The 113483-nt window shown below is 73.4% G+C and carries 107 protein-coding genes (2 of these 107 only partly in view); 56 read left to right on the forward strand and 51 right to left on the reverse strand.

The window, feature by feature from the left end:
- On the reverse strand, positions 1–1526 hold the 5' portion of the coding sequence (locus EDD33_RS04885) for an MMPL family transporter (RefSeq protein ID WP_123389342.1). 790 nt of this gene lie to the left of the window's left edge; only the first 1526 of its 2316 coding nucleotides appear in the window; its start codon is at positions 1524–1526; its stop codon lies beyond the left edge, outside the window.
- Positions 1527–1598: 72 nt separating this feature from the next.
- Complete coding sequence (locus EDD33_RS04890) at positions 1599–2210, reverse strand: TetR/AcrR family transcriptional regulator (RefSeq protein ID WP_170169701.1); 612 nt, start codon at positions 2208–2210, stop codon at positions 1599–1601.
- A gap of 116 nt (positions 2211–2326) precedes the next feature.
- On the opposite strand from EDD33_RS04890, the gene EDD33_RS04895 reads away from it, so the two are divergent.
- A complete protein-coding gene (locus tag EDD33_RS04895) occupies positions 2327–2644 on the forward strand; it encodes a hypothetical protein (protein WP_123389344.1) in 318 nt (105 codons plus the stop codon).
- 48 nt (positions 2645–2692) lie between these two features.
- Positions 2693–4114, forward strand: a complete 1422-nt coding sequence (gene malQ / locus EDD33_RS04900; protein ID WP_123389345.1) for a 4-alpha-glucanotransferase — start codon at positions 2693–2695, stop codon at positions 4112–4114.
- 19 nt (positions 4115–4133) lie between these two features.
- Here malQ and EDD33_RS04905 read toward each other — a convergent pair whose 3' ends face one another.
- A complete protein-coding gene (locus EDD33_RS04905) occupies positions 4134–4583 on the reverse strand; it encodes a hypothetical protein (RefSeq protein WP_123389346.1) in 450 nt (149 codons plus the stop codon).
- A 76-nt stretch (positions 4584–4659) separates the two neighbouring features.
- On the opposite strand from EDD33_RS04905, the gene EDD33_RS04910 reads away from it, so the two are divergent.
- From EDD33_RS04910 to EDD33_RS04935, 6 genes are all read left to right on the forward strand, one after another.
- On the forward strand, positions 4660–5016 hold the full coding sequence (locus tag EDD33_RS04910) for a hypothetical protein (RefSeq protein ID WP_123389347.1): 357 nt from the start codon (positions 4660–4662) through the stop codon (positions 5014–5016).
- A gap of 158 nt (positions 5017–5174) precedes the next feature.
- On the forward strand, positions 5175–6164 hold the full coding sequence (locus tag EDD33_RS04915) for an ABC transporter ATP-binding protein (protein ID WP_123389348.1): 990 nt from the start codon (positions 5175–5177) through the stop codon (positions 6162–6164).
- Positions 6161–6967 (forward strand): ABC transporter permease, encoded by an 807-nt coding sequence (locus EDD33_RS04920; RefSeq protein WP_123389349.1) that lies wholly within the window; start codon positions 6161–6163, stop codon positions 6965–6967. Before EDD33_RS04915 ends, EDD33_RS04920 begins: the two co-directional genes overlap by 4 nt.
- A gap of 49 nt (positions 6968–7016) precedes the next feature.
- Entirely contained in the window at positions 7017–8255 is a 1239-nt protein-coding gene (locus EDD33_RS04925; RefSeq protein ID WP_123389350.1) for a sensor histidine kinase, read from the forward strand.
- Positions 8252–8860 carry a response regulator transcription factor gene (locus EDD33_RS04930; protein ID WP_123389351.1) on the forward strand — a complete coding sequence of 203 codons (609 nt, stop codon included), beginning with the start codon at positions 8252–8254 and terminating at the stop codon, positions 8858–8860. Before EDD33_RS04925 ends, EDD33_RS04930 begins: the two co-directional genes overlap by 4 nt.
- A 72-nt stretch (positions 8861–8932) precedes the next feature.
- Positions 8933–10285 (forward strand): threonine/serine exporter family protein, encoded by a 1353-nt coding sequence (locus EDD33_RS04935; RefSeq protein ID WP_123389352.1) that lies wholly within the window; start codon positions 8933–8935, stop codon positions 10283–10285.
- Positions 10286–10307: 22 nt separating this feature from the next.
- Here EDD33_RS04935 and EDD33_RS04940 read toward each other — a convergent pair whose 3' ends face one another.
- Positions 10308–11120, reverse strand: a complete 813-nt coding sequence (locus tag EDD33_RS04940; protein ID WP_148076938.1) for a matrixin family metalloprotease — start codon at positions 11118–11120, stop codon at positions 10308–10310.
- 108 nt (positions 11121–11228) lie between these two features.
- Between EDD33_RS04940 and pcrA the strand changes: the two genes are divergently transcribed.
- Positions 11229–13670 carry a DNA helicase PcrA gene (gene pcrA / locus EDD33_RS04945; RefSeq protein WP_123389354.1) on the forward strand — a complete coding sequence of 814 codons (2442 nt, stop codon included), beginning with the start codon at positions 11229–11231 and terminating at the stop codon, positions 13668–13670.
- A 38-nt stretch (positions 13671–13708) separates the two neighbouring features.
- Here the strand turns inward: pcrA and EDD33_RS04950 are convergent, their stop codons facing one another.
- Complete coding sequence (locus EDD33_RS04950) at positions 13709–14680, reverse strand: M23 family metallopeptidase (protein ID WP_211332417.1); 972 nt, start codon at positions 14678–14680, stop codon at positions 13709–13711.
- Positions 14681–14891: 211 nt separating this feature from the next.
- Between EDD33_RS04950 and EDD33_RS04955 the strand changes: the two genes are divergently transcribed.
- Positions 14892–15296 carry a cobalamin B12-binding domain-containing protein gene (locus EDD33_RS04955; protein ID WP_211332418.1) on the forward strand — a complete coding sequence of 135 codons (405 nt, stop codon included), beginning with the start codon at positions 14892–14894 and terminating at the stop codon, positions 15294–15296.
- A gap of 3 nt (positions 15297–15299) precedes the next feature.
- Here the strand turns inward: EDD33_RS04955 and EDD33_RS04960 are convergent, their stop codons facing one another.
- The gene (locus tag EDD33_RS04960; RefSeq protein WP_123389355.1) at positions 15300–16181 is read right to left on the reverse strand and encodes an alpha/beta fold hydrolase; all 882 of its coding nucleotides are present in this window, start codon (positions 16179–16181) and stop codon (positions 15300–15302) included.
- A 119-nt stretch (positions 16182–16300) separates the two neighbouring features.
- Here EDD33_RS04960 and sucC point away from each other — a divergent pair, with 119 nt between their 5' ends.
- The gene (gene sucC, locus EDD33_RS04965) at positions 16301–17473 is read left to right on the forward strand and encodes an ADP-forming succinate--CoA ligase subunit beta (protein WP_123389356.1); all 1173 of its coding nucleotides are present in this window, start codon (positions 16301–16303) and stop codon (positions 17471–17473) included.
- 3 nt (positions 17474–17476) lie between these two features.
- Positions 17477–18373: a succinate--CoA ligase subunit alpha gene (gene sucD, locus EDD33_RS04970; RefSeq protein WP_123389357.1), complete on the forward strand. Its 897-nt coding sequence runs from the start codon at positions 17477–17479 to the stop codon at positions 18371–18373.
- Positions 18374–18608: 235 nt separating this feature from the next.
- Here the strand turns inward: sucD and kynU are convergent, their stop codons facing one another.
- Together kynU and EDD33_RS04980 are read right to left on the reverse strand one after the other, a co-directional pair.
- Positions 18609–19790: a kynureninase gene (gene kynU, locus EDD33_RS04975; protein WP_123389358.1), complete on the reverse strand. Its 1182-nt coding sequence runs from the start codon at positions 19788–19790 to the stop codon at positions 18609–18611.
- A complete protein-coding gene (locus EDD33_RS04980) occupies positions 19787–21151 on the reverse strand; it encodes a hypothetical protein (protein ID WP_123389359.1) in 1365 nt (454 codons plus the stop codon). The genes kynU and EDD33_RS04980 overlap by 4 nt, the downstream gene beginning before the upstream one ends.
- Before the next feature lie 63 nt (positions 21152–21214).
- Between EDD33_RS04980 and EDD33_RS04985 the strand changes: the two genes are divergently transcribed.
- Genes EDD33_RS04985 through EDD33_RS05005 form a run of 5 tightly spaced genes read left to right on the forward strand, consistent with a single transcriptional unit; the run spans position 21215 to position 25937 of the window.
- Positions 21215–22501 carry a cell division protein PerM gene (locus EDD33_RS04985; protein WP_148076939.1) on the forward strand — a complete coding sequence of 429 codons (1287 nt, stop codon included), beginning with the start codon at positions 21215–21217 and terminating at the stop codon, positions 22499–22501.
- 13 nt (positions 22502–22514) lie between these two features.
- Positions 22515–23135, forward strand: a complete 621-nt coding sequence (gene purN, locus EDD33_RS04990) for a phosphoribosylglycinamide formyltransferase (RefSeq protein WP_425463837.1) — start codon at positions 22515–22517, stop codon at positions 23133–23135.
- A complete protein-coding gene (gene purH / locus EDD33_RS04995) occupies positions 23132–24706 on the forward strand; it encodes a bifunctional phosphoribosylaminoimidazolecarboxamide formyltransferase/IMP cyclohydrolase (protein WP_211332419.1) in 1575 nt (524 codons plus the stop codon). Before purN ends, purH begins: the two co-directional genes overlap by 4 nt.
- A gap of 56 nt (positions 24707–24762) precedes the next feature.
- Positions 24763–25620 carry a bifunctional methylenetetrahydrofolate dehydrogenase/methenyltetrahydrofolate cyclohydrolase gene (locus EDD33_RS05000; protein WP_123389362.1) on the forward strand — a complete coding sequence of 286 codons (858 nt, stop codon included), beginning with the start codon at positions 24763–24765 and terminating at the stop codon, positions 25618–25620.
- Positions 25621–25622: 2 nt separating this feature from the next.
- A complete protein-coding gene (locus EDD33_RS05005) occupies positions 25623–25937 on the forward strand; it encodes a DUF3017 domain-containing protein (protein ID WP_170169702.1) in 315 nt (104 codons plus the stop codon).
- A 10-nt stretch (positions 25938–25947) separates the two neighbouring features.
- On the opposite strand, the gene EDD33_RS05010 is transcribed toward EDD33_RS05005, so the two are convergent.
- Positions 25948–27255: a hypothetical protein gene (locus EDD33_RS05010; RefSeq protein ID WP_123389363.1), complete on the reverse strand. Its 1308-nt coding sequence runs from the start codon at positions 27253–27255 to the stop codon at positions 25948–25950.
- A 101-nt stretch (positions 27256–27356) separates the two neighbouring features.
- Here EDD33_RS05010 and EDD33_RS05015 point away from each other — a divergent pair, with 101 nt between their 5' ends.
- On the forward strand, positions 27357–28061 hold the full coding sequence (locus EDD33_RS05015; RefSeq protein ID WP_123389364.1) for an IspD/TarI family cytidylyltransferase: 705 nt from the start codon (positions 27357–27359) through the stop codon (positions 28059–28061).
- Here the strand turns inward: EDD33_RS05015 and EDD33_RS05020 are convergent.
- The 6 genes from EDD33_RS05020 to EDD33_RS05045 all read right to left on the reverse strand — a co-directional run bounded on the left by EDD33_RS05020 (position 28048) and on the right by EDD33_RS05045 (position 34570).
- Positions 28048–29097, reverse strand: a complete 1050-nt coding sequence (locus EDD33_RS05020) for a nucleoside hydrolase (protein ID WP_123389365.1) — start codon at positions 29095–29097, stop codon at positions 28048–28050. The genes EDD33_RS05015 and EDD33_RS05020 overlap by 14 nt on opposite strands.
- 112 nt (positions 29098–29209) lie before the next feature.
- A complete protein-coding gene (locus EDD33_RS05025; protein ID WP_123389366.1) occupies positions 29210–30193 on the reverse strand; it encodes a malate dehydrogenase in 984 nt (327 codons plus the stop codon).
- A gap of 73 nt (positions 30194–30266) precedes the next feature.
- Positions 30267–31121 (reverse strand): carbohydrate ABC transporter permease, encoded by an 855-nt coding sequence (locus tag EDD33_RS05030; RefSeq protein WP_211332420.1) that lies wholly within the window; start codon positions 31119–31121, stop codon positions 30267–30269.
- Positions 31118–32227, reverse strand: a complete 1110-nt coding sequence (locus EDD33_RS05035; RefSeq protein ID WP_123389367.1) for a carbohydrate ABC transporter permease — start codon at positions 32225–32227, stop codon at positions 31118–31120. The genes EDD33_RS05030 and EDD33_RS05035 overlap by 4 nt, the downstream gene beginning before the upstream one ends.
- A 193-nt stretch (positions 32228–32420) precedes the next feature.
- Positions 32421–33482 carry a sugar ABC transporter substrate-binding protein gene (locus tag EDD33_RS05040; protein WP_211332421.1) on the reverse strand — a complete coding sequence of 354 codons (1062 nt, stop codon included), beginning with the start codon at positions 33480–33482 and terminating at the stop codon, positions 32421–32423.
- 35 nt (positions 33483–33517) lie between these two features.
- The gene (locus tag EDD33_RS05045) at positions 33518–34570 is read right to left on the reverse strand and encodes a LacI family DNA-binding transcriptional regulator (protein WP_123389368.1); all 1053 of its coding nucleotides are present in this window, start codon (positions 34568–34570) and stop codon (positions 33518–33520) included.
- A gap of 84 nt (positions 34571–34654) precedes the next feature.
- Between EDD33_RS05045 and EDD33_RS05050 the strand changes: the two genes are divergently transcribed.
- The 4 genes from EDD33_RS05050 to EDD33_RS05065 all read left to right on the forward strand — a co-directional run bounded on the left by EDD33_RS05050 (position 34655) and on the right by EDD33_RS05065 (position 41141).
- A complete protein-coding gene (locus EDD33_RS05050; protein ID WP_123389369.1) occupies positions 34655–36775 on the forward strand; it encodes a glycogen debranching N-terminal domain-containing protein in 2121 nt (706 codons plus the stop codon).
- A gap of 15 nt (positions 36776–36790) precedes the next feature.
- The gene (locus EDD33_RS05055; RefSeq protein WP_123389370.1) at positions 36791–37462 is read left to right on the forward strand and encodes a DUF1707 SHOCT-like domain-containing protein; all 672 of its coding nucleotides are present in this window, start codon (positions 36791–36793) and stop codon (positions 37460–37462) included.
- Positions 37463–37505: 43 nt separating this feature from the next.
- Positions 37506–39725: an NADP-dependent isocitrate dehydrogenase gene (locus tag EDD33_RS05060; RefSeq protein ID WP_123389371.1), complete on the forward strand. Its 2220-nt coding sequence runs from the start codon at positions 37506–37508 to the stop codon at positions 39723–39725.
- Between the two features lie 165 nt (positions 39726–39890).
- On the forward strand, positions 39891–41141 hold the full coding sequence (locus EDD33_RS05065) for an MFS transporter (RefSeq protein ID WP_123389372.1): 1251 nt from the start codon (positions 39891–39893) through the stop codon (positions 41139–41141).
- Between the two features lie 3 nt (positions 41142–41144).
- Here EDD33_RS05065 and EDD33_RS05070 read toward each other — a convergent pair whose 3' ends face one another.
- Together EDD33_RS05070 and trpS are read right to left on the reverse strand one after the other, a co-directional pair.
- A complete protein-coding gene (locus EDD33_RS05070; protein ID WP_123389373.1) occupies positions 41145–42269 on the reverse strand; it encodes a GNAT family N-acetyltransferase in 1125 nt (374 codons plus the stop codon).
- Entirely contained in the window at positions 42266–43315 is a 1050-nt protein-coding gene (trpS, locus tag EDD33_RS05075) for a tryptophan--tRNA ligase (protein ID WP_123389374.1), read from the reverse strand. Before trpS ends, EDD33_RS05070 begins: the two co-directional genes overlap by 4 nt.
- 91 nt (positions 43316–43406) lie before the next feature.
- Between trpS and EDD33_RS05080 the strand changes: the two genes are divergently transcribed.
- Together EDD33_RS05080 and EDD33_RS05085 are read left to right on the forward strand one after the other, a co-directional pair.
- Positions 43407–43922 (forward strand): 2'-5' RNA ligase family protein, encoded by a 516-nt coding sequence (locus tag EDD33_RS05080; protein ID WP_211332422.1) that lies wholly within the window; start codon positions 43407–43409, stop codon positions 43920–43922.
- Between the two features lie 66 nt (positions 43923–43988).
- Positions 43989–44936 (forward strand): hypothetical protein, encoded by a 948-nt coding sequence (locus EDD33_RS05085; protein ID WP_211332423.1) that lies wholly within the window; start codon positions 43989–43991, stop codon positions 44934–44936.
- 57 nt (positions 44937–44993) lie between these two features.
- Here EDD33_RS05085 and EDD33_RS05090 read toward each other — a convergent pair whose 3' ends face one another.
- The 6 genes from EDD33_RS05090 to EDD33_RS05115 all read right to left on the reverse strand — a co-directional run bounded on the left by EDD33_RS05090 (position 44994) and on the right by EDD33_RS05115 (position 51507).
- Complete coding sequence (locus EDD33_RS05090) at positions 44994–45737, reverse strand: succinate dehydrogenase/fumarate reductase iron-sulfur subunit (RefSeq protein WP_123389377.1); 744 nt, start codon at positions 45735–45737, stop codon at positions 44994–44996.
- 52 nt (positions 45738–45789) lie between these two features.
- A complete protein-coding gene (locus EDD33_RS05095) occupies positions 45790–47811 on the reverse strand; it encodes a fumarate reductase/succinate dehydrogenase flavoprotein subunit (RefSeq protein WP_123389378.1) in 2022 nt (673 codons plus the stop codon).
- 12 nt (positions 47812–47823) lie between these two features.
- A complete protein-coding gene (locus EDD33_RS05100) occupies positions 47824–48528 on the reverse strand; it encodes a succinate dehydrogenase cytochrome b subunit (protein WP_123389379.1) in 705 nt (234 codons plus the stop codon).
- A gap of 84 nt (positions 48529–48612) precedes the next feature.
- The gene (locus EDD33_RS05105; protein WP_123389380.1) at positions 48613–49776 is read right to left on the reverse strand and encodes a PP2C family protein-serine/threonine phosphatase; all 1164 of its coding nucleotides are present in this window, start codon (positions 49774–49776) and stop codon (positions 48613–48615) included.
- Positions 49777–49853: 77 nt separating this feature from the next.
- On the reverse strand, positions 49854–50822 hold the full coding sequence (locus EDD33_RS05110) for a glycosyltransferase (RefSeq protein WP_148076940.1): 969 nt from the start codon (positions 50820–50822) through the stop codon (positions 49854–49856).
- Positions 50823–50874: 52 nt separating this feature from the next.
- Complete coding sequence (locus tag EDD33_RS05115) at positions 50875–51507, reverse strand: GNAT family N-acetyltransferase (RefSeq protein WP_123389382.1); 633 nt, start codon at positions 51505–51507, stop codon at positions 50875–50877.
- A gap of 79 nt (positions 51508–51586) precedes the next feature.
- Between EDD33_RS05115 and EDD33_RS05120 the strand changes: the two genes are divergently transcribed.
- From EDD33_RS05120 to EDD33_RS05165, 10 genes are all read left to right on the forward strand, one after another.
- On the forward strand, positions 51587–53428 hold the full coding sequence (locus EDD33_RS05120; protein WP_123389383.1) for a methylmalonyl-CoA mutase family protein: 1842 nt from the start codon (positions 51587–51589) through the stop codon (positions 53426–53428).
- The gene (gene scpA, locus EDD33_RS05125; RefSeq protein WP_123389384.1) at positions 53425–55599 is read left to right on the forward strand and encodes a methylmalonyl-CoA mutase; all 2175 of its coding nucleotides are present in this window, start codon (positions 53425–53427) and stop codon (positions 55597–55599) included. Before EDD33_RS05120 ends, scpA begins: the two co-directional genes overlap by 4 nt.
- A gap of 2 nt (positions 55600–55601) precedes the next feature.
- Positions 55602–56588: a methylmalonyl Co-A mutase-associated GTPase MeaB gene (gene meaB, locus EDD33_RS05130; RefSeq protein ID WP_123389385.1), complete on the forward strand. Its 987-nt coding sequence runs from the start codon at positions 55602–55604 to the stop codon at positions 56586–56588.
- Between the two features lie 63 nt (positions 56589–56651).
- Positions 56652–57866: an amidohydrolase gene (locus EDD33_RS05135; protein ID WP_123389386.1), complete on the forward strand. Its 1215-nt coding sequence runs from the start codon at positions 56652–56654 to the stop codon at positions 57864–57866.
- A gap of 111 nt (positions 57867–57977) precedes the next feature.
- Positions 57978–59081, forward strand: a complete 1104-nt coding sequence (locus EDD33_RS05140; protein WP_123389387.1) for a BMP family lipoprotein — start codon at positions 57978–57980, stop codon at positions 59079–59081.
- Between the two features lie 110 nt (positions 59082–59191).
- Complete coding sequence (locus tag EDD33_RS05145) at positions 59192–60748, forward strand: ABC transporter ATP-binding protein (protein ID WP_211332425.1); 1557 nt, start codon at positions 59192–59194, stop codon at positions 60746–60748.
- Complete coding sequence (locus EDD33_RS05150; RefSeq protein WP_123389389.1) at positions 60745–61926, forward strand: ABC transporter permease; 1182 nt, start codon at positions 60745–60747, stop codon at positions 61924–61926. The genes EDD33_RS05145 and EDD33_RS05150 overlap by 4 nt, the downstream gene beginning before the upstream one ends.
- Positions 61923–63200, forward strand: a complete 1278-nt coding sequence (locus tag EDD33_RS20250; RefSeq protein ID WP_123389390.1) for an ABC transporter permease — start codon at positions 61923–61925, stop codon at positions 63198–63200. Before EDD33_RS05150 ends, EDD33_RS20250 begins: the two co-directional genes overlap by 4 nt.
- Positions 63197–63604 carry a cytidine deaminase gene (locus EDD33_RS05160; protein WP_211332426.1) on the forward strand — a complete coding sequence of 136 codons (408 nt, stop codon included), beginning with the start codon at positions 63197–63199 and terminating at the stop codon, positions 63602–63604. The genes EDD33_RS20250 and EDD33_RS05160 overlap by 4 nt, the downstream gene beginning before the upstream one ends.
- Positions 63576–64736 carry a cytochrome P450 gene (locus EDD33_RS05165; protein WP_123389392.1) on the forward strand — a complete coding sequence of 387 codons (1161 nt, stop codon included), beginning with the start codon at positions 63576–63578 and terminating at the stop codon, positions 64734–64736. The genes EDD33_RS05160 and EDD33_RS05165 overlap by 29 nt, the downstream gene beginning before the upstream one ends.
- Before the next feature lie 73 nt (positions 64737–64809).
- Here EDD33_RS05165 and EDD33_RS05170 read toward each other — a convergent pair whose 3' ends face one another.
- Positions 64810–66153, reverse strand: coding sequence for an MFS transporter (locus EDD33_RS05170; protein WP_211332427.1), 1344 nt, complete (start codon positions 66151–66153; stop codon positions 64810–64812).
- Positions 66154–66242: 89 nt separating this feature from the next.
- On the opposite strand from EDD33_RS05170, the gene EDD33_RS05175 reads away from it, so the two are divergent.
- Positions 66243–67529: a thymidine phosphorylase gene (locus tag EDD33_RS05175; RefSeq protein ID WP_123389393.1), complete on the forward strand. Its 1287-nt coding sequence runs from the start codon at positions 66243–66245 to the stop codon at positions 67527–67529.
- 130 nt (positions 67530–67659) lie between these two features.
- On the opposite strand, the gene EDD33_RS05180 is transcribed toward EDD33_RS05175, so the two are convergent.
- Together EDD33_RS05180 and EDD33_RS05185 are read right to left on the reverse strand one after the other, a co-directional pair.
- Positions 67660–67974, reverse strand: a complete 315-nt coding sequence (locus tag EDD33_RS05180) for an EthD family reductase (RefSeq protein ID WP_123389394.1) — start codon at positions 67972–67974, stop codon at positions 67660–67662.
- A gap of 81 nt (positions 67975–68055) precedes the next feature.
- Positions 68056–68508, reverse strand: a complete 453-nt coding sequence (locus tag EDD33_RS05185) for a MaoC family dehydratase (RefSeq protein WP_123389395.1) — start codon at positions 68506–68508, stop codon at positions 68056–68058.
- A 67-nt stretch (positions 68509–68575) separates the two neighbouring features.
- Between EDD33_RS05185 and EDD33_RS05190 the strand changes: the two genes are divergently transcribed.
- Both EDD33_RS05190 and EDD33_RS05195 read left to right on the forward strand, forming a co-directional pair.
- Positions 68576–69673, forward strand: coding sequence for an adenosine deaminase (locus EDD33_RS05190; protein WP_211332428.1), 1098 nt, complete (start codon positions 68576–68578; stop codon positions 69671–69673).
- Positions 69674–69894: 221 nt separating this feature from the next.
- A complete protein-coding gene (locus EDD33_RS05195) occupies positions 69895–70668 on the forward strand; it encodes a helix-turn-helix transcriptional regulator (protein WP_170169703.1) in 774 nt (257 codons plus the stop codon).
- Here EDD33_RS05195 and EDD33_RS05200 read toward each other — a convergent pair.
- The 5 genes from EDD33_RS05200 to EDD33_RS05220 form a co-directional block, all read right to left on the reverse strand.
- Positions 70625–71269: a uridine kinase family protein gene (locus tag EDD33_RS05200; RefSeq protein ID WP_246003372.1), complete on the reverse strand. Its 645-nt coding sequence runs from the start codon at positions 71267–71269 to the stop codon at positions 70625–70627. The genes EDD33_RS05195 and EDD33_RS05200 overlap by 44 nt on opposite strands.
- On the reverse strand, positions 71270–72127 hold the full coding sequence (locus EDD33_RS05205; RefSeq protein WP_123389397.1) for an aldehyde dehydrogenase family protein: 858 nt from the start codon (positions 72125–72127) through the stop codon (positions 71270–71272).
- Entirely contained in the window at positions 72124–73566 is a 1443-nt protein-coding gene (locus EDD33_RS05210) for an aldehyde dehydrogenase family protein (protein WP_123389398.1), read from the reverse strand. The genes EDD33_RS05205 and EDD33_RS05210 overlap by 4 nt, the downstream gene beginning before the upstream one ends.
- Positions 73567–73568: 2 nt before the next feature.
- Complete coding sequence (deoC, locus tag EDD33_RS05215) at positions 73569–74528, reverse strand: deoxyribose-phosphate aldolase (RefSeq protein ID WP_246003373.1); 960 nt, start codon at positions 74526–74528, stop codon at positions 73569–73571.
- 90 nt (positions 74529–74618) lie between these two features.
- Positions 74619–75062 carry an OsmC family protein gene (locus tag EDD33_RS05220; protein ID WP_123389399.1) on the reverse strand — a complete coding sequence of 148 codons (444 nt, stop codon included), beginning with the start codon at positions 75060–75062 and terminating at the stop codon, positions 74619–74621.
- A 123-nt stretch (positions 75063–75185) separates the two neighbouring features.
- On the opposite strand from EDD33_RS05220, the gene EDD33_RS05225 reads away from it, so the two are divergent.
- Both EDD33_RS05225 and EDD33_RS05230 read left to right on the forward strand, forming a co-directional pair.
- Positions 75186–75656 (forward strand): MarR family winged helix-turn-helix transcriptional regulator, encoded by a 471-nt coding sequence (locus tag EDD33_RS05225; RefSeq protein ID WP_123389400.1) that lies wholly within the window; start codon positions 75186–75188, stop codon positions 75654–75656.
- Positions 75657–75690: 34 nt separating this feature from the next.
- A complete protein-coding gene (locus EDD33_RS05230; protein ID WP_123389401.1) occupies positions 75691–76863 on the forward strand; it encodes an acyl-CoA dehydrogenase family protein in 1173 nt (390 codons plus the stop codon).
- A 111-nt stretch (positions 76864–76974) separates the two neighbouring features.
- Here the strand turns inward: EDD33_RS05230 and EDD33_RS05235 are convergent, their stop codons facing one another.
- The 3 genes from EDD33_RS05235 to EDD33_RS05245 are packed head-to-tail and all read right to left on the reverse strand — an operon-like array spanning position 76975 to position 79461.
- The gene (locus EDD33_RS05235; protein WP_123389402.1) at positions 76975–77583 is read right to left on the reverse strand and encodes a Maf family protein; all 609 of its coding nucleotides are present in this window, start codon (positions 77581–77583) and stop codon (positions 76975–76977) included.
- A 1-nt stretch (position 77584) separates the two neighbouring features.
- On the reverse strand, positions 77585–77845 hold the full coding sequence (locus tag EDD33_RS05240; protein WP_123389403.1) for an acyl-CoA carboxylase subunit epsilon: 261 nt from the start codon (positions 77843–77845) through the stop codon (positions 77585–77587).
- Entirely contained in the window at positions 77842–79461 is a 1620-nt protein-coding gene (locus tag EDD33_RS05245; RefSeq protein WP_123389404.1) for an acyl-CoA carboxylase subunit beta, read from the reverse strand. Before EDD33_RS05245 ends, EDD33_RS05240 begins: the two co-directional genes overlap by 4 nt.
- Before the next feature lie 71 nt (positions 79462–79532).
- On the opposite strand from EDD33_RS05245, the gene EDD33_RS05250 reads away from it, so the two are divergent.
- From EDD33_RS05250 to EDD33_RS05260, 3 genes are all read left to right on the forward strand, one after another.
- Positions 79533–80333 carry a biotin--[acetyl-CoA-carboxylase] ligase gene (locus EDD33_RS05250; protein WP_123389405.1) on the forward strand — a complete coding sequence of 267 codons (801 nt, stop codon included), beginning with the start codon at positions 79533–79535 and terminating at the stop codon, positions 80331–80333.
- A 63-nt stretch (positions 80334–80396) separates the two neighbouring features.
- On the forward strand, positions 80397–80897 hold the full coding sequence (locus tag EDD33_RS05255; RefSeq protein ID WP_123389406.1) for a PH domain-containing protein: 501 nt from the start codon (positions 80397–80399) through the stop codon (positions 80895–80897).
- Positions 80884–81840: an adenylate/guanylate cyclase domain-containing protein gene (locus EDD33_RS05260; RefSeq protein WP_123389407.1), complete on the forward strand. Its 957-nt coding sequence runs from the start codon at positions 80884–80886 to the stop codon at positions 81838–81840. Before EDD33_RS05255 ends, EDD33_RS05260 begins: the two co-directional genes overlap by 14 nt.
- Positions 81841–81858: 18 nt before the next feature.
- On the opposite strand, the gene EDD33_RS05265 is transcribed toward EDD33_RS05260, so the two are convergent.
- Positions 81859–82431 carry an NYN domain-containing protein gene (locus tag EDD33_RS05265; RefSeq protein ID WP_123389408.1) on the reverse strand — a complete coding sequence of 191 codons (573 nt, stop codon included), beginning with the start codon at positions 82429–82431 and terminating at the stop codon, positions 81859–81861.
- Between the two features lie 55 nt (positions 82432–82486).
- Between EDD33_RS05265 and EDD33_RS05270 the strand changes: the two genes are divergently transcribed.
- The 3 genes from EDD33_RS05270 to EDD33_RS05280 are packed head-to-tail and all read left to right on the forward strand — an operon-like array spanning position 82487 to position 86071.
- Positions 82487–83641, forward strand: coding sequence for a 5-(carboxyamino)imidazole ribonucleotide synthase (locus EDD33_RS05270; protein ID WP_123389409.1), 1155 nt, complete (start codon positions 82487–82489; stop codon positions 83639–83641).
- Positions 83638–84159 carry a 5-(carboxyamino)imidazole ribonucleotide mutase gene (gene purE / locus EDD33_RS05275; protein WP_123389410.1) on the forward strand — a complete coding sequence of 174 codons (522 nt, stop codon included), beginning with the start codon at positions 83638–83640 and terminating at the stop codon, positions 84157–84159. Before EDD33_RS05270 ends, purE begins: the two co-directional genes overlap by 4 nt.
- 37 nt (positions 84160–84196) lie before the next feature.
- Positions 84197–86071, forward strand: coding sequence for a vWA domain-containing protein (locus EDD33_RS05280; protein WP_123389411.1), 1875 nt, complete (start codon positions 84197–84199; stop codon positions 86069–86071).
- 9 nt (positions 86072–86080) lie between these two features.
- On the opposite strand, the gene EDD33_RS05285 is transcribed toward EDD33_RS05280, so the two are convergent.
- The 4 genes from EDD33_RS05285 to arfB are packed head-to-tail and all read right to left on the reverse strand — an operon-like array spanning position 86081 to position 90345.
- Entirely contained in the window at positions 86081–88222 is a 2142-nt protein-coding gene (locus tag EDD33_RS05285) for a xanthine dehydrogenase family protein molybdopterin-binding subunit (RefSeq protein ID WP_123389412.1), read from the reverse strand.
- Positions 88219–89232, reverse strand: coding sequence for an FAD binding domain-containing protein (locus EDD33_RS05290; protein ID WP_123389413.1), 1014 nt, complete (start codon positions 89230–89232; stop codon positions 88219–88221). The genes EDD33_RS05285 and EDD33_RS05290 overlap by 4 nt, the downstream gene beginning before the upstream one ends.
- Positions 89229–89834, reverse strand: coding sequence for a 2Fe-2S iron-sulfur cluster-binding protein (locus EDD33_RS05295; protein ID WP_123389414.1), 606 nt, complete (start codon positions 89832–89834; stop codon positions 89229–89231). Before EDD33_RS05295 ends, EDD33_RS05290 begins: the two co-directional genes overlap by 4 nt.
- Positions 89835–89889: 55 nt before the next feature.
- Positions 89890–90345 (reverse strand): alternative ribosome rescue aminoacyl-tRNA hydrolase ArfB, encoded by a 456-nt coding sequence (gene arfB / locus EDD33_RS05300; protein WP_056537709.1) that lies wholly within the window; start codon positions 90343–90345, stop codon positions 89890–89892.
- An 87-nt stretch (positions 90346–90432) separates the two neighbouring features.
- Between arfB and EDD33_RS05305 the strand changes: the two genes are divergently transcribed.
- On the forward strand, positions 90433–90870 hold the full coding sequence (locus EDD33_RS05305) for a pyridoxamine 5'-phosphate oxidase family protein (RefSeq protein WP_123389415.1): 438 nt from the start codon (positions 90433–90435) through the stop codon (positions 90868–90870).
- A gap of 22 nt (positions 90871–90892) precedes the next feature.
- Here EDD33_RS05305 and EDD33_RS05310 read toward each other — a convergent pair whose 3' ends face one another.
- From EDD33_RS05310 to EDD33_RS05320, 3 genes are read right to left on the reverse strand one after another with little or no spacing between them, the layout of a single operon-like run.
- Complete coding sequence (locus EDD33_RS05310) at positions 90893–91603, reverse strand: DUF305 domain-containing protein (RefSeq protein WP_123389416.1); 711 nt, start codon at positions 91601–91603, stop codon at positions 90893–90895.
- Between the two features lie 52 nt (positions 91604–91655).
- Positions 91656–92312 carry a CBS domain-containing protein gene (locus tag EDD33_RS05315; protein WP_123389417.1) on the reverse strand — a complete coding sequence of 219 codons (657 nt, stop codon included), beginning with the start codon at positions 92310–92312 and terminating at the stop codon, positions 91656–91658.
- A gap of 30 nt (positions 92313–92342) precedes the next feature.
- Positions 92343–92969 carry a flavodoxin gene (locus EDD33_RS05320; protein ID WP_123389418.1) on the reverse strand — a complete coding sequence of 209 codons (627 nt, stop codon included), beginning with the start codon at positions 92967–92969 and terminating at the stop codon, positions 92343–92345.
- A gap of 221 nt (positions 92970–93190) precedes the next feature.
- Between EDD33_RS05320 and EDD33_RS20255 the strand changes: the two genes are divergently transcribed.
- The 4 genes from EDD33_RS20255 to EDD33_RS05340 all read left to right on the forward strand — a co-directional run bounded on the left by EDD33_RS20255 (position 93191) and on the right by EDD33_RS05340 (position 95962).
- Positions 93191–93385, forward strand: a complete 195-nt coding sequence (locus EDD33_RS20255; protein WP_211332429.1) for a hypothetical protein — start codon at positions 93191–93193, stop codon at positions 93383–93385.
- 5 nt (positions 93386–93390) lie between these two features.
- Entirely contained in the window at positions 93391–94302 is a 912-nt protein-coding gene (locus EDD33_RS05330) for a carbamate kinase (protein WP_123389419.1), read from the forward strand.
- 138 nt (positions 94303–94440) lie between these two features.
- Entirely contained in the window at positions 94441–95403 is a 963-nt protein-coding gene (locus EDD33_RS05335; protein WP_148076941.1) for a universal stress protein, read from the forward strand.
- A 94-nt stretch (positions 95404–95497) separates the two neighbouring features.
- A complete protein-coding gene (locus tag EDD33_RS05340; protein WP_123389421.1) occupies positions 95498–95962 on the forward strand; it encodes a PAS domain-containing protein in 465 nt (154 codons plus the stop codon).
- A 10-nt stretch (positions 95963–95972) separates the two neighbouring features.
- Here EDD33_RS05340 and EDD33_RS05345 read toward each other — a convergent pair whose 3' ends face one another.
- Positions 95973–96383, reverse strand: coding sequence for a CoA-binding protein (locus EDD33_RS05345; protein WP_123389422.1), 411 nt, complete (start codon positions 96381–96383; stop codon positions 95973–95975).
- 23 nt (positions 96384–96406) lie between these two features.
- Between EDD33_RS05345 and EDD33_RS05350 the strand changes: the two genes are divergently transcribed.
- Both EDD33_RS05350 and EDD33_RS05355 read left to right on the forward strand, forming a co-directional pair.
- The gene (locus EDD33_RS05350) at positions 96407–96820 is read left to right on the forward strand and encodes a hypothetical protein (RefSeq protein ID WP_123389423.1); all 414 of its coding nucleotides are present in this window, start codon (positions 96407–96409) and stop codon (positions 96818–96820) included.
- A 42-nt stretch (positions 96821–96862) separates the two neighbouring features.
- A complete protein-coding gene (locus EDD33_RS05355) occupies positions 96863–98044 on the forward strand; it encodes an acyl-CoA dehydrogenase family protein (protein ID WP_123389424.1) in 1182 nt (393 codons plus the stop codon).
- Positions 98045–98329: 285 nt separating this feature from the next.
- On the opposite strand, the gene EDD33_RS05360 is transcribed toward EDD33_RS05355, so the two are convergent.
- The 4 genes from EDD33_RS05360 to EDD33_RS05375 form a co-directional block, all read right to left on the reverse strand.
- Positions 98330–98860 carry a hypothetical protein gene (locus EDD33_RS05360; protein ID WP_148076942.1) on the reverse strand — a complete coding sequence of 177 codons (531 nt, stop codon included), beginning with the start codon at positions 98858–98860 and terminating at the stop codon, positions 98330–98332.
- A gap of 259 nt (positions 98861–99119) precedes the next feature.
- Entirely contained in the window at positions 99120–99611 is a 492-nt protein-coding gene (lepB, locus tag EDD33_RS05365; protein ID WP_281274121.1) for a signal peptidase I, read from the reverse strand.
- A gap of 3 nt (positions 99612–99614) precedes the next feature.
- Positions 99615–100172, reverse strand: a complete 558-nt coding sequence (locus EDD33_RS05370; protein ID WP_148076943.1) for a hypothetical protein — start codon at positions 100170–100172, stop codon at positions 99615–99617.
- 2 nt (positions 100173–100174) lie between these two features.
- Positions 100175–101752 (reverse strand): multicopper oxidase family protein, encoded by a 1578-nt coding sequence (locus EDD33_RS05375; protein ID WP_123389427.1) that lies wholly within the window; start codon positions 101750–101752, stop codon positions 100175–100177.
- Between the two features lie 224 nt (positions 101753–101976).
- Here EDD33_RS05375 and EDD33_RS05380 point away from each other — a divergent pair, with 224 nt between their 5' ends.
- The 3 genes from EDD33_RS05380 to EDD33_RS05390 all read left to right on the forward strand — a co-directional run bounded on the left by EDD33_RS05380 (position 101977) and on the right by EDD33_RS05390 (position 104949).
- Complete coding sequence (locus EDD33_RS05380) at positions 101977–102873, forward strand: AfsR/SARP family transcriptional regulator (protein ID WP_123389428.1); 897 nt, start codon at positions 101977–101979, stop codon at positions 102871–102873.
- 134 nt (positions 102874–103007) lie between these two features.
- Complete coding sequence (locus tag EDD33_RS05385) at positions 103008–103649, forward strand: response regulator (protein WP_123393057.1); 642 nt, start codon at positions 103008–103010, stop codon at positions 103647–103649.
- Positions 103650–103698: 49 nt separating this feature from the next.
- Positions 103699–104949: a sensor histidine kinase gene (locus EDD33_RS05390; RefSeq protein ID WP_170169704.1), complete on the forward strand. Its 1251-nt coding sequence runs from the start codon at positions 103699–103701 to the stop codon at positions 104947–104949.
- 191 nt (positions 104950–105140) lie between these two features.
- Here the strand turns inward: EDD33_RS05390 and EDD33_RS05395 are convergent, their stop codons facing one another.
- Both EDD33_RS05395 and EDD33_RS05400 read right to left on the reverse strand, forming a co-directional pair.
- A complete protein-coding gene (locus tag EDD33_RS05395) occupies positions 105141–106271 on the reverse strand; it encodes a lytic transglycosylase domain-containing protein (RefSeq protein WP_211332431.1) in 1131 nt (376 codons plus the stop codon).
- Between the two features lie 232 nt (positions 106272–106503).
- On the reverse strand, positions 106504–111294 hold the full coding sequence (locus EDD33_RS05400) for a peroxidase family protein (RefSeq protein WP_123389431.1): 4791 nt from the start codon (positions 111292–111294) through the stop codon (positions 106504–106506).
- Between the two features lie 530 nt (positions 111295–111824).
- Between EDD33_RS05400 and EDD33_RS05410 the strand changes: the two genes are divergently transcribed.
- Positions 111825–112610 carry a CPBP family intramembrane glutamic endopeptidase gene (locus EDD33_RS05410; RefSeq protein ID WP_123389433.1) on the forward strand — a complete coding sequence of 262 codons (786 nt, stop codon included), beginning with the start codon at positions 111825–111827 and terminating at the stop codon, positions 112608–112610.
- Between the two features lie 85 nt (positions 112611–112695).
- Here the strand turns inward: EDD33_RS05410 and EDD33_RS05415 are convergent, their stop codons facing one another.
- Entirely contained in the window at positions 112696–112869 is a 174-nt protein-coding gene (locus EDD33_RS05415; protein ID WP_123389434.1) for a CsbD family protein, read from the reverse strand.
- Positions 112870–112981: 112 nt separating this feature from the next.
- Positions 112982–113483: the 3' portion of a WS/DGAT/MGAT family O-acyltransferase gene (locus EDD33_RS05420; protein ID WP_211332432.1), read on the reverse strand. It continues 1154 nt past the right edge of the window; the window shows 502 of its 1656 coding nt (coding positions 1155–1656); the start codon falls outside the window, past its right edge — the gene reads right to left on this strand; its stop codon occupies positions 112982–112984.

A 113483-nucleotide genomic window follows, 5' to 3' on the forward strand; every position in this document is an offset into this window, starting at 1 on the left:
ACGAGCACCTGCGCACCGACCCCGTCGCCGCTGGTGGCGACGACCTGGGCGTTGGCGACGCCGTCCTGCCCGGCGGCCCAGGCGACGACGTCGCCGAAGGCCTGCTGCGCCGACTGCTGGCCGGGGGTGCGGCGGGCGTCGACGACCAGCAGCAGCGGTGCTTCACGACCGGGGCCGAAGGCCTCGCTGACCAGGTCGGAGGCCTTGCGCTGGGTGGTGTCGACGGCGGAGGTGGAGTCGGTCGGCAGCGAGAGCTGGAGGCTCTGCAGGGGCACGGCGAGCGCGCCGAGGCCGACCACGACCAGCAGCACCACGACGACCGGGGCACGCCCGACGAGCCGGGCCCAGCGGACGCCGTTGTTGACGGCGAGGCCGTGGGCGTCGCGCTTGTCCTCGCGGCGTCGCACCCGCCCCGCGAAGGCCTTGCCGCCCAACATGCCGAGCAGGGCCGGCAGCAGGGTGAGGGCGACCAGCACGGCGAGGAACACCGTGCCGGCGGCCGCGAGACCCATCGAGGTCAGGAACGGGATCCCCACGATGCTCAGCGCGCCGAGCGCGATCAGCACGGTCAGGCCGGCGAACACCACGGCCGAGCCCGCGGTGCCGACCGCGATGCCGACGGCGGCCCGCCGGTCGTCGGTACGCCGCAGCTCCGTGCGGTAGCGGGCCAGGATGAACAGCGTGTAGTCGATGCCGACCGCCAGGCCGATCATCGTGGCCAGGATCGGGGTGGTGGTGCCGATGGTGGTCAGTGCCGTGGCGATGCTGATGCCGAGGATGCCCAGGGCGACGCCGATCAGCGCGGTCAGGATGGGCAGGCCGGCCGCGACCAGCGAGCCGAAGGTGATGATCAGGACCACAGCCGCGACGGCGATGCCGACCAGCTCGCTGGTGCCGCCGACCTCGGGGATGGCCTGCAGCCCCGAGCCGTTGACCTCGGCGGTCAGGCCGGCGTCGCGGGCGTCCGCGAGCGCGTCCAGCAGGGCCTCGCGGGTCGCGGGCTCGACGTCGGCGGGGGAGGCGACGTCGAAGTCCCAGGTGATGACGCCGATCCGGTCGTCCTGGCCCAGCGGGAGGAGGGCCCGGGCGTTCTCCTCGGCGACGCGCTGCGGCGTACCCGCCTCGACGGCACCCGAGACGGCCCGCTCGAACTGCGCGTCCGAGGCGGTGACCGGGTCGGCCAGCTTCGGCTCGTCGGGCATCTGGGGAAGGTCCTGGAGCGCGGCGACGAGGTCCTCCACCTCGCCGGAGTACGGCTGCTCGCGCAGCGACTCTCCCTCGGGAGCGGCGACCACGACGTTGACCGTGGCGAGGTCCTGGGCGTCCTCGGCCTCGGGGAAGAGGTACTGCTGCAGCTCCTGCGCCTGCAGCGCGGGGATGCCCGGGATGGTGAAGGTGTCCTCCATCGGCTTGCTGACGGTGGCGGCCAGGGTGCCGGCGCCGATGACGACGAGCAGCCAGGCAGCGACGACGACGGGCCAGCGGCGGAACGCGAAGGTGCCGAGGCGGTGGAGCAGGGTGGCCATGTCTCTCCTCGAGAGGCGGGGGTGATCGGGGCGATCGGGTCGGGCGGGCTGGGGCGGGTGCGGTGGGGTGGGTCAGGCGAGCAGGTCGCGCGCCGTGTGCAGGGTGGCGAGGAACAGCGGCGCCAGGTCGGTGCCGTGGTCGCCGGTCAGGAAGCGATCCATCGCGAGGTGCAGGCAGGCGACGACGAGGGTGAGCGCGACGTCGAACCGCTGCCGGTCGTACGCCGCCCCCTCGCGCTGCTCGACGTAGCCCAGGCAGGACTCGACCAGCTCCTGCAGCCGGTCGAGCGCGTGGGCGATCAACCGTGGGTTGGCCTGCATGGCGGCACGCCCCAGCGCCACCTCCTCGGGGCTCTCGGGGCGCTCGCGGAGGACCTGGACCACGATCTCGGCGAGGTCCTCGACCAGGCTGCCGTGCGGCCCGCCCGCCACGAAGGTGGTGAAGACCTCGGCGGCGATCACCGGGGGAGCGCCGATGACGGCGTCGTCCTTGCCGGGGACGTAGTTGAACAGCGTGCGGCGCGAGACCCCGGCAGCGCCGGCGAGGTCGTCCATGGTGAACCCGTCGATGCCGTGCTCGACGGCCAGCCGGCGGGCGGCGGTGACGATGTCGTGCAGCGTCTGCTCACGCTTCGCCGCCCGGCCGGTGCCGACAGGCGGGGCAGAGGTTGCACTCTCGGTCACGGAGTGCATTTTTGCACTGCCATCCACACGGGTGCACATGGGGGTGAGGGAGGCCCTCTCTTAACAAGAGTGTCTTAGTAGAGTTACTGTGGGAATCCGCCACCCAGGAGGCCCCCGTGACGCACGCCGCTCTGCTCGACAGCCCGGCCGCCCCGACCACCCTGACCGCTGCCCCTGCGCTGCGGCAGGCGCTCGGCGGGCTGGTGGCGTGGCAGGAGTCCTGGCACCTCCACTGTGCGGGACGGCTGGGCGTGCGGGTCGACGAGGTCGCGGTCGCCCCGGTGCAGGGGAGCGACGGCGAGGTCCGGTTCGACGTGCAGCTGCGCGGGCCCGAGCCCGCCGCGAGGTACGACGCGGTGCTGGCCGCCGCCCGCGAGCACGCCCCCGTGCTCGACCTCGTCACCGGCGGCCCGGCGGGCACGCGCGGCCACTAGGCTCGACGCGCACGCGGCCGCCGGGGTCGCGCCGTCCCCGGGAGAGCCATGTCCGACGCCCAGGAGCTGCGCGAGGCGGCCCCCTCCCCGCTCGGCACCCGCCGTGCCGGCGTGCTGCTGCACGTCACCTCGCTGCCCGGTGGCGACCTGGGCGGCTCGGCGTACGCCTTCGTCGACTGGCTCGCCGACGCGGGCGCGACGGTGTGGCAGCTGCTGCCGCTCGTGCCGGTGCACGAGGACGAGGCCTCGCCGTACAACTCCCTCTCGGCGATGGCCGGCAACCCCCTGCTGATCAGCGACGACCTGCGCCGCGAGCACGGGCTCGGCACGCTCGCCGAGCTCTCGCCCGAGCAGCGCACCCAGCACGACGCGTGGTGCGAGCAGCACGCGGTCTGGCTGGAGCCGTACGCCGAGTTCACCGTGCTGCGCGAGCTCCACGACCGCGCCCCCTGGACCACCTGGGAGCCCGGGCTCCGCGACCGGGTGCCCGCCGAGGTCGCCGCCGCACTGGCCCCGCACGCCGACCGCCTCGACGCGGTCCGGCTCGAGCAGTGGGTCTTCGACGAGCAGTGGCGCGCGCTGACGACGTACGCCGCGGAGCGCGGGGTGCTCACCTTCGGCGACCTCCCGATCTTCGTGGCGCCCGACAGCGCCGACGTGTGGGCCGACCGGGCGATGTTCCGGCTCGACGCCGAGGGCCGCCCGACCACCGTGACGGGCGTGCCGCCGGACTACTTCGCCGCCGACGGCCAGCGGTGGAACAACCCCCACTACGACTGGGTGGCGATGGCCGCCGACGACTTCGGCTGGTGGCGTCGCCGGATCGCCCGGCAGCGCGAGCTGTTCGACCTGGTGCGCATCGACCACTTCCGGGGCTTCGAGGCCGCCTGGCACGTGCCTGTCGAGGCGCCGACCGCCCGCGACGGAGCCTGGGTCGAGGGGCCGGGCCACGAGGTGCTGGCCGCGCTCGTCGAGACCGCGGGTGAGGGCACCCTGGTCGCCGAGGACCTCGGTGTGATCACGCCGGCCGTCGACGAGCTGCGGACCGCCGCCGGGCTGCCGGGGATGAAGGTGCTGCAGTTCGCCTTCGACGGCGGCCGCGACAACCCCTACCTGCCGCGGTTCCACGGCGAGGACTCCGTCGTCTACACCGGCACCCACGACAACGACACCACGCTCGGCTGGTGGTCCGAGCTGGACCGCAATGCCCGCCGCCGGGTGCGCCGCCACCTCCCGGCCGGTGAGCCGATGCCCTGGGCCCTGGTGCACCTGGCCCTGACCTCGACGGCCCGCCTGGCCGTCGTACCCGCCCAGGACCTGCTGGCCCTCGGTTCCGAGGCCCGGATGAACACCCCCGGCACCGCCACCGGCAACTGGGGCTGGCAGAGCGCGCCCGGCGCGTTCACCCCCGACCTCGCCACCCGCCTCCGTGCGCTGGTGGAGGAGACGGACCGGCTCCCGGCCGACTGACCCGTCGGCGGACCAGCGCTCAGGCCGCCAGGTCGTCAGGCGTGACCGGCAGCAGCCGGAGGTCGTCGGCGACGTGGACGGGGTGGCAGACGATCCCGGCCTCGCGCGCCGCGGTGAGCAGCGACCGGGCGAGCCGGCGGTCGTCCTCGACGAGCCCGGCCCGGCCGGGTCGCACCACGAGGAACGCGACCCCGAGGCCGTCGAGGCCCTCGCCCAGCACGTGCGTGAGGAGCTCGAACAACCCCTGCACCCCCTCGTCGGCGGCCTCGTCGGGGAGCTCGCCGACCTCCAGGAGCTGGGGGAGCGGACGGCCGTCGGGATCGAGGAAGGTGACCCACAGCGAGCGCGCGGAGAACCCGAGCGGCGCCATCAGCAGCTCCCAGAGCCGCTGCAGGTCCTGCTGCCCGCGGACGACCATGCGGTCGAGCTCGGCGCGGAGGTGGTCAGGGTCGGGTGGTCGCGGTGTCATGGGCCCAGGCTGCCCCGCGGGACGGGCCCGTGGGGCGTCGTCCACAGGCCAGTTCCGCCTCGGTACGGTGCCGCCCGTGGAGATCCTGCGACTCGTCCTGCTCTTCGTGCACGTCCTCGGCTTCGTCGCCCTCGTCGGCGGTCTCCTGGCCCAGCTCCGCGAGCCCGAGCGCCGCATCACCTGGCTGGTCCGCGACGGTGCGGGCACCGCGTTCGTCGCCGGACTGCTCCTGGTCGGGGTGCTCGAGGCAGGCGACGAGCCGGTCGACCACGCCAAGATCGGCGTCAAGCTGGTGGTGGGCCTGGTGGTGCTCGGGCTGGCGATGGCCCACGTGCGCCGGCCGCGCATCAGCACGGGCGTGTACGCCGCGCTCCTGGGGCTGAGCGTCCTCGACGTCGCGGTCGCCCTGTTCTGGGCGCCGGCGCACACCTGAGTGCTGGTCGCCGGGCCGCAGCGTCCGGTCGTCCCACCCGCCGACGGCGCCACGGCCGTCCCGGCATGACAGATGTCATCGCCCGCCCGTGAGCGACCGCGGTCGACCGGTGACGCCTGGCACTACTGGGCGGGCGCCGTTGCGAGCAGGGTGGTGCCATGACCACGACAGCAGCACAGCCCGCCGTCTCGATCCGGGGACTGCGACGCCGCTACGGCAGCGGCACCGACTCCTTCGAGGCGGTCCGCGGCGTCGACCTCGACGTCGCCCCGGGCACCATCCACACCCTGCTCGGCGTCAACGGTGCCGGCAAGACCTCCACGCTGGAGGTCGTCGAGGGACTGGCGCCCGCCAGCGAGGGGGAGGTGCGGGTGCTCGGGCTCGACCCGGTGGCCGACCGTCCCGCCGTACGTCGCCGCACCGGCGTGCTGCTCCAGCGCAGCGGCTTCGTCGGCGACCTCACGGTGCGCGAGACCCTGCAGATGTGGGCCGCGACGGTGACCTCGCCACGACCGGTCGAGGAGTCGCTCGCGCTGCTCGACCTCACCGACCGGGCCGACGTCCGCATGCGCGGGCTCTCGGGCGGCGAGCACCGCCGCGTCGACATCGCCTGCGCACTGATGGGCCGGCCCGAGGTGGTCATGCTCGACGAGCCCACCACCGGCCTGGACCCCGAGAGCCGCCGCTCGGTCTGGGAGCTGGTGCGCGACCTGCGCCAGCAGGGCGCCACGGTGCTGCTGACCACGCACTACCTCGACGAGGTCGAGGCGCTGGCCGACTGCGTCTCGATCATGCGGGCCGGCGAGATCGTCCGTGAGGGCACCGTCGCGCAGATCGTGGCCGACCACCCCTCCCACATCTCCTTCCGTACGCCGGACCGCGCACTGCCGCTCCCGGACGGCGACCACGACCGGGACGGCGAGCTCACCGTGCTCCGGGTCACCGACCTGCAGCCGGCGCTGACCGAGCTGCTGGTGAGCGCCCGCGACCACGGCGTCGTCCTCGAGCGGCTCAGCGCCCGCACCGCCAGCCTCGAGTCGGTCTTCCTCGACGTCGCCGCCGAGCGCGACGGCGCACCCGCCCCGGACCCCGAGCACCGCTCCGCCCCCCACCCCGAGACCGACGCCGTCCTGGAGGACGTCCGATGACCACCTCGACCGCCCCCGCTCCTGCCCCCGCCTCCCGCCACGCCGGGCTGCGCCGGACGCTCAGCCTGGGTCGCAGCAACTGGACGCTCATGGTGCGCAACCGCACCACGATGCTCTACGCCTTCGCGCTGCCGCTGTTCCCGCTGGTGCTGCTGTTCACCGCCGAGCGCAGCGGCGGCGACGTCAACGCCGGGGTGGCCGCCATCGGGACCACGCTGGTGATGGCGCTGACCTTCCCCGGCTACTACAACCTGCTCTCGATGTTCGTCACCCGCCGCGACGAGCTGGTGCTCAAGCGGCTGCGCACCGGCGAGGTCCGCGACCGCGAGCTGCTCACCTCGATGGCGCTGCCCGGTGCGGCGATCGTGCTGGCCGTCGCGGTGGTCTGCGTACCGGTCGCGCTCGCCGGCGGGCTGGACCTGCCGCTGAACCCGGTGCTGCTCCTGCTCGGCGTGCTGCTGTCGATCGTCACCTTCGCGGCCTTCGCGCTGTGGACCGCGGCCTGGACCCGCAACGCCGAGGCCGCCCAGCTCACCAGCGGGCCGGTCATCCTGCTCGCGTTCCTCGGCTTCATGCTGCCGGTCTTCCCCGAGGACCTGCACCGGTGGATCGAGCTGCTCCCCGGCGCGGCCGTCAACGAGCTGCTGCGCGTCGCGTGGTTCGGGCAGGAGTCCGGTGGCGGGTCGCTGTCGTTCCTGGAGACGTGGGGCGCCTCGGCGCAGCCCGTGCTCGTCCTGGTCGCCTGGACCGCGTTCGCCGTGGTGCTGGCCCGACGCTCGCTGCGCTGGGAGCCCCGCTCCTGACGCTCGTCAGGACCCCCGGCGACATCGCCCCACCTGAGAGGATCGCCCGGTGAGCCGCACCCTGCCGTTGCACGTCCCCGGCTGGTCCGGGCGCTCGGACGTGGCGCGCGTCGACCTCTACACCCGCGGCTCGCTGTACGCCGTCGCCTGGTTCCTGCTGGCGATGGGCCTGCTCGCCGCCGGTGCCCGCCTCGGCGACACGTCCCGCGCCGCGGTGGCCGGGCTGGCCTGCCTGGTCCTCGGGGTGCTCGCCACGCTCGTGCTGCGCCACGGTCTCGACGTCCGTCACGTGGGCCACCACCGCGGCGCCCCGGACGTGCCGTGGCGCCTCCTGCTCCCGATGGTGGCCGTGTCGTCGGGGCTGTGGGCCTGGGCGCTGGCGCTGCCCGGTGCCGAGTCGGGGCCGCTCGTGGTGATCGCCTTCGGCAGCCTCGCGTTCGCCGTGGGCGCGCTGGCGACCCCGCGGCTGCACGCGGGCGTGCTCGGAGCGGCCGCCGTCGCGGCGTACGTCGCCTCGGGCAGCCTGGGCGTCGCGGTCTACGCCCTGGGCATCAGTGCGTTCTTCCTCTTCACCGTGCAGAGCTCGCTGTGGCTGCTCGGCGTGGTCACCGAGCTGGACCGTGGCCGGCGCCACCAGGCAGCGCTGGCCGTCGCCGAGGAGCGGCTGCGCTTCTCCCGCGACGTGCACGACGTCCTGGGCCGACGGCTCTCGACCATCGCCGTGCAGGCCGAGCTGGCGGCCACCCTGGCCCGCCGCGGCGACGAGCGTGCGGCCGGCAGGATCCTCGAGGTGCGCGCCACCGCGCACGACGCCCTGCGGGAGGCGCGCGAGCTGGCCCGGGGCTACCGCCCGCTCGACCTGCGCCAGGAGCTCGACGGCGCGGTCTCGCTGCTGCGCTCCGCCGGCATCGCCTGCGACGCCGACCTCGCCGATCTGCCCGACGCCTGGCACGAGCCCGCCGCGCGGGTCGTCCGCGAGGCCGTCACCAACGTGCTGCGTCACTCCACCGCCACCCACGTCCGGATCCGCTGCGACGCAACCGGCGTCGAGGTGAGCGACGACGGCGGTCCCGCCGCCGCGGCGCCCGGCGACGGCAGCGGCCTGCGGACCCTGGCGGTCGACCTCGCCCCGCTCGGGGCCCGGCTGGAGTCCGGGTCCACCGGGGCGGGCTTCACGGTGCGGCTGCTGCTGCAGGACGACTCCCCGCAGGACGATGCCCCGCGAGGCGAGACCCCCGCCTCGACCGCCGCGAGCCGGACGACCGCGACCACCGGGGAGGTCCGGTGATCCGGGTGCTGCTGGCCGACGACGAGCACCTCATCCGGGGCGCGCTGGCCCAGATGCTCGAGCTGGAGGACGACCTGACGGTGGTGGCCCAGGCCGCCACCGGGGACGACGCGCTGGCCGCCTGCCGCCTCGACGCCCCCGACGTCGCGGTCCTCGACCTGCAGATGCCCGGGCTCGACGGCCTCGAGGTCGCGGAGCGGATCCACCGGGAGCAGCCCGGGGTCGCCTGCATGATCGTGACCAGCCACGGACGCCCGGGCCACCTCAAGCGGGCGCTCGCGGTCGGGGTGCGTGGCTTCCTGCCCAAGACGACGTCGGCGGTGACCCTGGCCGAGGTGGTCCGCACCGTCCACGCCGGTGGTCGCCACGTCGACCCCGAGCTGGCGGCGGAGGCGATCGCGGCCGGCGACTCGCCGCTGACCCCGCGCGAGGCCGACGTCCTCGAGGCCGCGGCCGACGGCGCGCCGGTCGACCGGGTCGCCGGCCGGGTCCACCTCTCGCCCGGGACGGTCCGCAACTACCTCTCCACGGCCGCCGCCAAGCTCGGCGCGGCCAACCGTCACGAGGCGGTCGCGACGGCCCGGCGGATGGGCTGGATCAGCTGAGCCCCGCCCCCGTGTGAGACCCCTCACGGGCGCCACGACGACGTCTCGCACTGCGGCTCCGCGGCCCCCACAATGGCGGGCGTGAGTGATGCGCGCGAGACCTACAGGGTCCTCGACCTGGCGCTCCGGGTCGGGGAGATCCTGCTGTCCTCCGGCGCCGGGGCGGCCGACGTCACGGCGACCATGCTGGGCCTGACGCGGCACTGCGGGCTGCCCAACGCCGACATCGACGTGACGTTCACGCTGCTGCGGATGAGCTACCAGGCCGACCCCGAGGAGCCGCCCGTCCTGCTCACCCGCAACGTGGCGCAGCGCGACATCGACTACGACGACCTGACCCGGGTGCAGGGTCTGGTCAACGACGTGATGCGCGACCGCGTCGACGTCGCCGAGGCCCGTCGCCGGGTGGCCTGGATCAACTCCACCGACCACTACCTGCCGGTGTGGTCGGCGGTCGTCGGCAGCGGCGTCGTGGGGGCCGGCATCGCGCTGCTCCTCGACGGCGACGCCCTGGTCACCTCGGTGGCGTTCCTGGCGGGCGTGGCGATCACGGTGCTGATGCGCACCCTCAACCGCCAGCGCTGGCCGATGTTCTACCAGCAGGCGGCCGGCGGCCTGGTCGCCACCGTCCTGGCCCTGGTGGCCGCGGTGGTGGCCGAGCGCGCCGGCCTCGCCGTCGACGTCTCGCTGGTCATCACGGCCAACATCGTGATGCTGCTCTCCGGCATCGGGTTCATGGGCGCGATCCAGGACGCCCTGAGCGGCTTCTACCTGACCTCCGGCGCGCGGATCATCGAGGCGCTGCTCGCCACGGCGGGCCTTATCGCGGGCGTCTCCGCCGGCCTGGCCCTCGCTCCGGGCCTCGGGGTCAGCACCATCGGGCTGCGGCCCGGCCGGATCGAGCTGGCCGCGCCGCCGCTGGTGCTGGTCGGCGCGGTGGTCGCGGCGTGCGCCTTCGCGTTCACCAGCTACGCCCCGCTGCGCTCGCTGCCCGCCATCGCGATGAGCACCGTCGCGGGCCACCTCGGCTACCTCGCCGTGCTCGACCCCCGTGACGCCCGTCCGTGGGCGGCCGCCGTCGCGGCGGTGATCATCGGCCTGCTCAGCTACGCGGTGGCCGGACGGGTCCGGGTGCCGCCGCTGGTGGTCGTGGTGCCCGCGCTGGTGCCGATGCTGCCGGGCCTGACGATCTACCGCGGGCTGAGCTACATGTCCGACGGCGACACCCTCGGCATCCTGCAGCTCTCGGCGGCGGCGGCCACCACGATCGCGCTGGCCGCCGGCGTGATCCTGGGGGAGTACGTCGCCCAGCCGCTGCGCCGCAACGCGCGCCGCATCGAGGACCGGCTCTCCGGCCCGCGCATGGTGGGCGTGATGCACAGCCACCTGGCGCGTCGTACGCGCGGCACCAGCGCCGGCGCCTGACCCGCGAGCGGTCCCCGGCGACCTAGGTGCAGCGGCCCCGGCCGAGGGCCTGCAGCCCGCGCAGGTCGCCGGGGCCGAGGTCGCGTTGGGTCGTGGTCGTGGCGTGCATCAGCTCGCGGGGGTCCTCGACGTGGTCGAGGCCGACGAGGTGACCGAACTCGTGGAGCGTGATCGCGGCGGCCACGGCGTCGCCGTCGGGCCGGTCCTGCAGCTCCGCGAGGGCCTCGCGGTCCAGCGTCACCTGGCCGGTGAGGTAGCGCCGCCAGCCGCCGCGCTCGACGACCACGCTGCCACCGAGCCCGGCCACCCGCCCCTCCAGCGCGGGCACCTCGTCGGCGTCGGAGAAGGTCACCAGGACGGGGTCGGGGTCGCCGAGGTCGCCCGGCCCCAGCTCGACCCGGCCCTGGTCCCAACGAGGTCGTGCCGAGGAGCGGCCGGCGTACTCCAGGCGCAGGCCGGTGGCCTCGTTGATCCGGGACATGGCCCGGCGCACGTGGTCCAGGCCGGTGCGCGGGTCCGGGGCCCCGTCGAGGTTGACCTCGACGCGCACCGGGTCGCAGCTGCTCCAGGTCACCGGCACCCGGGGCCGGCCCCGCTGGGTGGCGGCGAAGGCGAAGCTGCCCGGCCCGGCAGCCGCCGTCCCGGCCGTGCCGGGGTCCTCGCCGCCGACGAGCGGCCGCAGCACCGCGGGCAGCAGCGTCGGCACCGCGACGGCGAGACCGCCGACCAGCACCACCGTCAGCAGCGTCACGAACAGGTTGCGCAGCCCGCCGGAGCCGGCCTCGTCGCGCGGGCGGGACACCGTGCGGAGCGGCGTACGACGCGGGGCAGGCACCCCCCGATCGTCCCAGACCGGGCCAGACGGCACCGGTGGGCGCGACGTCCCGGGGCCGTCGAGGCGGCACGCGACGCTGTCGGAGCGCGGACGTAGTGTGGTCCGGACATGAGCGCGCAGTTCCCCCTCCCCGGCCTGGCCCCCGCCCCCGAGACCGAGCCCCCGCGCGGCCGACGCGGGCGGCCCACCCGCGAGCAGCTGCTCGACGGCCTCAACGACCCGCAGCGCGAGGCGGTCGTCCACGAGGGGTCACCGCTGCTGGTCGTCGCCGGTGCCGGCTCGGGCAAGACCCGCGTGCTCACCCGCCGGATCGCCTGGCTGATCTCCGAGCGCGGCGCCCACCCCGGCTCGATCCTCGCCATCACCTTCACCAACAAGGCCGCCGCCGAGATGCGCGAGCGCGTGGAGGAGCTGGTCGGGGGCCGCGCCCGCATCATGTGGGTCTCGACGTTCCACTCCGCCTGCGTGCGCATCCTGCGCAAGGAGATCGACAAGTTCGGCTTCAAGTCCAACTTCACGATCTACGACGCCGCGGACTCCAAGCGCCTGATGACGCTGGTCTGCAAGGACCTCGACCTCGACGCCAAGCGGTTCCCCCCGCGCGCGATCCTCAACTGGGTCAGCAACGCCAAGAACGAGCTGCAGGACCACGAGGACGCCGCCAAGGCGGCCGAGAACACCCAGGAGGAGGTCTACGCCTCGGCCTACGCGGAGTACCAACGCCGTCTCACCCAGGCCAACGCGCTCGACTTCGACGACCTGCTGATGCTCACCGTCCACCTGTTCCGGGCCTTCCCGGCGGTGCGCGAGGGCTGGCGGCGGCGGTTCCGGCACGTGCTCGTCGACGAGTACCAGGACACCAACCACGCGCAGTACGCCCTGATCCACGAGCTCTGCGCGCAGCGCCTGGAGGAGCCCACGACCGGGCCCACGCCGGGCGGCGAGGAGGTGCCGGCCGCGGAGCTGATGGTGGTCGGCGACGCCGACCAGTCGATCTATGCCTTCCGCGGGGCCAACATCCGCAACATCATGGACTTCGGGCAGGACTTCGTCGACGCGCGCACGATCCTGCTCGAGCAGAACTACCGCTCCACCCAGACCATCCTCACCGCGGCCAACGCGGTGATCAGCCGCAACGAGAGCCGCAAGCCCAAGCAGCTGTGGACCGACGCGGGCCAGGGCAGCGGCATCGTGGGCTACGTCGGCGACGACGAGCACGACGAGGCCCGGTTCGTGGCCGAGGAGATCGACAGGCTGACCGACGACGGTCAGGCCCGGGCCGGCGACGTGGCGGTGTTCTACCGCACCAACGCCCAGTCGCGGGTGTTCGAGGAGGTCTTCATCCGGGTCGGCCTGCCCTACAAGGTCGTCGGCGGCGTGCGGTTCTACGAGCGCCGCGAGGTGCGCGACGCCCTGGCCTACCTCCGCGTCCTGGCCAACCCGGCCGACTCGGTCTCGCTGCGCCGCATCCTCAACACCCCCAAGCGCGGCATCGGCGACCGCGCGGAGGCCTGCGTCGAGGCGCTGGCCCAGCGCGACCGACTCACCTTCTGGGAGGCGCTGCAGCGGGCGAAGGACGCGCCGGGCATCGCCACCCGTTCGCTCAAGGCGATCCAGGGCTTCGTCGACGTCGTCGAGCAGCTCCAGCAGATGGTGGCCGCGGGGGAGCGCGTCGACGTGGTGCTGGAGCAGGCGCTCACCCGCAGCGGCTACCTCAAGGAGCTCGAGGAGTCCGAGGACCCGCAGGACGAGACCCGGGTCGAGAACCTGGCCGAGCTGGTGGCGGTCGCCCGCGAGTTCTCCGAGGACCCGGTCGTCGGCCCGTCCGCCGACCCGGCCGAGGTCGAGGCGGGCGAGGCCGACCCGCCGGGGCTGACCGACTTCCTGGAGCGGGTGGCCCTGGTGGCCGACTCCGACCAGATCCCCGACAACCCGCCCGACGGCGAGGGTGACGACGCCCCGACGCCCGGCGTGGTGACCCTGATGACCCTGCACACCGCCAAGGGCCTGGAGTTCCCGGTCGTGTTCCTCACCGGGCTCGAGGACGGCGTCTTCCCCCACCTGCGCTCGCTGGGCGACAAGGTGGAGCTCGAGGAGGAGCGGCGGCTGGCCTACGTCGGCCTGACCCGCGCCCGCGAGCGGCTCTACGTCTCCCGTGCGGTCGTCCGCTCGGCGTGGGGCGCCCCCCAGCACAACCCGGCCTCGCGGTTCGTCGACGAGCTCCCGGTCGACCTGGTCGACTGGCGCCGCACCGAGGCCGCGATGACGTCGTGGAACCGCCCGCAGCTCGGCTTCGGATCACGTCGCGCCGCGCCTCCGCAGCGTCAGTTCGGCACCGTGACGGCCAAGCGCGACGCCGCGCAGAAGGCCAAGGCGAGCCGTCCGGTGCCCTCGCTCGACCCCGGCGACCGGGTGCAGCACGACAGCTTCGGCCTGGGCACCGTGATCGCGCTCGAGGGCGCCGGCGACAACGCGGTGGCCTCGGTCGACTTCGGCACCGAGGGCGTCAAGCGGCTGCTGCTGCGCTACGCGCCCGTCGAGAAGCTCTAGCGCCTCGCGGCGACTCCGCTCGCTCAGCGCGGCGGGGGCTACGGCTTGAGGCCGTGGAAGGTCAGCGCCTGGTAGGGGTCGACCGGGTCGCCGCCACCGGGACGCACCTCGAGGTGCAGGTGGGGGCCGGTGCTGTTGCCGGTGCTGCCGACGGTGCCGATCTGCTGGCCCGCGATCACCTTGTCGCCGGGGGAGACGCCGATGGACGTCTGGTGGCAGTAGTAGACCTCGGTGCCGTCGGCCAGCGTCATGATGGTGCGGTTGCCGTAGGCGCCGGCGTAGCCGGTCTCCTTGATCGTGCCGCTCGCGACGGCCACGATCGGCGTGCCCGCGGGGGCCGCGAAGTCGAGGCCGGTGTGGTCGGAGGACCAGAGCCCACCGGCCATGCCGAACCGCGCGGTCAGGCGGTAGCCGGTGGTCGGCAGGACCCAGGCGTTCTCGGCCTTCTCGGCGATCTCGCCGGCGCGCGCCTCGGCAGCACGGCCGAGCTGCTTGAGCTCGGCGTTGCGCTCGGCGGCCTGCTCCTCGGCGGCGCGCTGGAGACGGACCTCGGCGGCGTCCTGGAGGGCCTGGCGCTCGGAGTCACGGCTGATCGCTGCCTCGCGGTCGTCGACCTGCGTGCTGCGGACGGCGCCCTGGCCGTCGGTGCCGGCGGAGATGGCCCGGGCCTGGGCGGCCGCGGTGACGGCGCGGGGGCCGGGGAGCTCCTCGCCTGCGGCGACCGCGCCGGTGCCGGCGGCCACCAGGGCCACGACGCCGAGGGCGCTGGGCAGCACGGCGAGGCGGTGGCGCCAGCGGGGGCCGGCGGCGGTGCCGACCGAGGTGGCCAGGGAGGACAGCGACGGGACGACGCCACGGGCGCCGGTCCGGACGGAGGAGGAGGCCCGCGCCAGCAGCGACGGCGGGGTCTCGGCACGACGGCGACCCACGACCGGGGTCGCGGCACGGGCGTCGCCGACGCGGCGGTCACCGCGGTGCGTCGCCCGGTGCTGTCCCCGGTGCTGTGCCATGTGTCGGCCTCTCCTGCGTGTCGTCGAGGAAGGAGTGGGTACTCCACCCGGTTGGTAGAAGGTCAAACGACCCGCCACGATAGCCAGGAGTCGGCCCGAGACGAAATCGAGGGCGTGGTCAGTGTGGATCAACGACGCCTCGCCCGCAGGGGAACGGCCCCCTGCTGTGGGGCTGCTCACAGGACCCCCCGCCTCGGCTAGCCTGCCTGGCATGTTGCGCATCGTGGTGGCCAAGCCGGGACTCGACGGGCACGACCGGGGCGCCAAGGTGGTCGCGCGGGCGCTGCGCGACGCGGGCCACGAGGTCGTCTACACGGGTCTGCACCAGACCCCCGAGCAGATCGTCGAGACCGCCCTGCAGGAGGACGCCGACCTGATCGGCCTGTCCGTGCTCTCCGGCGCCCACATGACGCTGTTCCGGCGCATCATCGAGCTGCTGGGGGAGCGGGACGCCCGCGACATCGTCGTCTTCGGCGGGGGCATCGTCCCCGAGGAGGACGTCGCCCCGCTCCAGGAGCTCGGCGTGGCCAAGATCTTCACCCCGGGCGCGACCACCGGCGAGATCACCGGCTGGGTCACCGAGCACTTCGCGGACTCCCCGGAGACGCCTGCCTGAGACTCAGCCGCCGTGTGCGCGGACGTGCTCGGTGACGAGCCCGGCCAGCCGCTCGGGCTCCGAGCGCGGCACCCAGTGGCCGGTCTCCAGCCGCACCCGCACCACGTCGCTGCAGCGCGCGCCGAGCCCGTCGAGGCTGACGGGGTGGATGAAGGTGTCGTGCCGGCCCAGCACGACGAGCACCGGCACGTCGGTGCGCCACGCAGCCGGACGGCGGCGCAGGTTCTGCCGGTAGAGCGAGAGCCCCGGCAGCGCCGCTCGACCCAGGTCGGGTCCCCACGCCAGCGTGTGGGAGGTGGGGTCGAGCCGCTCCCCGAGCCGCCGCAGCGTGCGTTGTCCCCGACCCCACAACCACTCCGGGACCCGAGGCAGGCAGAAGACGTAGGCGTACCAGCTGTGCAGCAGCTGGGGCAGCAGCGCCCACCGGCGCGGGCCGTCGGCGAGCCGGGCGTAGAGGTGGTCGAGCGGGAAGCCGCTGACGGAGGTGAAGGAGACCAGCCGGCCGCGCAGCCGTGGGTCGCGGGTGGCGGCGGCCACGACGTCCCAGCCGATGATCGCGCCCCAGTCGTGGCCCACGAGGTGGAACGGCTCGCCGTCGGGGACGGTCGCCCGAACGACGGCCACCACGTCCTCGACGAGCAGCGCCACGTCGTACGCCGCCCGCTCGGTCGGCGCCTCCGAGCGCCCGGCGCCCCGCATGTCGGGCACCACCAGGTGCCAGTCGGCGGGCAGCCGGGGGACGACGTCGTCCCACAGCGTGCGGTCGTCGGGGTAGCCGTGCAGCAGCACCACGTGGGTGCGCGCGGTGGGGTCGCCGTGCTCGGTGAGGCGGAGCGTCACGGCGGGGACCGTGGCTGCTGTGACCTCGGTCTCGGTGGGCTGCACGAGGCGACCCTACGGTGCCACGAGGGCCCGAACCGGTCTAAGGTCGCTCGGAGGTGGCCGTCGGCTCCGTCCTGCGCGCGCCGCCACAACCGACGAGAACTCGAAGGAGCGGTCGACCCGTGGACCTGATGGAGTACCAAGCGAAGGAACTCTTCGCCAAGCATGGTGTGAAGGCGACGCTCGGCACGGTCGTCACGACCGCCGAGGAGGCCAAGGCCGCCGCCGAGGAGATCGGTGGCGTCACCGTGATCAAGGCGCAGGTCAAGGCCGGAGGCCGCGGCAAGGCCGGCGGCGTCAAGATCGCCAAGACCCCGGACGAGGCGCAGCAGCACGCCGAGGCGATCCTCGCGCTGACCATCAAGGACCTGCCGGTCAACCGGGTGCTGGTCACGCCGGCGACCCCGCCGGTGGAGGAGTACTACTTCTCCTTCCTGCTGGACCGCTCCAACCGCTCCTACCTGTGCATCGCCTCGGTCGAGGGCGGTGTGGAGATCGAGGAGGTCGCCAAGACCAACCCCGACGCGGTGAAGAAGATCGCGATCGACGCCGGCACCGGCGTCGACGAGGCCAAGGCCACCGCGATCGTCGAGGAGGTCGGCTTCCCGGCCGAGTTGCGCGACCAGGCGATCAGCATGGTCCAGCAGCTCTGGACGGTCTTCGTCGAGGAGGACGCCACGCTGGTCGAGGTCAACCCGCTCGCCCGGCTCGAGGGCGACGTCCTCGAGGCGCTCGACGGCAAGGTCTCGCTCGACGAGAACGCCGACTTCCGCCACGAGGACCACGCGCAGTTCGAGGACAAGGACGCGGCCGACCCGCTCGAGGCCAAGGCCAAGGCCAAGGGCCTGAACTACGTCAAGCTCGACGGCTCGGTCGGCATCATCGGCAACGGCGCCGGGCTGGTCATGTCCACCCTCGACGTCGTGGCGTACGCCGGTGAGGCCCACGGCGGCCAGAAGCCGGCCAACTTCCTCGACATCGGCGGCGGCGCGTCGGCGCAGGTGATGGCCGACGGCCTCGACGTCATCCTCAACGACGAGCAGGTCAAGAGCGTGTTCGTCAACGTCTTCGGTGGCATCACCTCCTGCGACGCGGTCGCCAACGGCATCGTCAGCGCGCTCGACATCCTGGGCGACGAGGCCAACAAGCCGCTCGTCGTACGCCTCGACGGCAACAACGTCGAGGAGGGCCGCCGCATCCTCGCGGAGGCCGACCACCCGCTGGTGGTCATCGAGCAGACCATGGACGGCGCGGCCGACAAGGCCGCCGAGCTCGCTGCGAAGGCTGGTGCGTGAGAGATGTCGATCTTCCTCAACAAGGATTCCAAGGTCATCGTCCAGGGCATCACCGGCGGTGAGGGCACCAAGCACACCCGCCTGATGCTCAAGGCCGGCACCAACATCGTGGGCGGCGTCAACGCCCGCAAGGCCGGCACGACCGTCACCCACCAGGACCCGGACGGCAACGACGTCGAGCTCCCCGTGTTCGGCTCGGTCGCCGAGGCGATCAAGGAGACCGGCGCCGACGTGTCGGTCGCCTTCGTGCCGCCGGCGTTCACCAAGGACGCCGTCATCGAGGCCATCGACGCCGAGATCGGCCTGCTGGTGATCATCACCGAGGGCGTGCCGGTGCAGGACTCCGCGGAGTTCTGGGCCTACGCGCAGGGCAAGCAGACCCGCATCATCGGGCCCAACTGCCCCGGCATCATCACGCCGGGCGAGGCGCTGGCCGGCATCACGCCCGCCACGATCTCCGGCTCCGGCCCGGTCGGGCTGGTCTCGAAGTCGGGCACGCTGACCTACCAGATGATGTTCGAGCTCAAGGACTTCGGCTTCTCGACCGCCATCGGCATCGGCGGCGACCCGATCATCGGGACCACGCACATCGACGCCCTCGAGGCGTTCGAGAACGACCCCGACACCAAGGCGATCGTGATGATCGGCGAGATCGGTGGCGACGCGGAGGAGAAGGCCGCGGCGTACATCAAGGAGCACGTGACCAAGCCGGTCGTCGGCTACGTCGCCGGCTTCACCGCTCCGGAGGGCAAGACCATGGGCCACGCCGGCGCCATCGTCTCCGACGGCGCGGGCACCGCCCAGGGCAAGAAGGAGGCCCTCGAGGCCGCCGGGGTCAAGGTCGGCAAGACGCCGTCCGAGACCGCCCAGCTGATGCGGGACATCCTGCAGGCGCTCTGACCCACCTCGACGCGAGCCCCCCTCCGCCCCGGCGGACGGGGGCTCGCTCGCGTCCGGGGCCGGTTTCCCAGGTGATGAACCCGAACTGCCTCCTCACACACCGCACACCGTGTGTGAGGAGGCGGGTTGCCGTGCGAGGAGGGCGACCGCCGCCGGCTTCCTGTGCACAGAGGCGACATGGGTTCATCACCTGGGAAACCGGCAGCGGGGGACGCGCCGGGACGGGCAGCCGCGGTCAGGTGACGGCGTTGCGGGCGGCGTACGCCGGGTCGAGGTGCTCCTCGTGCTCCAGGACCAGCACCAGCCGCTCGACGGCCGTCTCGACGTCGGCGAGGGTGTTGTAGAGCGGGGCGAACCCGAACCGGGCGATGTCGGGGTCGCGGAAGTCGCCGATGACGTCGCGGGCGACCAGCGCCTGCACCACGCCGTACGCCGCGGGGTGGCGCAGCGAGACCTGGCTGCCGCGCCGCCCCTGCTCGCGCGGGGTGACCACCTCGACGGCGTCCCCGACGTGCTCGTCGACCAGCTCGATGAACCGCTCGGTCAGGGCCAGCGACCGCTCCCGCAGCTCGGTGACCGTGACGCCGTCGAAGGCCTCCAGCGACGCCTCGAGCGCGCTCAGCGCCAGCACCGGCGGGGTGCCCGAGGCGAACGAGCCGACGCCCTCGCGCGGCTCGAAGTCGCGGGCCATGGCGAACGGCGTGGCGTGGCCCATCCAGCCACTGATCGGCTGGCGGGCGGCGGCCTGGTGGCGGGGCGCGACCCAGAGCCAGGCGGGGGAGCCGGGTCCGCCGTTGAGGTACTTGTAGGTGCAGCCGACCGCGAGGTCGGCGCCGGCCGCCGTCAGGTCGACGGGCACCGCGCCGGCCGAGTGGCACAGGTCCCACAGCACCAGCGCGCCGCGCTCCTGGGCGCGGGCGGTGATGCCGGGCAGGTCGAACAGCGCGCCGGTGCGGAAGTCGACGTGGGTGAGCGAGAGCAGCGCGGTGTCCTCGTCGACCGAGGCCAGCGGGTCGGCGGGGTCGCACCAGCGCAGCTCGAGCCCGAGCAGCTCGGCGACGGCCGCGGTCACGTAGCCGTCGGTGGGGAAGGTCGTCGGCTCCAGGACCAGCACGCGGCGGCCAGGGCGCAGCCGGGCGGCGGCGACGGTGGTCTTGAACAGGCTGACCGTGGTGCTGTCGCCCAGGTGGAGGTCGGCGGGGTCCACGCCGACCAGCGGGGCGAGGCGGGCGGCGACGCGTCCGACGAGCTGCATCCAGCCGGCGTCGTTCCACGACCGGATCAGCCCGCGGCCCCACTCCTCGCGCACCACCTGGGAGAGCCGGTCGGCGACGCCGGTGGGCAGCGCGCCGAGGGAGTTGCCGTCGAGGTAGACCAGCCCCTCGGGCAGCTCGAAGCGACCGGGTCCGGGGATCATCGGCGGGGCCCGGTCAGCCCGAAGAGGCGGTCACGGGCGCGCACGACCAGCGCCTCGAAGGTGGCGGAGTCGACGTCGGCGCCCTCGACCGGCGTCAGCAGCACCTGCGTCACCCAGCGACCCACGCGGGCCACCCCCATCCAGTAGCCGACGGTCTCGTCCTCGCGGACCTCGCTGTCCAGCCGCCACGAGGACGACACCGAGCCGCGGGGGCCGGGCCGGTCGACCTGCGCCGCGCTGACCTCGGCGGAGAGGTCGTCCTTCTCGCACCGCGCCATCGCGGCCTCGATCCGGTCGACGAGGCGCTGGGCGCGCGCCACGGTCGGGAACCGGCCGTAGGTCTGGCTCACCCCGAACCGCTCGTCGACCCGCGCCCCGGGGACGAGGAAGGTGCGGGTGCGGGCCCGCGGGGCGCCGGCCCGGACGAAGTCGGCCCGGTCGCAGGTGGTGGAGGAGGGGTTGGGACGGGCGGGGACGGGACGGGTGCCGACCCAGGGCCGGTTGATCCTCCCCACCACCGGCAGGTCGGCCGCGGCGAGGGTGCCCAGCGCCTCGCCGGACCGGGGCGGCAGCACCGGCGTCGCCCGGACCTCTCCGGGGCACTCCCCGGCGGGGTCGGTCTCGCACAGCCCGGTGACCGCGCTGGTGAGCACCCGTGCGGCCGCGGCGTTGCGCACCGAGTCGCCGCCGCGGGTGACGGCCACGGTCGAGACCGTCAGCGCACCCGTGCGGACCACGCCGACCACGAGGCTGCGGGTCTGCGCCGGTCGGCGCGCGTCGGGGAGCCGGAGCCGCAGCAGCTGCGCCTCGTCGCCCAGGCCGTCGAGGCGGTAGGTGCCCTGCAGCTGCAGCCGGGCCTCGCGGCAGCCGGCGAACCACCCCAGCGTCGTGTCGTACGCCGCTCCGGCGGCCTTCTCGCTCGCGGAGATCTCCACGGTCTGCAGCAGCGTCCGCCGCGGGGCGTTGGTGGTGGCGAAGCTGCGGACGAAGGTGCCCTCGCCCTCGGGGTCGGCGAAGCGGCTCTGCTGGCACACGGTGTTGATGCCGGTGCCGCGGGTGTTGTCGGTGGTGCCGACCAGGCGCCAGCGCTGGCGCGGCGCCACCTCCTGGGCGTCGGTCACCCCGAGCAGCGTGGCCACCGTGACCGGGCGCGGCGCGGGGGAGGCGCTGGGCGACCCGCCCTCCACGGCCTCGACGGCCCCGGACAGGCCGCCGTCGCGGCGTACGAGCAGGGTGACGACCACCGCGAGCACGACCAGCACGACCAGGAGCGCGATCCAGGTGCGGCGCCCGCCGGGCAGGCGACGACCGCGGGACGTGCCCGCGGGGTCCTCGCCAGGGGCCTGCGAAGTGGTGCGCACGAGGGAGGAGGCTACCCGCGTGGCGGGACCACCTCGCGTCCGCTTCGGTTCAAGATGGTGGCGATGACCGACCTGCTGAGCCGCCCGCCCCACCTCGACCCCGACGACCCGCGTCGTCGGGGCGGTCGGCGTGGCGGCGGCGCGGCGTCCCGGCTCGTGGCCTCGGTCGTGGCCGGACTGCGCGGCGAGCAGGAGCGCACGCTGGCCGGGGCCGCCGCCCTGGCCGCGGGCGGTGCCGTCGCCGCGGGGCTGCTCGGGCTGATGGCCGTGGCCCTGGTCGGCTGGTACCTCGCGGACGGCGGCGCCCACGGCTCGACCCGCGACGCGCTCCGCGCCGGCGCCGACCTGTGGCTGGTCGGCCACGGCTCCGGCGTCAGCCTCGGTGGCGTCCCGGTCGGGCTGGTCCCGCTCGCGCTCCCCGTGGCGCTGGGGTGGTTGGCCCACCGGCTGGCCGTCCGGGCCGGTCGCACCGCCCGGCCCACCGACGACGACCGCACGGTCGTGCAGGCGGCCGTCACCTTCACCGGCGTCTACCTCGTGCTCGCCGTGCTGACCTGCGTCCTGGCGGGCACCGACGACGTCAGCCCCGGCCTGGGGCGCACCGTCCTCGGCGCGCTGCTGCTGCCCGGCCTGCTCGGCACGCTCGGGCTGGTCCGGGGGACCGGCCGGCTGGGCGCCTGGCGCGACCTCGTGCCGGGCTGGGTGCGCGCGGTGGTCCACGGCGCCACCACGGCCGTCGTGCTGCTGCTCGGTGCCGCCGCCGCGCTCGCCCTGGTCGCCGTGCTGCTCGGCACCAACGACGCGATGGCGGTCCTGGCCGGGCTGCGGCTCTCCGGCGGCGACTACGCGGCGTACGCCGTGGCGACGGCGCTGCTGCTGCCCAACGCGGTGCTCTGGGCGGCCGCCTACCTCGTCGGCCCCGGCTTCTCCGTCGGCGTCGGCACCACCGTCTCCCCGGGCGTGGTCAGCCTCGGCCCCGTGCCCGCCTTCCCGCTGCTCAGCGCGCTGCCCGACGCCGGCCCGACCCCGGCGTGGTCGATGGGCCTCCTGGTCGTCCCCGTCGTCGTCGCGGCGGTCGGGGCCCGCCGGGCGCAGCTGGCCTACGGCGTCACGGCGTACGACTCCTCGGCGCTGCGCGGCTTCGGCTCCGGGGTGCTGGCGGGCGTCCTGACGGCGCTGCTGACCGGCCTCGCCGGAGGCTCGCTCGGCACCGGCCGGCTCGCCCACGTCGGGCCCTCGGTCCTCGAGGTCGGGGCGGCCGCGGTGGCCTCGATGGGGCTGGCCGGGCTGCTCGCCGGGCTGGCCACCGCCTGGTGGCAGCGCCGCTCGTCGGAGCCGGTCGAGCACTGAGTAGCCTGTGGCGGTGCTGCCCGCCGCCGAACGCCGACTCGTCGTGCTCGTCTCCGGCAGCGGCACCAACCTCCAGGCCCTGATCGACGCGAGCACCGACCCGTCGTACGGCGCGCGCGTGGTCGCCGTCGGCGCCGACCGCGACGGCATCGAGGGCCTGGCTCGCGCCGAGCGCCACGGCCTCCCGGCCTTCGCGCACCGGCTGCGCGACGCGCCCACCCGCGAGGCCTGGGACGCCGGTCTCGCCGACGCCGTCGCCGCCCACGAGCCCGACCTGGTCGTGCTGGCCGGCTTCATGAAGCTCGTCGGCCCGGCCTTCCTCGCCCGGTTCCCGGGCGCGGTGGTCAACACCCACCCGGCGCTGTGCCCCAGCTTTCCCGGCACCACCGGACCGGCCGACGCCCTGGCGTACGGCGTCAAGGTCACCGGCGCGACGCTCTTCGTCGTCGACGACGGGGTCGACACCGGCCCGATCGTCGCGCAGGCCGTGGTCCCGGTCGAGGACGACGACGACGTCGCGTCCCTCCACGAACGCATCAAGGTCGCCGAGCGGGCCATGCTCGTCGACGCCGTGGGCCGCCTGGCCCGCGAGGGCTACACCATCACCGACAGGAAGGTGCGGATCGGCGCATGACCGAGAGCACGCTGCCCCAGGACCGGATCGCGCTGAAGCGCGCGCTGGTCTCCGTCTACGACAAGTCCGGCCTCGAGGACCTCGTCCGCGGCCTGCACGACGCCGGCGTCGAGCTCGTCTCGACCGGCGGGTCGGCGCGGCTGATCTCCGAGCTGGGCCTGCCCGTGACCAGGGTGGAGGACCTCACCGGCTTCCCGGAGTGCCTCGACGGGCGCGTCAAGACGCTGCACCCCAAGGTCCACGCCGGCATCCTGGCCGACCGGCGGCTGCCCGCCCACGTCACCCAGCTCGAGGAGCTGGGTGTGGAGCCGTTCGACCTCGTCGTCTCCAACCTCTACCCGTTCACCGCGACCGTCGCCTCGGGGGCCTCTCCCGACGAGTGCGTCGAGCAGATCGACATCGGGGGGCCCTCGATGGTGCGCGCCGCCGCGAAGAATCACCCCTCGGTGGCGATCGTGACCTCCCCCGAGCGCTACGCCGACGTGCTGGAGGCGGCGGCCGCCGGCGGCTTCACCTACGAGCAGCGCAAGCGGCTCGCCGCCGCGGCGTTCGTGCACACCGCGTCCTACGACGTGGCGGTGGCGAGCTGGATGGGCTCGGTGCTCACCGACACCTCCGACGGCGCCGGCTTCCCCGCGTGGGTCGGCGGCACCTGGGAGCGCGAGGCGGTGCTGCGGTACGGCGAGAACCCCCACCAGGGCGCGGCGATCTACCGCCACGAGCTCGCCCCCGGGCTGGCGCAGGCCGAGCAGCTGCACGGCAAGGAGATGTCCTACAACAACTACGTCGACGCCGACGCGGCCCGCCGGGCGGCGTACGACTTCGACGAGCCGGCCGTGGCGATCATCAAGCACGCCAACCCCTGCGGCATCGCCGTCGGCGCCGACGTCGCCGAGGCCCACCGCCGCGCCCACGAGTGCGACCCGGTCTCCGCCTTCGGCGGCGTGATCGCCGTCAACCGGCCGGTCTCGGTCGCGATGGCCGAGCAGGTGGCCGAGGTCTTCACCGAGGTCGTCGTGGCGCCGGGCTACGACGACGGGGCCGTCGAGGTGCTGACCCGCAAGAAGAACGTCCGGCTGCTCGTCGCCGAGCCCGCCGAGCGCGGTGGCGTCGAGATGCGGCCGATCTCCGGCGGCGTGCTGCTGCAGCAGCGCGACGCGGTCGACGCCGAGGGCGACGACCCCGCCTCGTGGACGCTCGCCACCGGCGGAGCCGCCTCCGAGGCCGTGCTGGCCGACCTCGCCTTCGCCTGGAAGGCGTGCCGCGCCGCCAAGTCCAACGCCATCCTGCTCGCCAAGGACGGTGCCTCGGTCGGCATCGGCATGGGCCAGGTCAACCGCGTCGACTCGTGCCGGCTGGCCGTGGACCGTGCGGGGGACCGGGCCGCGGGCTCGGTCGCCGCGTCCGACGCGTTCTTCCCCTTCGAGGACGGCCCGCAGATCCTGATCGACGCGGGCGTCACCGCGATCGTGCAGCCCGGCGGGTCGGTCCGCGACGAGCTGACGATCGAGGCGGCGAAGGCGGCCGGCGTGACGATGTACTTCACCGGCACGCGTCACTTCGCCCACTGAGGCGAGAGCCACCGCGACCACCGCTCCACCGCCGACCCGATGAGAGGATGCGGCACGTGACTGCACAGAAGCTCGACGGCACCGCGACGGCCCGGGCCATCAAGTCCGAGCTCACGGAGCGCGTCGCCGCGCTGCGTGAGCGGGGTGTCGTGCCCGGGTTGGGCACGGTGCTGGTGGGCGACGACCCCGGGTCGCGGTGGTACGTCAACGGCAAGCACAAGGACTGCGCCGAGGTCGGCATCGCCTCGCTGCGCGAGGACCTCCCGGCCACGGCGACCCAGGAGGAGGTGCTGGCCGCCGTACGACGCCTCAACGAGGACCCCGCGTGCACCGGCTACATCGTGCAGCTGCCGCTGCCCAAGGGCATCGACGAGAACCTCGTGCTCGGTGCCATCGACCCCGCCAAGGACGCCGACGGCCTGCACCCGACCAGCCTCGGCTGGCTGGTGCTCGGCGAGAAGGCGCCGCTGCCGTGCACGCCGTACGGCATCGTGGAGCTGCTGCGGCGCCACGGCGTCGAGATCGCCGGGGCCGAGGTCGTCGTGGTGGGTCGCGGCGTCACCGTCGGCCGACCCCTCGGCCTGCTGCTGACCCGTCGCTCGGAGAACGCCACCGTCACGCTGTGCCACACCGGCACCCGCGACCTCGCCGCGCACACCCGCCACGCCGACGTCGTCGTCGCCGCGGCCGGGGTGCCCGGCATCATCACCGCCGACATGGTCCGCGAGGGCGCCGCCGTGCTCGACGTCGGCGTCTCGCGCGTCGACGGCAAGCTCGCCGGCGACGTGGCCGAGGACGTCTGGGACGTCGCCGGCTGGGTCTCGCCCAACCCCGGGGGAGTGGGCCCGATGACGCGGGCGATGCTGCTGTCCAACGTGGTGGGTCTCGCCGAGCAGGCCGCGACCCCGGCCTGACCGTGACCCCGCCGACCCCGCCGCCGCTGCCCGCCCCCGGTCGGCGTCCCTCGACCCTGGGTGGGCTGGTCTACCTGCTGGTGGTCGCGGCAGCGGGGGTGGGCCTGCTCGTGGTGGCGCTCGGGCCGTGGCGCCGCGGCGTGATGCTGATCGGCATCGCGCTCCTCGTGGGTGCGGTGATGCGCACGCTGCTGCCGGAGAACGAGGCCGGGATGCTGCGCGTGCGCCGCAGCCGCTGGATCGACCTGGTGATGCTGGCCGGGGTCGGGGCCGCGCTGATCGTGCTCGCCGTGGTGATCCCGGACCAACCGGGCTGAGCCGGCTCGCTCACGGCGGGGAGGTCCCTGCCGGGTGCTCGAGGAGGGCCGGGCTGCCGCGGCGCCACCCGCTCCTGATGGCGTCGACGACCCGCCAGCACTCGCCCACCTCGTCGTCGGTGACCGCGTGCCGTGACCTGCCCAGGACGACGTCACGGAGCATGCGCGCCGTCGGAGGCAGGTGGTCGGCCGGCACCGAGCCGTCCCACGGGACACCGTCGAGCAGCACCCGGTCGGGCATGACGTCGACCACCGCCGGCGCGCCGGGCACGGTGGGAGCGAGTCGGAGGCGGATGCGGCGTACGTCGGTCTGCATGGCCTTGCCGGCGCGCAGCACGACGGGCACCCCGCGCCACCGTGCGCTCCGCAGCGTCGTGGCCACCTCGACGAAGGTCTCGGTCTCGCGGGTCGGCCGGACCCCGGGCTCCTCGGTGTAGCCGCGCGCGGCGCCGGGGCCCGTGCCGGCGGCGTAGCGACCACGGCGCGTCCCTCCGGCGACCTCGGCGGGGCCGGGGGTCGGCAGGACCCGCAGCGCCTCGAGCCGGGCCGCGCGCCAGGAGGCGTCGTCCGTGGCGGCCGGGAGCTCCATCGTGACCAGCGCCAGCAGCAGCAGGAGGTGGCCCTGGACCATGTCGCGCAGCGCGCCGACGGTGTCGTAGGACGCGGCACGGGCGCCCACGAGGCCGGTCTCGTCCCACGTGATCTCGATGCTCTCGACGTGGTGGCGGTCCCAGACGGGTTCGAGGGCCACCGGCCCGTGGCGGAGGCCGACGAGCCGGTCGCTGATCGGGTGGTGGAGGAAGTGGTCGACACGGTAGAGCGCCCGCTCGGGGACGACCCGGGTGGCGGCGCCCGTCAGCCGTGCCGCTGACGGCCCGTCGTGACCGAACGGCTTCTCGAACACGATCCGGCTGCCCGGGGGCGGACCGACCGCGCCGACGGCCGCGAGCGCCGCGAGGTGCAGCGAGGGCGGCAGCGCCACGTAGAAGACGGTGGCGCGACCGCCGAGGAGGGGGGCGAGGAGGGACGCGACGTCGCCCGGGCGGGTGATGTCGGCGGACACCATGTCCAGGCGTCCGACGACCTCGTCGACCACCAGCGGCGAGGGCCGCGGCGACGCCCGCTGGAGGACGTCGCGGGCGCGCAGGCGGTACTGCTGCGTGGTCCAGGGCGCCACGTCGACGCCGACCACGCGCAGCCGGAGCGGCGCTACCGGGTGCTCGGCGAGGCGGGCGACCGCCGGGACCAGGTGCCGGACGGCGAGGTCGCCCGCCGCTCCCAGCACGACGACCTGGGCGTCCACCGGGGCGTCGGTCACGGTCGTCCTCCTCGGTCGGGTCGCACGCGTGCTGAGGCCGCTGCGGAACCCATCGAATCGTGGGAAGGTGTCGCTCCCGCGTCCGACACCAGGAGGACACCGTGGCCGCTCCCGAGGCCTTCGCCGACGCCATCGTCCTCGCCGCGGGTCTCAGTGCACGCATGCAGGGCCAGGACAAGCTGATGATCTCCGTGGAGGGTCGGCCGCTCGTCGCCTGGACGCTCGCCGCCGTCCGCCGGGCCACCACGGTGCGCAGGATCGTGCTGGTCGCCCACCCGGACAGGGTGGCGGAGACCCGGTCGTGGGACTGGGTGCGCGAGGCGGGGTGCGAGGTCGTCGCCGGCGGTGCCCGTCGACAGGACTCGGTCGCGGCCGGCTTCGACGCCACCGACGCGGAGGTCGTGCTCATCCACGACGGCGCCCGGCCCCTGGTCTCGCCGCAGCTCGTGGACCGCGTGGCCCTCGCCGCCCGCGAGCACGGTGCAGCGGTGCCGCTCGTCGAGGTCCCGGAGAGCATGCGTCGTCTGGTCGACGGCCGGGTGTCCGGGATCCTGGACCGGACGGGGCTCTACCGGTCCCAGACGCCTCACGGAGCCAGGCGCGAGGTCTTCGCTCGTGCCTACGAACGGGTCGACCCGCGTGGTCCGTCGACGTTCGTCGACGAGACCACCCTGGTGCAGGCGGCCGGCATCCCGGTGTGGACCGTGCCGGGCGAGCCGGAGAACCTCAAGGTGACCCTGCGCGGGGACGAACGGCTCGCCGTGGCCCTGCTCGAGGCCAGGGCACGCGAGCTCAGGTCGTCGTGACACCGCGGGAGAGCGGTGGTGCGACCCGGGCGCGCAGGTCCTCGCCCGCCCGGTCGTCGGGTCGACCGCGGACCGTCTCGCGCCAGAGCCGCGCGTAGCGCTCGCCGTCCACGCCGAGCGCGACGTCGATGCTCGCCGGTGCCTGCCCGTGCGGGTCGTGGGCGAGGTCACCGGACCAGTCGCGCCGGTCGACGATGGTGCGGCCGCGCGACCACGTGCCGGCGAGCTCCACCCGGATCGGGAGCCGGCGGCTGCGGAGCCCGTCGGGGTCGACGACGGCACACACCGCGCCCGCGTCGCCGATCGTGGCCGACGGGCGCTCGAACCGGTCGCACTGGAAGACGACCAGCTCGCCGGCCAGGCCGGCGGGCCCGCCGAGGGCCGCCAGCTCCTGGCCCTCCTCGCGGGTCACCTGGGGGCCGTAGAACACGTCGAGGCCGTACATCGCCACCTCGATGCCCAGGTCGGTGGCGGCGTCGAGCACGACGGCGGCGGCCTCGGGGTCGTGGAAGACGTTGAACTCCGCCGACGCGGTCGCGTTGCCCACCTCGGCGGCCCCGCCCATGAACACGATCCGCTCGAGCCCCGCCGCGACGGCCGGGTAGGTGCGCAGCAGCAGCGCCACGTTGGTCAGCGGCGCCAGCGGCACGAGCGTGACCCGCTCCCCACGCTCCACGGCGTCGAGCAGCACGTCGCGCAGCAGCTCGACCGCGTGCCGGGGGTCCGGCCGCCGGGTGGAGCGGGCGCGCCCGAGGTCGCCCATCCCGTCCTGGCCGTGCACGTGGCGCGCGTCGCCCGGCGGCTCGAGCAGCGGCAGCGCCGCCCCGGCGGCGACCGGCACGTCCTGGCGCTCGCACACGTCGAGCACGGTCAGGGTGTTGGCCACGACGTCGGCCAGCGGGGCGTTGCCGCCCACGCAGGTCACGGCCCGGAGGTCCAGCGCCGGGTGCAGCGCCGCCAGCAGCAGCGCGCACGCGTCGTCGACCCCGGTGTCCACGTCGAGGACGACCGGCGTGCGGCGTACGGGCTGGGTCACGGTCTCCCTCTCGTCCCGGGGGATCTGGTGCTGTGCCGGGGTCGTGGCTCCGGCGGGGCGGCGGTCTCCCGGGCGAACCCGGGAAACCGCCGCCGCCGGACGACCGGCCCCCTCAGATCAGCCCGAGGCCCTTGACGGCGTCGCGCTCCTCGGCGAGCTCGGCGGTGGAGGCGTCGATGCGGCCGCGGGAGAAGTCGTCGATCTCCAGGCCCTGGACGATCTTCCAGTCGCCGTCCTTGGTGGTGACGGGGAAGGAGGAGATCAGGCCCTCGGGGACGCCGTAGGAGCCGTCGGAGACGACCGCCATGGAGACCCAGTCGTCCTGGGCGGAGCCGTGGAGCCAGTCGCGGGCGGCGTCGACGGTGGCGGACGCGGCGGACGCGGCCGAGGAGGAGCCCCGGGCGTCGATGATCGCGGCGCCGCGCTTGGCGACGGTCGGGATGAAGGTGTTCTCCAGCCAGTCCTGGTCGCCGACGGCCTCAGCGGCGTTCTGGCCGCGGACCTCGGCGTGGAACAGGTCGGGGTACTGCGTGGCGGAGTGGTTGCCCCAGATCGTCATCTTCTTGATCTCGGTCACCGACGCGCCGGTCTTGGCGGCCAGCTGCGAGATCGCCCGGTTGTGGTCCAGGCGGGTCAGCGCCGAGAACCGCGAGGGGTCGATGTCGGGGGCGTTGGTCATCGCGATCAGGGCGTTGGTGTTGGCCGGGTTGCCGGTGACACCGATGCGGACGTCGTCGGCGGCGACGGCGTTGAGCGCCTTGCCCTGGGCGGTGAAGATCGCGCCGTTGGCCTCGAGCAGGTCGCCGCGCTCCATGCCGGGGCCGCGGGGACGCGCGCCGACGAGCAGGGCGAGGTTGACGCCCTCGAAGACCTTCTCCGCCTCGTGCCCGATCTCGATCCCGGCGAGACCGGGGAACGCGCAGTCGTCGAGCTCCATGACCACGCCCTCGAGGGTCTTGAGCGCGGGCTCGATCTCCAGCAGGCGCAGCTCGATCGGCCGGTCGCCGAGCGCTCCGCTCGCGAGACGGAAGAGCAGGCTGTAGCCGATCTGGCCGGCGGCACCGGTGACGGCGACCTTCAACGGAGTGGGGCTCACGGTTTCTCCTGGTACGACGGGGGCGCGGACCCGTCCGACGCTAGCAGCGCCCCGCCGGCCTGCGCCCCCGGCCTCACTCCTTGACCGCCCCGGTCGTGGTGTTGACGATGCGCTTCTGGAACACGAAGAACACCAGGGCCACGGGCAGCGTCATCAGCAGTGCGGCGGCCAGCTTGAGGGGGTACTGCGTGCCCTGGCTCAGCGCCCCCGAGGCGAGCTGTGCGACGCCCTTGGTGAGGTTGAACAGGTCGGGGTCCTGGCTGGCCACGATGAAGTGGTTGAGCTCGTTCCACGACGCCTGGAAGGACAGGATGATCACCGTCATCACCGCCGGCCGCGCCATCGGCAGCACCACCGACCAGAAGATCCGGAAGGTGCCGGCGCCGTCGATGCGGGCCGCCTCCTCCACGCTGGCCGGGACCGACTCGAAGAAGCCCTTCATGATGAAGACGGCGGACGCGTCGGCCAGCAGCGGGATGATGAGGCCGGCGTAGGAGTCGTAGATCGCGAGCTGGTTGATCACCAGGAACTTCGGGATCAGCAGCACCACGTTGGGCACCGCCATGATCGCCACCAGCACCGCGAAGGCCAGCGCCCGGCCGCGGAACGGCACCCGCGCGAGCGCGTAGCCCGCCATCGAGCAGAACAGCACCCGTCCCGTGGTGACGAAGAGCGTCACGATCACCGAGTTGGCGAACCACGTCGGCAGCGGCGAGTCGACGAACAGGGTGCGGTAGGCCTCGGCGGTCGCCGTCGTGGGGACCAGCGAGAGCGGGTTGGCCGCGGCGTCGGCCTCGGTCTTGAACGACGTCGCCACCTGGATCAGGAACGGCATCACGTAGACGACCGCGAGCAGCACCAGCACGGCGTACGTCACGTAGGTGCCCGTGGCGCGCGCCCGGGGCGCGGTCGGCGTCCCGGCGCTCACGCCGCACCCCCGGTGACGCCGCCACCCTGCCGGCGGGCGGTGGCGCCCGCGCGGACGGCGGCGGCCCGGGCGCGCTCGCCCCTGGACCCACGGTCCTCCGAGAGCGCCCACCGCTGCACCAGGGTGAGCACGACGATGATCGCGAACAGCACGAACGCGATCGCCGCGCCCTGGCCCCACCGCTGATTGACGAAGGCCGACTGGAAGGAGAGGTACGCCGGGGTGAGGGTCGTCTTGGCGGGACCACCCTGGGTGCCGGTGTAGATCTGGTCGAACACCTGCCAGGTGCCGATGAGGCCCAGCGTGAGCACCGTGAACAGGGTGGGTCGCAGCATCGGCAAGGTGACGTGGCGGAACCGCTGCCAGGCGTTGGCGCCGTCGATGAGACCCGCCTCCTCGATCTCGTCGCCGATGTTGTTCAGGGCCGCGATGAACAGCAGCATGAAGGTGCCCGAGGTGGTGAAGACCGCCATCAGCACGAACGCGCTCATCGCCACCGAGGGACCGGCCACCCAGTCCCACCAGGTGATGCCGAGGAAGCCGTGCTCGCCCAGCGCCGCCGGGGCCCGGTCGACCCCCACCGCACCGAGCAGCAGGTGGAGCACCCCGCGCGGGTCCTGGAACCAGGCCGGGCCGTTGAGCCCGACCCAGCCGAGGATCTTGTTGACCACACCGGAGGTGCTGAACAGGAACAGCCACAGCACCGTGATTGCCACCGAGCTGGTGACCGAGGGGAAGTAGAACGCGGTGCGGAAGAAGCCCCGCCCCCGCAGCGAACGACGCGTCACCAGCACGGCCAGGAGCAGCGCGAGCACGGTCTGCAGCGGCACCACCAGGACGACGTAGAACAGGTTGTTGCGCAGCGAGGTGCCGAAGTCGCGCTCCGCCAGCCCACCGCCGGCGAGGATCTGGCGGTAGTTCTCCAGCCCGACGAAGCCGACGTCACCGCCGAACGGGCTGCCGTTGCCGCGCCAGTCCGAGACCGAGACCCACAGCGCCATCAGCACCGGTGCGACGAGGAACAGCCCCAGCAGGACGACGACGGGCAGCATCAGGACCCAGCCGTCGCGGGTCTGCCCGCCGCGACGGCTGCGTGGACGCGCCATCGGGCTACTGCCCCACGGTCGCCTGCAGCGACTGCTGCACCGACTCCAGGATGGCGGCGGGGTCGCCGTCGGCGAGACCCTCGAGCTGGGAGTTGAAGTCGGTGATGACGTCCGCGGCCCCCACGGTCGAGGGCGGGTTCTGGGCGTAGTCGGCGCCGTCGATGAACGGCGCGACCTCCGGCGACTCCTTCTTTTACGCCGCGGCGGCGGACTCGACCGACGGGATCACCCCGAAGGCCTGGGCGAACGCCGCCTGGTCCTCGGCCGAGGTCAGCTTCTCGACGAGGTCGACGGCCTGCTCCTGCTCGGGGCTGGACTCGGCGATGCCCCAGCAGTTGGTGAACGCCAGGGTGCCCTTGCCCTGGGGTCCCGCGGGCAGCTCGGCGACGGTGTAGTCGACGTCGGGGAAGTCGTTCTGCATCGCCCCGACCAGCCAGTTGCCCTCGATCGTCATCGGGGCGAGCTCCTTGCCGAAGGCCTCGCCGCCCCAGCCGGCGCCCAGGGTGGAGGAGTACTGCGCCGACCCGTCCTCGAGCAGCCGCTGCACGTAGTCCAGCGCCTCCTCGTTCTCCGGGGTGTCGACGGTCGCCTCGGTCTGCTGCTCGTTGGTCATCGCGCCGCCCGCCTGGGGGAAGAACGCCCCGACCCGCTGGTACTCCGGGCTGAAGGCCAGGCCCGGCTGCTTGCCCTGCTTCAGGGTCGCCGCGACGTCGGCCAGCTCCTCCCACGTGGTCGGGACGTCGGCGTCGGTGAGGCCGGCGGCCTCCCACTTCTCGGTGTTGATCCACAGCGCGAGCGTCGAGAAGTCCTTGGGCGCGCAGTAGAACTCGTCGTCGACGGTGAAGGCCTGGCGCAGGTTGGGGTAGAAGTCGTCGGCGTTCGAGAGCTGGTCGCCGTACGCCAGGAGCGAGCCGTTCTCGACGTAGCCACCGAGCTGGTCGGTGCTCATGTAGAAGACGTCGGGCGGGTTGCTGGACGCGAAGCCCTGGCTCAGCTGCTGGTTGAGGTCGGAGGCGACGGTGACCTCGGCGTCGGTGCCGCTCTCCTGCGACCAGTCGGCGACGGCCTTCTCGACGGCCTCGGTCTCGGCGTCGCCCGAGGACCCGATCAGCACGGTGATCTTGCCGTCGCCACCGCCCTCGCCGGAGGACCCGCCGTCGTCGAAGCCGGACCCGCCGCCACAGGCGGACAGGGTGAGCAGGCCGGCGCAGGCGGCAGCGGCGACCGAGGCGAGGGAGGTGCGGTTGCGGGACATCGGATCTCCTGGTGGGTGGGTGAGGAGGGGGACGGTCAGCGGGCCAGGCTGGAGTCGCGGACGACCAGCCGGGGTGGGAGCAGGGCGTGGGTGGCCGAGGGGCGTACGCCGCTCAGCTCGGCGTCGACCAGGCGCATCAGGGCCGCCGCTACGTCGGCGAGCGGCTGGTCGACGCTGGTCAGGCCGGGGGTCGTGAGGGCGGCCGACGGCGAGTTGTCGAAGCCGGTGACGGCGACGTCGTGTCCCGGCCGCAGCCCGCGCTCGGACAGGGCGCGCAGCACCCCGAGCGCGAGCGTGTCGGACACGCACACCAGCGCGCTGGGGACCGGCCCGCCACGGGGGGCGTCGAGCAGCCGGTGGGCGGCGTCGCGGCCGGCGTCGAACTCGTCGACCACGTGGGCCTGCACCCGGGCGGGGAGGCCGAGGTCGGCGCAGGCCTCGCGCCAGCCCCGCTCGCGGTCGCGGCCCAGGTCGGAGTCGGCGGGCCAGCCCACCAGGCCGATCTCGGTGTGCCCCTGCCCGGCGAGGTGCTCGACCGCGGCGCGGATCCCGGCGGCGCCGTCGACGTCGACCCAGGGGAAGGCGCCGGGGGAGTCGGGGTCGAGGTCCCAGGAGCGGCCGAAGCAGGCGAAGGTGACGCCCTGCTCGCGCATCCAGCGCCTCCGGGCGTCGTCGCGGTGGGCGCCGGTGAGCACGAAGGCGTCCACGGCCGTGGTCTGGCGCAGCTCCTGGTAGGCCGCGAGCTCGGCGGTGTCCCCGGCGGCATGGCACACGATCAGGTGGTAGCCCAGCCCGGAGGCCGACTCGGCGAGCGCGTGCAGGAACTGGTCGAGCAGCAGCGCCGCCCGGTCCTGGCGCGAGCGCTCGACCCGGACCCCCACCAGCCGCGAGGTCTGGCTGCGCAGCGTGCGGGCGGAGCGGTTGGGCCGGTAGTCGAGGTCCTCGATCGCTGCCCGGACCCGGGCCAGGGTCTCGTCGCTGAGGCGGTCGGGGTGGTTGAGCGCGTTGGAGACCGTCATCGCCGAGACCTCCGCCCGGCGCGCGACGTCGTCGAGCGTCGCGCCGCGGTGGCGGCTCGGTCCTCGCACGGGTACCTCCGGGCATGGAGTGGGACGGGTGACGGCTGGTTCGGGGGTTGCGGGTGAGGCGTCTTTTAGCGCTAAAATTGAGGTGTGAGCGAAAGTACGCAGGCGGTCACCGACCCGTCAACCCCCCGACCAGGACCAGGACCGCTGCAGCCGCTGCTCCACGACCTGGCCACCGCGGTGGCCGCCCCGGGCCTGGTGCTGGCCGAGCCCGACGGGTGCCTGCGGGCGCGACCGGGCGGTGGTGTGGCGGGGTGGTACGTCGCCGACGTGCGGCTGCTGCGCCGCCTCGAGCTCGGCGTCGACGGCTCCGACCTCGAGCTGGTCCGGGCCGATGCGACCGGCACGCGGCACCACGAGTTCGTCCACGTCGCGCGCGGTCTCGGGGACCAGCAGCCCGACCCCACGGTGGTGCTCCGGCACGTCCGCGACCTCGCCCCCGACACCCTGACCGAGCGGGTGCACGTGCGCAGCACCGCCCGGGCGCCGGTGCGGGTGGTGCTCCACCTCGACGTCGAGGCCGACCTCGCGCCGGTGCACGCCGTCAAGCAGGGCGGCCGCCCCGACGCCGTCGCCCCGGCGACCGACGGCGACGGCGCCCTGCGCTGGGCCGCCCGCGGACGGGAGGTGCGGCTGGTGGCCGCGGGCGCCTCGGTGGAGGTGGCCGAGCGCGGTGCGCGGCTGACGTGGACCCTCGACCTCGAGCCGGGCCGGCACGCCGAGGTCGAGGTGCGGGCCCACGCCGAGGGCCCCGTCCGCTTCGCCTCCGGAGCGGCCGAGGCGGGCGGCGGCTGGGCCGACCGGGTGGGCGTCACCGCCCCCGACCCACGGCTCGCACGCCTGGTCGGGCGGAGCCTGGGCGACCTCGACGGCCTGCTGCTGCGCGACGGGTCCGGCGACGACCACGCCGCAGCCGACCACACCGGGGGCGACCGGTTCCTGGCCGCCGGCAGCCCGTGGTTCCTCACCCTCTTCGGCCGCGACTCGCTGTGGGCGGCGCGGCTGCTGCTGCCGGTCGACGTCGACCTGGCGCTCTCGACGCTGCGTGTGCTGGCACGGCGACAGGGGGAGCGCGAGGACCCCGCCACCGAGGAGCAGCCCGGCAAGATCCTGCACGAGGTCCGCGACCCCGAGCTCGAGCACCTGCTGCCGCCGCTCTACTACGGCACCGTCGACGCCACCCCGCTGTTCGTGTGCCTCCTGGCCGACGCCGCCCGTTGGGGCGCCGACCCCGACCAGGTCCGGGCGCTGCTTCCGGCAGCCCGCCGGTGCCTGGAGTGGCAGCTGGCGCAGAGCCGCGAGACCGGCTGGCTGCGCTACGTCGACGAGTCCGGCAGCGGGCTGTCCAACCAGGGCTGGAAGGACAGCCACGACTCCGTGCAGTTCGCCGACGGTCGCCTCGCCGACGCCCCGATCGCGCTGTGCGAGGTGCAGGCCTACGCCCACGAGGCGGCGGTCGCCGGCGCGGCCCTGCTGGCGGCGTACGACGAGCCGGAGGTGCCCGGCCTCGCCGCCTGGGCCGAGGACCTGCGCACCCGCTTCCGGCGCGACTTCTGGGTCGAGACCCCCGACGGCGGCCACGTCGCGATCGCCCTGGACCGCGACGGCACCCGCGTCGACGCGGTCACCTCCAACGTCGGCCACCTGCTGGGCACGGGCGTCCTCGACGCGGACCAGTCGGCCCGGGTGGCGGCACTGCTCGTCGGCGAGCTGCGGTCGGGCTTCGGTGTGCACACCCTGACGCCGCGCTCGCCGCGGTTCTCCGAGCTGAGCTACCACGGTGGCTCGGTGTGGCCCCACGACACCGCGATCGCGGTGCGGGGCCTGGCGGCCGAGGGTCACCACGTCGAGGCGGCGCTGCTGGCCGCCGAGCTGGTCGACGCGGCCGAGGGCTTCGACCACCGCCTGCCCGAGCTGTACGCCGGCGACACCGCCGACGCCGTCCCGGCCCCGGCCGCCTACCCCGCGGCGTGCCGCCCCCAGGCCTGGTCGGCGGCCGGGGCGGTCGCCGCCCTCGTGGCCGCCACGGGGGTGCGGCCCGACGGGCACGGGGGCGTCGAGGTGCCCGCGCGGGTCGGCACCTCGCTCGGGCCGTTCGGGCTGACCGGGCTGCGCGTGGCCGGCCGCGACCTCGGGGTCGCGGTCGACGCCGACGGCCGGGTCGTGGTCGACCCCGCCCCGAGGTCCGCGTCCGCCGCCGCCGGGTGACCTAGGCTGGCCGGCATGGAGCCGGTCGACCCCAGCAGGCTGCGGATCTCCGACGCCGACCGCCACAAGGTCGCGGAGTTCCTGCGCCAGGCCGCGGGGGAGGGGCGCATCGACCTCGAGGAGCTCGACGACCGGCTCGAGGCGACGTACGCCGCGAAGACCTACGGCGACCTCGTCCCGCTGACCGTCGACCTGCCCGGCCACCTGGGGGCCACCCCGGCGGTGCCGCCCCGGCCGACCGGGTCCACGCCACCCGCCCCGCGCGCCGGCGGCGTGCCGGCCGGGCTCTCGCTGCCGGTCCACCACGGCTCGTCCGCCGTGCTCGGCGAGGTCAAGCGGCGCGGCGCCTGGGCGATCGGCGAGAGCCACACCGCCCTGGCCGTGATGGGCAACGTGACGCTCGACCTGCGCCAGGCGCGCTTCGACGCCCCCGAGGTCACCATCACGGCCAACGCGGTGATGGGCGAGGTGCTCGTCGTCGTCGACGCCCGCACCGTCGTGGTCGTCGAGGGCACCGGCGTCATGGGCACCTTCGAGGAGTCCCGCTCCTCGGTGGCCGCCGACACCGACGCCGACTCGCCCGTGGTGCGGGTGCGGGGGATCGCGCTGATGGGCAGCGTGCGGGTCCGGCGCAAGGGCCCGCCGGGTGAGCTGCGCAGGCGGCTGCTCGGCCACGGCGGTCACTGAGCACCCTGGCGCACCCCGTCGACGGGCGCGATAGTTTGGCCCGGTGACCGACTCCAAGATCATCTACACCCAGACCGACGAGGCGCCCGCCCTGGCGACGTACTCCTTCCTCCCCGTCATCTCCGCGTACGCCGCGAAGGCGGGCGTGGACGTCGAGACCCGCGACATCTCGCTGGCGGGCCGGATCATCGCGGTGTTCTCCGACCTGCTCCCCGAGGACCAGCGGGTCGACGACGCGCTGGCCGAGCTCGGTGACCTGGCCAAGACGTCCGAGGCCAACATCATCAAGCTGCCCAACATCTCGGCCTCGGTGCCGCAGCTCAAGGCCGCCGTGGCCGAGCTGCAGGAGCAGGGCGTCGCGCTGCCGGACTACCCCGACTCCCCGCAGACCGACGAGGAGAAGGACGTCCGCGCGCGCTACGACAAGGTCAAGGGCAGCGCCGTGAACCCGGTCCTGCGCGAGGGCAACTCCGACCGCCGCGCGCCCGAGTCGGTCAAGAGCTACGCCCGCAAGAACCCCCACTCGATGGGGGCCTGGAGCTCGGACAGCAAGACCAACGTCGCGACCATGTCCGGAGACGACTTCCGCCACAACGAGCAGTCGGTCGTGATCGAGGAGGCCGGCTCGCTGCGCGTCGAGCTCGTGACCGACGGCGGCACCCAGGTGCTCAAGGAGTCGATCCCGGTCGAGGCCGGCGAGGTCGTGGACACCACCTTCATGAGCACCAGCGCGCTGCAGGACTTCCTGCGCGAGCAGATCGCCCGCGCCAAGGCCGACGACGTGCTGTTCTCGATCCACCTCAAGGCCACGATGATGAAGGTCTCCGACCCCATCCTGTTCGGCCACGCGGTGCAGGCCTTCTTCCCCTCGCTGTTCGCCGACAACGCCGAAGCGCTGCTCGAGCACGGCCTGGACCCCAAGAACGGCCTGGGCGCGATCGTCTCGGGCGCCGAGAAGGTCGGTGGCGACGTCGCGACCGCGATCAAGGCCTCGGTCGAGAAGGACCTCGCCGACGGTCCTGCGATCGCCATGGTCGACTCCGACAAGGGGATCACCAACCTGCACGTGCCGAGCGACGTCATCGTCGACGCCTCGATGCCGGCCATGATCCGCACCTCGGGCCACATGTGGGGCCCCGACGGCGGCGAGGCCGACACGCTCGCGGTCATCCCCGACTCGTCGTACGCCGGGATCTACCAGGTCGTCCTCGACGACTGCCGCGCCCACGGCGCCTACGACCCCGCCACGATGGGCTCGGTGCCCAACGTCGGCCTGATGGCCCGCGCGGCGGAGGAGTACGGCTCCCACGACAAGACCTTCGAGGTCGCCGAGGCCGGCACCGTGCGCCTGGTCGCCGCCGACGGCACCGTGCTGACCGAGCACCAGGTGCAGGCCGGCGACGTGTGGCGTGCCTGCCAGACCAAGGACGTCCCGATCCAGGACTGGGTCAAGCTCGCCGTCACCCGCGCCCGTGCCACCGGTGACCCGGCGATCTTCTGGCTCGACGAGAGCCGCGCCCACGACCGCAACCTGATCGCCAAGGTGGAGCAGTACCTCCCCGACCACGACACGGACGGCCTCGACATCACGATCCAGTCGCCCGTCGACGCGATCCAGGTCAGCGTCGACCGCATCCGCGCGGGCGAGAACACCATCTCGGTCACCGGCAACGTGCTGCGCGACTACCTGACCGACCTGTTCCCGATCCTGGAGCTCGGCACCTCGGCCAAGATGCTCTCGGTCGTCCCGCTGATCAACGGCGGTGGCCTGTTCGAGACCGGCGCCGGCGGCTCGGCGCCCAAGCACGTGCAGCAGCTGGTCAAGGAGAACTACCTGCGCTGGGACAGCCTGGGCGAGTTCCTCGCGCTCTCGGAGAGCTTCAGCCACCTCGCGACCACCGGTGACAACCTGCGCGCCAAGCTGCTGGGGGAGACCCTCGACCGGGCCACCGGCCGGCTGCTGGAGGAGAACAAGTCGCCGCAGCGCAAGCTCGGCACCATCGACAACCGCGGCAGCCACTTCTACGTCGCGCTGTTCTGGGCCGAGGAGCTCAGCGTCCAGACCGAGGACGAGGCGCTGGCCGCCGACTTCGCGGAGCTGGCGAAGCGGCTGCGCTCGGAGGAGCGGACCATCACCGACGAGCTGGTCGGCGTCCAGGGCTCGCCCGCCGACATCGGCGGCTACTTCCGCCCCGACCCCGAGAAGGCCGCCGCCGTGATGCGCCCCTCCGCCACCTTCAACGAGGCCCTCGCCTCGCTGTGAGGCCGGCGTGACGAGGTAGTCCGAGACGTTTGGCACCCCCCAGGCGGTGTTCCGAGGTGCCGAACGTCTCGGACTGTCCGTCCCTCGCGGCCCCACGGTGACGGGCGCCACCCACCGGTTTTCCCCGATCGGGAACACGAGGAGAACCTCGTCGTTGTCGCAGGGGTGACCACGACGATCGACAACCCCCGCCCCCGCCTGGCGGCCACCGACGCGACCGACGGTGGTGTCGCCGCGCGACGGCGCACGGCCGGGCTCGCGCTGCTGGCGCTGGCCACGGGCGCGTTCGCGATCGGCACCACCGAGTTCGTCTCGATGGGGCTGCTGCCGCAGCTGGCCAGCGGTGTCGGTGTCGACATCCCGACGGCCGGCCACGTCATCTCGGCGTACGCCGTCGGCGTGGTCGTCGGCGCGCCTGTCCTCGCCGTGCTCGGTGCCCGGCTGCCCCGCCGGGGACTGCTGCTGGCGCTGATGGGCGTGATCCTGCTCGGCAACGCGCTGACCTCGATCGCGCCGAGCTACGGCGCGCTGATGGGGGCGCGGTTCGTCTCCGGCCTCCCGCACGGCGCGTTCTTCGGCGTGGCCGCGCTGGTGGCGGCCGACCTCGTCGCCCCCCACCGTCGGGCGCAGGCCGTCAGCCTGGTGATGACCGGCCTCACCGTCGCCACTCTGCTCGGCGTGCCCGCCGCGACCTGGCTGGGCCAGGGCCTGGGCTGGCGGGCGGCGTACGGCCTCGTGGTGGCGCTCGCCGCGCTCACCCTGGTGCTGCTCGCCCTGCTGGTGCCCCGCGTCCCCGCGGACCGCGGCGCCAGCGGCCGCACCGAGCTGCGCGCGCTCAAGGAGCCGCAGGTGCTGCTCACCGCCCTGGCCGGGGCGATCGGCTTCGGCGGCATGTTCGCGATCTACACCTACATCGCGCCCACCGTCACCGAGGTGGCCGGGCAGCGCGAGGGCATGGTGCCGGTGTACCTGCTGTCCTTCGGCGTCGGCTCGGTGCTCGGCACCCTGGTCGGCGGTCGGCTGGCCGACTGGTCGATCCTGCGCTCCACGGTGCTCGGTGCGGCTGCGATGGGCGTGCTGCTCGCGGCGTACGCCGTGACCTCGCAGTGGCTCGTCCCCGGCATGCTGACCGTCTTCCTGATCTCCGCGTCGGGCGGCGTGTTCACCATCGGCCTGCAGATGCGGCTGATCCAGGTGGCCGGCAAGGCGCGCACCCTCGGCGCCGCCCTCAACCACTCCGCGCTCAACGCGGCCAACGCGCTCGGGGCCTGGCTCGGCGGCCTCACCGTCGCCGGCGGCCTGGGCTACCCCTCCACCGCGTGGGTGGGCGTGGGCCTGTCGCTGCTCGGCCTCGTGGTGCTGGGCGTCTCGGTCACCCTGCAGCGTCGTACGACACTCGCGGCCGCCACCGCCTGAGGGCTAGCCCCACTCCTGCGCCAGCAGGTCGAAGCGGGTGGTGTCGCTCCAGGTGCCGTCGCCCAGCAGCACCTCGCTGCGGGTGGCGCCCGTCTCGCGCAACCCGGCCGCGGCCAGCACCCGGCACGACGCCGCGTTGGCCGAGGCGGCGTGCGCGTGGACCCGCCGCAGCCCCAGGCCGCCGTCGTCCCACGGCACGAAGGCGTGCCGCAGCGCGACCCGGACGCCGCGCGTCGTCAGGCCGCGACCGCGCGCGTCGGGATGGGCCCAGAAGCCCAGCTCGGCCTGACGGCGGTGGTGCAGGTGGTAGAGCTGCACCAGCCCGAGGTGGACGTCGGTGTCGGGGTCGGCCACGGTCCAGGCGACCGCCTCGCCGCGTGCGGCCCACTCCCGTCGCTCCTCGACGAGGTCGGGCCAGCGCTCGGCGGTGTGGGGCGCCCGCTCGCGCGGACCCTCGCTGACGTGCTGCATCGACGGGTCGGCCAGGCACTCCAGCATCCGCGGCAGGTCGGCGTCGGCCGGCGGGCGCAGCACGACTCCCTGGTCGCGCAGCACGGGCACGTCGTACCAGGGATGGCGGGGGGCGAGCTCCTCGCCGCGGGCCAGCGTCGCGTGCCAGGCCGGGACGAGCGCACCGCGCTGCTGCATCCACCAGCGCTCCTGACCGACGTCGAAGCCGAGCCTCCAGGCGAGCCGGCGCGAGGGCCAGTTCCACTTCTTGGCGGTCCAGTCGACGGCTGCGAGACCGCGCTCCTCGAACCCCCACCGCAGCAGCAGCCGGCACGCCCGCTCCGTGATGCCGCGGCCGCGCGCCCACGGGCTGGTGGCGTAGCCGATCTCGGCCAGCCCGGCTCCCCGGTCGACCAGCCCGACGCCGCCGGCGAACCGCTCCGTGCCGTCCGCGTCGGGCGTGGTGACGGCGAAGCCCCAGTCGGCGTCGGCCTCCCAGCCGCCCGGCACGAGGTGGCGCACGAACGTCTTGGCGTCGTCGAGGGTGTAGGGCACCGGCACGGTCGTCCACGCCTGCATCACGGGGTCCGTGCACTGCTCCAGCACGGCGGGCACGTCGTCCTCGGTGTGCCCGCGCAGCGTCACCACGCCGTCGGTCAGCGTGGGGACGCGGGTCACGGGTAGGACATCCCCATCGCCTCGCGCACCTCGGCGAGCGTGGCGTCGGCGATCTCGTTGGCGCGCTCGTTGCCGCGGCGCAGCACCCCGTCGACGAAGGCCAGGTCCTCGGCCAGCGCCGCCCGTCGCTCGCGCAGCGGGGCGAAGTAGGTGTTGACCGCCTCGGTGACGCGCTTCTTCAGCCCGCCGCCGCCCCCGTCCCCGATCTCCTCGGCGATGACGGCCGGGTCGCCGCCCTCGCACATCGCGGCGATGGTCAGCAGGTTGGCGACCTCCGGCCGGTGCTCGGGGTCGTAGGTGATGTGGCGGTCGCTGTCGGTCTTGGCGCCCTTGAGCTTCTTGGCCGTCTCGTCGGCGCTCATCCGCAGCTCGATGACGTTGCCCTTGGACTTGCTCATCTTGGTGCCGTCGGTGCCGAGGACGTGGGTGGCCTCGGAGAGCAGGGCGCCCGGCTCGGGGAAGGTGACGCCGTACTTGTCGTTGAAGCGTCGGGCCACGACACGGGTCTGCTCGATGTGCGGGAGCTGGTCCTTGCCGACCGGCACGACGGTGGCCTTGCAGAACAGGATGTCGGCCGCCTGGTGCACCGGGTAGGTCAGCATCAGCCCGTTGATCGAGGTGATGCCGGCCGAGGCCGCCTCGTCCTTGACGGTCGGGTTGCGCTGCAGCTCGGCCACGCTGACCAGGCTCAGGAACGGCAGCAGCAGCTGGTTGAGCGCCGGCACCGCCGAGTGGGTGAAGATCGTGCACCGCTCGGGGTCCAGGCCCGCGGCCAGGTTGTCGAGCAGCAGGTTGCGGACGTTGCCGCGGATGTCGCCGGCGACCTCGCGGTCGGTGATCACCTGGTAGTCGGCGATCAGCTGCAGGATCTCGACGCCGGCCTCCTGCAGGCGCAGCCGGTTGCGGATCGAGCCGAAGTAGTGGCCGACGTGCAGCGCCCCGGTCGGGCGGTCGCCGGTCAGCATCCGCAGCTCGCCGGGGGCGCTCTCGATGCGGGCCTCGAGGGCGGCGCTGCGCTCGAGGGCAGCGCTGAAGGAGTCGGTCATGGGGTGGGCCCTCCTGGGGGAAGGGGCACAACTCTACAAAGGCCCGGCCGGGCCTGCCGGTGACCCCGTCGGGGTCGCTAGGGTCGTCGTCGTGCCCACCGTCGGAGTCAGCCTCGCCGTGCCCGAGCCATGGGGGCGCGAGCTGCAGGAGTACCGCGTCGCGCTCGGCGACGCGGCGGCGGTGCACATCCCCACGCACATCACGTTGCTGCCCCCGTTGGAGGTCGACGAGGCCGACGTACCCCTGCTGGAGGAGCACCTCGCCGCGGTCGCCGCGCGCACCCCGGCCTTCTCGGTCCACCTGCGCGGCACCGGCAGCTTCCGCCCCGTCTCGCCGGTCGTCTTCGTCGGCGTCGTCGAGGGCATCTCCGCCTGCGAGCAGCTGGCCGCCGACGTGGTGTCCGGGCCGTTGGCCGTCGACCGCGGCTTCCCCTACCACCCCCACGTGACGGTGGCCCACCACCTCGGCGACGACCTCCTCGACCGCGCCTTCGCCGAGCTCGGCGACTTCGACGTCGCCTTCGCGGCCGAGGAGATGTGGATGTACCGCCACGACCCCGACTCGGGCTGGCAGCCCACCCGCGCCTTCGCGCTCAGCGGGGCCTGAGCCGCTCCGTCCACAGGTCCGCCTCGGGTGCTTCCGTGGTCGGCGATGCGGCGGCATCCTCCTGGGGTGATCGCGCTGCCCGCCTCGCTGCGACACCTGCTCGACGAGCAGGGGGGCCTGGTCGCGCGAGCGCAGGTCCTCGAGGGCGGCCACCAGGTGCACGACGTACGCCGCTGGGTCCGCCAGCGGTTGCTCACCCCGGTGCACGAGGGGGTCTACGTCGGCCACACCGGCCCGCTCACGTGGCACCAGCGCTCGGTCGCGGCCGTGCTCTACGCCGCCCCGGCCGCCTTGCACGGCTGCTGCGTGCTCCGGGCGGTGCACGGGCCGGGATGGCGTGGTCACGACGACCACGGGCCCGTGCACGTGGCCGTCGACGTCTCCCGACGCGTCGCGCGGCAGCCGGGCGTCGTGGTGCACCGTGTGGCCGGGATGCACGAGCGCACGCTCTGGCACCTGTGCCCTCCGCGGATGCGGGTGGAGGAGGCAGTGCTCGACGTGGCATCCACCGCGGTCGACGACTTCGCCGCCGTACAGGTGGTCGCCGCCGCGGTGGGCGCGCGCTCGACCACCGCCGCCCGGTTGAACGAGGCGTTGTCGCGCCGCACGCGGATCGCCCGACGGGTCTTCCTGCGGGCGCTGATCGAGGACGTCGCCCAGGGAGCGTGCTCGGTGCTCGAGGTGGCTTACCTGCGCGACGTGGAGCGCGCTCACGGATTGCCGCGGGGAAGGCGACAGGCACCGAGGCCGGACCGTCCCGGCCTCCGGGACGTGCTCTACGTCGAGCAGGAGACGATCGTGGAGCTGGACGGGCGGCTGGACCACACCCGGTTGGCCGACCGTGACGCCGACCTCGACCGTGACCTGCAGGCGCTCACGGACGGACTGGTCACGGCGCGGGTCGGTTGGGGCCAGGCCGTGCGCCGCACCTGCCGGACGGCGCGAGCGCTGGGCAGCCTGCTGCGGGCGCGAGGCTGGGCGGGGGAGCCGACCGCCTGCACCCGCTGCCCGTGAACGCGGAAGATCCGAGTCACCAGGTGACTCGGATCCTCCGTGACGACGTGCTGGAGCTCAGTGACCGTGGCGGATCGCGGTCCGGAGGTCCTTGTTGAGCTGGGAGATGACGTCCAGGGGGATGCCCTTGGGGCAGGCCGAGGTGCACTCGCCGATGTTGGTGCAGCCGCCGAAGCCCTCGTGGTCGTGCTGGGCGACCATGCTGGCGACGCGGGTGTCGCGCTCGGCCTGGCCCTGGGGGAGCTCGCCGAGGTGGGTGATCTTGGCGCCGAGGAACAGCGACGCCGAACCGTTGGGGCACGCGGCGACGCAGGCGCCGCAGCCGATGCAGGTGGCGACGTCGAACGCGCGGTCGGCGCTCTCCTTCGGCACCGGGGTGGCGTGGGCGTCGGGGGCCGCACCGGTGTTGACCGAGACGAAGCCGCCGCGGGCGATGATGCGGTCGAAGGCCGACCGGTCGACCATCAGGTCCTTGATGATCGGGAAGGCGGCGGCGCGCCACGGCTCGACGGTGATGGTCTCGCCGTCGCGGAAGGAGCGCATGTGGAGCTGGCAGGTGGTCGTGACCTCGGGGCCGTGGGCCTCGCCGTTGATCATCAGGTCACAGCTGCCGCAGATGCCCTCGCGACAGTCGTGGTCGAAGACGATCGGCTCCTCGTCGTCGTTGATCAGCTGCTCGTTGAGCACGTCGAGCATCTCGAGGAACGACATGTCCTCGGAGATCTCGTCGACGTCGTACGTGCGGATGCCGCCCTCGGCCTGCGGGCCGGCCTGGCGCCAGATCTTCAGGGTGAGCTTCATGGGGTGGGGATCTCCAGGTGGGTGAACGTCAGGGGGAGGGAGGGGCGGCGGGTCACTTGTAGCTGCGCGCGGCCATCTTGACGGCCTCGTAGACGAGGTCCTCCTTGTGCAGCACTGGCTTCTCGCCCTCGCCGGCCCACTCCCAGGCGGCGACGTAGGCGTACTGGTCGTCGTGGCGCAGCGCCTCGCCGTCCTCGGTCTGGGACTCGCCGCGGAAGTGACCGCCGCAGGACTCGCGCCGGTTGAGCGCGTCGATGCACATCAGCTCGCCGAGCTCGAAGAAGTCGGCCACACGACCGGCCTTCTCCAGCGACTGGTTGACGCCGTCGCCGGTGCCGAGCACCTTGACGTTGCGCCAGAAGTCGTCCTTGAGGGTGCGGATGAGGTCGATGGCCTTCTTCAGGCCGTCCTCGGTGCGCTCCATGCCGCAGTACTCCCACATGATGTTGCCGAGCTCGCGGTGGTAGGAGTCGACGCTGCGGGTGCCCTTGTTGGACAGGAAGTGGTTGATCCGGGCCTCGGCCGACTCGCGGGCCTCGACGACGGCGGGGTGGCTCTCCTCGATCTTCTCGAACGGGGAGTCCGCGAGGTAGTCGCGGATCGTGTTCGGGAGCACGAAGTAGCCGTCGGCCAGGCCCTGCATCAGCGCCGAGGCGCCGAGGCGGTTGGCGCCGTGGTCGGAGAAGTTGGCCTCGCCGGCCACGAACAGGCCGGGGATCGTGGACTGCAGGTCGTAGTCGACCCACAGGCCGCCCATCACGTAGTGGACGGCCGGGTAGATCCGCATCGGGACCTCGTAGGGGTCCTCGCCGGTGATGCGGGCGTACATGTCGAACAGGTTGCCGTACTTGCTCTCGATCGCCGGGCGGCCGAGGCGGCCGATGGCCTCGGAGAAGTCGAGGTAGACGCCGCGGCGCACGCCCTCGACCTCGGGGCCGACGCCGCGGCCCTCGTCGCACATGTTCTTGGCCTGGCGCGAGGCGATGTCGCGGGGCACCAGGTTGCCGAAGGAGGGGTAGATCCGCTCGAGGTAGTAGTCGCGGTCGTCCTCGGCGATCTCGCGCGGGTCCTTGTCGGCGTCCTTGGCGTCCTTGGGGACCCAGATGCGGCCGTCGTTGCGCAGCGACTCGCTCATCAGGGTCAGCTTGGACTGGTGGGCGCCGGAGACCGGGATGCAGGTCGGGTGGATCTGCGTGTAGCAGGGGTTGGCCATGTAGGCGCCCTTGCGGTGCGCGCGCCAGGTGGCGGTGACGTTGCAGCCCATGGCGTTGGTGGAGAGGAAGAAGACGTTGCCGTAGCCTCCGCTGGCGAGCACGACCACGTCGGCGAGGTGGGTCTCGAGCTCGCCGGTGACCATGTCGCGCACGATGACGCCGCGGGCGCGGCCGTCGACGACGACCAGCTCGACCATCTCGTGGCGGGAGTACTGCTGGACGGTGCCGGCACCGATCTGGCGCTCCAGCGCCTGGTAGGCGCCGAGGAGCAGCTGCTGGCCGGTCTGGCCGCGGGCGTAGAAGGTGCGGGAGACCTGGACGCCGCCGAAGGAGCGGTTGTCGAGCAGGCCGCCGTACTCGCGGGCGAAGGGCACGCCCTGCGCGACGCACTGGTCGATGATGTTGGTGCTCACCTGGGCGAGGCGGAAGACGTTGGTCTCCCGCGAGCGGTAGTCGCCGCCCTTGATGGTGTCGTAGAAGAGGCGGTGGACGGAGTCACCGTCGCCCTTGTAGTTCTTGGCCGCGTTGATGCCGCCCTGGGCCGCGATCGAGTGCGCGCGTCGGGGGGAGTCCTGGTAGCAGAACGTCTTGACCTGGTAGCCGGCCTCGCCGAGCGTGGCGGCCGCGGAGCCGCCGGCCAGGCCGGTGCCGACCATGATGACCGAGACCTTGCGGCGGTTGGCCGGGTTGACGATGCGGGCCTCGAACTGGCGGGTGTCCCACTTGTCCTCGACCGGCCCGCCCGGGGCCTTGGTGTCGGCGATCGGGTCGCCGGGGACGTAGTAGCCCGCGGCGTCGTCGTGCTGCTGCGGGTCGTCGGGGGAGGAGGGGTCGGAGGTCTTCAGTGCGGGGTTGCTCATGGTGACTTCGCCTTACTTCGAGATGACGCCGGTCAGGACGCCGAGAGGGACGAGGGAGAACCCGCCCGCCACCACCACGGCGACGACGAGCCCGGCGCGCTTCCAGACCAGCCGCTGGCGCGCGGAGTTGGTGAAGCCGAGGGTCTGGCCGGCGCTCCACACCCCGTGGTGCAGGTGGGTGCCCAGCATGAACATGGCGACCAGGTAGATCAGGGTCAGCCACCACACCGAGAACGAGTCGACCATCAGGTTGAACGGGTCGTTGGTGGCGCCACCGGTGACGTTGACCTTGCCGACGGTGAAGTTCAGCAGGTGCCAGACGATGAAGAGCAGCAGCGTCACGCCGCCCCAGCGCATCAGGTGCGAGGAGAAGGAGGAGTGCTTGTTCTTCTTCACGACGTACTTGGTGCCGCCGCGGGCGGTCTGCGCCCGGCGCCACAAGGTCACGGCGGCGTAGACGTGCAGGGCCAACGAGACCAGGAGCACGACCCGGATGATCCAGAGCAGCCCGCTGTAGGGCAGCAGCGGCTCACCGAGAGTGCGCAGGTGCTCGGCGTACTCGTTGAACGAGTCGTGGCCGGCGAACGCCTTGAGGTTGCCGTACATGTGGGCGAGGACGTAGCCGATGAAGACGAGACCGGTGACGGCCATCAGGAGCTTCAGGGCGATGGTCGAGCGCGTCGACCTGCTGTTCTTCACGAGAGTCGCGGTTGCCACGTCAGCCACGGTATCCCGCGGCCGGGCGTGACGGGGCGCACGGGTGTGTGAGACATCCCTCGCGTCGGCCGGGCCGGGTGCTGGTCACGGCAGTGCCTCCCGGGTCGGGGCCGCGTCCTGGGCCGCATCCTGGGAAGCGGTGGTGCGGGGGCCCGGGGCGCGGTGCAGGATCAGCACGGCGCGGTCGTCCTCGCCGCGGCGTACCTCCTCCAGCAGGCGCTGGGCGGCTCCGTCGAAGCCGTCGGCCACCGCCGCGGCCCCGCGCTCGCGCAGCCACTCCAGGCCGACGTCGAGGTCGTGGGAGCGGTACTCGATGACGCCGTCGGTGTAGAACATCAGCGCCTGGCCGGGGGCGAGCGTGCCGGTGGTGGTGTGCATCTCGGGCTGCTCCACGATGCCGAGCGCCATGCCGCGGGCGGCGTCGGTGCGCCACTCGCCGTCCTCGGGCCACCACACCAGGGCGGGCGGGTGCCCGGCGCTGGTCAGCCCGTAGTCGCCCGTCTCGAGGTCGACGGTCACGTGGATGGCCGTGGCGAAGCCCTCGTCCTGCTTCTGGCGGAGCAGGAAGTCGTTGGCCGACTCGAGCAGGCCCTGCGGGGGGAGCGAGCCGATCAGGCCGCCGAGCGCGCCGCCGAACTGCAGCGCCTGGGAGGCGGCGCCCACGCCCTTGCCGCAGACGTCGACGAGGATCATCTCGAGCCGCCGGCCCTGCTGGGAGAGGTCGGCGACCAGGAAGTCGCCGCCGTAGCCCACCCCGCTGGCCGCGATCATCGCCGACTGGGTGGTCCAGCCGTCGGGCAGCGGCGGCACCGTGCCGGCCGCCTGGAGCCGACGCCGCAGGTCGTTGAGCATCGCCTCGCTCATCGGTCCCGGCAGGCCGCTGTGCTGGCGGCTGCTCGCGAACAGGATCAGCCCGATCGAGAGCAGCACGGTCGTGATGGCGGTGACGCGGGTGGGGTTGAGCCCGACCTCGGTGACCATCGCGGTCACCGAGAGCACGTACGTCGTCGCGCAGAGCGCCACGAGCGGACGGAAGCGCAGCAGCAGCATGCCGAGCAGCAGCCACACGTAGTAGGCCGTCAACGGCATCAGCGGGTAGCTGGCCAGCGAGACGCCGAAGCACGCGACCACGCCGACGAGCAGGACGACCAGCGTCAGCGTCTGGCTCTCCCGGCTGCCGGTGCGCCAGGTGGCCACGGGGTCGGTCAGGTAGCGCCGTACGCGCGTCGACAGCGACGTGGTCTGCACGGCCGTCCTCCCCCCGAGATGCTGCGTCCCCAGGCTAGGCGCATCCGAGGGGGGAGCGGAGGTGGAACCCGACTGGTCTAGTGGGGAATCCCCTCGACGCGCAGCTCGCGCGCGGCGGTGGGCCCGCTCCCGACCAGTCGCGGGTAGTGCCGTTCCAGCAGGTCGGCGACGGCGTCGTCCCAGGTGCGGTCCGCGACCGACGCGCGGGCCTGTGCGGCGAGGGTGAAGCGGAGGTCGGGGCTCGCGGCCAGCCGGGCCACCGCGCGGGCGAGGGCCTTCCCGCCGCGGTCGGTGGTCACGAGCAGGCCGTTCTCCTCGTGGCGGACCGCCCGGGTCGCCGTACCGCTGTCGAAGGCCACGACGGGCACCCCGCTCGCCAGCGCCTCCAGCAGGACCGGGGCGTACGCCGCCTTCTTGCGCGGCTGCACCAGCACGTCGGCGGTGGCCAGGCAGCGGGCCCGCTCGACGCCGGTGGCGCGGGGCACGACCTTGGCGCCGGCCGCCCGCAGGTGGTCGGCGCCGGCGCCGTCACCCAGCGCCACGAGTCGTACGCCGGGGAGCCGGGCGACCGTGGCCAGCCGGCCGACGACCTTGCGCCGGTCGAGGGGGCCGTCGTGCAGCACGACCAGCCGTCCGCCGTCGGGGGCGTGGACCCGCGCCCACCGGTCGTGCAGCGCCTCGTCGCGCAGCCCGGGGTGGTGGTGCTCGAGGTCGACCCCGGGACCCCAGCGACGGGGCTCCAGCACCAGCGTGGGGACGCCGAGCCGGTCGGCGGCCTCGGCGGCCTTGAGGCCGAGCCGGTGCGGGTCGAGGAGGTGGCACACGTCGGGGCGCGAGAGCGCCATCGCCTCGCGGACCGCCGAGACCGGGGTCATCCGGCTGGCCCAGAACATCCGGGCGCCGTGGAAGGTCGCCTGGCCGCGGCCGCCCGCGAAGACGACGACGTCGTGCCCGGCGGCGGTGAGCCGCACGGCCACCTCCCGCGTGACCCGGGCGGACGGGTCGTCGGCGGGGGTGAAGGTCTCGCTGACCAGTGCGATGCGCATGACCCCCACGCTGCTCCCGCCCGGTGTCGGCGTGATGACGGCGGTGGGTGTGTCAGGTGAACGTGCCGGTCCCGGACGCCTGCTCGAGCTCGGGCGCCAGGCGGCCGTGCAGGCAGACGTCGTGGCGACGCTCGCCTCCCGGGGCGTCGGGGTCGCGCAGCGGGAGGAAGGCGCGGCGTACGCCCTCGCGCTCGTAGCCGGCGCCGGTGGCGACCCGGCAGGACGCGCCGTTCTCCACGCTGTGGTCGAGCTGGGCCCGCACCTGGTGGGGGCCGCCCTCGTCCACGAGCAGCCAGCGGGTGAGCAGCCGCAGCGCCCGGGTGCCGACGCCGCGACCGCGGGCGTCGGGGTGCACGGCGTAGCCCACGTCGGCGGTCCGGAACGGTGCGGGCACGTCCTGGCGCCAGTCCACGACGCCGAGGAGGTGTGCGGGAGCCGCCTCGGCGGCCACGACGAGCCGACCCGGCACGCGGTCGTCGAAGTGGAGCCGGCTCTCCTCCACCCGCGGCTCGAGCTGCTGCACCGAGGTCGGGAGCACCACGAACGTCGGGGTGCCGTATCGCTGCTCGTCGGGGTCCTCGTAGAGCTCGAACCACCGCTGCAGGTCGTCGTGGTGGGCGGGGCGGAGCACGAGGCCCTCGCCGGTGACGAGGTGCCGGCGCCCGGTCGCGTCCTTGGTGTCCACCGGCCCACGGTAGGACTCAGCCCTAGGACGAGTCTCACACCCGCTGGTCGTGCCGCGGGTCTGTCCCTACCCTCGCCCCATGACCAGTGACGCCCGTCTCAGCCTGGCCGAGGGCGGCCAGCACACCCGTGAGGACTGGGAACGGGCGGCAGCGGCGGTGCTGCGCAAGGCCCGCCGCCTCGGCGAGGACGCCCCCGACCACGACGTCTGGGAGGCGCTGACGGCCACCACGCTCGACGGGCTGCGGGTGCCGCCGCTGGGCACCCCCGAGCTCGTGGCCGACCTCCCCGCCCCGGTGCGGCCCCCGGCGCGCGACGCCGGCTGGGACGTCCGCGCCTGGCTCGCCGACGCGGACGCCGCCCGCGGCAACGCCGCGCTGCTGACCGACCTGGAGAACGGCGCCACGTCGCTGCTGCTCCAGGTCGGGGCCGGCGGCACCGCGCCCGAGGACCTCGCCCGACTGCTCGACGGCGTGCTGCTCGACGTGGCCGCCGTCGTGCTGGACGCGCCCGGCGACCCGCTCGGCGCGGCTCGCGCGTTCGCGGCGGTCGCCGAGGGCGTCGCGGCGCCGCTCGCCGCCGGCACCAACCTGGGGGTCGACGTCGTGGCCGCGCGGGTGCGCGGGCTGGAGGGGGGCGGCTCGGTCGGGAGCGACGAGGAGACGCTGCGCGAGGCGGCCACGCTGGCCCAGGGGCTGGGGTGCCGGGCCTTCGTCGTCGACGGCACCGCCCTGCACGACCTGGGAGCCTCCGACGTGCAGGAGGTCGGCTACGCGCTGGCGGTCGCCGTCCACCTGCTCCGCACGCTGGAGCGCGCCGGCATCGGGGTCGACGAGGCGGCCGGGCTGGTGGAGTTCCGGCTCGCCGCGACCGACCAGCAGTTCGTCACGATCGCCAAGCTGCGCGCCGTACGACGGGTGTGGGCGCGCGTCCTCGAGCTCAGCGGAGCCTCGGAGGACCGCCGCCAGATGGTGCTGCACGCGCTGACCTCGCGGCCGATGATGACCCGCTACGACCCCTGGGTGAACCAGCTGCGCACCTGCGTGGCCGCCTTCGCCGCCGGGGTCGGTGGTGCCGACGCCGTCACCGTGCTGCCCTTCGACTCCCGCCTCGGCGTCCCCGACGCGTTCGGCCGCCGGGTCGCCCGCAACACCTCGACCCTGCTCGTCGAGGAGTCCCACGTCGCCCGGGTCGCCGACCCCGCCGGCGGCGCCTTCGCGGTGGAGAAGCTGACCGACGACCTCGCCGTCGCCGCCTGGGCGGAGCTGGGCCGGCTCGAGGAGGCCGGCGGCGTGCACGCGGCCCTCGAGGACGGCTCCCTGCACGCCCGGGTCGCCGCCGTGGTCGCCGAGCGCGACCGCCGGGTCGCCACCCGGGCGCTGCCGCTCACGGGCACCTCGGAGTTCCCGAACCTCGCCGAGACGCTGCCCGAGCGGGAGCCGTACGCCGAGGGCTCCTACCGCGTCCGCCCGTACGCCGAGCCGTTCGAGCACCTGCGCGACGAGCCGGCCAGCACCCCGGTGTTCCTGGCCACCATGGGCAGCGTCGCCGCCCACACCGCGCGGGCCACCTTCGCGCGCAACCTGTTCGCCGCGGGGGGCGTCGACGTGGTCAACCAGGGCGCGCACGACGACGTCGAGGCGGTGCTGGCCGACTACCGCGGTCCCGACGGCGGGCAGCCGGTGGTCTGCCTGGTCGGCCACGACCAGGCCTACGACGCGTGGGGCGCCGACCTGGCGACCGCGCTGCGCGAGGCCGGTGCGACCCGCGTGGTCGTGGCCGGCAAGGCCCGCGACTGGGCCGACGACAGCTGCGCCCTGGGGGTCGACGCCCTCGACTTCCTGCGCCGCACCCGCGAGGCGCTGGCCCCGACGGGCTCGACCGGCGGACGGTCGACCGACGACACGGAGGAGAGCCGATGAGCGTCCCGGAGAGCTTCGCCGGACTGCCCCTGGCGGGCGAGGTCCGCGCCGAAGAGGCCGTCGAGCGGGAGCCGTGGCCCTCGCCGGAGGGCATCGACGTGCTGCCGGTCTACGGCCCCGAGCACCTCGAGGGCCTCGACGCCCTCGACACCTACCCCGGCCTCGCGCCGTTCCTGCGCGGGCCCTACCCGACGATGTACACCACCCAGCCCTGGACGGTGCGCCAGTACGCCGGGTTCTCGACCGCCGAGGAGTCCAACGCCTTCTACCGGCGCAACCTCGCGGCCGGGCAGAAGGGCCTCTCGGTCGCCTTCGACCTCGCCACCCACCGCGGCTACGACTCCGACCACCCGCGGGTCAAGGGCGACGTCGGCATGGCCGGCGTCGCGATCGACTCGATCTACGACGCCCGCACCCTCTTCGACGGCATCCCGCTCGACGAGATGTCGGTCTCGATGACCATGAACGGCGCGGTGCTGCCGATCATGGCGCTCTACATCGCCGCGGCCGAGGAGCAGGGGGTGAAGCCGGAGCAGCTCACGGGGACCATCCAGAACGACATCCTCAAGGAGTTCATGGTCCGCAACACCTACATCTACCCGCCGCAGCCGAGCATGCGGATCATCTCCGACATCTTCGCCTACACCTCGGCCAAGATGCCGCGCTTCAACTCCATCTCGATCTCGGGCTACCACATCCAGGAGGCCGGGGCGACGGCCGACCTGGAGCTGGCCTACACGCTGGCCGACGGCGTGGAGTACATCCGCGCGGGCCTCGACGCCGGCCTGACGATCGACCAGTTCGCCCCGCGGCTGTCCTTCTTCTGGGCCATCGGGATGAACTTCTTCATGGAGGTCGCCAAGCTCCGCGCGGCCCGCGCGCTGTGGGCCCGTCTCGTCGCCCAGTTCGAGCCGCAGAACCCCAAGTCGCTGTCGCTGCGCACGCACTCGCAGACCAGCGGCTGGTCGCTGACCGCGCAGGACGTGTTCAACAACGTGCAGCGCACCTGCATCGAGGCGATGGCCGCGACCCAGGGCCACACCCAGAGCCTGCACACCAACGCCCTCGACGAGGCGATCGCGCTGCCGACCGACTTCTCGGCCCGGATCGCGCGCAACACCCAGCTGCTGCTGCAGCAGGAGTCCGGCACGACCGGGACCATCGACCCCTGGGGCGGCAGCTGGTACGTCGAGCGGCTGACCCACGACCTCGCCGAGCGCGCCTGGGCGCACATCAGCGAGGTCGAGGCGGCCGGCGGCATGGCCAAGGCCATCGAGGAGGGCCTGCCCAAGATGCGCATCGAGGAGGCCGCCGCCCGCACCCAGGCGCGGCTCGACTCCGGGGTGCAGACCCTCGTGGGCGTCAACACCTACCGCCTCGCCGACGAGGACAAGCTCGACGTGCTGCGGGTCGACAACGCCAGCGTCTACCGCCAGCAGCTCGACAAGCTGGCGCGGCTGCGCGAGGAGCGCGACGACGAGGAGGTGCGCCGCACCCTCGAGGCGCTGACCCGCTCGGCCGAGGCCGGCGTCTCGACCGGTGCGACCAGCGGGCCCGAGGCCTCCGACGGCAACCTCCTCGCCCTGGCCGTCGACGCCGCCCGGGCCAAGGCCACGGTGGGGGAGATCTCGGAGGCGCTGGAGCAGGTCTACGGCCGCCACCGCGCCACCATCCGTACGATCTCGGGCGTGTACAAGCGCGAGTCGGGCAGCAGCGAGGCGCTCGGCAAGGTGCTCGCGGCCACGGAGAAGTTCGCCGAGGACGAGGGCCGTCGCCCGCGCATCCTGGTGGCCAAGATGGGCCAGGACGGTCACGACCGCGGCCAGAAGGTCATCGTCACGGCCTTCGCCGACATGGGCTTCGACGTCGACGTGGGGCCGCTGTTCTCCACCCCCGAGGAGGTCGCGCAGCAGGCGGTCGACGCCGACGTGCACGTGGTCGGGGTCAACTCGCTCGCCGCGGGCCACCTGACGCTGGTGCCCGAGCTCAAGCAGGCGCTGGCCGACCAGGGGGCCGAGGACGTGATGGTGGTCGTGGGCGGCGTGATCCCGCCCGACGACGTGCCCACGCTGCTCGAGGCGGGGGCGGCCGAGGTGTTCCTGCCCGGCACCGTCATCGCCGACGCCGCGCTCGGCCTGCTGGAGAAGCTCTCGGCCCAGCTGGGTCACTGAGGGTGGCCGGCAGGGACGTCGCCTCGCTGGTCACCGGCATCCGCGAGGGTCGCCGGGCCGCGGTGGCGCGCGCGATCACGCTGGTCGAGTCGGCGCGCCCCGACCACCGGGTCACCGCCCGCGAGCTGCTCACCGAGCTGGCGGGGGAGCCCGACCGGGCCCCGGCCGTGCGGGTCGGCGTCTCCGGGGTGCCCGGCGTGGGCAAGTCGACCTTCATCGAGGGCCTCGGCACCCGGCTGACCTCCGCCGGCCACCGCGTCGGCGTGCTCGCCGTCGACCCGTCCTCGGTCCGCACCGGCGGCTCGGTGCTGGGCGACAAGACGCGGATGGCGACGCTGACCGCCGACCCGCAGGCCTACATCCGGCCCTCCCCGAGCGCCGGCACCCTGGGCGGGGTCGCGCGGGCGACGACCCAGGCGATGGTGGTGCTCGAGGCCGCGGGCTACGACGTGGTGCTGGTCGAGACCGTCGGCGTCGGCCAGTCCGAGGTGACCGTGGCCGGCATGGTCGACACCTTCCTGTTCCTCACCCTGGCCCGCACCGGCGACCAGCTGCAGGGCATCAAGAAGGGCATCCTGGAGATCGCCGACGTGATCGCGGTCAACAAGGCCGACGGCGACCGCGCGCAGGAGGCGCGGTCGGCGGCCAAGGAGCTCGCCGGCGCGCTGCGGCTGGTGCAGGGCACCTCCGACGGCTGGGTGCCGCCGGTGCTGACCTGCTCGGCGCTGCACGACGAGGGACTCGAGGAGGTCTGGGCGCGGGTGCTCGCGCACCGGGAGTCGCTGGGGGAGCAGGGGCTGGCCGCCAAGCGTGCCGCGCAGCAGCACGACTTCACCTGGGCGCTGGTGCGCGACGAGCTCGACCAGCGGCTGCGACGGTCCCCGGGGGTGGCGGCCGTGCGGGACGACGTACGACGGGCGCTGCTGGCCGGCGAGACCACGGCCCCCCTGGCCGCCGACCGGCTGCTCGCGGCGTACGACTCGGACTGAGGCCCGGTCTCGACCCGCGGGTGTCGGCGACCGGCACCGGTCCCGCCCGATACCCTTGCCCGAGTGACCCCGCCACCCACCGCCACCGCCGACCTCGCGCAGGCCGTGGTCGAGGGGGTCCGTGACCGCGAGGAGCTGCTCGTCGAGGTCCGTCGCGACCTCCACGCGCACCCCGAGCTGTCCTGGTCCGAGCACCGCACCGCGGCCCTGGTCGCCAAGCACCTCGAGCACGCCGGCCTCGACCCGCGCCCGATGCCGCGCGGCGGGCTGCTCGTCGAGGTGGGCGGCGCCCACGACGGACCGACGGTGGCGCTGCGTGCCGACCTCGACGCGCTCCCGGTCGAGGACCGCACCGGCGACCCGTGGGCCAGCACCGTCCCCGGGGTCGCCCACGCCTGCGGGCACGACGTCCACACCACCGCGCTGCTGGGTGCCGGGCTCGCCCTGGCCGCCCACGCCGAACGGCTGCCGGGCCGGGTCCGCCTGGTCTTCCAGCCGGCCGAGGAGATCATGCCGGGCGGGGCGCTGATGGCCATCGACGCCGGCGCCCTCGACGGCGTCAGCCGCATCTTCGGCCTCCACGTCGACCCCACGCTCGACGTCGGCACGGTCGGGCTGCGCGAGGGCCCGCTGACCGGCGCCGCCGACCACCTCGACGTCGTGCTCACCGGCAAGGGCGGCCACACCTCGCGCCCCCACCTGACCGAGGACCTCACCTTCGCGCTCGGCAAGCTCGTCACCGAGCTGCCCGCGGTGCTCTCGCGGCGGCTCGACCCGCGCGCCGGGGCCAGCGTGGTGTGGGGACTGGTCCAGGCCGGTTCGGCCGTCAACGTGATCCCCTCCACGGGTCGCGCCGGCGGGACCGTGCGGATGCTCGACGCGGTCGCGTGGGCCGACGCCGAGCAGCTGGTGAGCGACATCGTCGCGCAGATCGTCGAGCCCTACGGCGTCGAGCCGGTCATCCGCTACGTCCGTGGCGTCCCGCCGGTGGTCAACGAGCCCCGGTCGACGCAGTTGCTGGGCCGTGCCGTGCGCGAGGTGCTGGGCGAGGAGGCCGCCGTGGGCACGACGCAGAGCCTGGGCGGCGAGGACTTCGCGTGGTACGTCGACACGGTGCCGGGCGCGATGGGTCGCCTGGGGGTCCGCACGCCGGGCGGTCCGACGTACGACCTGCACCAGGGGGACCTGCGCATCGACGAGCGCGCCACGGTCGTCGGGGCGGGCGTCCTGGCCGCCGCCGCACTGGCCTCGCTGGCCGCCGAGGTCACCGACCGATAACACTTGCAGCCCACCCCTCCCGACCGGTAGGTGCGGTCGAGCGGCTCGCTTAGGGTGCGTCGAGACGTGCCGGTCAGTGGCACCCGAGACCCAGGAGGCATCTTGCGTCGCATGAGCAAGATCGCGGCAGTGACCATGGTGGGGGCCCTCGCCCTGACCGGGTGTGGCAGCAACAGCGGCGGCGGCGGTGGGGGCAGCGACAGCGGCTCCGGCGGCTCGGCCTCCGAGGACGTCTGCAAGAGCAAGACCGACGGCGAGGGGCCCAAGATCGGCCTGGCGTACGACGTCGGCGGCCGCGGCGACCAGTCCTTCAACGACTCGGCCTACGCCGGCCTGAAGAAGGCCGTGGACGAGATCGACGCCACCTGCGTCGAGGCCAACGCCCAGACCGACGACAACGACACCACCCGCGCCGAGCGGCTGCGGACCCTGGCCGAGGGCGGCGTCAACCCCGTCATCGCGGTCGGCTACCTCTACTCCCCGGCCGCGGCCCAGGTCGCGCCGGAGTACCCCGACGTCGACTTCGCGGTCATCGACGGCTTCAGCACCACCATCGCCAAGGACGCGACCAACCTCGCCGACCTGACCTTCGCCGAGAACGAGGGCTCCTACCTCGTCGGCGTCGCTGCGGCGCTGAAGTCCGAGAGCGGCAAGATCGGCTTCGTCGGCGGTGTCGACGGTGCGCTGATCCAGAAGTTCGAGGCGGGCTACGTCGCCGGCGCGAAGTCGGTCAAGCCCGACATCGACGTCGAGATCCAGTACCTCACGCAGGACCAGAACGACGCCGCCGCCGGCTACGAGAACCCCTCAGGGGGCAAGGCCGCGGCCGAGGCGATGTACCAGGACGGTCGCGACGTGGTCTACCACGCCGCCGGCAAGTCGGGCCTCGGTGTCTTCCAGGCCGCCGCGGCCGCCGGTGAGGGCAACTGGGCCATCGGCGTCGACTCCGACCAGTACCTCACCGCGCCCGAGGACCAGCAGCCGCGCATCCTGACCTCGATGCTCAAGCGCATCGACACCGCGGTCTTCGAGGCCGGCAGCGCCGTGGCCGACGACAGCTGGAAGTCCGGCTTCGTCACCTACGACCTGAAGAGCGACGGCGTGGGCTACTCCACCTCGGGCGGCTTCGTCGACGACCTCAGGACCCAGATCGACGAGGCCGGCGACCAGATCAAGAGCGGCGAGGTCACGGTTCCGAGCGAGCCGGAGAACTGACCCGCAGGCCCGGCCCACGGCCGGTCCAGCAGCAGTGACCAGGTGCCCGGGCGACCCGTAGGGTCTGCCCGGGCACCTGGCGTGTCCCACCACGAGGAGGTAGGCGGATCGTGTCGACCAGCACCGGCTCGCAGACGCACCCAGAGCGCACCGGCACCCCCGCCATCGAGCTGCGGGGCATCGGCAAGCGCTTCCCCGGCGTGATCGCCAACCACGACGTCGACATCACCATCGACAGCGGCACCATCCACGCGCTCGTGGGGGAGAACGGCGCCGGCAAGTCGACCCTGATGAAGATCCTGTACGGCGTGCAGAAGCCCGACGACGGCACCATCACCGTCGAGGGCCAGCAGGTCACGCTGTCCACCCCGGCCGACGCCATCGCGCGCGGCATCGGCATGGTCTTCCAGCACTTCATGCTGGCCGACAACCTCACCGTCCTGGAGAACGTCACCCTGGGCGCCGAGAAGCTGCACGGCATCGGCGACGCCGCGCGGCGCCGGATCCTCGAGATCTCCGAGCAGTACGGCTTCGGCCTCGACCCCGACGAGCTGGTCGAGACCCTCGGCGTCGGCGAGCGCCAGCGCGTGGAGATCCTCAAGGTGCTCTTCCGCGGTGCCCGGATCATCATCCTCGACGAGCCCACGGCCGTGCTGGTGCCGCAGGAGGTCGACGCGCTGTTCGACAACCTGCGGCTGCTGCGCGAGCAGGGCAACACCCTCATCTTCATCTCGCACAAGCTCGACGAGGTCCGCGCCGTCGCCGACCGCATCACCGTCGTCCGGCGCGGCACCACGGTCGCCTCGGTCGACCCGGCCGAGGTCACCTCGCGCCAGCTCGCCGAGCTGATGGTCGGCAGCGAGCTGCCCTCGCCGAGCACCGAGGAGTCGACCGTCACCGACCGCGTGCTGCTCTCGGTGCGCGACCTGACCGTGCTGGACGCGACCGGTCGCCCCGAGCTCGCCGACGTCTCCTTCGACATCCACGCCGGCGAGGTGCTGGGCATCGCCGGCGTCGAGGGCAACGGCCAGACCGAGCTCGTCGAGGCGCTGGTCGGCATGCGGCGCCCCTCCCAGGGGTCGGTCCACCTCGCCGACCAGGACGTCACCGGGTGGTCGACGCGCCACCGGCGCGAGTCCGGGATCGGCTACGTGCCCGAGGACCGCCACCGCCACGGCCTGCTGCTCGACTCCCCGCTGTGGGAGAACCGCATCCTGGGCCACCAGACCCGCCCGCCGTCGGTGCGCGGCGGCTGGCTCGACGTGCGCGGCTCGCGCAAGGACTCCACCCGCATCGTGGAGCAGTACGACGTCCGCACGCCCGGCATCGACACCACCGCCCGGGCGCTGTCGGGCGGCAACCAGCAGAAGTTCATCGTCGGCCGCGAGATGAGCGGCGACCCCGTGCTGCTCGTCGCCTCGCACCCGACGCGCGGCGTCGACGTCGGCGCCCAGGCGCAGATCTGGCGCCACATCAAGGACGCCCGGCGCGAGGGCCTGGCCGTGCTGCTCGTCTCGGCCGACCTCGACGAGCTGATCGGCCTGTCCGACACCATCCGGGTGATGCTGCGCGGTCGTCTCGTCGGCGACTTCGACCCGCAGACCGTCACCCCCCAGCAGCTCGGCTCGGCGATGACCGGGGCGGGCGACGAGGAGACCGCGCGATGAGCGTCGTACGCCGGGCCGGGCTCGTGCTCGCCGCCCCCGTCCTGGCGCTGGTGGCCGCCGGGCTGATCGTGAGCGCGCTGCTGCTCGCCACCGGTGACGACGTCGCCGGCTTCTGGAGCGTGATGACGGCGCTGCCGGGGGAGCGCGCGATCGTCGCGATCGCCAACCAGTCGGCCATCCTCTACCTCTCCGGCGTGGCCGCGGCCATCGGCTTCCGGATGAACCTGTTCAACATCGGCGTCGAGGGCCAGTACCGCCTGGCCGGCTTCGCCGCCGGCGCCTTCGCCGGCCAGGCCTGGCTGCCGGGCTACCTCAACACCGTGGCCGCCATCCTGGTCGCGATGCTCGTCGGCGCGCTGTGGGCCGGCATCGCCGGCGCACTGCGGGCCTACCGCGGCGTCAGCGAGGTGATCTCGACGATCATGCTCAACGCCATCGCGGGCTCGCTGATCGGCTACTTCATCAAGCAGTGGGGCGAGCGCACCGGCAACGCGACCAACACCAAGGCGATGCCCGAGGGCAGCCGGGTCGGCACCATCGCGCTGTTCCCCGAGAGCCCGGTGCAGCTCTACGGCCTGGCGCTGCTCGCGGTCGTGGTCGGCGTGCTGTTCTGGGTGCTGCTCAACCGCACCCGCTTCGGCTTCGACCTGCGTGCCACGGGCGCCTCGGAGTCCGCGGCCGTGGCCAGCGGCGTCGACACCCGCCGGATGATCGTGGTCACGATGCTCGTCTCGGGCGCCGTCGCCGGCCTGATCGGGCTGCCGGTGATGTTCTCGCAGTCGTTCAACTACGGCTCCTCCTTCCAGACCGGGCTCGGGTTCACCGGCATCGCGGTGGCGCTGCTCGGGCGCAACCACCCCGTCGGCATCGCCTTCGGCGCGCTGGTCTTCGCCTACCTCTCCCAGCAGGCCAACCTGCTCAACATCCAGGCCGGCATCAGCCCCGACATCATCGAGGCGACCCAGGGCATCATCGTGCTGGCCGTGGTCATCGCCTACGTCGTCGTACGCCGCTACCGCGTCCGCCAGGAGCAGGCCCAGGTGGCCCGCCAGCTCGACGACGAGGCCCCTCCGGGCCGTGGTGGACCGCCGGCCCCGACCGACCCGACCGACCCGACCGACCCGGCCGCCCCGGCCGCCCCGACGCCCGCCCCGACCCCTGCCGGAGGTGCCCGATGAGCGTCCCCACCCCCGCGAGCAGCGCCACCGGGGCGCGCTCGGCCGCCGCCGGCGCCGCCGAGCCCGCCCCGCGTCGCGGCCTGCGGCTGCTCGGCATCGGTGTCGCCGTCTTCCTGCTGCTGTGCCTGGTGCGGGTGGTCACGGGCGCCGGGCCGCTGACGTCCTTCGGCACCCTGGCGCTGACCCTCACCGCGGCCACCCCGATCGCGATGGCGGGCCTGGGTGGGCTGTGGTCCGAGCGCGCGGGCGTGGTCAACATCGGCCTCGAGGGCATGATGATCCTCGGCACGCTCGGCGCGGGCTACATCGGCTACAACTACGGCTGGGTCGCCGGTGTCCTCGGAGCGATCGTCTTCGGCATCGTCGGCGGGGCGCTGCACGCACTGGCCACCGTCGTCTTCGCGGTCGACCACATCGTCTCCGGCGTCGCGATCAACATCATCGCCCTGGGCATCTCCGGCTTCCTGGCCGAGGTGTGGTTCTCCGCGCTGCCGGGAGGCGGTCCCACGCAGTCGCCCCCGCTGCCCGCCGTGCCGCGCATCGACGTCCCCTTCGTCTCCGAGCCGGCCAAGGCGCTGGCCGAGCGAGGCTGGTTCGTCGTCAGCGACCTGGCCGGGCTGGTCGAGGTGTTCACCCGCAACCTCTCGCTGCTCCACGTCGTCGGGCTGCTGCTCCTGCCGCTGAGCTTCTGGCTGCTCTGGCGCACGCGCTTCGGGCTGCGGCTGCGCTCGGTCGGCGAGGCCCCCGCCGCGGCGGAGTCGCTGGGCGTCGACGTCTACCGCTACAAGGTCGTCGCCGTGCTGGTCTCGGGCGCGCTGGCCGGCTTCGGCGGCGCCATGATCGCGATGGTCTCGTCCTCGGGCTTCCAGGTCGGGATGAGCAGCGGCATCGGCTACATCGGACTGGCCGCGATGATCTTCGGGAACTGGCGTCCCACCGGCCTGCTCGTCGGGGCGCTGCTCTTCGGCTACACCCAGGCGCTGCCGTTCCGCAACGGCCCGGAGACCGTGCACGCGCTGCTCCTCCTGGTCGGCGTGCTGCTCGTCGTCGTCGCCGTCGTGCAGGTGGTGCAGCGCAAGGGCCGCACCGCGGTCTGGCTGGGCGTGTTCGCCGTCGCCTTCCTGGCGTGGTTCGCCAGCACCGACGTGGTGCCGGCCGACTTCACCCGGATGTCGCCCTACGTCACCACGCTGCTGGTGCTCGCGCTGGCCTCGCAGCGGCTGCGGATGCCCGCCGCCGACGGCGTGATCTACCGCAAGGGAGCGGCCGGGTGAGCGAGGCTCCCGACGAGCCCGTCGGCGGCTGGGAGGCGCTCCGGGCCGAGGCGGTCGCCGCCTCCGCGCACGCCTACGCGCCGTACTCCCGCTTCCGGGTCGGCGCCGCCGCCCTGGTCGACGACGGCCGGATGGTCTCGGGCTGCAACGTCGAGAACGCGGCGTACGGCGTGGCGCTGTGCGCCGAGTGCGGTCTGGTCTCCCAGCTCCACCGCAGCGGCGGCGGTCGGTTGACCCACTTCGTGTGCGTCGACGGCGAGGAGCGACTGATCATGCCGTGCGGTCGCTGCCGACAGCTGCTGTGGGAGAACGGCGGTGCCGACCTGCTGCTGCTCACCGCGCGCGGCGTACGACGCATGGACGAGGTGCTGCCCGATGCCTTCGGCGCCGACGACCTCGGTTGACCTGACCTCGGCCGCCGTCGTGGCCGACCCCTACCCGGTGCTGGCCACCGAGCGGGAGCGGCACGCGGTGGCCCGGCACGAGGACACCGGCGCCTGGCTGGCCTTCTCGCACGCCGCCGCCGGGGCCGTGCTCCGCGACCGGCGGCTCGGCCGGATCTGGCGCGACCGCGAGCCCGCGGCGTACCTCGAGCCGTTCAACCTGCTCCACCGCCACCAGATGATGGAGAACGAGCCGCCCGAGCACACCCGGCTGCGCCGGGCCGTTTCCGGCGCCTTCAACCGCGGCCACGTCGAGCGGCTGCGCCCCCGGGTGCGGGAGCTCGCCGCCGGGCTGCTGGCCGAGGTCGACCGGTCGGGCTTCGACGTGCTCGCGTCGTACGCCGAGCCGCTGCCCGTCCTGGTCATCGCCGAGCTCGTCGGGCTGGACCGGGCCGAGGTGCCGGCGCTGCGGGCCTGGTCGCAGGCGATCGTGCGGATGTACGAGCCGTCGCCCTCGCCCGCCACCGTGGACGCGGCGGTGACCGCGGCGACCGAGTTCGCCGCCCTGGTGCGTGAGCACGTCACGCGCCGTCGCACCCACCCCGGCGAGGACCTCACCACCGACCTGCTGGCCGCCGGGCTGTCCGAGGTCGAGCTGGTCGCCGCCGTGGTGCTGCTGCTCAACGCCGGTCACGAGGCCTCGGTCAACGTGTTCGGCAACGGGCTCGTCGCCGCGCTGCGCGGCGGCGTACGCCTCGGCGAGGTCGCGGAGCTGCCCGTCCTGGTGGAGGAGATGCTGCGCTTCGACTCGGCGCTGCAGCTCTTCGAACGCACCGCGACCACCGACGTCGAGGTCGGCGGCGTGGTCGTCGCCGAGGGTGAGCGGGTGGCGGCGCTGCTCGGCGCGGCCAACCGTGACCCGGCGGTCTTCGCCGAGCCCGACCGCTTCGACGCCGCACGCGCGACCAACCCGCACCTCGCCTTCGGCGCCGGCCTGCACTTCTGCCTGGGCGCGCCGCTGGCCCGGATGGAGCTGGTCGAGTCGCTCGACGCGCTGCGCACCTCGCTCCCGGACCTGGCCCTCGCGGGGGAGCCGACCAGCCGGGGGACCTTCGTGCTCCGCGGCTGGGCCGAGGTGCCGGTCCGCGCCTGAGCCGGTCGCCGGTCGAGCCGGTCGCCGGTGAAGACCGGATGGCCGGTCCAGCCTGTCGAGGCCCCGGTCGTCCTCAGGTCTCGCGGGTGCGCGGGCTGATCCCGAAGCCCAGGACGGCCAGCCCGACGAGCCCGGCGACCAGCGCGGGGAGCGCGACGGTGGGCACCAGCACGGCCAGCAGCGCACCGCCGAGGCCGACGAAGACCGCCTGCGACATCTGGTCGGCCAGCTGGACCGAGGAGGAGTGGAAGCCCACCTCCTGCTGCTCGGAGTGGGCCAGCATCAGGAAGGACAGCGAGGAGTAGGAGAGGCCCATCCCGGCGCCGCTGAGGGTGAGGCCGACGAAGGCCAGCCAGGGCACGCCGCCGAGGGTGACCGGCACCAGCAGCGCGAGACCCACGGCCACGAGGGCGAAGCCGACGCGCAGCAGCGTGGCGCGGGGCAGGCCCGGGCGGCGGCCCTGCCAGGTCGACGCGGCCGACCAGCCGAGCGAGCCGACGATGAGGGGCGCCCCCGCCGCCGTCAGCGACCAGCCGTGGGTGGTGGTGAGCGTGAGCGGGAGGTAGGCGTTGGCAGTGAAGAACGCGCCCGAGACCAGCCACCGGCCCGCGACCACCGCCCCGATGCCGGCGCCGGCGCGCGGCGTGCCGGCGGGCAGGACGCGCACCAGGGCCAGCGCCAGCAGCACCACCGACCCGACCACGACGGCGAGCCGACCGCCTCGGGGGTCCTCCGCGGCCCAGGTCAGGGCGGAGACGGCGACCGACGCGGTGATCGCTGCCGGCACCAGCCCCGGTCGCGCCGCGGGCGGCTCGCCGTCGGGCGCCCGCAGCCCGGCGACGGCCGGCAGCACCAGGAGCACGGCCACGACGACCAGCGGGACGAGCCCGAGGAAGACCCAGTGCCAGGAGAAGCGCTCGGTGACGAACCCGGCCACCGGCGGCCCGACGAGCGAGGGCAGCACCCACGACGCCGAGAGCAGCGCGAAGACCGCCGGCCGCGCGTGCCGGGGGTAGACCACGGCGATCAGGACGTAGACCCCGACGCCGAGCCCGCCCGAGGCGAACCCCTGCAGCACCCGGCCGGCGAGCAGGGGCGTCATCGACGGGGACAGCCCCGCCAGCAGCAGGCCCCCGCCGAACAGCACCGGCCCCACCAGCAGCGGCATCCGCGGGCCGTGGGCGTCGCACCAGCGACCGGCCAGCACGGTTCCGACGACGGTGCTGGCGATGAAGGCCACGAACGGCCAGGCGTAGGTCTCCACCGACCCGAGGTCGGCGACCAGCGCCGGCATCGCCGTACCGACCCCCATCGCCTCGAAGGCGATCAGGCTGATCGTCAGCACGATCCCGATCGTCACCGCGCGGTGCGCGGGCCCGAAGAGCTCCTCGCGCACGCTCGGCTCGGTCGTCGTCACCGCCCCAGCCTGCCCGCCCGTGCCTGACGTCGCGCACCGTGGGAGCGCCGGTAGGTTGGTCGGTCCGCAGCACCCGAGGGAGGACCGCCATGGCCCAGCACGACGCCGTCGAGGTCATCGTCGCCAAGCGCGACGGTGGCGAGCTCAGCGACAGCCAGATCGACTGGGTGATCGACGCCTACACCCGGGGCGAGGTGGCCGACGAGCAGATGTCCTCGCTCGCGATGGCGATCCTGCTCAACGGCATGGACCGCCGCGAGATCTCCCGCTGGACCGCCGCGATGATCGCCAGCGGCGAGCGGATGGACTTCTCCTCGCTCTCGCGTCCCACCGCCGACAAGCACTCCACCGGCGGCGTCGGCGACAAGATCACGCTGCCGCTCGCCCCGCTGGTGGCGGCCTGCGGCGTCGCGGTGCCCCAGCTCTCCGGCCGCGGTCTCGGCCACACCGGCGGCACCCTCGACAAGCTCGAGGCGATCCCCGGCTGGCAGGCCTCGCTCTCCACCGCCGACATGCTGCGCCAGCTCGAGGACGTCGGCGCCGTCGTCTGCGCCGCGGGGTCCGGCCTGGCCCCGGCGGACAAGAAGCTCTACGCCCTGCGCGACGTCACCGGGACCGTCGAGGCGATCCCGCTGATCGCGTCCTCGATCATGAGCAAGAAGATCGCCGAGGGCACCGGCTCGCTCGTGCTCGACGTCAAGGTCGGCACGGGGGCGTTCATGAAGGACCTGGAGCGCGCCCGCGAGCTGGCCGAGACGATGGTCGCGCTCGGCACCGACGCCGGGGTCCACACCGTCGCGCTGCTGACCGAGATGTCGGTCCCGCTCGGGCTCACCGCGGGCAACGCCCTCGAGGTCCGCGAGTCGGTCGAGGTGCTCGAGGGCGGCGGGCCCGCCGACGTCGTCGAGCTCACCCTGGCCCTGGCCCGCGAGATGCTCGCCGGGGCGGGGCGCGACGACGTCGACCCCGCCGAGGTGCTGGCCTCGGGCGCGGCCCTCGACGCCTGGCGGTCGATGGTCTCGGCCCAGGGAGGCGACCCGGCCGCGCCGCTGCCGACCGCCCGCGAGACCCACGTCGTCACGGCGCCGTCCTCGGGCGTCCTGACCCGGCTCGACGCGATGGCCGTCGGCATGGCCGCGTGGCGCCTCGGCGCCGGGCGCGCCACCCAGGGCGCCGCGGTCCAGGCCGGCGCGGGGGTCGAGTGGCACGCCCGGCCCGGTGACGAGGTCACCTCGGGACAGCCCCTGCTCACGCTGCACACCGACGAGCCCGACCGGTTCGAGCGCGCGCTCGCCTCGCTGGAGGGCGGCTACGACGTCTCGCCGGCCGGCACGGCGTACGAGCCCGGGCCGATCGTGATCGACCGGGTCGGCTGAGTCGGCGGCAGGCCTCGACGCCCCGGACGTCATACGTGCTGGTGGCTCGCGCCACCATCTCGCATGACGCACCGCGGGACGGCCCGGGCGAGACGGGACCCCGTCCCCTGCTCCGTGGCCCCCGGTGACCTCAGACGTACGTCGTGACCTCGCCCGACAGCAGCGTCGCGCCGCCGGTGGCGAAGGTGGGGACGTCGGCGACCGCGGCCTTGCCCTCGGGCCCGCCGAAGCCGGCCGCGAACGCGTCGCGGTCGGCGAAGGTGAGGACCGCGACCAGGTAGTGGTCGGCGGGGGAGCCGTCGGGGCCCGGGTCGGCCCGGTGGGAGGTGTAGGACAGCAGCCCGGGCACCTTCGCGGCGAGCGGGGCGTGCGTGCTCGCGTAGTGCTCGTCGAAGGCGGCCGGGTCGTCGGGGTGTCCGTACACGACGGTGAGCTGGTAGGTCATGGACCCACCCTCGCCCCTGCCTCCCCGCGGCACAAGGTCGTCCCGGACCACCGACCCTCTGAGGACCTCTGCCGACCCCGCTCAGCCGAGCAGCAGGACGACCGTCTCGGCGACACAGGCGGGCTTGTCCTGGCCCTCGATCTCGACGACGTACTTCAAGGTGAGCTGGCGACCGGCGGAGACCTCGGTGATGGAGCCGACGCTGGCGACCAGGCGCACCCGCGAGCCGACGAGGACGGGGTGGGGGAAGCGGACCTTGTTGACGCCGTAGTTGAGCTTGGCGCCCGAGGTCTGCAGGTCGATCACCTGGGCGCTGAGCCAGGGGATGAGCGAGAGCGTGAGGTAGCCGTGGGCGATGGTGCCGCCGAACGGTCCCTCCTTCGCCTTCTCGACGTCGACGTGGATCCACTGGTGGTCGCCGGTCGCGTCGGCGAACCGGTCGACGCGCTCCTGGGTGATCTCCACCCAGTCGGTGGTGCCCACCTCCTCGCCGGCGGCGGACTCGATCTCCTCGAAGGTGCTGAAGGTGCGCATGCTGGGGGGCTCCCGTTCGGCGTCGACCCGTCCCGAGCCTCGCCCGACGACGGTGTTGGATGGCGGCATGGCCGAACCTACCGCCCTCACCACCGCGCAGATCCGGTCCGTCCCCAAGGTGCTGCTGCACGACCACCTCGACGGCGGCCTGCGCCCGGCCACGATCCTCGAGCTGGCCGACGAGGTCGGGCACGCCCTGCCCGCGGACGACGCCGCGTCGTTGGGCCGCTGGTTCACCGAGTCCGCGGACAGCGGGTCGCTGCCGCGCTACCTGGAGACCTTCGACCACACCGTCGCGGTGATGCAGCGCGCCGACCACCTGCGCCGCGTCGCCCGCGAGTGCGTCGAGGACCTGGCCGCGGACGGCGTGGTGTACGCCGAGGTGCGCTACGCCCCCGAGCAGCACCTCGCCGCCGGGCTGACCCTCGACGAGGTGGTGCGCGCCGTGCAGGACGGCATCGACGAGGGCACCGGGACGGTCGCGGCCGGCGGCGGCCGGGCCGTCGTCGTACGCCAGCTGCTGACCGCGATGCGGCACGCGGCCCGCTCCCGCGAGATCGCCGAGCTGGCCGTGGCCCACCGCGACGCCGGGGTGGTGGGGTTCGACATCGCCGGCGCGGAGGCGGGCTACCCGTCCACCCGGCACCTCGACGCCTTCGAGCACATGAAGCGCAGCAACGCCCACTTCACGATCCACGCGGGCGAGGCGTTCGGGCTGCCCTCGATCTGGGAGGCGCTGCAGTGGTGCGGCGCCGACCGGCTGGGTCACGGCGTACGCCTCATCGACGACATCGAGGTCCTCGACGACGGCGAGGTGCGGCTGGGTCGGCTGGCCTCCTACGTGCGCGACCGGCGGGTGCCGCTCGAGCTGTGCCCGCACTCCAACGTGCAGACCGGGGCGGCCGCCTCGATCGCCGAGCACCCGATCGGCCTGCTGGCCCGGCTGAAGTTCCGCGTCACGGTCAACACCGACAACCGGCTGATGAGCGGCACCTCGATGACGCGCGAGATGCAGGCCCTGGTCGAGGCCTTCGGGTGGGGGCTGGAGGACCTGCGCTGGGTGACGGTCAACGCGATGAAGTCGGCCTTCGTCCACTTCGACCAGCGGCTCGCGATCATCGAGGACGTCGTCAAGCCGGCGTACGCCGAGGCGCTGCGCGGCTGACCGGACGGCCCGCAACACGCCGGTGGCGACCATCCGACATCGGGCCCTGCGGGCGAGACAACGGGGGCGTCGTCGGGGAGGGTGAGGCCCGTGCCGTCCAGCGGTCCCGGTCCCCGGGTGCCGCTCGCACGGGCGCGGAGACGGCGATCGGGGGGATCGCCGTCTCGTCGCGCGGGCGACGGAGGTGCTGCTCAGCCGCAGATTCTGCGAGCATGCCCTGCATGGACGTCATCGACCACGGTCACGTTCTCGGGGAGACGCCTGACATCCGCCGGCTGCGGGAGCAGTCCGACGAGGTCGAGCGGCTCGTGGGGGACCTGGCCGCAAGCAACGCCCGGGGGGGCGAGGAGGTGCGACCCGTGGTGGGGCTCGGCGCCCTCGTCGCGGAGCTCAAGCGCCTCGAGCCGACCGCCACCCGCGTCTCCCGCGTGCTCCAGCCGGACTACTCCTACGACCCCGAGGACCCGGGGGTCGAGCTGACCCAGCGGGCCGAGGCGCGCGGCGTCCAGCAGCAGCTGATCACCTCGCCGCAGTCGCTGCGCACGCACCCGCTGCTGAGCTCGATCTTCCCGCGCGTGCAGAGCGGACCGGTCTTCCTGCGCGCCATGGTCATCGACGAGGCGTCCGCGCTGATCGGCGGCCGCCCCGACGCGTTCGGCAACCGGGTCTCCTGGAGCACCCGCGCGCCCCAGGTCGTCGCCGCGGTGCTCGAGGTCTGGGAGGCCACGGTGCGGCTCTCCAAGCCCGCGCTGGCCCCGGGGGAGCAGCCGCCCCTGACCCGCCGTCAGCTCGACGTGGCCCGGCTGCTGTGCATCGGCGAGAAGGACAAGTCGATCGCTCGGCTGCTCGACCTCTCGGCCCGCACCGTGGAGCGCGAGGTGAGCGCGATCCTGCGCGCGCTGCAGGCCACCAGCCGCACCGAGGCGGTGCTGCTGATGCGCGGCCGCGGCGTCAACGGCGGCTGGTCGGAGCTGTCGGACCCGGTCGGTCCCTGAGCCGCCCGATCGCGACCCGCGCCTCCTCGGGGCTGCAGACCTCGCAGCCCAGCAACCGGGCGTGCGCCACCACGGCGCGCTGGGCGCGGAGCAGGTGCAGGCCGCGGCGCACCAGCACCCACGGCGGCTTGCGGTGCTCGCTGAGGTCGCGCGAGAGTCGCCGGGCGAAGGTGACAGCCGGGTGCTGGGTCACGCAGTACGCCGCCGCGAGCAGCCCGCGCCGGCGGCACTCCGCGACCACCTCCTGCGCGAAGATCCCCTCGGCCACGACGAGCGTCGCGCCGGCCAGCCCGACGACGCGGTGGCCGGTGCGGGCGTTGGCCGCGATCTCGTAGACCGGCGCGTCGACGGAGCCGGTGCGGCACAGCTCCTCGAGCGCCGCGACGGCGGCGTCGTGGTTCCAGGAGCCGGGGGCGTCCCAGTCGACGACGGGCTCCCCGCCGGCCAGGTCGAGCACCGGCAGGGTCGGGTCGTCGCCGTCCTTGTAGAAGTCGTCGAGCCGCAGCACCGGGAGCCCGAGCCGCTCGGCGAGCCGGGACTTGCCCGACCCCGAGGGGCCGGCGAGCACGACGACGTGAGCCAGGAGTGGCAGGTCGGGCACTCAGAGGCCCATCGGGTGCCAGACCGTCTTGGTCTCCAGGAAGTCGGTCATCCGGTCCAGGCCCGGGGTGGCCAGCCAGTCCTCCGCGGCCGGGCGGCGGACGCGCTTGAGGTTGTCGGCGGCCGCGATCTCCAGGTTGCGGGCGGCCTCGGGGTCCTCGACACCGGTGAGGTCGATGGCGTTGACGTCCATGTGGGAGGCCAGCCACGGGGCGATCTCATCCTGCGGCCCGGTGAGCACGTTGACGACGCCGCCGGGCACGTCGGAGGTCGCCATCACCTCGGCCAGCGTGATCGCGGTGAGCGGGTGCGGCTGGCTGGCGATGACGACGCAGGTGTTGCCGGTCGCGATGACCGGGGCGACCACGCTCACCAGCCCGAGCAGCGGCCCGGCGGGGGCGACGACGGCCACGACGCCGGTCGGCTCGGGCGCGGAGTGGTTGAGGTAGGGCCCGGAGACCGGGTTGGCGCCCCCGACCACCTGGGCGAGCTTGTCCGACCACCCGGCGTACCAGACCAGGCGGTCGACCGCGGCGTCGACGTAGGTGCGGGCCCGCGAGGTGGTGATCCCCTCGGCGGTGCGCAGCTCGGCCTCGAACTGGTCGCGGCGGCTCTCGAGCACCTCGGCCACGCGGTAGACCACCTGACCCCGGTTGTACGCCGTGCGGCCGGACCAGCCGTCGAAGGCCTTGCGCGCGGCGACGACCGCGTCGCGGGCGTCCTTGCGCGAGGCCCGCGAGGCGTGGGCCCAGAACCGGCCCTTGGCGTCCTCGACGGCGTAGGAGCGGCCCGACTCCGAACGGGGGAAGGCCCCGCCGAGGTAGAGCTTGTAGGTCTTGCGTACGTCGGCGCGCGTCATCGCTCGCTGCCCTTCAGGTAGGGGGCCAGGCCGTGACGGCCGCCCTCGCGGCCGTAGCCCGACTCCTGGTAGCCGCCGAACGGGCTGGCCGGGTCGAACTTGTTGAACGTGTTGGACCACACCACGCCGGCGCGCAGCCGGGCAGCGGTCCACAGGATCCGCGAGCCCTTGTCGGACCACACCCCCGCCGAGAGGCCGTACGGCGTGTTGTTGGCCTTCGCGACCGCCTCCTGCGGCGTCCGGAAGGTCAGCACCGACAGCACCGGACCGAAGATCTCCTCGCGGGCGATCCGGTGGGCCTGGCTGACGCCGGTGAACAGCGTCGGGGCGAACCAGCTGCCCTTCGCGGGCAGCTCGCACGGCACCGACCAGCGCTCGGCGCCCTCGGCCTCGCCGACGCCCACCAGCTCCTGGATCCGACCGAGCTGCTCGGGGGAGTTGATGGCGCCGACGTCGGTGTTCTTGTCGAGCGGGTCGCCGACCCGGAGCGTGGCCATCCGGCGCTTGAGCCGCTCGAGGACCTCCTCGGCCACCGACTCCTGGACGAGCAGCCGCGAGCCGGCGCAGCAGACGTGGCCCTGGTTGAAGAAGATGCCGTCGACGATGCCCTCCACGGCCTGGTCGACCGGGGCGTCGTCGTAGACGATGTTGGCGGCCTTGCCGCCGAGCTCGAGGGTCACCTTCTTGCCCGTGCCGGCGACGCTGCGGGCGATGGCCTTGCCGACCTCGGTGGAGCCGGTGAAGGCGACCTTGTCGACGTCGTCGTGGGCGACGACCGCGTGGCCGGTCGCGCCGGCGCCGGTGACGATGTTGACCACGCCCGGGGGCAGGTCGGCCTGCTGGCAGATCTCGGCGAAGAGCAGCGCCGTGAGCGGCGTGGTCTCGGCCGGCTTGAGCACGACGGTGTTGCCGGCGGCCAGCGCGGGCGCGACCTTCCAGGCCAGCATGAGGAACGGGAAGTTCCAGGGGATCACCTGGCCGGCGACGCCGAGGGACGCAGGGCTGGTGCCGAGGCCGGCGTGCTCGAGCTTGTCGGCCCAGCCGGCGTAGTAGAAGAAGTGGGCGGCGGCCGTCGGGACGTCGACGTCACGGGCCTCCTTGATCGGCTTGCCGTTGTCGAGGGTCTCCAGCACCGCGATCTCGCGGGCCCGCTCCTGCACCAGCCGGGCGATCCGGAAGAGGTACTTGCCGCGCTCGCTGCCGCTCATCCGCGACCACACCCGGGTGTGCGCCCGCCGGGCGGCCTTGACCGCGTCGTCGACGTCGCGCTCGTCGGCCTCGGCGACCTCGGCGAGCACCTCCTCGGTGGCGGGGTCGGTGGTCGTGAACGGCGTGCCGCGCCCGTCGACGAACTCGCCGTTCACGAACAGGCCGTACGACGCCCGCAGCGTCACCGCCGACCGGGACTCGGGGGCAGGGGCGTACTCGAAGGTGGCCATCGTCAGTCCATCGTCACGTAGTCGGGACCGCTGTAGCGGCCGGTGGTCAGCTTGGTGCGCTGCATCAGCAGGTCGTCGAGCAGGCTGGAGGCGCCGAAGCGGAACCAGTCGGGGTCCAGCCAGTCGGGCCCGGCGACCTCGTGGACCATCACGAGGTGCTTGATCGCGTCCTTGGTGGTGCGGATGCCGCCGGCGGGCTTGACGCCGACCTGCTGGCCGGTGGCGATGCGGTAGTCGCGGACCGCCTCGAGCATCACCAGCGTCACCGGGAGGGTGGCCGCGGGCTGCACCTTGCCGGTCGAGGTCTTGATGAAGTGGGCGCCGGCCATCATCGCCAGCCAGCTGGCCCGGCGTACGTTGTCGTAGGTCTGGAGCTCGCCGGTCTCGAGGATCACCTTGAGGTGCGCGCTCCTCCCGTCCGGGAGGGCGCAGGCCTCCTTGACCGCCACGATCTCGTCGTGGACGTCGAGGTAGCGGCCGCTGAGGAAGGCGCCGCGGTCGATGACCATGTCGATCTCGTCGGCGCCGGCCTCGACGGCGTCACGGGTGTCGGCGAGCTTGACGTCGAGCGCGGCGCGGCCGCTCGGGAAGGCGGTCGCGACGGAGGCGACGTGCACGCCGGAGTCCCCGAGGGCGTCGACGGCGTGGGGGACCATGTCGGGGTAGACGCACACCGCCGCGGTCGCGGGGCAGGTGGGGTCGAGCGGGTCGGGTCGCTGGGCCTTGGCCGACAGTGCGCGGACCTTGCCGCGGGTGTCCGAGCCCTCCAGCGTGGTGAGGTCGACCATCGAGATGGCCAGGTCCACGGCGTACGCCTTGGCGGCGGCCTTGATCGAGCGGGTGCCGAGCCCGGCGGCGCGCTGCTCGGCGCCGACCTGGTCGACCCCCGGGAGGCCGTGCAGGAAGCGTCGTAGCGCGGCGTCGGACGCGGTGGCGTCGTGCAGCGGGGCCGTGGGAGTCACCGCGCCATCGTAGGTAAGGCCAGACCCGGGCGCACATCGGCGGTGGCCCGGGTCCGGCGTCAGGGGGGCGGGGGTGAGCCCGCGGGGAGGTCAGCCCTCGAGCGAGGCGTCCAGGGTGATCTCGACGCCGGTCAGCGCCTTGCTCACGGGGCAGCCGGCCTTGGCGTCCTGGGCGGCCTTCTCGAAGCCGGCCGCGTCGAGGCCCTCGACCTCACCGACGACGGTGAGCTTGATGCCGGTCAGCCTGAAGCCGCCGTCGGCCTCGTCCGGGCCGAGCGAGACGGCGGCGGTCACGTCGAGGGACTGGGGCGTGCCGCCCGCCTCGGCGATCAGGGCCGAGAGCTGCATGGCGTAGCAGGACGAGTGCGCAGCGGCGATGAGCTCCTCGGGGCTGGTGGTGCCACCGGCCTCGTCGGCCGCGCGCTTGGGGAAGGAGACGTCGTAGGTGCCGACCTGGGAGCTGCTGAGCTCGACCTGGCCCGAGCCCTCCTGCAGCGAGCCGTTCCAGGCGGTGCGAGCGGTACGAGTGGGCATGGTGCTCTCCTTCACGTCGGGGATGAGGTCCCGTGCACTTGTCTTGTGCACAAGATGATCGTAGGCACGCTAAGATTCGTCCCACAAGTGGTTCAGCGGAAAACTTTCTCCTCGGAGGTCTCCATGAGCGCGACGACCGACCCGCCGCCGGTGCGCGGCCTCGACGAGCTGCTCTGCTTCGACCTGTACGCCGCGTCGCGCGCGGTCACGGCCTTCTACCGGCCGCTGCTCGACGAGCTCGGCCTGACCTACCCGCAGTACCTCGTGCTCGTGGCGCTGCCGGCCGAGGGCGCGGTCGCGGTGAAGCGGATCGGGCACGACCTCGAGCTCGACCACGGCACGCTCACCCCGCTGCTGCGGCGGATGGAGCAGGCGGGCCTGCTGACGCGGCGCCGCAGCACCGCCGACGAGCGCCGGGTCGAGGTGGCACTGACCCCCGAGGGGCGCCGGCTGCGGCTGCGCTTCGACGACGTGCAGTGCAAGGTCGGCGAGGCGGTCGGTCTCGACGACGCGGAGTTCCGGGCGCTGCAGGCCTCGCTGGTGCGCCTGACCCGCGCCGTACGCCGGGCCGCGGACACCCCGGCCGACAGTTAGCGATCGTTAACGTCGCGGGGCTAGCATGCCCCGCATGACCTTCGAGCTCTCCGAGGACCACGAGTCGTTCCGTCGCGTCGTACGTGACTTCGCCGAGAAGGAGATCGCGCCCCACGCGTCCCAGTGGGACCGCGACCACCACTTCCCGGTCGACGTGGTGGCCTCGATGGGGCAGCTGGGGCTGTTCGGCCTGACCGCGCCGGAGGAGTTCGGCGGCGCGGGCGAGGACGGCGACTTCACCTCGCTGTGCGTGGCGATCGAGGAGATCGGCCGGGTCGACCAGTCGCTCGGCATCACGCTGCAGGCGGGCGTGGGGCTCGGCATCAACCCACTCCTGGAGTACGGCACCCAGGCCCAGAAGGAGCGCTGGCTGCCCGACCTCGTCGCCGGCACCGCGCTCGCCGGCTTCGGCCTGACCGAGCCCGGCGCGGGCTCCGACGCCGGCGCCACCCGGACCAAGGCCGAGCTCGACGGGGGCGAGTGGGTCGTCAACGGCGCCAAGCAGTTCATCACCAACTCCGGCTCCTCGGTCACCAGCCTGGTCACCGTGACGGCCCGGACCGGCGAGCGGCCCGACGGCCGCCCCGAGATCTCCGCCATCATGCTGCCGAGCGGGACGCCCGGCTTCACCGCCGAGAAGGCCTACGACAAGCTCGGCTGGCACGCCTCGGACACCCACCCGCTGTCCTTCAGCGACGCCCGCGTGCCGGAGGACCACCTGCTCGGCGAGCGGGGTCGCGGCTACGCCCAGTTCCTCGCCACCCTCGACGACGGCCGCGTCGCCATCTCGGCGCTCTCGGTCGGCTGCATCCAGGCGTGCCTCGACATGGCACTGGCCTACGCGGGGGAGCGCCAGACCTTCGGCGGGCCGATCGGGCGCAAGCAGGGCGTCGCCTTCCAGATCGCCGACCTCGAGGTGATGCTGCACGCCAGCCGCGGCCTCACCTACCGCGCCGCCGCCCTCAAGGACGCCGGCGCCCCGATGAAGCAGTTCAAGCAGGCGGCCGCCGTCGCCAAGCTCTACTCCACCGAGTCGGCCGTGACCGCCACCCGCATCGCCACCCAGGTCTTCGGCGGCTACGGCTTCATGGAGGAGTACCCCGTCGCCCGCTTCTACCGGGACGCCAAGGTCCTCGAGATCGGCGAGGGGACCTCCGAGGTCCAGCGGATGCTGATCGCGCGGGGGTTGGGGCTCCCGGTCGAGTAGGGCCGGGCAGTTTCACCGGCTAGCCGGTGAAACTGCCCGTCGATGTCCGGTTCGTCCCGATGCTGCGGCCGGTTTCACCGGCTAGCCGGTGAAACTGCCCATGTCCCGGCCCTACGCGGAGGGGGAGGACCAGAAGTCGGTCCAGGTGAAGCCGAGCTCGTCGAACATCAGGCGCAGCAGGGGGAGGCTGATGCCGACGACGTTGTGGGGGTCGCCGGTGACGCCGGAGACGAAGGCGCCGCCGAGGCCGTCGAGGGTGAAGGCGCCGGCGACGGCGAGGGGCTCACCCGTGGCGACGTACGCCGCGATCTCCTCGTCGGTGACGTGGGCGAAGCGCACCTGGGTGGCCGCCGAGCGGGCCAGCCAGACCTCGCGGTGGGTGTCGATGACGCAGTGGCCGGTGTGGAGCACGCCGGAGCGGCCGCGCATCTGCTGCCAACGGCGGGTGGCCTCGGCCTCGGTGCCGGGCTTGCCGAGGATCTCACCGTCGATCGAGAGCACCGAGTCGCAGCCGATGACCAGGGCGCGCTTCTCGTTCGAGGCGACCGCGACGGCCTTGAGCTGGGCCAGGCGCATCGTGTAGTCGGCGGGGCCGGCCTTGGGCACCGACTCCTCGTCGACGCCGCTGACCACGACCTCCGGCGAGAGGCCGGCGTCGCGCAGCGTCTTGAGCCGGGCCGGGGAGGCCGAGGCGAGGACGAGCTTGGGGACGCGGGCCACGTCAGCGGGCGCTGGCGCGCCAGGCGCCGGGTCCGTGGCGGTGCGGGCCGCGCACCAGGCGGTGGCGGGCCGACCACTCCGAGCGGGGAGCGGGGGAGTCGGGCGCCCCGCCGGACCCGGCGGCCGCGACCACCGCGACCAGGGCGGCGAGCTCCTCCGGCGAGGGGTCGCCCGTGACGACGCGCAGGAGCGGCCCGGGCTCGACCGAGGCCGGCGACCCCGACGTGGGCTCGACCGACGGGGACGGCTCCGACCCGCTCACAGCGGGATGTTCCCGTGCTTCTTGGGCGGCAGCGTCGCACGCTTGGTGGCCAGCAGCCGCAGCGCCCGGACCACCTCGATGCGGGTCTCGTGGGGCGCGATGACCGCGTCGACGTAGCCGCGCTCGGCGGCGACGTAGGGGTTGGCCAGCGTGTCCTCGTACTCCGCGATCAGCTCGGCCCGGCGCTGGTCGACGTCGCCGCCGTCCTCCTCGAGGGCCTTGAGCTCCTTGCGGTAGACGATGTTGGCGGCGCCCTGGGCGCCCATCACCGCGATCTGGGCGGTCGGCCAGGCGAGGTTGATGTCGGCGCCGAGGTGCTTGGAGCCCATCACGTCGTAGGCCCCGCCGTAGGCCTTGCGGGTGATGATCGTGACGAGGGGGACGGTGGCCTCGGCGTAGGCGTAGATCAGCTTGGCCCCGCGTCGGATGATGCCGTTCCACTCCTGGTCGGTCCCGGGCAGGAAGCCGGGCACGTCGACGAAGGTGAGCACCGGGATGTTGAAGGCGTCGCAGGTGCGGACGAAGCGCGCGGCCTTCTCGCTGGCGTCGATGTCGAGGGTGCCGGCGAACTGCATCGGCTGGTTGGCCACGACGCCGACCGACCTCCCCTCGACCCGGCCGTAGCCGACGACGATGTTGGGGGCGAAGAGCTCCATCACCTCGAGGAACTCGCCGTCGTCGACGACGCCGGCGATGACGGTCTTCATGTCGTAGGGCTGGTTGGCGCCGTCGGGGATGACGGTGTCGAGCTCGCGGTCCTCGTCGGAGACCTCCATCGAGGCGGGGTCGTCGTAGGTCGGGGGCTCGTCCATGTTGTTCTGCGGGAGGTAGGAGAGCAGCGCCTTGGTGTACTCCAGGGCGTCCTGCTCGTCGGTGCCCATGTAGTGGGCGTTGCCCGACTTGGTGTTGTGGGCGCGGGCGCCGCCGAGGTCCTCCATCGTGACGTCCTCGCCGGTGACGGTCTTGATGACGTCGGGACCGGTGATGAACATGTTGGAGGTGCCGTCGACCATCACGGTGAAGTCGGTGACGGCGGGGGAGTAGACGTGGCCGCCGGCGCAGGACCCCATGATCAGGCTGATCTGCGGGATGACGCCCGAGGCGTGCACGTTGCGGCGGAAGATCTCGCCGTACAGCCCGAGGGAGACCACGCCCTCCTGGATGCGGGCGCCGGCGCCCTCGTTGATGCCGATGATGGGGCAGCCGGTCTTCATGGCGAGGTCCATCACCTTGGTGATCTTCTCGCCGTAGACCTCGCCCAGCGAGCCGCCGAAGACGGTGAAGTCCTGGGAGAACACGCACACCTGGCGGCCGTCGATCGTGCCGTAGCCGGTGATCACGCCGTCGCCGTAGGGCCGGTTCTTCTCCAGGCCGAAGGCGACCGAGCGGTGCCGGGCGAGCTCGTCGAGCTCGACGAAGGAGCCCTCGTCGAAGAGCATCTCGATGCGCTCGCGGGCGGTCTGCTTGCCCTTGGCGTGCTGCTTCTCCACGGCCTTCGCGGACCCGGCGTGGACGGCCTCGTCGATGCGCCGCTGGAGGTCGGCCAGCTTGCCCTGGGTGGTGTGGATGTCGATGTCCTCGGGGACGTCCGTGCCTTCACCGGGTTGTGCGCTCAACGTCGGGCTCCTCGTGGGTCGTCGCGGCCGTGTCCTGGCCAGCCTCGCGTGCGTGCGCCAATCTAGACGGCATGAACGCCGAGCAGCCACGCCGCCCACCCCTCGACGCGGCCGCCGTGGGCGCCACCGGCCGCTGGCGGGTGGAGGTGGTGGAGAGCTCCGGGTCGACCAACGCCGACGTGGCGCAGCGGTACGCCGGGGGCGAGACCGGGGGGCTGGTGCTGGTCGCCGAGCACCAGACCGCGGGCCGCGGCCGGCTCGGGCGGGAGTGGGTCAGCCCCGCCCGCAGCTCGCTCACGGTGTCGTTCCTGCTCGTTCCCGCCGCCGACGTCGCCCCCGCCCGGTGGGGCTGGCTGCCGTTGGCGACCGGCCTGGCCACCGCTGCCGCCGTACGCCGCACCACCGGCGTGGACGTCGCGCTGAAGTGGCCCAACGACGTGCTCGCCGACGACGGGCGCAAGCTCGGCGGCATCCTGCTCGAGCGGGTGGACCGCGACGGCACGCCCGCCGCCGTGATCGGGATCGGCCTGAACTGCTCCCAGTCGCAGGACGAGCTGCCGGTGCCCGGGGCGACCTCGCTGGCGCTGGTCGGTGCCGCCGACGTCGACCGGGCCCGGGTGCTCGGCGCGCTCGTCGAGGAGCTCGACGGGTCGCTGGAGCGGTGGGCCGGGGGCGAGGACCTGCGGGCGGCGTACGTCGGGGAGTGCGCGACCCTGGGCCGGCAGGTCCGGGTGACCGTGCCGGGCGGGGAGGTGCTGGGCGAGGCCGTCGACGTCGACGCGGACGGCCGGCTGGTGGTCCGCACCGAGGCGGGCGAGGAGCACCTGGGCGCCGGGGACGTCGTGCACGTCCGTCCCGCCGGCGCGTCGTGACCGGGGCCGCGCGCGCCCGTCGCAAGCCCGGCGAGGCCCCCACGGCGGTGGCATGATCGCGCTGTGGTGATCTCCTCCAAGCTCCTCGACGACGGCGAGCGGGTCCTCGTGGGCACCCGCACCCACGTCAAGGCGCTGCTGCTCCCCGCGCTGCTGCTGGTGGTGACGGCCGGGCTGGCGGGCTTCCTGAGCACCCTGCCCGGCGGCGAGCGCGCGGGCACCTGGCGACTGGTGATCTGGGTCGTGGCGCTGCTGGTGGTGCTCCGGGCGAGCGTGCTGCCGTTCCTGCGCTGGCTCTCGACGACCTACGTCGTCACCGACCGCCGGCTGATCACCCGCACCGGGCTGCTGACCCGCACCGGCCACGAGATCCAGCTCGACCGGATCAGCGACATCACCTACGAGAAGGGGCTGCTCGACCGGGTCCTGGGCTGCGGCACGCTGGTCGTCTCCGACGCCGGCGAGATGGGGATCCGGCTGCCCGACCTCCCCCGGGTCGAGCAGACCCAGCTCGCCGTCAGCCGGCAGCTCTACCGCTCCTCGAGGCCGCATGACGACGCCTGAGGACCTCGAGCGCGCCATCCTCGGCGCCGTCCCCGGGCTGACCGGGGAGGAGATCTCGTCGCGCGCCGGCCTGACCCGCGAGCAGTCGCAGCGGCTGTGGCGGGCGCTGGGGTTCCCCGAGGCGGGCGGGAGCGCCGCGTTCGGCACCGCCGACGAGGAGGCGCTGCACCGGGTCGCCTCGATCCTGGAGGAGGGCACCGTCGACTTCGAGACGGTGCTGCGGATGACCCGCGCGCTGGGCCAGACGATGGACCGGCTGGCCGAGTGGGAGGTGGCCACGATGGCCACGGCGCTGGAGCGCACCGGCGGCGAGGAGCCGCGCACCGAGGAGGCGCTGCGGCTGATCCGCGACATCGGGCCCGACTTCGAGGCGTTGCTCGCCTACGTCTGGCGACGCCACCTCGTGGCGGCCGTCGCCCGCGTCGAGTCCGTCGAGGCCGCCGACGAGCAGATCGCCGAGGCCACCGTCGGGTTCGCCGACCTGGTCAGCTTCAGCGCGCTGACCAACCGGCTCCGCGACGACGAGATCGGCGACCTGGTCGAGGTCTTCGAGGGCCGCAGCCACGACGTCGTCTCGCGCTGGCGCGGCCGCGTGGTCAAGACGCTGGGCGACTCGGTGCTCTTCATCGCCCCCACGCCTGCGGACGCCGTCGAGATCGCCTGGGACATCGTCAAGGTGATCGGCGGCGACAAGCGCCTGCCCGACGTGCGCGTCGGCCTGGTCACCGGCTCGGTCGTGATGCGGATGGGCGACGTCTACGGCCCCGCTGTCAACCTCGCGGCGCGGCTCACCGGGGTGGCACGCCGCAACCGGGTGATCACCGACGTGCACACCGCCTCGGTGCTGCCGGCGGACCGCTTCGAGACGCGCACGCTCCCCGCGCGACCGGTGCGGGGCTTCGGCGACCTGCAGCCCGTCGCCGTACGCCGCAGCCCGCCCTGACCAGGCCCGCGGAGCACCTCACAGGAAGTCGGCCGGGTCGAACTCCTCGATGGCGAGGACGCGGATGCGCGGCAGCCTCGTCTTGAAGGCGTTGACGTCGTACTCCAGGTCGAGGAACTCCAGCCCGCGGGCCTCCAGCGCCCGGAAGCCGGCGTTGCGGAACTCCTGGAACGCCATCTGGCCGACCCGGCGGGTGCCGACCAGCTGCTCCATCTGCGGGATGAAGTCGCCGTCGTTGCTGACCAGGACGACGTCGTCGTCGCGGTCGCGCAGCGCCTCGAGGGTGCGCTGGATGGCGATGTCGACGACCTTCTCGGCCGGACCGCCCCGCAGCGGCACCGGGCGGTAGCCGATGCTGATCAGCGCCTGCACGAAGCTCATCGGCAGCTCGTCCTTGACCGCCAGGAAGAACAGTCCGCTGACCGGCTGGCCCCACTGCGCCTCGGCGTACGTCAGCAGGCGCTCCCAGCGGGGCCGCTCCTCCGGGTTGGGCCGTCGTCCGAAGACCGACGCGCCGAGGGTGGCGTCGATGTTCTCGCCGTCGACCAGGACGTACGTCGTGCGCGCGCTCTCGCTGCCGCCACCGCTCATGGGCCGACCCTATGCCCGGGGGACCCCCGCGGCCCCGGATCGGTAGGGTCGGCGCGTGGCCACCCTCGCTCCCACCGTCGCCGTGATCGGGGGCGGCCAGCTCGCCCGCATGATGGCCGAGCCGGCGGCCGCGCTCGGCATCCCGCTCCGCCTGCTCGCCGAGGCCGAGGGGGTGAGCGCCGCGCAGGTCGTGCCCGACCACGCCGTCGGCGACTACACCGACCTCGACACGCTGCGCCGGGTCACCGAGGGCTGCGCGGTGGTCACCTTCGACCACGAGCACGTGCCGACCGACCACCTCCACGCCCTCGAGGCGACGCTGCCGGTGCGTCCGGGGCCCGACGCGCTGGTGCACGCCCAGGACAAGGCCGTGATGCGCGCCCGGCTCGCCGAGCTCGACGTGCCGTGCCCGCGCAACGCGGTGGTGGCCTCGGTCGCCGACGTGGAGGCCTTCGGGCTGCCGTGCGTGCTCAAGACGACGCGCGGCGGCTACGACGGCAAGGGCGTGTGGTTCGTCGGCAGCCCCGCGGAGGCCGAGGCGGTCTTCGCCACGGCCGCCGAGCAGGGCCGCACCCTCCTGGCCGAGGAGCGGGTCGACTTCCGTCGCGAGCTGTCCGCGCTGGTCGCGCGCTCGCCCTCGGGACAGGTGGCGGTCTGGCCGGTCGTGGCCTCCACCCAGCGCGACGGCATCTGCCACGAGGTCGTGGCGCCCGCACCCGACCTCGACCCGGAGCTGGCGCTCCAGGCGCAGCGCGCCGCCATGCGGATCGCCGGTGAGCTGGACGTGACCGGCGTGCTGGCCGTGGAGCTGTTCGAGACCCGCGACGGCCGCATCCTGGTCAACGAGCTGGCGATGCGGCCCCACAACACCGGCCACTGGACCCAGGACGGCGCGGTCACCAGCCAGTTCGAGAACCACCTGCGGGCCGTGCTCGACCTGCCGCTCGGGGCGCCCGACGCCCGCGAGCGCTGGACGGTGATGGTCAACATCCTGGGCGGCACGCGCGAGACGGGGCGGCTGTACGACGGCTTCCCCCACGCCATGGCCCGCGACCCCCGCCTCCGGGTGCACCTCTACGGCAAGGAGCTGCGGCCCGGCCGCAAGGTCGGGCACGTCAACGCCTACGGCGACGACCTCGAGGACTGCCTCGAGCGCGCCCGGCACGCCGCGGCGTGGTTCGCGGGCGACCTCGGTGAGGAGAGCGAATGAGCGACCAGCCCCGGGTCGGCATCGTGATGGGGTCGGACTCCGACTGGCCCACGATGCAGGCCGCCGGCGAGGCGTGCGCGGAGTTCGACGTCGCCTTCGAGGCCGACGTGGTCTCGGCGCACCGGATGCCCGACGAGATGCTGGCCTACGGCCGCGAGGCCGCCGGCCGCGGGATCCAGGTCGTCGTCGCGGGCGCCGGAGGCGCGGCCCACCTGCCGGGCATGCTCGCCGCGGTCACGCCGCTGCCGGTGATCGGGGTGCCGGTGGCGCTGAAGTACCTCGACGGCATGGACTCGCTGCTCTCCATCGTGCAGATGCCCGCCGGCGTCCCGGTCGCGACCGTCGCCGTCGGCAACGCCCGCAACGCGGGCCTGCTCGCCGTGCGGATCCTGGCCGCCGCCGACGCGGGGCTGCAGCAGCGGATGGTCGAGTTCCAGGCGAGCCTGCGCGACGCCGCGCACGCCAAGGGCCAGGTCGTGCGCGACGCGGCCTCGGGGGCGCGCCGCACCGGCTTCTAGGGGACCGGCCGTCCGGGACCGCGCCTAGGGTGTCCCCGTGCTCTCCGGATCGGGTCGCCGTGCCCTGGTGATGTCGCTGTGCGGGCTGCTCGTGGCGCTGGGGACGTGGTCCGTGACCGGCCCCGCCGCCGCGGCCACCGACGACCAGCTGGTGCTGGTGCTCGACTCGTCGGGCTCGATGGCCGAGAGGGTCGGCGGGCGCCGCAAGATCGACATCGCCAAGCGGGCGCTGTCCGGCGTCGTCGACGGCCTGCCCGACGAGGCCCGGGTGGGGCTGCGTGTCTACGGCGCGGAGGTCTTCGAGCGCACGGACCCCGGCGCGTGCACCGACTCCCAGCTGGTGGTGCCGATCGGCACCGACAACCGGCCCGAGCTGCGCGACGCGGTGGCCGGCTACGAGCCGTTCGGCGAGACCCCGATCTCCTACAGCCTGCGGCAGGCCGCGAACGACCTCGGCCCCGACGGCAAGCGCACGGTCCTGCTGGTCTCCGACGGCGAGGAGACCTGCGACGCCGACCCCTGCGCCACCGCCGCGGCCCTGGCGAGGGCCGACGTCGAGGTCAAGATCGACGTCGTCGGCCTCGCGGTCAGCGGGCGCACCCGCGACCAGCTCCGCTGCGTCGCCGAGCGCGGCAACGGCACCTACTACGACGCCGACAGCGCCGACGACCTGACCGCCTCCCTCGACAAGCTCGCCACCCGTGCCTTCCGGCCGTTCCGGCTGACCGGCACGGCGGTGACCGGGACGGCGGACCGCGCCGACGCCCCCGAGCTGCGCCCCGGGCAGTACCTCGACACCTTCCCCGGACGTGAGGAGCCGCTGCTCTACCGGCTGCCCCGCACCGCGACGGGCACGACGCTGCGGGCCGGGATCACCACGCAGCCCGCCGGGTCGGTCGCCACCGCCGCGGTGCGGCTGCGCCGGGCCGACGGCAGCGAGTGCGGCAACGGGCTGGCCCAGGCCATCGCCATCGGCGGCAGCAGCCCGCTGGTGTCCGGGGAGACCGACTCGTGGCGCAGCAGCGGCGACGGCGAGTGCACCACCGAGGACGACCTGCTCGTCGAGGTCGTGTCCTACGCCGAGGAGCTGGCCGGCACGCCCTTCGAGCTCGTGGTGAGCGAGGAGCCCCCCGTGAGCGGCACCGCGGGACTGCCGCCCGCCGTGCAGGAGGTCCGCTGGGAGCGGATGCCGACCGGGGGCGCCGTGCAGGCGCCGCCGGTGCCGGGCAGCAGCCTCTCCGACGCGCCGACCCTGGAGCCCGGGCGCTACCGCACCACCGTGCTCACCGGCGAGAGCCAGGTGTACGCCGTCGAGGCCGACTGGGGCCAGCGGGTGCAGGTCACCGCCACGGTGGCGCCGCGCCGGGGAGCGCTGGCCGAGGCGCTCAGCGTCTCCGACAGCCTCGACCTCCAGCTGCTCGCGCCCGGACGTGGCCGCTACGTCAACGTGCGACTCACCGGCGAGCCCGAGCAGACCACGACGATGGCGGTGGACGCGACACCGTTCCGGGTCAGCGGGTCGACCCCGGCGGTGCGCTACCTCAACCGCACGTCGAGCGGCAGCGAGACCTACGCCGCGGTCCCCGGCACGCAGTACGTCGTGCTCAACCTCGACCGGTCCGCCGAGGACGCCTTCCTGGTGCCCTACACCCTCGACGTCGAGGTGGTCGGCGAGGCGGGCGAGGGGGCCCCGGCGTACGACGAGGAGGCGAGCGCGTCCCCGACGCCGAGCGAGGACACGTCCCCGGACGCGGCTGCGGAGAGCAGCGACCCGGCGGCGTCGGAGGAGGCCGAGAGCCCCGACGAGCAGGGCCCGCCGGTGGTGCTGCTGTCCGGGCTGGGCGTGATGCTGCTCGCCGTCGCCGGGGCGGCGTACGTGCTGTGGCGCCAGCGGCGGCGCCGGTCGGCCTGACCCCGTCGCTCAGCGGCCCGGCATCGCCGCCGGTGCGTCGAGGAACCGGTCGGCGGTGAGCGGCAGCGACCGCACGCGTACGCCGGTGGCGTGGAAGGTCGCGTTGGCGACCGCCGCCGAGGTGCCGACGATGCCGATCTCGCCGATGCCGCGCGAGCCCATCGGGGTGGCGAGGGTGTCGCTCTCCTCCAGCCACTCGACCTGGAGGTCGTGGACGTCGGCGTGCGAGGCGACGTGGTAGCTCGCGAGGTCCTGGGTCACGACGTGGCCGTACCGCGGGTCGCGCACCGACTCCTCGAACAGCGCCGCCCCGAGGCCCATCGTCATCGCGCCGAGGAACTGCGAGCGGGCCAGCACGGGGTTCACGATGCGCCCGACGGAGTAGACGCCGAGCATCCGCGGGACGCGGATCTCGCCGGTCCACCGGTGCACCCGCGCCTCGGCGAAGACCGCGCCGAAGGAGTGCATCGCGTGCTCCTGCTGCCGCGGGTCGGCCTCGCCCCCCGCGGTGCTCTCCGCGCCCGGGCTGGGGTGCTCGCCGTGGTCCTCGCGGAGCTGCTCGACCGCGGCCGCGACCGCGCCGCCCCACGAGCTGGTGCCGGCCGACCCGCCCGCCACCGTGGCCGGGGGCAGGTCGGTGCTGGCGATCTCCACGTCGACCGAGGCGACCGGGCAGCCGAGGGCGTCGGCCGCGATCTGGGCCAGGACGGTCCAGGCGCCGGTGCCGATGTCGACCGCACCGACCTCCACGCGGTAGCGGCCGCCCTCCAGCGCGACCACCCGCGCCTGGTTGCCCGGCATGACGTAGGTCGGGTAGGTGGCCGACGCCATGCCCGTGCCCACCCACCAGTCGCCGTCCAGCGTCGAGCGGGGGGCGTCGATGCGCGAGGCCCAGCCGAACCGGTCGGCGCCCCGGTGCAGGCAGTCGACGAGCCTGCGGTCGTTCCAGGGCTGGTCGTCCTCGGGGCTGCGCGGCGGGTCGTTGAGCTCGCGCAGCGCGACCGGGTCGACCCCGGCGGCGACGGCCAGCTCGTCCATCGCGACCTCGAGCGCGTGGGCGCCCGGCAGCTCGCCCGGCGCGCGCATCCACGACGGCACGGCCACGTCGAGCCGGGCGAGCCGGTGGCTGGTGCGGCGGTGCTCCCCGGCATACATCATCCGGCTGATGGTGGCCGTCTGCTCCGCGAACTCCTTGATGGCCGAGGTCTGCTCGAGCACCTCGTGGCCGACGGCCGAGATCCGCCCGTCGCGGTCGGCGCCCAGCCGCATCCGCGAGATGGTCGCGGTGCGGTAGCCGGCCAGCGCGAACAGCTGCTGCCGGGTCAGCACCAGCTTGACCGAGCGGCCCGGCACCGCCTTCGCTGCCAGCGCGGCGACGACCTCGTGGCAGTGGGGCAGGCCCTTGGAGCCGAACCCGCCGCCGACGTACGGCGCCAGCACCTGCACCTGTGACTGCTCGAGGCCGAAGAGCGGCGCGAGCGTCCTGGCGACGGGGTGGACGCCCTGGGTGGAGTCGTGCAGCACCAGCGGCTGGTCGGCGCCCTCGTCCCAGCGCGCGATGGTCGCGTGGGGCTCCATCGGGTTGTTGTGGTGGTAGGGCGTGGCGTAGGTCTGCTCGACCGTCACGGTCGCCTCGGCCATGGCCGCGTCGAGGTCGCCGACGTCGGAGTCGGTGGGGTAGCCCGCGTTGACCTTCTCCGGGGCGTGGGTCGCCGCCTCGGGCGTGAAGTCGACGTGGTGCTGCTCGGCGTCGTAGGAGACGGCGACGAGAGACGCGCCCTCGCGGGCGGCCTCGAGGGACTCGGCGAGCACGACGGCGACGACCTGGCCGCGGAAGCCGACCCGGTCGTCCTGGAGCACGGCCAGCTCGCGGTCCTCGGTCCGGTCCAGGCGCGGGGCGCTGGTGTGGTCGAGGACCTCGACGACCCCGGGGTGGGCGAGCGCCGGCGCCGCGTCGACGGAGGTGGCTCGGCCCCTGGCGATCGTCGACTGCACGACGACGGCGTGGAGCGCGTCCTGGGCGTGCTCCGCGGCGTACGTCGCGGTGCCGGTGACCTTGGCGCGCCCGTCGCGGCGTACGACGGAACGGCCCATCTCGCGGGCCTGGATCGGCCGCGCCGTACGGCTGCTCGGCTCCTGGGTGGTGCTCATGCGTCGACCCCCTCGGTCGTGGCGGCGCCCGCCCGGCGGGCGAGGCCGGTCAGCGCGTGGATGGTGGCGCCGCGCACCATGGCGGGCTTGTAGGCGTTGTCCGCAGTCGTGACGGCGTCGGACAGCTCGGCGTCGGCGGCCGCGGCGACGGTCTCCTCGGTGAGGACGTGCCCGCGCAGCCGGTCCTCGAGGGTGGTGGCGCGCCACGGCTTGTGGGCGACCCCGCCCCACACGACGCGCAGGTCGCGCACGGTGTCGCCGTCGAGGTCGACGGCGGCGGCGACGGAGACCAGCGCGAAGGCGTAGGACGCCCGGTCGCGCGCCTTGTAGTAGGTCGAGAGCCCCGACACGGGGGAGTCGGGCAGCTCGACGGCGACCACGAGGTCGCCGTGCTCGAGCACGGTGTCGTCCTGCGGCCGGTCGCCGGGCAGGCGGTGCAGCTCGGTCATCGGGACCCGGCGCTCCCCGCCGGGACCCTGCACGACCACCACGGCGTCGACCGCGGTCAGCGCGACGGCGAGGTCGGAGGGGTGGACGGCCACGCACGACTCCGAGGCGCCGAGGATGGCGTTGTAGCGGCCGTAGCCCTCGACCGCGGAGCAGCCGCTGCCGGGCTCGCGCTTGTGGCAGGGCGTGGTGACGTCCTGGAAGTAGACGCAGCGGGTGCGCTGGAGCAGGTTGCCGGCGGTGGTGGCCTGGTGCCGGATCTGGCCCGAGGCTCCCGCGAGCAGCGCACGGGCGACGGCGGGGTAGCGCTGCCGCACGACCGGGTGGGCGGCGAGGTCGCTGTTGCGGACGTTCGCGCCGACGCGCAGCCCGCCCTCGTGCGGCTCGATCGCGTCGAGGCCGAGCCGGGTGACGTCGACGAGCGTGCCGGGCCGGGCGACGCCCAGCTTGAGGTGGTCGACGAGGTTGCTGCCGCCGGCGATGAACCGCGCCTCGGCGTCGGCGGCCACGGCCTCGACGGCTCCGGCGACGTCGTCGGGGCGGAGGTAGGTGAAGGTCCTCATCGGGCCGCCTCCTCGGTGGTGGTGGGGCCGTCCGTGGCGACGCCCGCGGCGTCCTTGATGGCGGCGAGGATGTTGACGTAGGCGCCGCAGCGGCACAGGTTGCCGCTCATCCGCTCCCGCAACTCGTCATCGAGGTGGTCGTCGTCGAGGTCGACCTCGGCCTCGAGGTCGTCGGTGACGTGGGAGGGGTGGCCCTGCTCGAGCTCGGCGAGCGCGCCGACGGCCGAGCAGACCTGGCCGGGCGTGCAGTAGCCGCACTGGTAGGCGTCCCGGTCGAGGAAGGCCTGCTGCACGCGGTGCAGGTCGCCCTCGCCGCCGCCCTCGGTGGCGGCGAGGCCGTCGGCGGTGGTCAGCGCGGCGCCGTCGTGCTGCACGGCGAGGCTGAGGCAGGTCAGGTGGCGACGGCCGTCGAGCAGCACGGTGCACGAGCCGCACTGGCCGTGGTCGCACCCCTTCTTGACGGTCGTGACGCCGAGCCGCTCGCGCAGCGTGTCCAGGAGCGTGGAGCGGACGTCGACCTCCACCTCGTGCGCCCGACCGTCGACGGTCAGCGTGAGGCGGTGGCCGGTGCCCTGGGGGGAGGTTCCGGTCGGGGTGGTCACGGGGTGGGAGTACCCAGGCGGGAGGGCGGCTCACCGGGTCCGGGACCGGCAGCGGTCAGTCGCGGACCCGACCGCGCAGCTGCTTGACCTGGGAGCGGCGCTTCTTGCCCTCGGCCCGGCGACGCTGCGAGCCGCGCGTGGGCTTGGTCGGCACGCGAGGGAGCGGGGGCGGGGCGAGGGCCTCGCGCAGCCGGTCGGCCAGGCGCTGGCGGGCGGCGAGCCGGTTGCGGTGCTGCGAGCGGTGCTCCGAGGCGGTGACCGCGAGCCGCGGCCCGAGGGTGCGTACGACGCGCTCGCGCTGCGCGTCCGAGAGGGCGCTCGTCGTGGTGAGGTCGAGGAGCACCTCCACCCGGCTGTCGGTGGTGTTGACCGACTGTCCGCCCGGGCCCGACGAGCGGCTGAACCGCTCGACGAGGTCGCCCTCCGGCACGGTCAGCCCCGACGGGACGCCCGGCCCGGGACGCAGCTGCAGACCCGCCCCCACACCGCGTCCGCCGTCCACCGAGACCATGGGACCAGGCTAGGGCGCGTGCCCCGTCGCTGCGGGGCGGGACCTTCGACCCTGGTGCGGCGTACGTCGACGGGTTCGGCTTGGTCCATGGCCGAGACCGACCTCACCGACCGCACGGCCGTCCCGCGGCCGCCCAGCTTCGACGTCCTGCCCCGGGAGCGGTGCCGGGAGCTGCTGTCCGCCACGACCGTGGGCCGCATCGCCTTCACGGGGCGCGACGGACCGGTGCTGCTGCCGGTCAACTACCGGGTCGTGGGCGACGCCGTGGTGCTGCGCACCTCGTCGTCGGGGACCCTGGCCCAGCTGGCCGGGGCGGAGACCGAGGTGGTCTTCGAGGTCGACTACCACGCCCCGATGTCGCGCTCGGCCTGGAGCGTCCTGGTCCGGGGCACCGCGCGGGTGGTCGAGGACCCCCACGTGCTGGACGCCGCCGAGGCCTCCCGCGGCGTCTCGTGGGTGCCGGGTGACCACGCGCTCGTCCTCGCCGTCACGATGGATCGGGTGACCGGCCGCAGCGTCGGGTAGTCACCGCCCCCGGTGGTCGCCGTCACGGTGAGCCCCGGTCGTCGCCCATCGGGCCGCCCGGCATCATGCCGCCGTCGCTCCAGGACCGGCCGAACCACGCCCTCGACCACCGGTGCATCTGGACGATCTCGGCGGACTGGTCGCGGACGATCGTCCTGGCCAGGGAACCGAGCTCCGCGTGCTCGAGCCGGTCGCTGCCCAGCAGCCGGCGCGCCATCATCACCGCGGTCATGTGGTGCTGCGTCATGTCGACCAGGAACGTCTCGTCGAGCCGGTCACCGTCGAGCCGGGTGAGGTCGCGCATCATCGGGTCGTACGTCGACGTGGCCGGAGCCCCGCCGTACCACTGCGACGACCAGGTCCGCATCCGGTCGACCTGGGCCGTCTGGTCGGCGACGATGCGCCGGCCGAAGGCCCGCATCTCGGACCGCTCCGAGCGGCGCAGCTCGCGGGCGGCGGTGATCGCCTCCTCGTGGTGGGCGACCATGTCGGCCAGGAAGCGCTCCTCGCCGACGTCCGCGCCCATGCCTGGACCCGTGCCCGAGCCCGTGCCCGCGCCTGGGCCCATGCCGGAGCCCGAGCCCGTGACGGGGTCCGACGGACCGCGCGAGGCGAGGCCGGCTCCGACGGCGGCCCCGCCGAGCGCGGCCAGGACCACCAGGGCCGTGACGGCGGCCAGCAGGCCCCGGGACAGGTGTCGGCGGGAGGAGGAGGTGGGTCCGGAAGCGCTCATGCAGCCAGGCTCGGCTGCCGGCGTCCGGCCGACCAGGGGCGGGAGGCACCCGTCAGGAGGACCCGCGTCCCGTCCCGTCCGCGATGTCGGCCGGGACGTCGGCGAGCGGTCGGGGAGGGGTGCGGGTCGTGACGCGCACGACCCCCGCGACGGAGGCTGCGCTCGCCTCCGCGACGGCACGGTCCTCGGTGGTCGTGGGTCCGGTGACGACCACCGACCCCGCGACGACGTCGACCTGCCACTCCGGGTGGAGGAGGTCGCCGAACAGCGCCACCACCTCGTCACGGATCGCCTGGTCTCCCCGGGCGCGGACGCGGACGAGGTCGCTGCGGCTGATGATGCCGACCAGGGTCCCGGCGTCGTCGACGACGGGGAGGCTCTTGAAGCCGTGGGTGCGCATCAGCACGACCACCTCGGCGACGTCGGTGGCCGCGTGCACGGTGAGGGCGGGGGAGGTCATCACCTCGCCGACCGTCCGGCCGGTCGCGTCGCGGGGCTCCGGCGGTGGCCGCAGGTGGGCGCGCCGGTCGGGCGGGAAGGCGTCCTGCAGCAGGTCGGCCTCGCTCACCACCCCGAGCACGGCCCGGTGCTCGTCCACGACCGGCGCCGCCGAGATCCCGTGGGTGGCCAGGTCGGCGGCGGTCTCCTCGAGGGTGCGTGTCGTGCCGACCGTGACCGGGTCGGGGGTCATCGCGTCGCGGACGAGCATGGGGGTCCTCCGTGGGTGAGGGTGTGGACGTCAGCTCCAGCCTCTCGCGGCGGTGGTGGTGGTGGCAGCGACGGACGAGGGTCCCGGTGGCGGCGCGGCGGCGAGCCGTCCCTGGCAGGCGCGCGCCAGTCCGCGGCCCCACGCGACGGCGTGACCGACCTCCTCCCGGCGCAGGGGTCCGCGCGGCCCCTCGACGACGAAGCCCTGCGGCCGCGCCACGAGCGAGAAGCCCAGGTGCCGCAGCAGGTGCGCGCCGCGGGACGCAGCAGACGGGGGCAGGCGCTCGGTCGACCGCACCCGGGTGTCGAACATCGCCACGAGGGGGCGGTGGTGGGGGCACGGCGTCGCCCCGGCGACCGTGAGCCAGTCGCGCACGCCCGTCGCGGAGGAGGCGCTGCCGGCACCCTGGCGGACGGCGTCCTGCCTGGTGCGGGGGCGGCCGAGCGAGAACGCGTGGGTGGGTGCCCCGACGACGAGCAGGTCGAGCCCGACCAGCCGGAGCGGCGGCGCCGCACCCACCGCGACGACGGTGGCGCCCATGCCCTCGAGGACCAGGCCGCGACCGACCGCGCGGGCGATCGTCTCGGTGCTCTCGACGTGCGACTCGTAGACGACCAGGGCGCTCGGCCGGGTGTCCCTGCCTGTGCTGACGTCCATGGGTCTCCTCGGCTCGGGCGACGGCGGGTGCCTGCGACCAGCATGCGGCGGCACGACCGACCTGCCCAGGGCACAAGGTCCCGGCACGGCGGTGGCCGCGCGGTGGCGCGTCGGGGGACCTCCCCTCCCCGACCGGGGGCACTTCGGCCCTGCCGAGGAGCCGGCGGCGCGTGTTTCGGTGACCGCGGCGCGCCGACCGCGCCCGGACCCCAGGAGCAGCGATGACCGTCATGGAGCACCGCGCCGGGCAGGCGCCGGCCGCGCCGCTCGACCAGCTCGGTCTCGTCATCGCCCTGCTGCTGCCGTTCCAGGTGACCGACGAGGTCGTCGGATCGACCGCGTCCATCGTGCTCGCCCAGGCCGAGGACCGGATGCACACCAGCAGGGCCGTCATGGTCGCCACCGTGGGCAGGTGAGCGGCATGAGGCTGGTCGTGGCCCTCGGGGGCAACGCGCTGCTCCGTCGCGGTGAGCGTCCCGACGCCGCCGTCCAGCTCGAGCACGTGGCGCAGGCGGCGCCGGCCCTCGCGGCGGTGGCTGCCGCCCACGAGGTGGTGCTGGTGCACGGCAACGGCCCCCAGGTCGGTCTGCTGGCGGTCGAGAGCGCCGCCGACCGCAGCCTGAGCGCGCCGTACGCCTTCAGCGACCTCGTGGCCGAGACCCAGGGGCTGATCGGCTACTGGTTGCAGCAGGGCCTCGCCAACGCCGGGCTCGCCACCCCGGTCGTCACCCTGGTGACCCAGACGGTCGTCGACGCCTCGGACCCGGCCTTCGGGCACCCGTCGAAGCCGGTCGGCGCCGTCCTGGGTGAGGTCGAGGCGCGGGACCAGGCCCGCGCGCACGGGTGGTCGGTGGCGCGGGACGGTGGGGGCTGGCGCCGGGTCGTCGCCTCCCCGCTGCCGCAGCGTGTCGTGGAGCTCGAGATCGCCGAGCACCTCCTGGGCCAGGGGGTGACGGTGGTGCTCGCCGGAGGCGCCGGGGTGCCCGTGGTGGAGGGCCCCCGCGGCCTGGAGGGCGTCGACGCCGTCGTCGACAAGGACTTCACCGCCGCCCTCGTGGCCGAGCGGCTCGGGGCCGATGCCCTCGTGATGCTCACCGACGTGGAGGCGGTGATGTCCGGCTTCGGCACGCCCGGTCGACGTCCGCTGGGCGCGGTGACCACGGCCGACCTGGCGCGTGAGGACTTCCCGGCGGGATCGATGGGCCCCAAGGTGGCGGCCGCCTGCCAGTTCGTCGACCGCACCGGTGGCCGGGCCGCCATCGGCTCGCTGGAGACCGCGGCCGAGGTCGTCGCGGGCACCGCCGGCACCCAGGTGACCGCCTCGCGGACCTGATGGACCTGGTCGCCGTGGGTCGCGGGAGCGCGGGACGACCGGGGGTCCCGGGACCCGGGGGCGCCGGGACCAAGGACCCACGTCCGGGCGCCCCGGGTGCCCTGCCCCGGAGGCGTGGTGCTCGTCCACGGTGGGGGCATGAGCCACGAGACGGACCAGACGACCAGCACCCCCGGGACCATCTGGGTCGGCGTCGACGGGAGCAGCGGCAGCCACGCCGCGGTGCGGTACGCCGCGCACGCGGCCCAGGCGCTCGACCTCGGCGTCCACCTGCTGCACGTGATCCCGATCGACATGGCGATGTCGCCGATGTTCCCGCTGGTGCCCGAGGACATGGAGCCCGTGGCCCACCGGCTGCTCGCGGAGGCGTCGCAGCGGGCCGCCGAGATCGTCCCGGCCGACCGGGTCACCTCCTCCCTGCACCACGGGCAGCGGACCCGGAGCCTCGTCGAGGCCTCCGGACGGGCCCGCCTCCTGGTCCTCGGTCGCGCTCGGAGGTCGACGGTCGAGCGGCTGCTGACCGGGTCGGTCGCCACGGGCGTCGCCGCCCGCTCGGACGGCTGTGTCGTCGTGGTGCCCGCCGACTGGCAGGCGCCCGACGAGCAGCTCCACGTCGTGGTGGGCGTCAAGGACCCCGAGCACTGCGCCGACCTCGCGCTGCGCGCCGTACGGCTGGCGGCCGACCGTGGTGGCCGGGTGACCTTCGTCCACGTGTGGGACCTGCCCTGGCAGTACGACGACCAGTCCTCCTCGCTCGACCGGGAGTGGACCGAGCGTGCCCGCGCCGCCGTCGACGCCGGGCTCCAGGAGGTGCTGGCGCTGCACCGCGACGTCCCGGTGCAGCTCCGCGTCCTGCGGGGCCAGGCCGCACGCGTGCTCCAGGACCAGGCCGCCACCGCCGACCTGCTCCTGCTCGCGCGCCGCGGTCACCTCCTCCCGCGCGGCCACCTCGGCGGCACGGCGCGCGCGCTGCTGCGCGAGGGCACGTGCCCGGTCGAGGTGGTGCCGCCCGCCGACGCGTCCTCGGACGGGGGCGATCTCGTCGTCGAGGAGGGCGGCCAGGAGACCGCGCCGGGCCGCGGCGCGCCGCTGCCGGTCTGATCGTGTGCGCCGGCCCTGGACACCGGTCCGTCCGCGGTGGAGGCTGGGGGAGCCCCGGGCCCGCCCGACCACCCGGTGGTCGGAGGCCCGCGTCATGCCCGAGAGCGACGTCTTCCCGCACCCGGGCGCGGGACGGGCGCCCGGCGAGGGATGGACGCAGTCGACCCCGGGGTTCGGGCGCTGGCTGCACGACTTCACCGACGGCACCTGGTCGTGGTCGGAGGAGATGATCGCGATGTACGACGCGGGGCTCAGCAACCCCGGCGACGTCGAGGCGGTCTTCGCGCGGCTCCACCCCGACGACGCCGACCGCGTCCGCACCAGCCTGGAGCGGGCGATGCGCACCGGGGCCCCGCTGAACGGCCAGTACCGCTTCCGCACCGACACCCGTGGCGAGCGGGTCTTCGCCTTCTTCGGCGACCCCGTCCGGATCGGGCGCGACATGGTGGTGGCGCTGCGCGGCTACACCATCGACGTCACCGACCACGTCCAGGCCGTCGCGCGGGGGATGGCGACCGAGATGGTCGAGGAGCTGCTGGGCGAGCGGTCGAGCGGCTGAGGACCGGCGCTCAGCGCTTGCGCCACTCGATGGCCGGGCAGGTGTCCATCACCATCGCGAGTCCCGCGGCCGTCGTACGACCGAAGGCGGCCTCGTCGACCACCCCGAGCTGGAACCAGACGCCCCTGGCGCCGACCTGCACGGCCTCGTCGGCGAACTGCCCGGCCGCCTCGGAGCGGCGGAAGACGTCGACGACGTCGACGGGGAACGGGATCTCCGCCAGCGTGGCGTAGCCCTGCTCACCGAGCACCGTCGGCGCGTCGGGGTGGACCGGCACGATCCGCTTGCCGTGCTGCTGCAGCAGCGAGGCGATGGAGTACGCCGTCCGGCTGGTGTCGCCCGACAGGCCCACCACCGCCCACGTCTCGCACTCGTCGAGCATCAGGTCGACGGCCGCCGGGTCCTGCCAGTTCGTAGCCATATCCCGAGCCTAGGCTCGCGCCCATGGCGACCGACGGGGTTCCCTCCATCCCTGGGCGCATCCGCGCCGGGCAGGTCACGCCGGCCCCCGACGGCCCCCACGTCGAGCAGGTCGGCTGGGGCGTGGCCCGCCAGGTGGCGCGGCTGCTGGCCGAGCGGGTCGACGACCCGCTGCTCGCGCGGCTGCCCGAGCTGGCCGAGGCGCCCGGGCACGTCGTGCACGTGCTCTTCGAGCGGCGTACGGCGACCGCGGCCGCGCTCGTCGAGCTGGTCGGTGACACGGCCCACTACCGCGGCGACGTCGTGCTCCCCGAGGCCGTGCCGCAGGCGCGGCTGGCGCTCCTCGTCCGGGCGTCGTACGACGCGGCGGCCGCCGGCGCGACCTGGCTGGCCGTGACGCACCCGCCCGGCGACCTCCGCGCGCTGGGGCTGGCCTGACCGCCGCGGGCCGTCGCGCTAACGATCGCTAACATCGGACCCATGACCTCTGACGCCGGCTACCCGATGTACGCGCTCTCCGAGGAGCACCAGGCGATCCGCGAGGCGGTCCGCGCCGTCGCCGACGCCAAGATCGCGCCGTTCGCCGCGGCTGTCGACGAGGAGGCCCGCTACCCCCACGAGGCCGCCGCCGCGCTGCTCGCGGCCGACTTCCACGCCCCGCACGTGCCCGAGGAGTACGGCGGCGCCGGCGCCGACGCGCTCGCCACCGTGATCGTGATCGAGGAGGTGGCCCGCGCCTGCGCGAGCTCCTCGCTGATCCCCGCGGTCAACAAGCTCGGCTCGCTGCCCGTCCAGATCAGCGGCTCCGAGGAGCTGAAGAAGCACTACCTGTCCAAGCTGGCCGCGGGGGAGGGCGGGTTCTCCTACTGCCTCTCCGAGCCCGACGCCGGGTCGGACGCCGGCGGCATGAAGTGCACCGCCAAGCAGGACGGCGACGGCTGGGTGCTCAACGGCACCAAGCGCTGGATCACCAACGCCGGCGAGTCAGAGTTCTACACCGTCATGGCCGTCACCGACCCCGACAAGCGCACCCGCGGCGGGATCTCGGCGTTCGTGGTCGAGAAGTCCGACGAGGGCGTGTCGTTCGGCGCCCCGGAGAAGAAGCTCGGCATCAAGGGCTCCCCGACGCGCGAGGTCTACCTCGACAACGTCCACATCCCGGGGAGTCGCATCATCGGCGAGGTCGGCAGCGGCTTCGCGACCGCGATGAAGACCCTCGACCACACCCGCGTCACCATCGCCGCTCAGGCCGTCGGCATCGCCCAGGGCGCGCTCGACTACGCCCTGTCCTACGCCCAGGAGCGTCAGCAGTTCGGCAAGCCGATCGCCGACTTCCAGGGCCTGCAGTTCCTGCTCGCCGACATGGGCATCAAGGTCGAGGCCGCCCGCCAGATCACCTACGCCGCCGCCGGTCGCTCCGAGCGCGGGGATGCGGACCTCACCTTCTTCGGTGCCGCCTCCAAGACCTTTGCCTCCGACACCGCGATGCAGGTCACCACAGACGCGGTGCAGGTGCTCGGTGGCTACGGCTTCACCCGCGACTACCCGGTCGAGCGGATGATGCGCGACGCCAAGATCACCCAGATCTACGAGGGCACCAACCAGGTGCAGCGGATCGTCGCCGCCCGCCAGCTGCTCGCCGGGATCCAGTCGCAGCTCTGAGCTGAGGGTCCGCAGGCTCCTCTGACTGGCCGAGGCCATCGGTGCCGGCCGCTCATGCCGCGGCTGTGGCCTTCCGTTCGGCTGTACGCGGCACTCAGGCGCACCGGACCGCACGCTGGGCTGTGATGGGGGGCCCAGCTACCCGGGCGGTAGCTGGTGCGGCGCCGTCCGGGCGGCACCGCACCGCCTGAGTCGGTGTAGTTCACTGCACGTTCTCCGGGTCGCCGCCGCTCCGGCCCGCCCGGCCCACCACGCGAGGCCCCGGCGACCCGCCCGCAGCGTCAATCAGGTCAGTTCGGCCGTGACGGCGTCGCAGAACTCTCCGGACTCATTGCCGTGGAAGTCACCGGTGACTTCTTCGATGAGCTGCGAGCCAGGCGCCTTGTCGCCCAGCGTGTCCTGGATGTTGGTGGCCTTGTAGACACCGTTGCTGGTGACCAGCTGGCCGCCGTCCGCGGCGTGCAGCCGGAACGTTCCCGCGTCGACGGTCGTGAACTGGTAGATCGTCGGTCGTGCCGGGTCGAGCAGCGTCGCTGTGGTCTCGACGAAGGTACCGCTGCCGCGCGTGGTGACGGAGGGTCCGTCGGGGTCCGAGGCGAGCGTGATCTCCTCTGTGAAGCGGTACCGGTCGTGCACCAGGAACGCCTCCTGCGATCCGGGTGCCGGCTTGATGAACGACATCCCGCTGTACGACACCTCGGAGTGCAGGTTCAGCCCGCAGTCGGTGGTGTCGAAGCTGTCGGTGCCGACGTAGTGGTCGACCGGGTCGACCGGTGGAGCGGCGTGCGCGATGCCTGGCGCGGCGCCTACCAACAAGACGGCCGTACATCCTGCTGCTGCGACCGCCTGTGATCGTCTCATCGTCGTTTCCTTCGTCTGGTCGTGTTGTCACACCACGCCCGTCTCCGTGCTGCGTCAAGGCGCTCCTCGGGGTGGTCTAGGTCGACCGGTGAGGTTTCCGCGGTCTGACCCTCCGCAGTTGGGTGCTCCGGACGTGGGCCGGGTGGCCCGTCGAGGACCAGCAGTGCGGTCGCGGACTGGCTCTGCCTCCTGAGGTGAGACGGCCCGGTGTCGCTCACCACAGGCGTAGTAGCACCCGGCCGACGATCGCCTCCTGCGGAACTGGGCCGAACTGTCGTGAGTCCCGTGATCCCGCGCGGGCGTCGCCCAGGACCCAGACGGTGTGGCGTGGCACGTGGACGGGGCCGAAGTGGGTGCCGTCGACCCGCGAGTGGTCGACGAACGACTCCACGACCGGTCGGTTCCGGACCACGAGCACGCCGTCGCGGATGCCGACGCTCTCCCCGCCCAGCGCCACGACGCGCTTGACCATCAGCTCCCCCGATCCCGGGGCCCGAAGCACGACCACGTCGCCCTTGCGGGGCCGGTGGGACCGCACCCCGACCTTGACGACCAGCACCTCGTCCCCCGCCGAATAGGTCGGCGACATGGAATCGGATGCGACCTTCATCGGCTCGGCCAGCGTGGGGCTTCCCACCAGCACGAGTGCGACCAGGACCAGGAGCGGACTCGGACGTGCTCGTGATCTCGACTCCGTCTCTGGCACGACTCACCCGAGCAGCCCGGCGGCCCGTGCACCCAACGCGAGGACGCCGGTGCCCAGCAGCACGTTCAGCACCACTTGGCGCCGAGGACCGTTCAAGAGTCCGACGAGCATCGCGATGAGAACCAGTTCGGCGCCCAGGCAGATGAGGGCGAGCGGACCGACCGGCTCGATGCCGCTGGTGGGGTAGACCGGTGTCCCGTCCCCGACCGCCCCTGCCACGGGTAGGTGTTCGCCCGCGTGGGCTGCGTGGTCGTGCACGGGCAGGAAGGGCAGACCCACCGTGCTGCTCACGACGTACAGGACGACGACGGCGAGCGTCCCCGCTACGGCAGCCACGAGGACACGGGGGTCGGGGATCTGCCGCAGCACAAGTGCCAGGGAGAACTGGCCAACGGCCACGACGACGAAGAAGGCCCCGGCGTACACAGACTCGGCCATGTGCTCGGGGACGACCAGCGCGTGGATGGCACCCGCGATGATCGCGCAACCTGCGGCTACGAGGCGGTATCGTTCGTCGGCCCCGTCAGCGACGGCGGGCACGCCGACGGTCGTGGGTGCCACGATCAGAGCTCGGTCTCGGGCAGCCACGACGCAGGCGTCCCCATCGGGTCGGACACACCCACGTCCGGGTCGCGGATCTCGAACTGGGCCATCATGTCGTGGTCCTCGTGCACCAGGTTGTGGCAGTGGATCATGTACTTGCCCCGCCCCTGGTCGAACTTGATGAGCACCCGGACCGACTCGTTCTCGCCCAGGTAGACGACGTCCTTGGCGCCTCGCTCATGGGGCAGTGCGGGCCTGCCGTTCCGGCTCAGGATCCTGAAGTCGATGAAATGGATGTGTGCGGGGTGGTTCCACCCACCGGAGAGGTTGCGGAGCTCCCAGATCTCGACGTCGTCGATCTTGGGCGCCGCCAGGACCTTCGTGAATCGGCTGCGAACCACGTCGTCCCAGGTTGTCCCGTTGATGGTCCACCGGCCGTTGGATCGGCCGAAGTCCAGCCGCCGGGTGGCGACGGCCGCGCTCTCGGCGAGCGCCATGGTCGGCTGGAGGGGATTGAGGCTGCTGGGTACGTCGTTGTCCGCGTTGTCAAAGCCGTCGTCGGTCACGTCGAACGCCATGACCTTGTTGGTGTGGGTGAAGCCGATGTTGTTCTTGGGGCTCCCGCTCCGGAGCACGACGCGCTGTCCGGCCCGGTACTTCGCGAAGTCGATGACCACCTCGTAGCGCTCGGCGACGCCATGACGGAAGTTCGACACGTACTGCGGCCCGGTCATCAGTCCTGCGTCCGTGGCGATGACGGCCATCCGGTCGCCCGTGCTCAACGACCAGTTGTAGGACCGACTGATCGATGCGTTGAGGATGCGGAACCGATACTTGCGGCGGGCAACCCTCATCGCCGGCCACGGGCGCCCGTTGACCAGGATCACGTCGCCGTAGAAGCCGGATTCGTCGTTGGTGGTGAACAACAGCGAGCCGTCGCTGTTGAGCATCGTGTCCGAGACGATCAGCGGGACGTCGTACTCGCCGTGGGGGATCGGGAGGCTCCGCTCGAGCGGGTCCGTCATCGTGTACATCCCGGCCAGCCCCATGAAGACGTTTTCGGCGGTGTGGTGCAGCCCGTGGTCGTGGTACCAGAGCGTTCGGGCCGGCTGGTAGTTCGGGTATCGGTAGTCCTTGTACTGGCCCGGGTTGGTGATGTCGCTGGCATACCCGTCGTACTGCGGCAGCGACGCCGATCCGTGCAGGTGCACCGAGGTCCACGGTGCGTACCGGAGAACGGGATGGGCCGGGGGCAGGTTGTTGACATGGCGCACCATCACCTTGCGGCCCTGAGGCACGACGAAGGTGGGCCCCGGGACCACGCCGTTGTAGCCCCACATCTCAGTCCGCAACCCGGGCACGATCTCGGCGGACGTGCGCTCCATCGAGACCCGGTAGTAGTCCGTGGTCGCATCCGAGCGGACAGGCCTGATGATCGGCGGCACGGCGAATCCCGTCGTGAACGGCGCGGGAAGTGCGCTTTCGGCGATGCGCGACGTGAGCACGGACAGGCCGCTGACCGTGCGCTCGACGGGCAGCGCCACGGCGGCGGCCCCCAGGGCCGACATCTTCAGCCAGTCACGTCGAGTCAGTGTCATGGTCCCCTCCCGGCCACCAGCGTCGCGTCAGTCCCTTGGAGAAAACTTGGACGGCTCACCACGAGGTCAGACCAGCGACGCGCTAGGGGGTGGGACGGGCCCCCGACGGGGCGCTGTCAACCCCCTAATTTCGGGCTGTTCGGCACGTCCACCGCGGCGCAGGATCGCCTCGGCGACGCGGGACCGCGCTGTCGACGGTCGCGTTCCGTCAAGGGGGAACCATCATGATCAGCATCGGTTTGTTCGGCTCCATCAGCGTCCACCGCGACGGTGCGCAGTGCGCCGGACTCAGTGCGAAGCAGCGCCAGATCCTGGGAATCCTGGCCTTGCATCCGGGGAGTCCGGTGCCGCGAGGCGAGCTCGCCGAGCACCTGTGGGAAGGGTCGCCACCGCGGTCGTACGTCGGAACCCTGGACAGCTACGTGTGCCTGATGAGGCGTGCCATGGGGCTGAAGGCAGGTCGCTCGTCGGTGCTGGCCACGACCGCGGCCGGATTCGTGCTCACGCCGGGCGCGGACGTCGAGGTCGACCTCACCTGGTTCCGGCGCTTGAGCCGGGCAGCCGACGTCGGGACGGGGCGCCCGGCCCTGGAGTGGGCGGAGGAGGCCGTCGAGCTGGCAGAAGGAGTGCTCCTGGGTGAGGTGCCGTACGCCGCCTGGGCCGTCCGTGCCCGCGAGGAGGTGGACCGCGACGTCGTCGGGCTGTGCACCAGGGGGGCCCAGCGTGCGAACGGGCTGGGCGAGTATGCGCGCGCTTCCGGACTGGCGCGCCGAGCTGTCGATCGCGACCCGCTCTGCGAGGACGCCTGGCGTCAGCTGATGTTGGCGCAGTGGTTCGCGGGGAACCGAGGCAGCGCGCTCATGACCTATGCGGAGCTCCGGACCGCCATGAAGCACGAGCTCGGCGACGAGCCCGGACAGCAGAGCCGGGACCTCTACCTGACGATCCTCACGGCGGGAGTCGCGCCTCCAGGTGCCGCCACGAGGTCGACTGCTCCGATCACGACGCTGCTCCGGCTTTTGCGCCTGGAGCTCGAGCTCGCGCCGGGCGTCCGCCCGCCGGCGCGGGACGCGCAGCTCTCGGAGGTCGCGATCCGGGTGCTGCAGACGTCCGGTCACTGAGCACGTTCGTCACGAGGTGGGCCAGACCACTCGCACGGGACAGGTGCGGCGAGCTCGGGAGTTTGCGAGCCTGGCAGCAGGGGTGGCGATCCGGATTGCCCATCCGGGTCGTCTGCCCCGTGAGGGGGCACCACATGGACCGAGTTCTGGTGATCGACGACCACCGGGTCGTCGCCGAGCTCCTCGCCGACGCCATCCAGGCGCAGCCGGACTTCGAGGCGGTGGGATGCGCACGCGGTGTGGAGGACGGACTGCGCCTGGTGGAGGACCTGGCTCCGGACATCGTCGTCATGGACGTCCGGCTCGAGGACGGTGATGGTCTCGCCGCGACCTACGAGCTCACCGAGCAACAACCGGACCTGCGGGTGGTCATCCTGTCCGCCAACATCGACGAGGGACTGCTGCGCCGAGCAGCGGATGCGAACGCCTGCGCCGTGCTGCCCAAGGACGGTGACCTCCACAGCGTGCTCGACGCCCTGCGGACGGCCGCGCGCGGGAGCTTCGTCGTCCACCCGCGCCTGTTGCGCCAGCTCGAGAGATCGTCCGATGATCGGACGGCTGGCCCGCCGACCTTGACTCAGCGGGAGCTGGAGGTGCTTCGGCACCTGTCGACCGGGATGGGCGCGACGCAGATCGCACGCGAGCTGGGTGTCTCAGTGCACACGTGCCGCGGACACGTGAAGAGCCTGCTGGCCAAGCTGGACGCCCACTCCCAGCTGGAAGCGGTGGCCAAGGCAGTACGCCTCGGCCTGATCCATGTCTTCGCGGAGACCTGAGGACGCGGCCACTCGGGAGGGGGTCGTACGTCGCTCGCTGCGTCGCTTCGTGGCCTCGGCCACCCTGGCGCTCGTGGTGGTCGGTGTCGCCAACATCGCGGTTGCCCGCGTGGTCAGCCGTGACCTCGCGGTCCGGGACGCAGTGGACCACGGCCGGTCGTTCGCCACGTCGATCAGTGGGTCCCTCCTGCACGAGGGCCTGCTCCGGGGCGACCCGGTGAGCGGGGCGGCGCTCGGCGAGCTGGTCGACGGTCACAAACGAGCAAGCTCGTTGGTGCACGTCAAGGTGTGGGCCCCGGACGGAACCGTGCTGTGGGCGGACCAGGCGGAGCTCCGAGGTCGGGTCTTCGAGCTCGAGCCCGAGGTGGAGCGCCTCTTCGACTCCGGTGACGCCGTGGGCCACGTGACGCAGCTCGACCGGCCCGAGCACGTTGCGGGACGCACCGAGCGCCAGCTGCTCGAGGTGTACGCCGCCACCACGAGTCCCACCGGTGACCGGTTCCTGGTCGAGTCCTACTGGTCGGCCGCGCAGCTCGAGGAGCACTCCTGGGCCGGCCTGGCGTGGATCGCACCGGTCTCCGTGGGCGGGTTGCTGGTCTTCGCCCTCGTTGTGTTCCCGCTGGCGTCGTCCCTCGTACGGCGCGTCGAGCGGGTCCAAGGGGAGAACTCGGTGCTGCTGCAGCACTCGCTCGATGCTTCCGACCTCGAACGTCACCGCATCGTCCGTGACCTGCACGACGGAGTTATGCAGGACCTCCACGTGCTGGGCTACAAGCTCTCGCTGGGAGCCGACGACGACAGGGTGCCCAGCACCGCGGTCGACGAGCTCGTCGACCGCGTCCGACGTATCTCCGCAGCTCTGCGATCGACGATGGCGGACCTCTACCCGGTCGACCTCGAGTCGCATGGACTGGCTCCGGCCGTCGTCGAGCTGGCCGCACGAGCCGAGGAAGAGAGCGGCGTCCGGGTCACGATCGACGTAGATGCGTTGGACGGCCAAGCGCTACCGGCACTGAGGCTCAGCTACCGGGTGATCCGAGAGGGCCTGCGCAACGTGGTCCGGCACGCCGCGGCGAGCCGGGCCGACGTCCGAACATGGTTGGAGGGCGACCTCGTCCGTGTCCGCGTGGACGATGACGGTCGGGGCCCTGGCGGTGGAGAGGGCTCCGGGGTCCACCTGGGCCTGGCCTTGCTCCGCGACACGACGGGTGATGTCGGCGGGAGTTTGTCGGTGACCCGGAGGCCCGGGGGTGGCACGCGGCTCGAGGCAACCTTCCCCCGGGACCTGGCACCTGCCTGACGACCATCGCATCGGGGGGACGCAAGCCGGGTACAAGGTGGAGATGGGACGGTGAGTGCCAGGTGAGCGAACGCACGAGGGTTCCCGACTGTGACACCGGCAGGGCGGCTGCATCGCTCATCCTCACCGCCGTCGGCGGCGGGACCGTCCCCACCCCCCGAGCGGTCTCGTCGCCGACACTGAGCTCCCGGTCAGCTGGGCGGCATCACGCCGACGTCGGCCTCGTCGTCACACAGCTCGACCTCGGGAAGGAGCGAGACCGTCACGTCGACGGGGAAGAGGTCCTCCGTCGGCAACGCGCAGACCGGCACAGGGCTCGGAGCGGGAGACGCCGTCGTCGTCGGGCTCGGCCGCATGCCGGTCATGTCTCCCTCCGTCTGGGCCCCCGTCGGGCTGGGAGTCGCGGCGGGTGACGGACCCGGGGCCTCCTTCGGACCTGGCGCGGCGGAGGGGATCCGCGGCTCCGCCGTGAGCAGAGGAGTCGGAGGCTGGGCGACCAGCGGCACCGGGGGCGTCGCGTGCACGTCGGGCGGTGTGACGTCTGCTCGTGAGGGGCCCTTGGCCGTCACGGAGGACGAGGGGCTGGTCGCGGCCCGGGGCGGTGCGCCGTGGTGGGCTGCCGGCGTCATGATCCCGTCAGGTCCCGGGCGAGCCGCCGCCCCGTCCGAGGGGGTGCCGATGAGGGTGGGGGGCGTCATCTGGTGCTTGCGCTGACGGTCGTAACGGTCTTTCCAGTCCAGCACAGCCGTCAGGTATCCGGGCGATCGGTTGTAGGACAGGATCGCGCGCCTCACACCCACGGTCGTTGCGAGATCGCGGCTTCCGGCGCACAGGTAGACCACGGCCGCACCAGCAGCATCGAAGACGTTCTGTGGGTCGCGCACGCCGTCGCCGTCCATGTCCACCCCCGCTGCGCGCCACACCTCAGGCACCAGCTGGAGCGGGCCCAAGGCCCGGTCCCAGCGCCGGTCGCCATCGAGCTGGCCGGCGTCGCTGTCGGACACCACGGGGCGCCGTACGCCGTCGAGCGGCGGCCCGACCAGGGAGGGCGCCACACGGTGGTCGCTGTCGATGTGCCGACCGGCCGCGTTGCCGGACTCGACCATCCCGATCGCCGCGAGCAGGGTGAATCCAGGGTGGCAACCCGCCGGCGCGCTCTGGACGGCCAACCAGTAGGCGCGGTGCAGGTCGGGGTGCAGGTCGTCGATCCCTCTCGGATCGAGAGCCGTCGAACCGAGAGTCGCCCCATGGCTGTTGGCGCTGGGCCGCAGCTCTACTGCAGGTGCCCGGGTGTCGACGGCCGTTACCTCGTGCCTGGCCACCCGCGGCGCCGTCAACGCACCGTCCGTGTCGGGACGGGCCCCGCCTGCCGGTGCCGCCAGGAGAAGCAGAGCGAGGGCGGCACCGGCTGCGGAGACGACGGTGCGGGACGTGGAATGCATGGGCTCTCCGGTCACAGGGGTGGAGCACGACGGGGATGGAGCCGTGGGTGCTGCGGCGAGACCTCCCCGGACCGGATGTCCGGGAAGGTCCCGCCCTCTCCGCCTCGGTCCCTCAGCGAGGCGAGACCAGTGCGGAGCGCGCAGATGCGGCCCCGGCACCCACAGCGTTGATGGCGCGGACCTCGAAGCGGTAGTTGCCGGCGGGAAGGGTGACGTTGGCCGTTCGAGCGGCCCCCGGAACGGTCACGACGACCGGCGACCCGACGACCGTGGTCCCGTTCGCCGCCATCCGAAGCGCACTGACCCGGTAGCTCGTGATCGCCGACCCACCGTTCAGCAGGGGAGCGTTCCAGTTCGCGACAGCTGTCAGCTGTCCACCGACATCCCCTCGAGCGGGAGCGAGGATCCGGGTCTGCCCGGGAACGCCGGCCGGCGTCACCGCGTTGGACGCGGCGGACAGGGGGCTGGCGCCCACGGCGTTGCGCGCCCGCAACCGGAAGTTGTAGGTAAGCCCGTTGGTCAGGCCCGTGACCTGCAGGGGCCGAACCGTGCCAACCGGCTGCGTACGGACGACGAGCGTCCCCAGACGCACCTGGAGGGTGTACCCGGTGAGCGGCGAGCCTCCGTCCGTCCCCGGGGCCCAGGTGAGGCTTGCCGACCCATTGCCTCGGGTCGCCACCAGCGACGTGGGGGCAGACGGCGCTGTCGCGGCGACCGTCACCGGGTTGGAGTCGGCGGAGTACGGACTCGTCCCGAACGGGTTCACGGCACTGACCGCGAAGGTGTACGTCCCGGGTGCGAGACCCGTGACGACAGCGCTCGTGGCGGTCCCCGACGGGACGTCGACCGTCCTGATGACGTTGCCAGACTGCTTCACCTGGATGTTGAAGCCGGTGGTGGTCGATCCGTCGGATGCGGCTGCGAACGAGACCTCCACGCTCCCCGACGCGGTGCTCCTCGACGCGGTCCCGACGGTCGGGGTGGTGGGGAGTGCCACCGTCAGTGTCTGGTCGGTGAACTCCAGTCGCTCCACGTTGCGGACGCGGTCGGTGCCGTCGGTGGCGGTGCCGCGTGCATGTGTCACGGTCAGCCCGTCCGGCCCGGTCACCAGGTCGTAGTCCGCGAGGGGACCGGAGAAGGTCGCGGTGTCGAGCGCGGTCCCCGGCGTACCGGGCTCGACCGTGCGGACGATGACGATGTCCTTCGGGTTGATGTTGCCGGCGAAGACGTCCGCGCGCAGTCCGGAGACGTCGTCGACGGACCTGGTCGCGCCGCTCTTGTCGGTGGCACGCAGCTGCACGTTCATCCATGCGTCACCGTCGATGAGGTCATCGCCGCCGCGCCCCTCGATGAGGTCGCCACCGTCGCCGCCCATCAGGATGTTCCCGCCGGTGAAGGAGGTGGCGTCCTGGGGCAGCAGCGCAGCCAGTCCCTGGACCTTGGCGATCGCAGAGGCGTCCAGCTCGTGTCCCTCCATGTCCGCGGCCGTACGGCTGTCACCACGGAGCTTGTCCGCGAACCTCCACCCGGACAGGCTCTCCACCAGGTCGAAGCGGTCCCGGTTGGTGTCCACCGACGGCGGGAGCAGGCCGGTGATGTCCATGTCGGAGTCACCCGGCAGCGGGTCGCCCTTGTGACTGGTGAAGTCGAAGCCGAGCATCCCCTCTGCTCGCTGGATGCCGGGGCCCAGCAGCATCACGTCCTGGCCGCCCTCGGCGTCATAGTCCTGCTCGCCGCCGTAGCTGAAGAGCACGTCGTCACCGGCCTCGTTGGGGTCGTCCTGGAACGGGGCACCGTTGTCGCCCTGGAGCAGGTTGAAGGGACCCTTGCCGCCCTCGATCCAGTCGTCGCCGTCGTCCCCGAACACTGTGTCCTCCGCGTCGCCGGCGAAGACGACGTCGTCACCGGGGCCGGCGAAGGTCTCGGTCGTGTCGTTGCCGCCGACGACGAAGTCCTTGCCGCGGCCCGACTGGTTGAGGTCACCGCCGAAGCCGCGACCCGAGGAGAGTGCGTCGTTGCCGTCCCCCCCCTTGAGGACGTCGTCACCGAACAGGTCGGTCATGATGTCGTCGCCGTCGCCGCCGATCAGGTTGTCGGCCCCGTCCCCGCCCTCGATGCGGTCGTGACCGTCGTTGCCGCGCAGCGTGTCGTCGCCCTCGCTGGAGTGCACCTTGTCGTCACCGGGGCTGCCGTTGAAGACGACGTGGGCTGGCCCGCCGTAGCGGATGGTGCCGTCGGCGGTCCTGGTCAGCTGCGTGCCCTCGTTCCAGTCCTCGGTCGACGGGTCGTCCAGGATCGGTCCGGTCGTGCCCAGGTTCGCCACGTGGTAGACGTAGTCGGGCCGTGAGAACGAGTCGGCCGGGAGCGCCTCGACGTCGGTGTTGCGCTGGATCAGCTCGGAGAACGAGTTGCCCTCGAGCTGGGTCAGCAGGTTGAGCCCAGCAGTGCGGGACAGGTAGTACATCCGGTCACCGTCCTGGAGGTCCTCCATCTGCGCCTCGAAGACGTAGTTGAAGGTGGGGCCGAGCAGGCCACCGAAGACCATCTGCTTCTCGGCGAGCCCTCCGACCCACAGATCGATGTCGTCGACGCCCGTGGTGGTCACGCCGCCCGGGCCGTTCTCGTAGGTGCCGGTGCTGTTGAGGAAGTTGTAGGCGTCCTCGCTGATGGCGGGGTCAGGGTCCGACGCGTTGGTCAGCAACGCCTCGGCAGCGATGCGCTTGCCCGCCTTCGTCGTCTCGGACTCGATGGTGGGGTGCGTTCCGTACGCGGCGACGAAGTTCGCCAGCGACTCCTCGTGCTTGAGACTGAACTTGAGGTCGGCCCAGCTCGAGTAGGGCTGGAGCGCCGCGTCAGAGGATTCTGCGTGGAACGTGCGTCGCGCTTCGTTCAGCGTCGGGATCCCGGTCTCCCTGGCCCGCGCCATGTTCAGGGTGGCGAGGTCGAGAGGCAGCCCGAGCAGGTCGTTGCGGAGGGCGTCGGTGACGAACTCGTCCAGCTCGTTGCCGATCTGCCGGGTCATGCCGCGCACGATGTCGCCGGCTGCAGACTCAGGGTCGGCGTTGCCTGCCAGGAAGCTGGGCGGGTTCAGGAACGCCTCCAACAGAGGGATGTTGCGCTTGGTCCCGCTGGCGGTCGTGCGGTCGACCGACTCGTTGAGCATCGAGTGCCCGAAGCGGTAGACCGCGTGGGCGAACTCGGCGCGGACGGCCGGATTGATGTTGCTGTGGTAGCCCGTGCCGCCCTCACCGAAGAGGTTGACCATCGGCTGCACCTTGCGGGCGAACTCCTCGAAGGCCAGGTGCTGGTACTCCATCTCGGTGACGAAGCGAGCGGCCTGGAAGAGGCGCTCCTCGTAGTCCCAGCCGCGAGACCCCGCAGCAGGTGCGTGCCAGGCGTCGCGCTGGGCCTGGGACACCCCGGGGTCGTCAGCGATGATCCGGGCGATGTCGTCGGTGAGCCGGTTGTGCTCGGAGTGGAAGACGTGGTGCACGGCGGTGAGCCCGATGTTCTCGTTCACGCGACCGTCGCCGGCGATGAAGTGGGCGTCGAGCATCTCGTCGTCGTACGTCGCCGGGTCGCCGTCGTCGGCCGTCCCACTGGCGGAGTCCTCGGCCAGGTCCACGACAGGACCGGGCCCGTCGGCGGGGTTGGCATCTCCGGTCGGCGCCGCGTGGTGCGCGATGTCGTCGAGGAAGGCGTGCCCGGTTCGGGTCGCACCAGCAGTCGTCACCGGTGCGCTCGGGTCGCCCTCGACGACACCGTCGTCGTCGTTGCCGGTTACGCCGTCGGCGCCGGCGGAGCCCGGGACCACCATGAGGGGGAACCCGTGGGGCCCGCGCTCGAACCGACCGTAGGCGTCGGTCACGAGCAGGGGCACGCTGGACACATCGGTGTCGGCCAGGCGAATCCCGAGATGGGTCTCCGTAGCGGCCTTCAGCTTGGCCCAGTCGGCCATGCCGCCCCCGGTGCCGGTGATCATCTTGCCCGTGCCGACCGGACGCCCCTCGCGCAGCTGGTACTGCCGCAGGAAGACCTGGTGGGACGGGTGCGAGGTGTAGGTCTGGCTCTGGTCGACGAAGGGGGAGGTCTGGTTGTTCGCCTCGCCGTCAGCGTCCTGCGTGGCGCGGGTGAGCATCATGAAGTTGGTCGGGGATCCAGCGCGGTACTTCGGGTCGTCGGCCTTCAACGGGATCATGACCGAGCCGTTCCCGCCCTTGTTGACGAGGTCGAGACCGTGGTCGAAGAACTGCCCGAAGAGGGTGAACCATGAGTTGTAGGGCGCCGAGAGGCCCGTGTCGGTCGCGACGTTGGGGATGAAGATCGAACCGGTTCGCGCGTCGATCTGGGGGTTCTCGCCACCGGCGGCCTCCGCCGCGGGGTTGCCGGCCGTCTGGTCGACGATGAGGTTGCTCACCGTGCGGGGCTCGCTGTCACGGACCGTGCCGCTGGTCTGGGCGTAGCTGGTGCCGTTCTCCGCCGCGCGCTGCTTCTTGGCAACCAGGCGGGGGAACGTCCGGTCCGCCTGTCCGTAGTGGCTCTGGTCGTCCTCGATGTTGTTGCAGATGCCGCTGACGGTGCGCAGGCCCCAAGGCAACGTGACGCCGACCCCGTTGTCGGGGATCTGGTTCGCGTCCGGCCCCAGCAGCGCTCCGCACGGGCCGGTCGAGGCGTTCGTGTTCGCGACGTGGTGCTCGGCGATCTGGACCTGCTTCAGGATGAACCTGATGTCAGAGGCGTTGAGGTTGAACCCCTGACCGACAGGTGCCGCCGCAGCGCGCACGGTGCTCCAGGGCGACAGCAGCGCGCTGACGACGGCCAGTGCGGCGAGGGCGGCAGTCCATCGCCTCGTGTTCGGCCGCCGCCTGGCGATGGTGCGGGACGGTGTTCCAGATCGGTTCATGATGACCCACTTCGGAAGCGGCGAGCAGCCGGACGGACGGACTTCCGGTCACCCTGTGCTCAGGACCTTGAGAATCCCTTGTGTTCAGCCGTCCGCTGGCCCGGCATCGCCAGTGCCCGGCCCGCGCCGATGCGGATGGACAACCTGCCCGCGAAGAGCAGCAGCCAGGAGAAGCAGAGCGTGTAGCCGGCGTGCAGGGCACGGCTGGAGTGCAGCCAGCCGATGCCGCCCCGGGCGTGCCTGTCCGCGCGACGCGCACACGGCGGCACGGTCGGGTGTCACCTGTGTGTCGCGATACCCGCGTCGTGCGTGGCCAGCGCCGTTCGCGGGGCTCAGCCCCGAGACCGCCCAGGTCCACGAGGGCAGCCACCAGGTGCAGCTCCGGGCAGTGACGTCCGGGCATTGCCCTGGGGCGCCGGCCGGTGTCATCCTGGTGGCGTCATCCGGCTGGGGGGAACGGCCGAGGAGGGGGCAGCCAGCCCTCCGAGGCGCGGAACGCGGCCGAGCAGCTCGTACCCCCGAGGTGGCCCATGCGCATCCAGCCACGACCGCTCATCACGGTCGGCCTCGTGCTCGGCTACCTGGCGGTCATCGCCGTCACCTGGGCCGTGGCCGGCATCGACTACGACGAGGTCGGCGACTCGACGTCCACCATCGTCCGGGGGATCGTCGTCCCCGTCGCACTGGGCGCTGCCTTCCTGGCCGCCGCCACGACCTACCTGGGGTGGTGGGGTCCCGCGATCCGCGAGGAGACCCGCGTCCCGGCGTGGCTGTGGTCGGTGCCGGTGCTCATGGTCCTTCCCGGGCTCGGCGCCTTGCTGGGCGGCCTCGGCCCCGCCGACCGGAGCGCCGGCTACCTGCTCGCCCTCGGCGTCGGGACCCTCCTGGTCGGGTTCGGCGAGGAGATGCTGGCTCGCGGAACCGGCCTGGTCGGGCTGCGGGGCGGCTTCGGTGAGGCGGCGGCCTGGTTCTTCAGCTGCCTGATCTTCGGACTGATCCACGCCCTGAACTTCTTCTTCGGCCAGGGCCTCGGCACCACCGCGCAGCAGATCGCCATCGCCTTCGTGGCCGGCTCGGTGCTCTACCTCACCCGCCGCGTCTCCGGCACCCTCGTCCTCGCCATGCTGCTCCACGCCTGGATCGACTTCACGACCCTGGCCTTCAGCGACGCCGCCGCCGACGCGCGGTCGCCCTTCGTCGCCCTCAGCCTGGTCCAGTGGGTCGCGTTCGTCCTGGCCGCGGTGGGCGTCGTCCTCGTCCTGCGGCGCGGGCGCGATCGGGACGACCACCCGGACCGCGCACCTGCCACCGCGTGACGCCTGCCGCGGAGGAGCCGTTCGCCCCCCGGGCACGAGCACGCCCCGCCCCCGGCGAACCGGGAACGGGGCGTGCGGCGGGGCGTCAGTTCTTGAAGACGTCCTTGACGTTCTCGCCGGCCTGCTTGGCCGACGACTTCGTCTGGTCGGTCTTGCCCTCGGCCTTGAGCGAGTCGTCGTTGGTGGCCTCGCCCGTGGCCTCCTTGCTCTTGCCCTTGAGGTCTTCCGCGGTGTTCTTGGCCTTGTCAGCGAGTCCCATGGTGGTTCCTCTCGTAGCGGGTGTGTCGCGCTCTGTGCCCGATCCGGGACGGAAGGAACCTCCCCGGGCGCCCGGAGGCACCAGGGGCCCGTGAGGTCGGCCCGCCACGCGGTCAGTCGGTCGCGGCCTTCTTGGTCGCGGTCTTCGGGGTCGCGGTCTTCTTGGCCGTCGTCTTCTTGGCCGTCGTCTTCTTGGTCGCCGTCTTCTTCGCCGTGCGCTTGGTGGCCGTGGTCTTCTTCGCGGCGCCCTTCTTGCCCGCCTCGGCGAGCGCGGCGCGGGTCGCGGCCGACCGGCCCGGTCCGGGCTGCTGACGCGTCGCCGGCGCTCCCGACGCATCGCCGTCCCCGGCGCCGGTCGGGAGTCCGAGACCGCGCTCGAGCGCGGTCAGCGCCTCACCGGTGTGGACCGCCAGCCGCTGCAGGTGCGGCACTGCCTCCCGGTCGCCGATGAAGCCGAAGTTCATGGTGTCGGCGTAGGTCTCCAGGGTGATGTTGAGCGCCATCCCGTGCGCCGGGATCGACACCGGGTAGACCGCCTCCAGGCGCGAGCCGTGCAGCCAGAGCGTCTTCTTCGGCCCCGGCACGTTGGAGAGCACCAGGTTGAAGGTGGTGGGC

Origin of the sequence: Nocardioides aurantiacus (assembly GCF_003752505.1) — a bacterium.
In the GTDB taxonomy this organism is placed as follows: domain Bacteria; phylum Actinomycetota; class Actinomycetes; order Propionibacteriales; family Nocardioidaceae; genus Marmoricola; species Marmoricola aurantiacus.

What these genes read in the sequence shown, in the direction of transcription:
- arfB (WP_056537709.1), bottom strand. Translation starts at nt 90,345, where the DNA reads ATGGTCTCGGTGGACGGCGGACGCGGTGTGGGGGCGGGTCTGCAGCTG.
- EDD33_RS04935 (WP_123389352.1), top strand. Translation starts at nt 8,933, where the DNA reads ATGGCGGGCGTGAGTGATGCGCGCGAGACCTACAGGGTCCTCGACCTG.
- EDD33_RS05260 (WP_123389407.1), top strand. Translation starts at nt 80,884, where the DNA reads ATGACGACGCCTGAGGACCTCGAGCGCGCCATCCTCGGCGCCGTCCCC.
- EDD33_RS05225 (WP_123389400.1), top strand. Translation starts at nt 75,186, where the DNA reads ATGAGCGCGACGACCGACCCGCCGCCGGTGCGCGGCCTCGACGAGCTG.
- EDD33_RS05345 (WP_123389422.1), bottom strand. Translation starts at nt 96,383, where the DNA reads ATGGCTACGAACTGGCAGGACCCGGCGGCCGTCGACCTGATGCTCGAC.
- EDD33_RS05110 (WP_148076940.1), bottom strand. Translation starts at nt 50,822, where the DNA reads ATGCGCATCGCACTGGTCAGCGAGACCTTCACCCCCGCCGACGACCCG.
- scpA (WP_123389384.1), top strand. Translation starts at nt 53,425, where the DNA reads ATGAGCGTCCCGGAGAGCTTCGCCGGACTGCCCCTGGCGGGCGAGGTC.
- malQ (WP_123389345.1), top strand. Translation starts at nt 2,693, where the DNA reads ATGTCCGACGCCCAGGAGCTGCGCGAGGCGGCCCCCTCCCCGCTCGGC.
- EDD33_RS05375 (WP_123389427.1), bottom strand. Translation starts at nt 101,752, where the DNA reads ATGACACTGACTCGACGTGACTGGCTGAAGATGTCGGCCCTGGGGGCC.
- kynU (WP_123389358.1), bottom strand. Translation starts at nt 19,790, where the DNA reads ATGATCCCCGGACCCGGTCGCTTCGAGCTGCCCGAGGGGCTGGTCTAC.
- EDD33_RS05400 (WP_123389431.1), bottom strand. Translation starts at nt 111,294, where the DNA reads ATGAACCGATCTGGAACACCGTCCCGCACCATCGCCAGGCGGCGGCCG.
- EDD33_RS05355 (WP_123389424.1), top strand. Translation starts at nt 96,863, where the DNA reads ATGACCTCTGACGCCGGCTACCCGATGTACGCGCTCTCCGAGGAGCAC.
- EDD33_RS05205 (WP_123389397.1), bottom strand. Translation starts at nt 72,127, where the DNA reads ATGACGCGCGCCGACGTACGCAAGACCTACAAGCTCTACCTCGGCGGG.
- EDD33_RS05090 (WP_123389377.1), bottom strand. Translation starts at nt 45,737, where the DNA reads ATGAAGCTCACCCTGAAGATCTGGCGCCAGGCCGGCCCGCAGGCCGAG.
- EDD33_RS05055 (WP_123389370.1), top strand. Translation starts at nt 36,791, where the DNA reads ATGGAGCCGGTCGACCCCAGCAGGCTGCGGATCTCCGACGCCGACCGC.
- EDD33_RS05410 (WP_123389433.1), top strand. Translation starts at nt 111,825, where the DNA reads ATGCGCATCCAGCCACGACCGCTCATCACGGTCGGCCTCGTGCTCGGC.
- EDD33_RS20250 (WP_123389390.1), top strand. Translation starts at nt 61,923, where the DNA reads ATGAGCGTCCCCACCCCCGCGAGCAGCGCCACCGGGGCGCGCTCGGCC.
- EDD33_RS05285 (WP_123389412.1), bottom strand. Translation starts at nt 88,222, where the DNA reads ATGAGCACCACCCAGGAGCCGAGCAGCCGTACGGCGCGGCCGATCCAG.
- sucD (WP_123389357.1), top strand. Translation starts at nt 17,477, where the DNA reads ATGTCGATCTTCCTCAACAAGGATTCCAAGGTCATCGTCCAGGGCATC.
- purH (WP_211332419.1), top strand. Translation starts at nt 23,132, where the DNA reads ATGACCGAGAGCACGCTGCCCCAGGACCGGATCGCGCTGAAGCGCGCG.
- EDD33_RS05265 (WP_123389408.1), bottom strand. Translation starts at nt 82,431, where the DNA reads ATGAGCGGTGGCGGCAGCGAGAGCGCGCGCACGACGTACGTCCTGGTC.
- EDD33_RS05250 (WP_123389405.1), top strand. Translation starts at nt 79,533, where the DNA reads ATGAACGCCGAGCAGCCACGCCGCCCACCCCTCGACGCGGCCGCCGTG.
- EDD33_RS05165 (WP_123389392.1), top strand. Translation starts at nt 63,576, where the DNA reads ATGCCTTCGGCGCCGACGACCTCGGTTGACCTGACCTCGGCCGCCGTC.
- EDD33_RS05180 (WP_123389394.1), bottom strand. Translation starts at nt 67,974, where the DNA reads ATGACCTACCAGCTCACCGTCGTGTACGGACACCCCGACGACCCGGCC.
- EDD33_RS05290 (WP_123389413.1), bottom strand. Translation starts at nt 89,232, where the DNA reads ATGAGGACCTTCACCTACCTCCGCCCCGACGACGTCGCCGGAGCCGTC.
- EDD33_RS05220 (WP_123389399.1), bottom strand. Translation starts at nt 75,062, where the DNA reads ATGCCCACTCGTACCGCTCGCACCGCCTGGAACGGCTCGCTGCAGGAG.
- EDD33_RS05415 (WP_123389434.1), bottom strand. Translation starts at nt 112,869, where the DNA reads ATGGGACTCGCTGACAAGGCCAAGAACACCGCGGAAGACCTCAAGGGC.
- trpS (WP_123389374.1), bottom strand. Translation starts at nt 43,315, where the DNA reads ATGACCGACTCCTTCAGCGCTGCCCTCGAGCGCAGCGCCGCCCTCGAG.
- EDD33_RS04920 (WP_123389349.1), top strand. Translation starts at nt 6,161, where the DNA reads ATGACCACCTCGACCGCCCCCGCTCCTGCCCCCGCCTCCCGCCACGCC.
- EDD33_RS05195 (WP_170169703.1), top strand. Translation starts at nt 69,895, where the DNA reads ATGGACGTCATCGACCACGGTCACGTTCTCGGGGAGACGCCTGACATC.
- EDD33_RS05175 (WP_123389393.1), top strand. Translation starts at nt 66,243, where the DNA reads ATGGCCCAGCACGACGCCGTCGAGGTCATCGTCGCCAAGCGCGACGGT.
- EDD33_RS05040 (WP_211332421.1), bottom strand. Translation starts at nt 33,482, where the DNA reads ATGTCCCGCAACCGCACCTCCCTCGCCTCGGTCGCCGCTGCCGCCTGC.
- EDD33_RS05035 (WP_123389367.1), bottom strand. Translation starts at nt 32,227, where the DNA reads ATGGCGCGTCCACGCAGCCGTCGCGGCGGGCAGACCCGCGACGGCTGG.
- EDD33_RS05095 (WP_123389378.1), bottom strand. Translation starts at nt 47,811, where the DNA reads ATGAGCAACCCCGCACTGAAGACCTCCGACCCCTCCTCCCCCGACGAC.
- EDD33_RS04905 (WP_123389346.1), bottom strand. Translation starts at nt 4,583, where the DNA reads ATGACACCGCGACCACCCGACCCTGACCACCTCCGCGCCGAGCTCGAC.
- purE (WP_123389410.1), top strand. Translation starts at nt 83,638, where the DNA reads ATGAGCGACCAGCCCCGGGTCGGCATCGTGATGGGGTCGGACTCCGAC.
- EDD33_RS05340 (WP_123389421.1), top strand. Translation starts at nt 95,498, where the DNA reads ATGCCCGAGAGCGACGTCTTCCCGCACCCGGGCGCGGGACGGGCGCCC.
- EDD33_RS05190 (WP_211332428.1), top strand. Translation starts at nt 68,576, where the DNA reads ATGGCCGAACCTACCGCCCTCACCACCGCGCAGATCCGGTCCGTCCCC.
- EDD33_RS04950 (WP_211332417.1), bottom strand. Translation starts at nt 14,680, where the DNA reads ATGGCACAGCACCGGGGACAGCACCGGGCGACGCACCGCGGTGACCGC.
- EDD33_RS05185 (WP_123389395.1), bottom strand. Translation starts at nt 68,508, where the DNA reads ATGCGCACCTTCAGCACCTTCGAGGAGATCGAGTCCGCCGCCGGCGAG.
- EDD33_RS05230 (WP_123389401.1), top strand. Translation starts at nt 75,691, where the DNA reads ATGACCTTCGAGCTCTCCGAGGACCACGAGTCGTTCCGTCGCGTCGTA.
- EDD33_RS20255 (WP_211332429.1), top strand. Translation starts at nt 93,191, where the DNA reads ATGACCGTCATGGAGCACCGCGCCGGGCAGGCGCCGGCCGCGCCGCTC.
- EDD33_RS05330 (WP_123389419.1), top strand. Translation starts at nt 93,391, where the DNA reads ATGAGGCTGGTCGTGGCCCTCGGGGGCAACGCGCTGCTCCGTCGCGGT.
- EDD33_RS04915 (WP_123389348.1), top strand. Translation starts at nt 5,175, where the DNA reads ATGACCACGACAGCAGCACAGCCCGCCGTCTCGATCCGGGGACTGCGA.
- EDD33_RS05385 (WP_123393057.1), top strand. Translation starts at nt 103,008, where the DNA reads ATGGACCGAGTTCTGGTGATCGACGACCACCGGGTCGTCGCCGAGCTC.
- EDD33_RS04955 (WP_211332418.1), top strand. Translation starts at nt 14,892, where the DNA reads ATGTTGCGCATCGTGGTGGCCAAGCCGGGACTCGACGGGCACGACCGG.
- EDD33_RS05140 (WP_123389387.1), top strand. Translation starts at nt 57,978, where the DNA reads ATGAGCAAGATCGCGGCAGTGACCATGGTGGGGGCCCTCGCCCTGACC.
- EDD33_RS05335 (WP_148076941.1), top strand. Translation starts at nt 94,441, where the DNA reads ATGAGCCACGAGACGGACCAGACGACCAGCACCCCCGGGACCATCTGG.
- EDD33_RS04985 (WP_148076939.1), top strand. Translation starts at nt 21,215, where the DNA reads ATGACCGACCTGCTGAGCCGCCCGCCCCACCTCGACCCCGACGACCCG.
- EDD33_RS05310 (WP_123389416.1), bottom strand. Translation starts at nt 91,603, where the DNA reads ATGAGCGCTTCCGGACCCACCTCCTCCTCCCGCCGACACCTGTCCCGG.
- EDD33_RS05150 (WP_123389389.1), top strand. Translation starts at nt 60,745, where the DNA reads ATGAGCGTCGTACGCCGGGCCGGGCTCGTGCTCGCCGCCCCCGTCCTG.
- EDD33_RS05120 (WP_123389383.1), top strand. Translation starts at nt 51,587, where the DNA reads ATGACCAGTGACGCCCGTCTCAGCCTGGCCGAGGGCGGCCAGCACACC.
- EDD33_RS05210 (WP_123389398.1), bottom strand. Translation starts at nt 73,566, where the DNA reads ATGGCCACCTTCGAGTACGCCCCTGCCCCCGAGTCCCGGTCGGCGGTG.
- EDD33_RS05320 (WP_123389418.1), bottom strand. Translation starts at nt 92,969, where the DNA reads ATGGACGTCAGCACAGGCAGGGACACCCGGCCGAGCGCCCTGGTCGTC.
- EDD33_RS05305 (WP_123389415.1), top strand. Translation starts at nt 90,433, where the DNA reads ATGGCCGAGACCGACCTCACCGACCGCACGGCCGTCCCGCGGCCGCCC.
- EDD33_RS05350 (WP_123389423.1), top strand. Translation starts at nt 96,407, where the DNA reads ATGGCGACCGACGGGGTTCCCTCCATCCCTGGGCGCATCCGCGCCGGG.
- EDD33_RS05315 (WP_123389417.1), bottom strand. Translation starts at nt 92,312, where the DNA reads ATGCTCGTCCGCGACGCGATGACCCCCGACCCGGTCACGGTCGGCACG.
- EDD33_RS05380 (WP_123389428.1), top strand. Translation starts at nt 101,977, where the DNA reads ATGATCAGCATCGGTTTGTTCGGCTCCATCAGCGTCCACCGCGACGGT.
- pcrA (WP_123389354.1), top strand. Translation starts at nt 11,229, where the DNA reads ATGAGCGCGCAGTTCCCCCTCCCCGGCCTGGCCCCCGCCCCCGAGACC.